At 67.2% G+C, this 113,894-nt stretch carries 108 protein-coding genes, 2 pseudogenes and 1 other annotated feature (2 of these 111 running past the window's edge); of the genes and pseudogenes, 46 read left to right on the forward strand and 64 right to left on the reverse strand.

Annotation, left to right across the window (positions count from 1 at the left end):
• The 4 genes in view from fliG to ACH0BU_RS02005 are tightly spaced (at most 1 nt apart) and all read right to left on the reverse strand, a layout consistent with a single transcriptional unit that may run on beyond the window.
• Positions 1–52: the start of a flagellar motor switch protein FliG gene (gene fliG, locus ACH0BU_RS01990; RefSeq protein ID WP_125944170.1), read on the reverse strand. 959 nt of this gene lie to the left of the window's left edge; 52 of the gene's 1,011 nt are visible here — the first part of the coding sequence; its start codon is at positions 50–52; the stop codon falls past the left edge of the window.
• Positions 49–1,767 (reverse strand): flagellar basal-body MS-ring/collar protein FliF, encoded by a 1,719-nt coding sequence (gene fliF / locus ACH0BU_RS01995; protein ID WP_500263646.1) that lies wholly within the window; start codon positions 1,765–1,767, stop codon positions 49–51. The genes fliG and fliF overlap by 4 nt, the downstream gene beginning before the upstream one ends.
• Before the next feature lies 1 nt (position 1,768).
• On the reverse strand, positions 1,769–2,128 hold the full coding sequence (gene fliE, locus ACH0BU_RS02000) for a flagellar hook-basal body complex protein FliE (protein ID WP_500263647.1): 360 nt from the start codon (positions 2,126–2,128) through the stop codon (positions 1,769–1,771).
• Positions 2,125–3,405: a sigma-54 interaction domain-containing protein gene (locus ACH0BU_RS02005; protein WP_500263648.1), complete on the reverse strand. Its 1,281-nt coding sequence runs from the start codon at positions 3,403–3,405 to the stop codon at positions 2,125–2,127. Before ACH0BU_RS02005 ends, fliE begins: the two co-directional genes overlap by 4 nt.
• 400 nt (positions 3,406–3,805) lie before the next feature.
• Between ACH0BU_RS02005 and ACH0BU_RS02010 the strand changes: the two are divergent.
• Both ACH0BU_RS02010 and ACH0BU_RS02015 read left to right on the forward strand, forming a co-directional pair.
• Positions 3,806–4,687 (forward strand): annotated as a pseudogene (locus tag ACH0BU_RS02010) (flagellin N-terminal helical domain-containing protein); the annotation flags it as partial.
• 591 nt (positions 4,688–5,278) lie between these two features.
• Positions 5,279–5,533, forward strand: a pseudogene (locus ACH0BU_RS02015) (flagellin); the annotation flags it as partial.
• 131 nt (positions 5,534–5,664) lie between these two features.
• Here ACH0BU_RS02015 and ACH0BU_RS02020 read toward each other — a convergent pair.
• From ACH0BU_RS02020 to ACH0BU_RS02065, 10 genes are all read right to left on the reverse strand, one after another.
• Positions 5,665–6,255 (reverse strand): DUF1989 domain-containing protein, encoded by a 591-nt coding sequence (locus tag ACH0BU_RS02020; RefSeq protein ID WP_500263649.1) that lies wholly within the window; start codon positions 6,253–6,255, stop codon positions 5,665–5,667.
• Positions 6,248–6,955, reverse strand: coding sequence for a guanitoxin biosynthesis heme-dependent pre-guanitoxin N-hydroxylase GntA (gene gntA / locus ACH0BU_RS02025; protein ID WP_500263650.1), 708 nt, complete (start codon positions 6,953–6,955; stop codon positions 6,248–6,250). The genes ACH0BU_RS02020 and gntA overlap by 8 nt, the downstream gene beginning before the upstream one ends.
• Before the next feature lie 87 nt (positions 6,956–7,042).
• A complete protein-coding gene (locus ACH0BU_RS02030) occupies positions 7,043–7,789 on the reverse strand; it encodes a sigma-70 family RNA polymerase sigma factor (RefSeq protein ID WP_500263651.1) in 747 nt (248 codons plus the stop codon).
• Positions 7,786–9,885, reverse strand: coding sequence for a flagellar biosynthesis protein FlhA (flhA, locus tag ACH0BU_RS02035; protein WP_500263652.1), 2,100 nt, complete (start codon positions 9,883–9,885; stop codon positions 7,786–7,788). Before flhA ends, ACH0BU_RS02030 begins: the two co-directional genes overlap by 4 nt.
• 5 nt (positions 9,886–9,890) lie before the next feature.
• On the reverse strand, positions 9,891–10,760 hold the full coding sequence (locus ACH0BU_RS02040; RefSeq protein ID WP_125944163.1) for a lytic transglycosylase domain-containing protein: 870 nt from the start codon (positions 10,758–10,760) through the stop codon (positions 9,891–9,893).
• A 152-nt stretch (positions 10,761–10,912) separates the two neighbouring features.
• Complete coding sequence (locus ACH0BU_RS02045) at positions 10,913–11,221, reverse strand: hypothetical protein (protein ID WP_046407784.1); 309 nt, start codon at positions 11,219–11,221, stop codon at positions 10,913–10,915.
• On the reverse strand, positions 11,208–11,483 hold the full coding sequence (gene flgM, locus ACH0BU_RS02050; RefSeq protein ID WP_136450744.1) for a flagellar biosynthesis anti-sigma factor FlgM: 276 nt from the start codon (positions 11,481–11,483) through the stop codon (positions 11,208–11,210). The genes ACH0BU_RS02045 and flgM overlap by 14 nt, the downstream gene beginning before the upstream one ends.
• Positions 11,484–11,552: 69 nt before the next feature.
• Positions 11,553–12,071 carry a flagella basal body P-ring formation protein FlgA gene (locus ACH0BU_RS02055; RefSeq protein ID WP_500263653.1) on the reverse strand — a complete coding sequence of 173 codons (519 nt, stop codon included), beginning with the start codon at positions 12,069–12,071 and terminating at the stop codon, positions 11,553–11,555.
• Entirely contained in the window at positions 12,068–12,586 is a 519-nt protein-coding gene (locus ACH0BU_RS02060; RefSeq protein ID WP_500263654.1) for a flagellar motor protein MotB, read from the reverse strand. The genes ACH0BU_RS02055 and ACH0BU_RS02060 overlap by 4 nt, the downstream gene beginning before the upstream one ends.
• Complete coding sequence (locus ACH0BU_RS02065; RefSeq protein WP_500263655.1) at positions 12,583–13,248, reverse strand: motility protein A; 666 nt, start codon at positions 13,246–13,248, stop codon at positions 12,583–12,585. Before ACH0BU_RS02065 ends, ACH0BU_RS02060 begins: the two co-directional genes overlap by 4 nt.
• Positions 13,249–13,476: 228 nt before the next feature.
• On the opposite strand from ACH0BU_RS02065, the gene ACH0BU_RS02070 reads away from it, so the two are divergent.
• The 13 genes from ACH0BU_RS02070 to ACH0BU_RS02130 all read left to right on the forward strand — a co-directional run bounded on the left by ACH0BU_RS02070 (position 13,477) and on the right by ACH0BU_RS02130 (position 24,137).
• Positions 13,477–13,815, forward strand: a complete 339-nt coding sequence (locus ACH0BU_RS02070; protein ID WP_500263656.1) for a flagellar basal body rod protein FlgB — start codon at positions 13,477–13,479, stop codon at positions 13,813–13,815.
• Positions 13,816–13,818: 3 nt separating this feature from the next.
• Positions 13,819–14,229: a flagellar basal body rod protein FlgC gene (gene flgC, locus ACH0BU_RS02075; protein ID WP_046407775.1), complete on the forward strand. Its 411-nt coding sequence runs from the start codon at positions 13,819–13,821 to the stop codon at positions 14,227–14,229.
• Between the two features lie 3 nt (positions 14,230–14,232).
• Positions 14,233–14,910, forward strand: coding sequence for a flagellar hook assembly protein FlgD (locus ACH0BU_RS02080; protein ID WP_500263657.1), 678 nt, complete (start codon positions 14,233–14,235; stop codon positions 14,908–14,910).
• A 39-nt stretch (positions 14,911–14,949) separates the two neighbouring features.
• Positions 14,950–16,194: a flagellar hook protein FlgE gene (locus ACH0BU_RS02085; RefSeq protein ID WP_500263658.1), complete on the forward strand. Its 1,245-nt coding sequence runs from the start codon at positions 14,950–14,952 to the stop codon at positions 16,192–16,194.
• Positions 16,195–16,265: 71 nt separating this feature from the next.
• Positions 16,266–17,018: a flagellar basal body rod protein FlgF gene (locus ACH0BU_RS02090; RefSeq protein WP_046407769.1), complete on the forward strand. Its 753-nt coding sequence runs from the start codon at positions 16,266–16,268 to the stop codon at positions 17,016–17,018.
• Positions 17,019–17,048: 30 nt separating this feature from the next.
• Complete coding sequence (flgG, locus tag ACH0BU_RS02095) at positions 17,049–17,837, forward strand: flagellar basal-body rod protein FlgG (protein WP_296220256.1); 789 nt, start codon at positions 17,049–17,051, stop codon at positions 17,835–17,837.
• A gap of 13 nt (positions 17,838–17,850) precedes the next feature.
• Complete coding sequence (locus ACH0BU_RS02100) at positions 17,851–18,537, forward strand: flagellar basal body L-ring protein FlgH (RefSeq protein WP_500263659.1); 687 nt, start codon at positions 17,851–17,853, stop codon at positions 18,535–18,537.
• 5 nt (positions 18,538–18,542) lie between these two features.
• Positions 18,543–19,649 carry a flagellar basal body P-ring protein FlgI gene (locus ACH0BU_RS02105; protein ID WP_046407878.1) on the forward strand — a complete coding sequence of 369 codons (1,107 nt, stop codon included), beginning with the start codon at positions 18,543–18,545 and terminating at the stop codon, positions 19,647–19,649.
• On the forward strand, positions 19,646–20,026 hold the full coding sequence (locus ACH0BU_RS02110) for a rod-binding protein (protein WP_082102714.1): 381 nt from the start codon (positions 19,646–19,648) through the stop codon (positions 20,024–20,026). The genes ACH0BU_RS02105 and ACH0BU_RS02110 overlap by 4 nt, the downstream gene beginning before the upstream one ends.
• Positions 20,027–20,040: 14 nt before the next feature.
• Entirely contained in the window at positions 20,041–21,378 is a 1,338-nt protein-coding gene (gene flgK / locus ACH0BU_RS02115) for a flagellar hook-associated protein FlgK (protein ID WP_296220248.1), read from the forward strand.
• Positions 21,378–22,271: a flagellin N-terminal helical domain-containing protein gene (locus ACH0BU_RS02120; RefSeq protein WP_296220243.1), complete on the forward strand. Its 894-nt coding sequence runs from the start codon at positions 21,378–21,380 to the stop codon at positions 22,269–22,271. Before flgK ends, ACH0BU_RS02120 begins: the two co-directional genes overlap by 1 nt.
• A 93-nt stretch (positions 22,272–22,364) precedes the next feature.
• On the forward strand, positions 22,365–23,228 hold the full coding sequence (gene motA, locus ACH0BU_RS02125) for a flagellar motor stator protein MotA (protein WP_046407760.1): 864 nt from the start codon (positions 22,365–22,367) through the stop codon (positions 23,226–23,228).
• Between the two features lie 3 nt (positions 23,229–23,231).
• Complete coding sequence (locus ACH0BU_RS02130) at positions 23,232–24,137, forward strand: flagellar motor protein MotB (protein WP_296220239.1); 906 nt, start codon at positions 23,232–23,234, stop codon at positions 24,135–24,137.
• 69 nt (positions 24,138–24,206) lie between these two features.
• On the opposite strand, the gene ACH0BU_RS02135 is transcribed toward ACH0BU_RS02130, so the two are convergent.
• From ACH0BU_RS02135 to ACH0BU_RS02150, 4 genes are all read right to left on the reverse strand, one after another.
• Positions 24,207–25,142: an isoaspartyl peptidase/L-asparaginase family protein gene (locus ACH0BU_RS02135; protein WP_500263685.1), complete on the reverse strand. Its 936-nt coding sequence runs from the start codon at positions 25,140–25,142 to the stop codon at positions 24,207–24,209.
• Between the two features lie 79 nt (positions 25,143–25,221).
• Positions 25,222–26,391: an acyltransferase family protein gene (locus ACH0BU_RS02140; RefSeq protein WP_314471598.1), complete on the reverse strand. Its 1,170-nt coding sequence runs from the start codon at positions 26,389–26,391 to the stop codon at positions 25,222–25,224.
• A gap of 28 nt (positions 26,392–26,419) precedes the next feature.
• Positions 26,420–27,583, reverse strand: coding sequence for an acyltransferase family protein (locus ACH0BU_RS02145; RefSeq protein ID WP_314471596.1), 1,164 nt, complete (start codon positions 27,581–27,583; stop codon positions 26,420–26,422).
• A 74-nt stretch (positions 27,584–27,657) separates the two neighbouring features.
• Positions 27,658–28,179, reverse strand: a complete 522-nt coding sequence (locus ACH0BU_RS02150; RefSeq protein ID WP_046407755.1) for a DUF1993 domain-containing protein — start codon at positions 28,177–28,179, stop codon at positions 27,658–27,660.
• A gap of 71 nt (positions 28,180–28,250) precedes the next feature.
• On the opposite strand from ACH0BU_RS02150, the gene ispG reads away from it, so the two are divergent.
• The gene (ispG, locus tag ACH0BU_RS02155) at positions 28,251–29,375 is read left to right on the forward strand and encodes a flavodoxin-dependent (E)-4-hydroxy-3-methylbut-2-enyl-diphosphate synthase (RefSeq protein WP_125944150.1); all 1,125 of its coding nucleotides are present in this window, start codon (positions 28,251–28,253) and stop codon (positions 29,373–29,375) included.
• 60 nt (positions 29,376–29,435) lie between these two features.
• On the opposite strand, the gene ACH0BU_RS02160 is transcribed toward ispG, so the two are convergent.
• Positions 29,436–30,914 (reverse strand): SulP family inorganic anion transporter, encoded by a 1,479-nt coding sequence (locus ACH0BU_RS02160; RefSeq protein WP_500263660.1) that lies wholly within the window; start codon positions 30,912–30,914, stop codon positions 29,436–29,438.
• Between the two features lie 85 nt (positions 30,915–30,999).
• Positions 31,000–31,055 (reverse strand) — a sequence feature (sul1 is cis-regulatory element that is thought to sense ions involved in sulfur or methionine metabolism; They are found in Alphaproteobacteria).
• Between the two features lie 194 nt (positions 31,056–31,249).
• On the opposite strand from ACH0BU_RS02160, the gene ACH0BU_RS02165 reads away from it, so the two are divergent.
• The 3 genes from ACH0BU_RS02165 to smc are packed head-to-tail and all read left to right on the forward strand — an operon-like array spanning position 31,250 to position 37,513.
• Complete coding sequence (locus ACH0BU_RS02165; RefSeq protein WP_296220193.1) at positions 31,250–32,473, forward strand: acetyl-CoA C-acetyltransferase; 1,224 nt, start codon at positions 31,250–31,252, stop codon at positions 32,471–32,473.
• Positions 32,473–34,068 carry an acyl-CoA dehydrogenase family protein gene (locus ACH0BU_RS02170; protein WP_296220195.1) on the forward strand — a complete coding sequence of 532 codons (1,596 nt, stop codon included), beginning with the start codon at positions 32,473–32,475 and terminating at the stop codon, positions 34,066–34,068. Before ACH0BU_RS02165 ends, ACH0BU_RS02170 begins: the two co-directional genes overlap by 1 nt.
• A 46-nt stretch (positions 34,069–34,114) precedes the next feature.
• Positions 34,115–37,513, forward strand: coding sequence for a chromosome segregation protein SMC (gene smc / locus ACH0BU_RS02175; protein WP_296220197.1), 3,399 nt, complete (start codon positions 34,115–34,117; stop codon positions 37,511–37,513).
• Here smc and ACH0BU_RS02180 read toward each other — a convergent pair.
• Positions 37,455–38,696, reverse strand: a complete 1,242-nt coding sequence (locus tag ACH0BU_RS02180) for a glycosyltransferase family protein (protein ID WP_296220200.1) — start codon at positions 38,694–38,696, stop codon at positions 37,455–37,457. The two genes, smc and ACH0BU_RS02180, sit on opposite strands and share 59 nt — an antisense overlap.
• A gap of 77 nt (positions 38,697–38,773) precedes the next feature.
• Between ACH0BU_RS02180 and ACH0BU_RS02185 the strand changes: the two genes are divergently transcribed.
• Positions 38,774–40,021, forward strand: coding sequence for a putative DNA modification/repair radical SAM protein (locus ACH0BU_RS02185; protein WP_145120091.1), 1,248 nt, complete (start codon positions 38,774–38,776; stop codon positions 40,019–40,021).
• A 39-nt stretch (positions 40,022–40,060) separates the two neighbouring features.
• Here ACH0BU_RS02185 and ACH0BU_RS02190 read toward each other — a convergent pair whose 3' ends face one another.
• The 3 genes from ACH0BU_RS02190 to gpmA all read right to left on the reverse strand — a co-directional run bounded on the left by ACH0BU_RS02190 (position 40,061) and on the right by gpmA (position 42,450).
• Positions 40,061–40,735 carry an NAD(P)H-dependent oxidoreductase gene (locus tag ACH0BU_RS02190; protein ID WP_296220203.1) on the reverse strand — a complete coding sequence of 225 codons (675 nt, stop codon included), beginning with the start codon at positions 40,733–40,735 and terminating at the stop codon, positions 40,061–40,063.
• Positions 40,736–40,890: 155 nt separating this feature from the next.
• On the reverse strand, positions 40,891–41,739 hold the full coding sequence (gene rarD, locus ACH0BU_RS02195) for an EamA family transporter RarD (protein ID WP_500263661.1): 849 nt from the start codon (positions 41,737–41,739) through the stop codon (positions 40,891–40,893).
• A 24-nt stretch (positions 41,740–41,763) separates the two neighbouring features.
• Entirely contained in the window at positions 41,764–42,450 is a 687-nt protein-coding gene (gene gpmA, locus ACH0BU_RS02200; RefSeq protein ID WP_125944140.1) for a 2,3-diphosphoglycerate-dependent phosphoglycerate mutase, read from the reverse strand.
• A 113-nt stretch (positions 42,451–42,563) separates the two neighbouring features.
• Here gpmA and ACH0BU_RS02205 point away from each other — a divergent pair, with 113 nt between their 5' ends.
• Complete coding sequence (locus ACH0BU_RS02205; protein WP_296220207.1) at positions 42,564–43,289, forward strand: dienelactone hydrolase family protein; 726 nt, start codon at positions 42,564–42,566, stop codon at positions 43,287–43,289.
• 45 nt (positions 43,290–43,334) lie between these two features.
• Here ACH0BU_RS02205 and ACH0BU_RS02210 read toward each other — a convergent pair whose 3' ends face one another.
• Positions 43,335–43,808: a winged helix-turn-helix transcriptional regulator gene (locus ACH0BU_RS02210; protein WP_046409968.1), complete on the reverse strand. Its 474-nt coding sequence runs from the start codon at positions 43,806–43,808 to the stop codon at positions 43,335–43,337.
• Between the two features lie 155 nt (positions 43,809–43,963).
• Here ACH0BU_RS02210 and ACH0BU_RS02215 point away from each other — a divergent pair, with 155 nt between their 5' ends.
• The 6 genes from ACH0BU_RS02215 (at position 43,964) to ACH0BU_RS02240 (ending at position 52,406) form a co-directional block, all read left to right on the forward strand.
• Positions 43,964–44,323: a CC_3452 family protein gene (locus tag ACH0BU_RS02215; protein WP_046409966.1), complete on the forward strand. Its 360-nt coding sequence runs from the start codon at positions 43,964–43,966 to the stop codon at positions 44,321–44,323.
• Positions 44,324–44,435: 112 nt separating this feature from the next.
• Positions 44,436–46,541: a RelA/SpoT family protein gene (locus ACH0BU_RS02220; protein ID WP_136450766.1), complete on the forward strand. Its 2,106-nt coding sequence runs from the start codon at positions 44,436–44,438 to the stop codon at positions 46,539–46,541.
• A 105-nt stretch (positions 46,542–46,646) separates the two neighbouring features.
• Entirely contained in the window at positions 46,647–48,479 is a 1,833-nt protein-coding gene (locus tag ACH0BU_RS02225) for a DUF885 domain-containing protein (RefSeq protein WP_500263662.1), read from the forward strand.
• Positions 48,480–48,565: 86 nt separating this feature from the next.
• The gene (locus tag ACH0BU_RS02230; protein ID WP_314471407.1) at positions 48,566–50,011 is read left to right on the forward strand and encodes a M48 family metalloprotease; all 1,446 of its coding nucleotides are present in this window, start codon (positions 48,566–48,568) and stop codon (positions 50,009–50,011) included.
• A 21-nt stretch (positions 50,012–50,032) separates the two neighbouring features.
• Complete coding sequence (locus ACH0BU_RS02235) at positions 50,033–51,049, forward strand: glycosyltransferase family 2 protein (protein WP_296219677.1); 1,017 nt, start codon at positions 50,033–50,035, stop codon at positions 51,047–51,049.
• 100 nt (positions 51,050–51,149) lie between these two features.
• Complete coding sequence (locus tag ACH0BU_RS02240) at positions 51,150–52,406, forward strand: MFS transporter (protein ID WP_296219679.1); 1,257 nt, start codon at positions 51,150–51,152, stop codon at positions 52,404–52,406.
• 28 nt (positions 52,407–52,434) lie between these two features.
• On the opposite strand, the gene ACH0BU_RS02245 is transcribed toward ACH0BU_RS02240, so the two are convergent.
• Complete coding sequence (locus tag ACH0BU_RS02245) at positions 52,435–53,601, reverse strand: iron-containing alcohol dehydrogenase (protein WP_500263663.1); 1,167 nt, start codon at positions 53,599–53,601, stop codon at positions 52,435–52,437.
• Positions 53,602–53,797: 196 nt separating this feature from the next.
• Here ACH0BU_RS02245 and ACH0BU_RS02250 point away from each other — a divergent pair, with 196 nt between their 5' ends.
• Positions 53,798–54,184 carry a hypothetical protein gene (locus ACH0BU_RS02250; RefSeq protein ID WP_136450770.1) on the forward strand — a complete coding sequence of 129 codons (387 nt, stop codon included), beginning with the start codon at positions 53,798–53,800 and terminating at the stop codon, positions 54,182–54,184.
• A gap of 50 nt (positions 54,185–54,234) precedes the next feature.
• Here the strand turns inward: ACH0BU_RS02250 and ACH0BU_RS02255 are convergent, their stop codons facing one another.
• Both ACH0BU_RS02255 and ACH0BU_RS02260 read right to left on the reverse strand, forming a co-directional pair.
• Positions 54,235–54,963 carry a class I SAM-dependent methyltransferase gene (locus ACH0BU_RS02255; protein ID WP_046409958.1) on the reverse strand — a complete coding sequence of 243 codons (729 nt, stop codon included), beginning with the start codon at positions 54,961–54,963 and terminating at the stop codon, positions 54,235–54,237.
• Between the two features lies 1 nt (position 54,964).
• Positions 54,965–55,387: a GtrA family protein gene (locus ACH0BU_RS02260; protein WP_231621968.1), complete on the reverse strand. Its 423-nt coding sequence runs from the start codon at positions 55,385–55,387 to the stop codon at positions 54,965–54,967.
• A 114-nt stretch (positions 55,388–55,501) separates the two neighbouring features.
• Between ACH0BU_RS02260 and ACH0BU_RS02265 the strand changes: the two genes are divergently transcribed.
• Positions 55,502–57,280: an AcrB/AcrD/AcrF family protein gene (locus ACH0BU_RS02265; protein ID WP_296219687.1), complete on the forward strand. Its 1,779-nt coding sequence runs from the start codon at positions 55,502–55,504 to the stop codon at positions 57,278–57,280.
• Positions 57,281–57,295: 15 nt separating this feature from the next.
• On the opposite strand, the gene ACH0BU_RS02270 is transcribed toward ACH0BU_RS02265, so the two are convergent.
• The 4 genes from ACH0BU_RS02270 to ACH0BU_RS02285 all read right to left on the reverse strand — a co-directional run bounded on the left by ACH0BU_RS02270 (position 57,296) and on the right by ACH0BU_RS02285 (position 61,281).
• The gene (locus ACH0BU_RS02270; protein ID WP_145120085.1) at positions 57,296–58,627 is read right to left on the reverse strand and encodes a sensor histidine kinase; all 1,332 of its coding nucleotides are present in this window, start codon (positions 58,625–58,627) and stop codon (positions 57,296–57,298) included.
• 8 nt (positions 58,628–58,635) lie between these two features.
• The gene (locus ACH0BU_RS02275; RefSeq protein ID WP_296219691.1) at positions 58,636–59,709 is read right to left on the reverse strand and encodes a hypothetical protein; all 1,074 of its coding nucleotides are present in this window, start codon (positions 59,707–59,709) and stop codon (positions 58,636–58,638) included.
• A 24-nt stretch (positions 59,710–59,733) separates the two neighbouring features.
• A complete protein-coding gene (locus tag ACH0BU_RS02280) occupies positions 59,734–60,921 on the reverse strand; it encodes a hypothetical protein (RefSeq protein ID WP_296219693.1) in 1,188 nt (395 codons plus the stop codon).
• 66 nt (positions 60,922–60,987) lie between these two features.
• Positions 60,988–61,281, reverse strand: coding sequence for an Hpt domain-containing protein (locus ACH0BU_RS02285; RefSeq protein ID WP_046409952.1), 294 nt, complete (start codon positions 61,279–61,281; stop codon positions 60,988–60,990).
• Positions 61,282–61,364: 83 nt separating this feature from the next.
• On the opposite strand from ACH0BU_RS02285, the gene ACH0BU_RS02290 reads away from it, so the two are divergent.
• Entirely contained in the window at positions 61,365–63,671 is a 2,307-nt protein-coding gene (locus ACH0BU_RS02290) for a coiled-coil domain-containing protein (protein WP_296219696.1), read from the forward strand.
• Between the two features lie 72 nt (positions 63,672–63,743).
• On the opposite strand, the gene ACH0BU_RS02295 is transcribed toward ACH0BU_RS02290, so the two are convergent.
• The 19 genes from ACH0BU_RS02295 to ndhC form a co-directional block, all read right to left on the reverse strand.
• Positions 63,744–64,031 (reverse strand): DUF1467 family protein, encoded by a 288-nt coding sequence (locus ACH0BU_RS02295; protein ID WP_046409950.1) that lies wholly within the window; start codon positions 64,029–64,031, stop codon positions 63,744–63,746.
• Between the two features lie 6 nt (positions 64,032–64,037).
• On the reverse strand, positions 64,038–65,618 hold the full coding sequence (locus ACH0BU_RS02300) for a ribonuclease J (protein WP_046409949.1): 1,581 nt from the start codon (positions 65,616–65,618) through the stop codon (positions 64,038–64,040).
• Between the two features lie 274 nt (positions 65,619–65,892).
• On the reverse strand, positions 65,893–66,693 hold the full coding sequence (locus ACH0BU_RS02305; protein WP_046410048.1) for a type III pantothenate kinase: 801 nt from the start codon (positions 66,691–66,693) through the stop codon (positions 65,893–65,895).
• A gap of 11 nt (positions 66,694–66,704) precedes the next feature.
• Positions 66,705–67,424, reverse strand: coding sequence for a biotin--[acetyl-CoA-carboxylase] ligase (locus tag ACH0BU_RS02310; protein ID WP_296219699.1), 720 nt, complete (start codon positions 67,422–67,424; stop codon positions 66,705–66,707).
• A gap of 26 nt (positions 67,425–67,450) precedes the next feature.
• A complete protein-coding gene (gene nuoN / locus ACH0BU_RS02315) occupies positions 67,451–68,911 on the reverse strand; it encodes an NADH-quinone oxidoreductase subunit NuoN (protein ID WP_046409947.1) in 1,461 nt (486 codons plus the stop codon).
• Positions 68,911–70,485 carry an NADH-quinone oxidoreductase subunit M gene (locus ACH0BU_RS02320; RefSeq protein WP_500263664.1) on the reverse strand — a complete coding sequence of 525 codons (1,575 nt, stop codon included), beginning with the start codon at positions 70,483–70,485 and terminating at the stop codon, positions 68,911–68,913. Before ACH0BU_RS02320 ends, nuoN begins: the two co-directional genes overlap by 1 nt.
• Complete coding sequence (locus ACH0BU_RS02325; protein ID WP_296221171.1) at positions 70,482–70,607, reverse strand: hypothetical protein; 126 nt, start codon at positions 70,605–70,607, stop codon at positions 70,482–70,484. The genes ACH0BU_RS02320 and ACH0BU_RS02325 overlap by 4 nt, the downstream gene beginning before the upstream one ends.
• Positions 70,604–72,703: an NADH-quinone oxidoreductase subunit L gene (gene nuoL / locus ACH0BU_RS02330; RefSeq protein WP_500263665.1), complete on the reverse strand. Its 2,100-nt coding sequence runs from the start codon at positions 72,701–72,703 to the stop codon at positions 70,604–70,606. Before nuoL ends, ACH0BU_RS02325 begins: the two co-directional genes overlap by 4 nt.
• A 7-nt stretch (positions 72,704–72,710) precedes the next feature.
• Positions 72,711–73,013: an NADH-quinone oxidoreductase subunit NuoK gene (gene nuoK, locus ACH0BU_RS02335; RefSeq protein WP_046410045.1), complete on the reverse strand. Its 303-nt coding sequence runs from the start codon at positions 73,011–73,013 to the stop codon at positions 72,711–72,713.
• An 8-nt stretch (positions 73,014–73,021) separates the two neighbouring features.
• Positions 73,022–73,633, reverse strand: coding sequence for an NADH-quinone oxidoreductase subunit J (locus ACH0BU_RS02340; RefSeq protein ID WP_046409944.1), 612 nt, complete (start codon positions 73,631–73,633; stop codon positions 73,022–73,024).
• Between the two features lie 39 nt (positions 73,634–73,672).
• A complete protein-coding gene (nuoI, locus tag ACH0BU_RS02345; RefSeq protein ID WP_046409943.1) occupies positions 73,673–74,158 on the reverse strand; it encodes an NADH-quinone oxidoreductase subunit NuoI in 486 nt (161 codons plus the stop codon).
• Between the two features lie 2 nt (positions 74,159–74,160).
• Entirely contained in the window at positions 74,161–75,210 is a 1,050-nt protein-coding gene (nuoH, locus tag ACH0BU_RS02350) for an NADH-quinone oxidoreductase subunit NuoH (RefSeq protein WP_046409942.1), read from the reverse strand.
• Positions 75,207–77,207 carry an NADH-quinone oxidoreductase subunit NuoG gene (nuoG, locus tag ACH0BU_RS02355; protein WP_500263666.1) on the reverse strand — a complete coding sequence of 667 codons (2,001 nt, stop codon included), beginning with the start codon at positions 77,205–77,207 and terminating at the stop codon, positions 75,207–75,209. Before nuoG ends, nuoH begins: the two co-directional genes overlap by 4 nt.
• Entirely contained in the window at positions 77,207–78,526 is a 1,320-nt protein-coding gene (gene nuoF / locus ACH0BU_RS02360; RefSeq protein ID WP_046409940.1) for an NADH-quinone oxidoreductase subunit NuoF, read from the reverse strand. The genes nuoG and nuoF overlap by 1 nt, the downstream gene beginning before the upstream one ends.
• A complete protein-coding gene (locus tag ACH0BU_RS02365; protein WP_125944124.1) occupies positions 78,523–79,218 on the reverse strand; it encodes a complex I 24 kDa subunit family protein in 696 nt (231 codons plus the stop codon). Before ACH0BU_RS02365 ends, nuoF begins: the two co-directional genes overlap by 4 nt.
• Entirely contained in the window at positions 79,218–80,477 is a 1,260-nt protein-coding gene (locus tag ACH0BU_RS02370; protein ID WP_046409937.1) for an NADH-quinone oxidoreductase subunit D, read from the reverse strand. The genes ACH0BU_RS02365 and ACH0BU_RS02370 overlap by 1 nt, the downstream gene beginning before the upstream one ends.
• Complete coding sequence (locus ACH0BU_RS02375; RefSeq protein ID WP_125944123.1) at positions 80,474–81,325, reverse strand: NADH-quinone oxidoreductase subunit C; 852 nt, start codon at positions 81,323–81,325, stop codon at positions 80,474–80,476. The genes ACH0BU_RS02370 and ACH0BU_RS02375 overlap by 4 nt, the downstream gene beginning before the upstream one ends.
• Positions 81,322–81,888 (reverse strand): NuoB/complex I 20 kDa subunit family protein, encoded by a 567-nt coding sequence (locus ACH0BU_RS02380; RefSeq protein WP_046410043.1) that lies wholly within the window; start codon positions 81,886–81,888, stop codon positions 81,322–81,324. The genes ACH0BU_RS02375 and ACH0BU_RS02380 overlap by 4 nt, the downstream gene beginning before the upstream one ends.
• A 2-nt stretch (positions 81,889–81,890) precedes the next feature.
• Entirely contained in the window at positions 81,891–82,265 is a 375-nt protein-coding gene (ndhC, locus tag ACH0BU_RS02385; RefSeq protein ID WP_046409935.1) for an NADH-quinone oxidoreductase subunit A, read from the reverse strand.
• A 155-nt stretch (positions 82,266–82,420) separates the two neighbouring features.
• Here ndhC and ACH0BU_RS02390 point away from each other — a divergent pair, with 155 nt between their 5' ends.
• The 4 genes from ACH0BU_RS02390 to ACH0BU_RS02405 all read left to right on the forward strand — a co-directional run bounded on the left by ACH0BU_RS02390 (position 82,421) and on the right by ACH0BU_RS02405 (position 86,195).
• Positions 82,421–83,620, forward strand: coding sequence for a hydrolase (locus tag ACH0BU_RS02390; RefSeq protein ID WP_296222061.1), 1,200 nt, complete (start codon positions 82,421–82,423; stop codon positions 83,618–83,620).
• On the forward strand, positions 83,617–84,633 hold the full coding sequence (locus ACH0BU_RS02395; RefSeq protein WP_500263667.1) for an arginine N-succinyltransferase: 1,017 nt from the start codon (positions 83,617–83,619) through the stop codon (positions 84,631–84,633). Before ACH0BU_RS02390 ends, ACH0BU_RS02395 begins: the two co-directional genes overlap by 4 nt.
• A 27-nt stretch (positions 84,634–84,660) precedes the next feature.
• A complete protein-coding gene (locus ACH0BU_RS02400) occupies positions 84,661–85,914 on the forward strand; it encodes an N-succinylarginine dihydrolase (protein ID WP_136450786.1) in 1,254 nt (417 codons plus the stop codon).
• Positions 85,915–85,979: 65 nt separating this feature from the next.
• On the forward strand, positions 85,980–86,195 hold the full coding sequence (locus ACH0BU_RS02405; protein WP_046409928.1) for a hypothetical protein: 216 nt from the start codon (positions 85,980–85,982) through the stop codon (positions 86,193–86,195).
• A gap of 18 nt (positions 86,196–86,213) precedes the next feature.
• On the opposite strand, the gene ACH0BU_RS02410 is transcribed toward ACH0BU_RS02405, so the two are convergent.
• The 3 genes from ACH0BU_RS02410 to hemB are packed head-to-tail and all read right to left on the reverse strand — an operon-like array spanning position 86,214 to position 89,932.
• Positions 86,214–88,400, reverse strand: coding sequence for a fused MFS/spermidine synthase (locus ACH0BU_RS02410; protein WP_500263668.1), 2,187 nt, complete (start codon positions 88,398–88,400; stop codon positions 86,214–86,216).
• 21 nt (positions 88,401–88,421) lie between these two features.
• Complete coding sequence (locus ACH0BU_RS02415; protein WP_500263669.1) at positions 88,422–88,943, reverse strand: GNAT family N-acetyltransferase; 522 nt, start codon at positions 88,941–88,943, stop codon at positions 88,422–88,424.
• A complete protein-coding gene (hemB, locus tag ACH0BU_RS02420) occupies positions 88,940–89,932 on the reverse strand; it encodes a porphobilinogen synthase (protein WP_296221617.1) in 993 nt (330 codons plus the stop codon). The genes ACH0BU_RS02415 and hemB overlap by 4 nt, the downstream gene beginning before the upstream one ends.
• A gap of 78 nt (positions 89,933–90,010) precedes the next feature.
• Between hemB and ACH0BU_RS02425 the strand changes: the two genes are divergently transcribed.
• Positions 90,011–90,910 (forward strand): diacylglycerol/lipid kinase family protein, encoded by a 900-nt coding sequence (locus tag ACH0BU_RS02425; protein ID WP_125944116.1) that lies wholly within the window; start codon positions 90,011–90,013, stop codon positions 90,908–90,910.
• Between the two features lie 6 nt (positions 90,911–90,916).
• Here ACH0BU_RS02425 and ACH0BU_RS02430 read toward each other — a convergent pair whose 3' ends face one another.
• The 3 genes from ACH0BU_RS02430 to ACH0BU_RS02440 form a co-directional block, all read right to left on the reverse strand.
• Positions 90,917–92,380 carry an MATE family efflux transporter gene (locus ACH0BU_RS02430; protein ID WP_125944326.1) on the reverse strand — a complete coding sequence of 488 codons (1,464 nt, stop codon included), beginning with the start codon at positions 92,378–92,380 and terminating at the stop codon, positions 90,917–90,919.
• Positions 92,381–92,520: 140 nt separating this feature from the next.
• Positions 92,521–92,955 (reverse strand): CoA-binding protein, encoded by a 435-nt coding sequence (locus ACH0BU_RS02435; protein WP_046409919.1) that lies wholly within the window; start codon positions 92,953–92,955, stop codon positions 92,521–92,523.
• A 68-nt stretch (positions 92,956–93,023) separates the two neighbouring features.
• Entirely contained in the window at positions 93,024–93,974 is a 951-nt protein-coding gene (locus ACH0BU_RS02440; RefSeq protein WP_296221613.1) for an Mrp/NBP35 family ATP-binding protein, read from the reverse strand.
• A gap of 71 nt (positions 93,975–94,045) precedes the next feature.
• Between ACH0BU_RS02440 and hflK the strand changes: the two genes are divergently transcribed.
• The 4 genes from hflK (at position 94,046) to ACH0BU_RS02460 (ending at position 99,424) form a co-directional block, all read left to right on the forward strand.
• Entirely contained in the window at positions 94,046–95,161 is a 1,116-nt protein-coding gene (gene hflK / locus ACH0BU_RS02445; protein WP_046409916.1) for a protease modulator HflK, read from the forward strand.
• Positions 95,158–96,027, forward strand: a complete 870-nt coding sequence (gene hflC, locus ACH0BU_RS02450) for a protease modulator HflC (protein ID WP_046409915.1) — start codon at positions 95,158–95,160, stop codon at positions 96,025–96,027. The genes hflK and hflC overlap by 4 nt, the downstream gene beginning before the upstream one ends.
• Positions 96,028–96,152: 125 nt before the next feature.
• The gene (locus ACH0BU_RS02455) at positions 96,153–97,685 is read left to right on the forward strand and encodes a Do family serine endopeptidase (RefSeq protein WP_500263686.1); all 1,533 of its coding nucleotides are present in this window, start codon (positions 96,153–96,155) and stop codon (positions 97,683–97,685) included.
• Positions 97,686–97,813: 128 nt separating this feature from the next.
• A complete protein-coding gene (locus tag ACH0BU_RS02460) occupies positions 97,814–99,424 on the forward strand; it encodes a helicase HerA-like domain-containing protein (protein WP_296219410.1) in 1,611 nt (536 codons plus the stop codon).
• A gap of 76 nt (positions 99,425–99,500) precedes the next feature.
• On the opposite strand, the gene glnA is transcribed toward ACH0BU_RS02460, so the two are convergent.
• The 4 genes from glnA to map form a co-directional block, all read right to left on the reverse strand.
• Complete coding sequence (glnA, locus tag ACH0BU_RS02465) at positions 99,501–100,913, reverse strand: type I glutamate--ammonia ligase (protein WP_046409911.1); 1,413 nt, start codon at positions 100,911–100,913, stop codon at positions 99,501–99,503.
• A gap of 92 nt (positions 100,914–101,005) precedes the next feature.
• Entirely contained in the window at positions 101,006–101,344 is a 339-nt protein-coding gene (locus ACH0BU_RS02470) for a P-II family nitrogen regulator (protein WP_046409910.1), read from the reverse strand.
• A gap of 202 nt (positions 101,345–101,546) precedes the next feature.
• Positions 101,547–103,760 carry a PQQ-dependent dehydrogenase, methanol/ethanol family gene (locus ACH0BU_RS02475; protein WP_296219406.1) on the reverse strand — a complete coding sequence of 738 codons (2,214 nt, stop codon included), beginning with the start codon at positions 103,758–103,760 and terminating at the stop codon, positions 101,547–101,549.
• Between the two features lie 143 nt (positions 103,761–103,903).
• Positions 103,904–104,731: a type I methionyl aminopeptidase gene (map, locus tag ACH0BU_RS02480; protein WP_296219404.1), complete on the reverse strand. Its 828-nt coding sequence runs from the start codon at positions 104,729–104,731 to the stop codon at positions 103,904–103,906.
• Between the two features lie 53 nt (positions 104,732–104,784).
• Here map and ACH0BU_RS02485 point away from each other — a divergent pair, with 53 nt between their 5' ends.
• On the forward strand, positions 104,785–105,543 hold the full coding sequence (locus ACH0BU_RS02485; protein WP_296219402.1) for a competence/damage-inducible protein A: 759 nt from the start codon (positions 104,785–104,787) through the stop codon (positions 105,541–105,543).
• Positions 105,544–105,558: 15 nt separating this feature from the next.
• Here the strand turns inward: ACH0BU_RS02485 and ACH0BU_RS02490 are convergent, their stop codons facing one another.
• The 4 genes from ACH0BU_RS02490 to ACH0BU_RS02505 all read right to left on the reverse strand — a co-directional run bounded on the left by ACH0BU_RS02490 (position 105,559) and on the right by ACH0BU_RS02505 (position 108,968).
• Positions 105,559–106,368, reverse strand: a complete 810-nt coding sequence (locus tag ACH0BU_RS02490; protein WP_500263670.1) for a GGDEF domain-containing protein — start codon at positions 106,366–106,368, stop codon at positions 105,559–105,561.
• Positions 106,369–106,534: 166 nt separating this feature from the next.
• On the reverse strand, positions 106,535–107,668 hold the full coding sequence (locus ACH0BU_RS02495; RefSeq protein ID WP_296219397.1) for an NAD(P)H-dependent flavin oxidoreductase: 1,134 nt from the start codon (positions 107,666–107,668) through the stop codon (positions 106,535–106,537).
• Between the two features lie 127 nt (positions 107,669–107,795).
• Entirely contained in the window at positions 107,796–108,536 is a 741-nt protein-coding gene (locus ACH0BU_RS02500) for a TorF family putative porin (protein WP_301091017.1), read from the reverse strand.
• Entirely contained in the window at positions 108,537–108,968 is a 432-nt protein-coding gene (locus ACH0BU_RS02505; protein ID WP_296219393.1) for a hypothetical protein, read from the reverse strand. It lies immediately after the preceding gene.
• Between the two features lie 174 nt (positions 108,969–109,142).
• Between ACH0BU_RS02505 and ACH0BU_RS02510 the strand changes: the two genes are divergently transcribed.
• From ACH0BU_RS02510 to leuC, 6 genes are all read left to right on the forward strand, one after another.
• A complete protein-coding gene (locus ACH0BU_RS02510) occupies positions 109,143–110,438 on the forward strand; it encodes a M20/M25/M40 family metallo-hydrolase (protein ID WP_296219391.1) in 1,296 nt (431 codons plus the stop codon).
• A 68-nt stretch (positions 110,439–110,506) separates the two neighbouring features.
• Positions 110,507–111,157 (forward strand): HAD-IA family hydrolase, encoded by a 651-nt coding sequence (locus ACH0BU_RS02515; protein ID WP_296219389.1) that lies wholly within the window; start codon positions 110,507–110,509, stop codon positions 111,155–111,157.
• Positions 111,158–111,314: 157 nt separating this feature from the next.
• Positions 111,315–112,031: a CoA transferase subunit A gene (locus ACH0BU_RS02520; RefSeq protein WP_125944107.1), complete on the forward strand. Its 717-nt coding sequence runs from the start codon at positions 111,315–111,317 to the stop codon at positions 112,029–112,031.
• 50 nt (positions 112,032–112,081) lie between these two features.
• On the forward strand, positions 112,082–112,879 hold the full coding sequence (locus tag ACH0BU_RS02525; RefSeq protein ID WP_186313998.1) for an HAD family acid phosphatase: 798 nt from the start codon (positions 112,082–112,084) through the stop codon (positions 112,877–112,879).
• On the forward strand, positions 112,879–113,520 hold the full coding sequence (locus ACH0BU_RS02530; protein ID WP_046409896.1) for a CoA transferase subunit B: 642 nt from the start codon (positions 112,879–112,881) through the stop codon (positions 113,518–113,520). The genes ACH0BU_RS02525 and ACH0BU_RS02530 overlap by 1 nt, the downstream gene beginning before the upstream one ends.
• A 106-nt stretch (positions 113,521–113,626) precedes the next feature.
• Positions 113,627–113,894, forward strand: the start of a protein-coding gene (gene leuC, locus ACH0BU_RS02535) for a 3-isopropylmalate dehydratase large subunit (protein ID WP_296219385.1). 1,163 nt of this gene lie beyond the right edge of the window; only the first 268 of its 1,431 coding nucleotides appear in the window; its start codon is at positions 113,627–113,629; its stop codon lies beyond the right edge, outside the window.

Below are 113,894 nucleotides of genomic sequence, written 5' to 3' on the forward strand. Positions count from 1 at the left end.
GCACCGCGGCACGTTCGGTGCCGGTAAAGGTGCGCAGCGCGATCTCGCTCACTGCGCGGTCGCCTTCATCATGTCGCGCACCGCCAGCGCAGCGCGCGCCGGGTTGTCGCGGGTGAAGCCGCGCACCTTGCCGATCCGCTCGTCGTAATTGCGGCTCGCCTCGATCTCGTCCAGCGTCACCGGCGGTGCCACGGCGATCTCGGCGGCGCCAATCGTGCCATCCATGCCGTCACCGCTGCCCTCGCCGCCCGCCGCGAGCATCGCGCGCGACGGTGCCTCCGCCTCTTCCTTCTTCTTCATCAGCGCCTTGGCCAGCGGGCGCACGCCCAGCAGCAGGACCAGCAGCGCGATCAGAATTGCGGTCACGTTGCGCGCGATCACCGGCATCCAGCTATTGTCATACCAGGCGGGACCATCGCTCGCGCCCTCGCCTTCACCAGCAAACTTGCGGCTGATCACCGTCACCTGATCATTGCGCCCCTGATCATAGCCAACCGCGGAGCGGACCAGCTGAGTGATCTGGTTGATCTCCATCGCGGTGCGCTTGCCCTGTTCAGGCTCGCGCAGCAGCACCGCCACCGACAGGCGCTTCACGCCCCCCGGTGCCGCCCGCGTCACCGACACTTCGCGGCCCAGATCGTAGGAGCGGGCGAACTGATCGGACTGCTTGTTCGGATTGGGCGCCGGGCCGCCAGCGACCGGCTGGCCCGGGGCGACGGGCTGACCGTTCGCGCCCGTCGCGGCCTGCGGCTGCTGCAATGCTGCGGCGGGCGGCGGCGTGTTGCTCAGCGCGCCGGGGATGCCGCCGGGCGCTTGGCTGTCGGGCGCCTGGTTGCCCGTCCAATTGCCGGTTTCGGCGCGCAGCGCGCCTTCCTTCTCGTAGCTTTCGCGGGTCGCGGACGTCTCGTCCATGTTGACGTCGGCCTGCACCTCGGCGGTGAAGTTGCCCGCGCCTACCAGCGGCGTCAGCAGCTGGATCAACTGCGTGCGGTACTTTTCCTCCACCTGCCGCTGCAGCGCGATCCGCTGCTCGGTGCCGCTCTGCCCCATGCCGCCCGGCTTGGAGAGCAGGCCGCCCATCTGGTCGACGATCGTCACCGCCTCGGGCTTCATGCCCGGCACCGACGAGGCGACGAGGTTGATGATCGACTGCACCTGCGCCTCGCTCAACGCACGGCCACCCTGCAGCTTCACCACCACGGAGGCCGAAGGCTGGGCATTGTCGCGCACGAACACGCTGGATTCAGGCATCGCCAGATGTACGCGCGCCTCGGTCACGACATCGATCTCCTGGATCGATCGCGCCAGCTCCGTTTCGCGCGCCTGGCGCAGCCGCTCCCCTTCAACGGCGCGGCTGACGCCCATCGGCAACTGATCGAGGATCGCGTAGCCGCCCGGCGCTGCCTTGGGCAGGCCCTGGCCCGCCAGCAGCAGGCGCGCGCGGGAATAATCCTCCTCGTTCACCGTCACCGCATCGGTCGCTTCGTCGATGTGGCTGGTAATGCTCGCCGCGGACAGCGCCTGGGTGACGGCCGCCTTGTCGGCGTCCGGCAGCCCCGAATAGAGCATCTTCTGCGGCGGCGTGGACAGCGCCGACCATGCCAGCGCCGAGGCGCCGATCAGGCTGACCATCAGCGCCATCGGGCCCGCACGGCGCACCGCGGGCTGTGCGAACACGCCCTGGATCTGCTTCAGCGGGTTCGCGAAGCGCTCCGGGATCACCGAGTTCGGCTGGGCGGGGTTCGTAGGGGCAAGTGCGTTAGCCATATCAGACCGGCATGCTCATGATGTCCTTGTACGCGGACAGGATCTTGTTGCGGACTTGCAGCGTCGCCTCGAAGCCGACCGAGGCCTCCTGCCGGGCAAGCATCACCTTGGCGATGTCGACCGTCTCGCCACGCTCATAGGCTTCGGTCAGCGCGGAGGATTTCTGCGACTGCGCGTTCACCGATTGAAGCGCGCTTTCCATCGTCGCGGCAAAACTTCCCGCCTGTTGCGCGCCGGAAGCGGGCCCGCTCTCCGCCGCGATCGTTGCGTTCGCGCGGCTCAGCGCAGCGTTGCGCTCCAGGATCTGGGCGCGCAGCGCCATCACCCGGTCGACCCCGCCTACACCACCAACACCGCTCATGCCGTCAGTCTCCGATCATGCGGCGCGGCGATCTCTTCACCCTGCTCGCGCGCCTTCGCGAGGCGGTAACGCAAGGTTCGTTCCGAAATGCCGAGGCGGCGGGCAGTTTCGATACGATTTCCGCCGCACGCCTTCAAAGTCTCGCGGATCGCGGCAAATTCGGACAGCTGAACGACCGACCCGAGCGTCGTGGCGCCCGGTGCCGCAGGCTCATCGGCAAAGACGAACGGGCGCGGCGCGCTGGCGCGATCGAACACGATGTGATCGGCCTCGATCGTCTCGCCACCGCAGAACAGCAGGGCGCGCTGGATGACATTCTCGAGCTCGCGGACGTTGCCCGGCCAGTCATGCGCGACCAGCTTGGCGATCGCCTCGTGCGAGGGCCAGGGAACCACCGCGCGAACGCCGGCATGACGCAGGATCATCGTCGCGGCGAGCGCGGGCACGTCCTGCGCACGATCCGCCAGCGCCCGCGTGGTCAGCGGAAACACCGACAGGCGATAGTACAGGTCGGCGCGGAAGCGGCCGGCGGCCACCTCTTCCTGAAGGTCGCGGTTGGCGCAGGCGACGACGCGCACGTCGATCGGCACCGGATGCGTCGCGCCGATCGGAACGACTTCGCGCTCCTGCAGGACACGCAGCAGCTTGGCCTGCAGCGGCAGCGGCATTTCGGCGATTTCGTCGAGCACGATGGTGCCGCCGTTGGCCGCGCGGAAGAAGCCCTCGCCCCCCGACGACGCGCCCGTGTAGCTGCCTTTTACATGGCCGAACAGCATCGCTTCCAGCATGGTTTCGGGCAGCGCGGCGCAATTGATCGCAATGAACGGGCCGTCCGCGCGCCCCGAATTGCGATGGATCGCACGCGCCAGCACTTCCTTGCCGGTACCGGTCGGCCCGTTGATCAGGACGGTGATGTCGGCAGCGGCAACGCGCTCGGCCAGCGCGAACAGCGCCAGCGTCTCGGGATCGGCGGCGGTGGGAAGCTCGGGGCCGCCCGCCAGTGCGCGGGCAAAGGCATTGCCGACCACCGAATCGGCATGATCGAACTGCAGCCGCGCCGGCGCGCCATCGCGAAACGGCGTCACCTGCGGCGCGCCGCGCGAGAGGATGACGGTGCGCGCCGGCACGGGAGAGGCCTCGCCCTCGGCCACCAGCCACGCAGTATCCGGCTGCGGGCGCCCGGACGGCGCGGCAACGACAAAGCCCTGCGCGCGAAGCGAGGAAACCAGCGTGACATGCGTATCGGCAACAGCAGCGGACGGAACGATCGAGCGCAAAACTTTTCCCCCACGGAATGATCCTGTCTCTAGGCGTTAGTTGGTTAACGACCTCTTGAGCCGGCAGCCGGCCGGCAGAATTTTTCCGGGTGCGTATCGCGCGCGCAAATGCGCCCGAACGCGCCGCGCGTACCCGAACGGGCGCGCTCCTGCCCGGACCCGCGCGCGAGGAAGCCGGCTCTGGCAGCCGCTTGCCGCCTTGCCGGAATGCCGGCCAACTCTTGCCGGCTGCCGGCAATCGCTCCCGATCGTCAGAGCGCGCGGGCCGCATTTCCGGCAGTCCGGACGGCCTGCAAAAAAAGTTCTAAAAGCTTCCGTGCCTTGGCCGTTTCGTATGGCGACGGCTCGGCCCTCCGCTCTGGGGGCGGCGGGGCGGTCGTAGACACCGAAGGAACCCACCATGACCGTTATCGGAAGCAACATCTCGGCGCTTCGCGCCGCCAACGCGTCGACGAAAGCGCAGTCGGATCTCTCGACCGCGATGGAGCGCCTCTCAACTGGCAAGCGCATCAACTCGGCGAAGGACGACGCCGCCGGCCTCGCCATCGCCAGCCGCATGACCAGCCAGGTCCGATCCATGGGTGTCGCCATCCGCAACGCCAACGACGGCATCTCGATGGCGCAGACCGCGGAAGGCGCGCTGGGCGAAGTCACCAACATGCTACAGCGCATGAAGGAACTGGCGACCCAGTCGGCCAACGGCACGCTGGGCACGTCCGAGCGCAAGGCGCTGCAGGCCGAAGTCAACCAGCTGAATAGCCAGATCAACGACATTGCCAAGACGACCAACTTCAACGGCCTGAACCTGCTCGACGGGTCGGTGAAGGATCTGAAGCTCCAGACCGGCACCAACAGTGGGGACACCGTCTCGATCTCGATGGGCAGCATTTCCACCGCGTCGCTTGGCCTCAGCGCCGGCGGTGAGGCTGGCCAGTTGACCTCCGGTCGCGTCAATCTGTCGGGCGGCATCATCGCGGGCCAGGTGCAGTTCAACGGCGTCAGCGCGGTCAGCGAGAACATCGCATCCACGACCGATGATGCAGCCAAGGTACTGGCAGACGCGATCAACGCCAACAGCGACAAGACGGGCGTCACCGCCAAGGCGTCGAACAACGTGACCACCGGCAAGATCACCGCCGAGACCTTCACCGCCGGCTCGGTTACGGTGAACGGCAAGAGCATCTCCGGCGCGAGCTCGGCAGAGGATTTGGTCGCCAACATCAATCGCAACAGTGACACGCTGGGCGTCACTGCAACGCTGAACGACGACAAGACGATTACCTTCGCCAACAGCACGGGTGCTGACATCGAGGTGACCGGATTGACCGGCGCGCCGACCGGCAAGCAACAGGGCTTCGTCTCGCTGACCCGCGCCGATGGCAAGAACATCGAGGTTGGCGTCACGGACTTTACTCCTGACGATGGCGACGCAACCACGGCCAATGCGACCGACGTCGACGATATCGATCGTGCGGCCGTCAAGAGCTTCGGGCTGAACATCAGCAATGGCTCCACTTTCTCGGGTACGGCGGTAACGGCCGCTGCTGCGATCACGACCGGCAACCTGAAGATCAACGGCGTGACCATTGGCGCCACCACCGGCAAGGAGGCTGACGGCACTACTAACCTTGCAAGCACCGCGCTTACTGCTGCCCAGATGGCGGATGAAATCAACAAGCTGACGGACGAGACCAAGGTCTATGCATCGGCCGTGGATGGCCGCATCACGCTTGCATCCACCGACGGTTCGGCCGTTCGTCTCGAAGGCTCGGACGTGGCCAAGCTCGGCCTCGCAACCCAGGGCGGAACCGCCAACATGGAGCAAGGCCTCGACATCACCACTCAGTCGTCGGCTTCCTCCGCGCTGTCGAAAATCGACGCGGCGCTGGACCAGATCTCGGCCACCCGTGGTGATCTGGGTGCGATCCAGAACCGGTTGGAGGTGACGGTCAACAACCTGACCACCACGTCGACCAACCTGTCGGACGCACGCAGCCGGATCGAGGACGCCGACTTCTCGGCAGAATCGACCGCGCTCGCCAAGGCGCAGATCCTCAGCCAGGCGTCGACCGCGATGCTGGCGCAGGCCAATCAGTCGCAGCAGGGCGTGATGAAGCTTCTCGGCTGATCCGTGAGCGGCACCGGCACCGCCCCCACATGGGTGCGGGTGCCGCTCCGCTCGGCGCAGCAGAGAAGACGAGGAACCCGGTGGCCGAACGGCTGCCGGGTTTTTCCTTATGCGGCGAAGCGGCGTTCGCCCTAGCCGACGATCCGGTAATCGATCGGCTTGAAGCTGCCGCCGTTGGACGAATAGGCGGAACAGGCAGTCAGGCCGATGACGAGGTCCATCGCCGCGCGGAACACGATCTTGTCACCCGCCTTGCTGATCGGCGGCAACACCTCCAGCTTTCCCGTCTCACCATTCACCGGCACGTTCATGAAACAGTTGAACGCACACGGGATCATGTCCTCGGTGACGCCATAAGGCGCCAGCGCCTCCGCGAGGTTGCCGAAGCAGCCGCGGTGCAGCGGCTTGTCCGGGTAGAAATGCCGGAACGTGTCATAGCTGCACGGCGTCAGCAGGAAGTCGTGCCGCCCGACATCGTCGGCGATGATCTCCAGCATCGGGCGCGAGCGGTTGGAATACAGCACATGGCCCGTCGTCAGGTAGATCGTCTCGGCATAGTCGAACGTCCGCCCCGAGGAGATCGCCTCCCCCACGTCATCGGCGTTGAAGGCGAGCAGGTCGGACACCTGCACTCCCATCGGGTCGATCACTTCGAGGATGGCGCCCTTGTCGAGGCGAAAGGCCGTGCCGCTTCGTTCGGGAATCCGTGTCGCTTCAGTCATCAGCACCGCGATAATGGAAGGGGCAGGCCCAGGCGTCATCGACCACGCGGCCGCTATATTGCCGCGCCTCGCTGGCGGTGCCGTGGCGCGCCAGCATCGGGTTGCGCGATCCAGCCAGCGCCTCGTCGCGGATCAGGATCTTCTCGCGCATCCCCTCGTACCGGCCCTCCGCGCGCAGGATCTCGAACTGGTCGTGCAGGTTGAACACCAGCGCCGGCTTGGCAAAGCGGCGCGCGGGGCGGCTGGCATGGGGGTGAAGCCCGACGACGAAGAACGCCTCGCCGCCGAAGCTCAGCGAGAAATGCGGGTCCTCCGGATCATGGCTGACGCGGTGGTCATATTCCTGGCCGCGCCACACGTCCTTGTCGGACAAGGATTGCACGCGATCCCACAGCGCCTGCTCGAACGCCGGCTCGTCGAGATCCTCAGGGCCGTTGAACACCACGGCAAAGCTGCGGAACAGTGCCGGCTCCTCGCGATAGGCGGAGGCAAAGCGCAACAGACCATCATGGATGCGCAGGTCGTCCCACCCGCTGTCGATGCGGTTGCAGGCAAGGACGCTCAGCGTGCCCTTGGCCAGCGCCGCCTTGGCGCCGACGCACGGGAACAAGCGGTCCTCAACATGGTGCTGAAGCAGGCGCTCGAATCGATCCTGATCCTCGTGGCGCCAGGGAAACAACGGTGTAGCGGGCTGAGGCATGGGCCCGAGATACGCTCAGCCCGGCGGGAGTGTTCCCGGCGAACCGCTTGATATCGATCAAGAGCCGCCTCGTCGCGGCTCCTTGCCTCAGCCGCGCAGCAGCGTCTTCTTCAGCCGCGCGTGCGCCGCGCTCTTGATCTGGCACACGCGCGCCGCACCGACGCCCAGCACTTCGCCGATCTCATCGAGGTTCAGTTCCTCGACAAGATAAAGCTGGATCACCAGCTGTTCGCGTTCCGGCAACGCCGCGATCGCCGCAATCAGCCGGTCGCGCTGCTGCCCCTCGGCGAGCTGGTCGAACGCGTTGGGCTCATCGCTGGCAAACCAGGGCTGGTCGTCGACATAAACGTCGTCGATCGATTCAAACTTCACCGCCTCCGCGGCCGCGTAATCCAGCCGAAGCTTCTCCACCGTCACCCCCAGCCGCTTTGCCGTCTCGTCATCCTTGGGCGCGCGGCCAAGCTCGCCGGTCAGCGTCTGCACCGTGCGGGCATAGTCGCGCCGCCGCTTGATCGCCCCGCGCGTCATCGCCGCGTGGCGGCGAAGCTCGTCGATCATCGCCCCGCGCAGCCGGGTGGTGAGATATTGCTTGAAGGTCACCTGCCCGCGATCCTCGAACGATCCGGCGGCCTCGACCAGCGCGACCAGCCCGGTCTGCACCAGATCCTCCACCTCGATCGCGGTCGAAACGCTGCCATGGACATGCCACGCCAGCCGGCGGACGAGCGGGAGGTGCTCGCGCACCAATGCCCCTTCATCGCGCGCGCGCTGCCGCGGCGAATAGGTCAGCGGCATCGCCTCGGCGAAGGCTGCTGCCATCGGCATCGCGCTCATGCCGCCACCGCCATCTGCGGCTGGCCCGCACCAATTGCTGGGTGGGTATCATTCGCGCCGATTACGGCGACGACCTCGACGGCCTTGTCCTCGGGGACTTCGAAGAAGCTCATGACGGGGGTATCCGGCAGACAGGTTTTGACCAACTTGCGGATCGCGACGCGGATCGCGGGCTGAACGACGAGCGCGAAGGGCTTGGCCTCGGCGACCATCGGCTGGGCGGCGCGCTGCAGCGCATCGACAATGCGGCGGCCGAGCTCCGGCTCGACGACATGGCGGCGCGACGGGTCGGACCGCATCGCCTGGCCAAGCAGCCCTTCGAGGCCACCTTCCAGCGTCATCACGCGCAGCGGCTCGCGCACGCCGCACAATTTCTGGATGATCAGCGGGCCCAGTTCCGGGCGGATCAGCTCGACGATCTCCTCGGCATCCTGCGTGCGCTGCGCGACGACGGTGATGGCCGACGCGATACGACGGAATTCCTTCAGCGTGATACCTTCGTTGAGCAGCGCCTTCAGCACGCTGGTCAGCGTGGTCAGCGACAGCGGCTGCGGCACCATCGAGGCGACGAGCTGCGGGTTGCGCTCCTTCAGCCCGTCGAGCAGCGCCTGTACCTCATCCGCGCCCAGCAGGTCGGCGGCATTCGCGCCAAGCGCATGGTTGAGGTGCGTCGCGATCACGGTGCCGCTATCGACCACCAGGTAGCCCGCGCCGGTCGCGGCATCGGCATCACCCGGCGCGATCCACGTCGCCTCGAGCCCGAACGTCGGATCCTTCGCCTTCTTGCCCTGCAACTCGCCAAAGCCCGTGCCGGTGTCGAGCGCCAGCATCTCGTCCGGCGACACCTGATCCTCGCCGACGACGACACCGCCGACGAGGAGGCGATAGGTGTAGGGCGCGAGGTTAATGTCGTCGCGCACCTTCACCTGCGGCACGACGAAGCCGAGTTCCTTCGACAGCTGCCGGCGAACCCCGGTAATCCGGCCCATCAGCGGCGCGCCCTTGCGCTCGTCGACCAGCGGCACAAGGCCGTATCCGATGTCGAGATTGACCATCATGCCGTCGGTCACTTCCTCCCAGCCGATGCGCGACTGGTCGATCGGCTCAGGCGCGGCGACGTCCTCGACCGGCGCGGGGCCCTGCGCGATCTTGTGCAGCTTCCACGCGGTGAAGCCGGCGATCGCGGCGGCAGGCAGCAGAATGAGGTGCGGCATGCCCGGCATGACACCCAACAGGCCAAGGATGCCGGCCACCGGCGTCCAGGTGCGCGGGCTACCGAACTGGCTGCCGATCTGGCCGGCAAGATCCTTTTCGCTCGACACGCGGGTCACGATCGCGGCGGCAGCGATGGACAGCATCAGCGCCGGCAGCTGCGCGACCAGCGCGTCGCCGATCGCGAGCAGCGTATAGGTCTTGGCCGCTTCGGCGATCGACAGCCCGTGGCTGACGGGGCCCAGGATCAACCCGCCGATGATGTTCGCGGCGAGGATCAGGATCGCGGCAATCGCGTCGCCCTTCACGAACTTCGATGAACCATCCATCGAGCCGTAGAAATCCGCCTCGGTCGCCACTTCGACGCGGCGCTTCTTGGCTTCGTCGGGCGTCATCAGGCCGGCGTTGAGGTCGGCGTCGATCGCCATCTGCTTGCCGGGCAAGGCATCGAGCGTGAAGCGCGCCGACACTTCGGACACGCGGCCAGCACCCTTGGTCACCACGATCAGGTTGATGATCATCAGGATCGCGAAGACGAAGATGCCGACGATATAGTCGCCGCCGATCAGGAAGCTGCCGAACGCCTCGATGACATGGCCGGCCGCCGCCTCGCCCTCATGCCCATGCACCAGCACGACGCGCGTCGACGCCACGTTGAGGCCGAGGCGAAACAGCGTCGCGAACAGCAGCACCGTCGGGAAGGACGAGAAGTCGAGCGGCTTCTGCGCGTTCAGCGCGACCATCAGCACGGCCAAGCTGATCGCGATATTGGCGACGAAGAAGATGTCGAGGAGGAAGGCCGGGATCGGCACGACCATCACGAGCACCAGCAGCAGGATCGCGGCGGGCAGCGCCACCTGGCGCGAATTGGCGAGCAGCTTCACTTAGGTCAGCCCCCCATGCTCGCGAGCATCATGTACGCCAGCCGCGCATTGTCCGGCGACGGGCGCAGCAGGTTGGCTGCCTGCGCGGATGCCTGATTGGCGGTCCGGCCCATGGCGGCATTGGCCCAGGTCATGGCGTCGGATGCGGACTGGTTCGCGCCGGTGATCACCGTCGCGCCCTCCATGTCGAGCATCTGGGCGGCAAATTGCAGACGCGGCAACGAATTGCCGGCATTGCCGGTGCTGCCGGCAGGCCCCGCCCCGTCGCCGAGCTTCGCGCCGAACCGCTCGTACACGTCGGACAGCGAGCGGGCGGAGCCGTCGCGGTTGAAGAATACGTTGCGGTTCGCGCCGGCCGCGGCGGGGAACATGCTCGCCGCGGTGCGATCGGGCGATACCTGCATTGCCTTCAGGAACTGCTTGGCCCCGCCCAGCCCCAGGAAATGCGCCATGTAGAGATCAGTGCCGGTCGCCTCGCGGCCAAGGCTCGCCTCCAGCGCATCCTTGTTGTCGGACGCATGTTCGGCCGCCATCAGCGACGCGGCTTCGGGGTTGTTGCGCAGGTCGAGGATCGCGCGGCGCAGGCCGGGATCGCTCACCGTCAGGCGTCCGGCGCCATTACGCTGGATGCCGTCCGCGGCCCAGCCCATGCCGTGCTCCGCGCCATGGTTCTTCACCACCGCCAGCCAGCTCTGCTCGATAAACTGGTACAGGCCGCTTGCCGACGAGGTGCGGGCACGCGCCGATGCGTTGAAGCCGCTTTCCACCTTGGCCTGGCCAAGCAGGTAATCGAAATCGATCCCGGTCTTGGCAGCGGCGCGCTGGATCGCGGTCTGCACCCGCCCAGCGGCGGCATTGAGAGCGTTGACGGTCATCGGTGCTGAAACATTCCCTGTTCGCAGGAACGATCAGCAAGGAGTGTGCCAGAAGGCGTGTGCGTCAGCGGGGGATCAGGGGCACGCCAGGTCGAACGGCAAACAGGTGCTGCGCGGCCCGAACGCCGCCCGCACCCCAGAAGGATGACAGGTCAGGCGTAGGCCGGCGCCCGACGATAGGAATTGCTGTCCTCACCGGTGAGGAGCTGCAGGCGACGGCGCACGTTGGCCGCCATCAGGTTCACGTAAATCCGGCAGGTGTCGTTGAGCCGGTTGGCCTCGTCGGCCAGATCGCGAAGCTCCGGCCCCGCGGGCCCCTCGCCCAGACCGCGCAGCGTCTCGATCGCGGTCAGCTTTGCCGAGGTCGCCTTTTCCAGCTCGGCGACATTGTTCGCCTTCAGCGCGGCGATCTCGCCGTGCAGCGTGTCGATCACGCGGATAAGGGCATCACGCCTTGTCATTCGACATCCATTCGTAGCGGGCGGCGATCAGCGCGTCGGCGATGGTGGAGGGGGAAAGCGGAAACGTGCCCTTGGCGATCGCTTCCTTGATCTTGGCGACGCGCTCCACATCGACCGGCGCGCTGGCCGACAGCTGCGCCGCGACGGTCGGCGTTGGCGCGGCCTGCGGCTGTTTCGTGACGCTGGCGGCGGCCGCCGGCGTCGCAACGCGCGACACGCCGGCGATGCGGTCGCGCGGTCTTGTCCCGATCGGTTCGACCATAAAAATCCCCGTTGCACCTCGATCCCACCGGCATAAACGGCCGGCGGCGAGGCAGCTTTAGGATTTTTTTCACTCCACCCACCCGGGCAGGGTCGCGCGACCAGCGGCAACGGCCACTGCCTGCACCGGCATCTTGCCGCCATCGATTCGCACCATCAGGCGCTGCCCCTCTGCCGCATCGGCCATGGCGATGCCCTCGCGCGTGACCGAAAAGCCGTCGGATCCCGCCTCGATCACCAAAGGATCGCCGCGCTTGATGACCTTTTCCGCCATCGCGGCCGGCGCCGCGGCGGCGGCCCCCGGCCGGGTCACTACCGTCGCACCGGCGGGCATGCGGATCGGCACGAACAGCCGCCATTCCGGCGCGGCGCACGACACCACCACGGCATCATGCGCATCGGTGCGCCAGGACAGCGCCACGGTGGAACATTGCTTCAGCCGCAGCCGCGGGTCGATCGCGGCACGCGGGCCGCCATCCTCGCCGATCGACTTGCCGGCAAAGGCGGCCACCGCCTTGTCGAGCGCAACCGTATCCTGATGGGCAGTGGCGGTGGCAGGCGCGGCGAGCGCCAGGACGAGCGCGATCACATGGATTCTCCGGTAAGGGATAAGGTAACGACGACCTGCCGGCGCGATGGCCGGTCGGCGGTCAGGATGATGATGCGGCCATTCGCCACCGGGGCAAGCGCGGCCGCGACGGCGCGCGCGCGATCGGCGGCAAGCACCGCAGCACTGCCGGTCGCGCGATCGACATCGGCGGGTGACCCGTCGACCGCGCCCGTGATGCGCAGCGTCACACGCGGGTCGCGCGACGCTTCTTCAGCCCAGGCAACAAGGCTGCCCGGCGAGCCCGGCAGGCGCGCAGAACCGGGCGCGAAGTTGAACACGCCGGCGGCAGCCAGCGGCAATGGATCCGGCCCTGGCGCCGCGGCCGGCTCGCCAAAGGCGGCCCGCACCCCCTGCATCAGCGCGGCGCGGTCAAGATTCTGATTGGCGTGGAGCAGCACGAAGAAGCCGACCAGCAGCAGCGCGAGGTCTGCCAGCGTGATCAGCCACAATGGCCGATGCGCCGCCGCAACGGGAAAGTCGTCGGCTGTCGTCATGCCGCCTCGCTCCGCCGCGCGGGCGAGAAGCTGACCGGCTGCGGCTCCTCGCGCAGGGCCAGCGCGACGAGCGGCGCCTCCAGCCGCTGGCGCTCGAACGCCTCGATCCGCGCCGCCGTCCGCAGCCGCGCGGCAATCGGCAGCGCAACTAGATTGCCCAGCAACGCGCCATAGAGCGTCGCCAGCAGCGCCACCGCCATCGCCCCACCGATTGCTTGCGGATCGGTCATCTGCACGAACATCGCGACCAGCCCGACCAACGTCCCGACCATCCCCATCGACGGCGCGGCTTCCGCCATACCGGCCCAGATGTCGGCAACCGACACGTGACGCTCGATCCGCGCGCGACGCAGATAGTGCAGCCGTGCGGCGACCTGCGCCGGGCCGTGCCCGTCAACGATATCGGCGATCGCCGCCGCAACATCGGGGTCGGCAATGACCGATCGGTCCAGCGCGAGGACCCCGTGCCGCTTCGCGATCCGGCTGAACGCTCCGATCTGCTCGATCAGCGGATCGGCGCTGAACGGGCGACGCGGCAAAGCGCGCAGCGCGACGATCGCGCGGCCCACATCGCGCAGCGGGCTGCGCAGGATGGCCGACGCCACCGTGCCGCCGCCCACGATGGCAAGCGCCGTTGGATCGAGGAAGGTGCCAAAGTTCATCCCCGCGCCTACGCAAGCGCCGGGCCAGTTCCGTCGCCCACCGGCCAAGTCCTTGTTGATGCGGCAATCGCGCCGGCTCACCGCCGCTATCCGGCAACCTTGCCGGCCGCCCGGCAACATCTTGCCGCCCGCGCCTTGCTGGCCGGTGGCGCTCTGCCGGCAAGGCGAAGTGGCACACACCTTGCTGGGACACTGCGCGCACAGGCACGTGCAGGAGATTTCAGGCCAATGGCCAACGGCAGTCTTTTTGGGGTTCATGGTGCGGCGCTCCAGGTGCGGGCGCAGCGCATGAACGTGCTCGCCTCCAACATCGCCAACGCCTCCACGCCGAACTTCAAGGCGAAGGACATCGATTTCACCAAGGCGCTCGCCTCGGTGGAGCGGCAGGGCGGCGTCGAGCAGGCGACACTGTACCGCATTCCGGACTCACCCTCGATGGACGGCAACACGGTCGAGCTCAGCAAGGAGCAGACCGCCTTCGCCGAAAACGCCGTCCAGTATCAGACCACGCTGTCGTTCCTGAACGGCCGCATCAACCAGCTCACCCGCGCGCTGAAGGGAGAATAACCCATGGCGAACCAGCCTTTATCGATCTTCCAGGTCGCTGGCCGCGCAATGTCCGCGCAGCTCGTGCGGATGAACACGACCGCCTCGAACCTCGCCAATGCCGGCGCGGTGACCGGCTCGTCGGAAACCGCCTATCGCAGCATGAAGCCGGTGTTCCGGACGCAGTTCGACCAGGCGAGTGGCATGGCCACCGTCAACGTGGAACGCGTCGTCACCGCTGGTGAGGACCCGATCAAGATCCGCGATCCCAACAACCCGATGGCTGATGCCGACGGCTTTGTTTACCAGTCGGCGGTCGATGAAACGCGCGAGCTGGTCGACATGATGGAGACCGCGCGCAGCTATCAGAACAACGTCGAGGTGATGAACACCGCCAAGTCGTTGATCGTCGACACGCTGAAGCTGGGGCGCTGATAGATGGCGACCTCCTTCGACGCCACGATCGGCAACCTCGGCCTCAGCACCGCGAACACGGCGGCGAAGAACGCGGCGACCAAGTCGCCGACGATGGGCCAGGCCGATTTCCTGAAGCTGATGACCGCGCAGATGAAGAACCAGGATCCGTTCGATCCGGTCGACAATACGCAGATGGTTGCCCAGATGGCGCAATTCTCCTCGCTCGCCGGCATCACCGAAATGGGCTCCACGCTGAAGGCGATCGCCGACAAGCTGGGCGCCACCAGCATGCAGGATGCGGTCAGCTATGTCGGCCGCACCGTGCTGACGCCGGGCAACGTCGCCTACGGCCGTGCCTCGGGCGGTATCGCCGGGGGAATCGAGCTTGGCGCCGATGCCAGCAACGTCACCGTCGCGATCTCGGATACCAACGGCCAGCTGCTGCACAGCGCCGATCTCGGCGCGCAAAAGGCAGGCACCGTCAGCTACGATTGGGACGGCAAGACCGCCGCCGGCGCGGATGCCGGCGCCGGTCCCTTCACCGTCAGCATCAGCGCCTATGACGGCAGCCGCTCGGTCGCCGCCAACAGCCTCGTCTGGGCGCCCGTCACCTCGGTTTCGACCACCAGCGGCGCTGCCGTCCTCACCTTGCCGGGGATCGGTGAGGTTCCCGCCACCGCCGTTCGCCAGATCGGCTGACCTCTCCCCTCACCTATCCCACGTTCCAGGAGCTTCCCCATGTCCTTCTACACTTCGCTTTCCGGCCTCCAGGCTGCGCAGACCGACATGTCGACCATCTCGCACAACCTCGCCAATGTCTCGACCAACGGCTTCAAGAAGAGCCGCAGCGAATTCACCGACATCATGGCATCGAACTTCACCAGCGATCCGCGCCGCCAGACCGGCTCGGGCGCCGCGCTGGCGCAGAACAAGCAGATGTTCGGCGCGGGCAGCCTGGTGACGACCGGATCGTCGCTCGACCTCGCGATCGCCGGTGACGGCTTCTTCCCGGTCAAGACGACCGCGCCCGGCGGCACCACCATCGCCTACACCCGCAACGGCAGCTTCGGCGTCGATCCCAACCGCTTCATCACCGATGCGCAGGGCAGCCGGCTGCAGGCCTATGCGGTCGAGACGGACGGTACCGTGCCGGGCGCAGGCACCCTCATTGACGTGCGCGTGCCCGACAGCAGCGGCGCGGCGATCGCCACCAGCAAGCTGTCGCTGAAGGCCAATCTGAACGGCGGCGCCGCCGCATCGGACGTCGAGTTCGACCGTACCAATCCCGCCAGCTACGGCAGCGCGACGACCACCACCATCTATGACGCCGCCGGCAATCCGCAGACGCTGACCAACTATTTCGTGCGCAAGGCACCGGCCGATGCGACCAGCACCGCCAGCGAATGGACCGTCCACAGCTTCGTCGGTGACGTCGAACTGAACGAGGGCGGCACCGACATCGCCTTTGATTCGAGCGGCAATTTGCAGGGCAGCGGCACGTTCTCGCTCGCCTTCCCCGACGCTGGCGACGCGACCCGCGCGCCGATTAGCTTCGACCTGACCGGCACCACCGCGGGGAAGCAGCCGTTCAGCGTCGCTTCGCGCGCGCAGAACGGCGCCGCGCCCGGCGAATTCGCCGGCATCACCGTCGACAACAGCGGCATCATCACCGCCAGCTATTCCAACGGCGACGCGGTGAAGCTGGGCAAGGTCGCGCTGGCGAACTTCGTCAACCCGACCGGCCTGCGTCAGACCGGCGGGCAATATTGGAGCGCCAGCGGCCTTTCCGGCACGGCGACGATGGGCGCCGCGAACGAGAACGGCTTCGGCAAGCTGATGTCGGGCACGATCGAGGGATCGAACGTCGACATCACCGAGGAGCTGGTCGAGCTGATCGCCGCGCAGCGCAACTTCCAGGCGAACGCCAAGGCGCTCGATACCTCCAGCCAGATCTCGCAGACGATCTTCAACATCCGCGCGTAATTCTGGCCTGACTCTTGCTGTGTTCCGTCTGCGCTTCGGCGTGAACGGAACACCTTTGGATCGATCGAACCATGGACAAGCTGGTCTATACGGCGGCGACGGGCCTCAAGGCGCACATGGCGGCGCAGGCCGCCATCGCCAACAACATGGCAAACGCATCCACGACCGGCTTTCGTGCCGATCGCGTGGTGTTCGACCGGATCGAGCTGAAGGGCGGCGGCGCACGCTTCGATGCGCGCGCCCCGGCCGCGCAGGAAGTCACCGATGCCGACCGCAGCGTCGGCGCGATGATCCAGACGGGTCGCAATCTCGACGTGGCGCTGACCGATGCCGACACCTGGCTGACGGTACAGGCGCCCGACGGTACCGAAGCCTATACGCGCCGCGGGGACTTGACCGTCACTGCATCGGGCACGTTGCAGACGGGCGACGGTTACCTGGTGATGGGGTCGGGGGGCCCCATCACCATCCCGCCGTACAATTCGCTCTCGATCGGCTCGGACGGCTCGATCTCGATCGTGCCGCAGGGGGGCGCCGCCACCGACGTCACGGTCATCGACAAGCTGAAACTGGTGTCGGACCGCGGCTCGTCGACGGTGAAGGGCCTCGACAATCTGATGCACGTGCGCGGCGGCGGCGTGCTGCCGGAGAATATGGACGCCAAGATCGCGTCCGGCACGCTCGAACAAAGCAACGTCAACATGACCCAGGTCCTCGTCGACATGATCGAGAACCAGCGCAGCTACGAGGTCCAGGCGAACCTGCTGAAGGAAGCCAAGACCATGGACGAAGGCGCCGCCTCCGTCATGCGGATGCCCGGCTAAGCCCCGCGCGCGATTAGAAGGAATTAGACCATGACCACCGCCGCCATGCACATCGCGCGCACCGGGCTCGACGCTCAGGATACGCGCATGCGGGTGATCTCGAACAACCTCGCGAACGTGAATACCACCGGGTACAAGCGTGATCGCGCGGCGTTCGAGACGCTGAGCTATCAGGTGATCACCGCGCCGGGTGCGCAGTCGACCCAGGAAACGCGCTACGCCACGGGCCTCAATCTCGGCACCGGCGTGCGCGTGCAGAGCACCGCCCGCATCGATACGCAGGGCTCGCTCGCCACCACCGGCAACAGCCTCGACATGGCGCTGGACGGCGACGGCTATTTCCAGGTGCAGCTGCCCGGCGGACAGCTTGGCTACACTCGCGCCGGCAATTTCTCGCGCTCGCCCGAAGGCCTGCTGGTCACCAGCGAAGGCTATCAGGTGATGCCGGGCATCAACGTGCCCGAAAACGCCACCGCGATCACCATCGGCATGGACGGCACGGTGTCGGCGACGATCCCGGGCCAGGCGGAGGCATCGAACCTCGGGCAGATCCAGGTCGCCAGCTTCCCCAACACCGTCGGGCTCCAGTCGATCGGCGACAATTACCTCGTCGAAACCGCCGCATCGGGCACCGCCAACATGGGCGTTCCGGGCGAGGACGGCCGCGGGAAGATCCGCCAGGGCATGCTGGAGGCGAGCAACGTCAACGTCGTCGAGGAGCTGGTCGACATGATCGAGACTCAGCGCGCCTATGAGGTCAATTCCAAGATGATCTCGGCCACCGACGAAATGCTCAAATACGTCAATCAGAACATCTGAGGACTGACCGGCCATGACGTCGCGCACGCTCCCGCTCGCCACCGCATTCGGCACTTTGGCGCTTCTCGCCGCGCCTGCCCACGCCGGCCTGTTCGGCAAGAAGGCACCGGCAGAGGATTTCACCGCCGTCCACCCCCTGCCCGTCGCTTCGGCGCCGGCCCCGGCGACCGGCGCGATCTTCCAGGCGGCGGATGGCTATGCCGCGCTGCATGAGGGCTGGCGCGCACGCCGCGTCGGCGATCCGCTGACGATCGTCCTGGTGGAGCGGACCGCGGCGTCCAAGTCCTCGACCTCGAAGCTCGATTCGGGCGGCGGCTTCGGCATCACCCCGCCGACTACCGGCCCGCTGAACCTGTTCAACACGACCGACGCCAGCGTCAGCGGCAACCGCAATTTCGCCGGCACCGGCACCGCCGGCCAGGCCAATTCGCTCTCCGGCGAAATCTCGGTCACCGTGGCGCAGGTCTATCCCAACGGCACGATGCTGGTTCAGGGGCAGAAGCGCGTGACGCTCAATCGCGGCGACGAATTCATCCAGATCAAGGGGCTGGTGCGCACCGCCGACGTGGACCGCGACAATCGCGTGGCGTCGACCCGCGTCGCCGACGCCCAGATCGCCTACACCGGCAAGGGCGATGTCGCGCGCGCCGGGCGGCAGGGCTGGCTCAGCCGCTTCTTCCAGGTCGTGAGTCCCTTCTGATGACCATGTTCCGCACCCTCCTCGCCCTTCCTGCGCTGCTGATCGCGGCGCTGTGCGTCGCGGCGCCCGCTACCGCCGACCGGATCAAGGATCTCGGCGGCTTCCAGGGCATCCGCTCGAACCAGCTCACCGGCTATGGCGTCGTCGTCGGCCTGCCCGGCACGGGCGACGACAATCTCGAATATACCGTGCAGTCAATGAAGGCGGTCGCATCGCGCTTCGGCCTGCAACTGCCGCCCAATGCGAACCAGGGGCTGAAGAATGCCGCAGTGGTGATGATCACTGCCGAGCTGCCCGCCTTTGCCAAGCCCGGCCAGCGGATCGACATCACCGTCTCCTCAATGGGCAAGGCGAAGAGCTTGCGCGGCGGCAGCCTGATCATGGCACCATTGCTCGGCGCGGACGGACAGATCTACGCCATGGCGCAGGGCAATCTCGCGGTCGGCGGGCTTGGCGCGGAGGGCAAGGACGGCTCGCAGATCGTCGTCAACACGCCCTCCACCGGCCGTATCCCGGAGGGCGCCACCGTCGAGCGCGCGGTCGCCACCGGCTTTGCCGATTCACCCAATCTCACCTTCAATCTCCAGCGCGCCGATTTCACCACCGCGCAGAATGTCGCCGCGGCGATCAACCAGCGGCTCGGCTTCGGCGTGGCGCAGGCGGTCGATGCGGTGTCGGTCGCGGTGCGCGCGCCGGTCGGCGCCGACGTGCGCGCGACGCTCATGTCGACGATCGAGAATCTCGACGTCGTGTCGGCGGAGCCACCGGCCAAGGTCATCGTCAACGCCCGCTCGGGCACCGTCGTCATCAACTCCGCGGTCCGCGTCGGCCCCGCCGCCGTCACCCACGGCAAGCTCACCGTGCGGATCGACGAGAATCAGCGCATCAGCCAGCCCGCGCCCTTCAGCCAGGGCCAGACCGCGCGCGAACAGAAATCGGGTGTCGCGGTGGATGAGGAGCATCGCCCGATGTTCCTGCTCGCCCCCGGCCCGAAGCTCGCGGACATCGTCAAGGCAGTGAACGCGATCGGCGCCTCGCCGGCCGACCTCGTCGCCATCCTCGAGGCGCTGAAGGAAGCCGGCGCGCTCAAGGCGGAGTTGATCGTCCTGTGACCGGGCCCGTTCAGATCGGCCGCGTCTCCGGCACCACAGGCATCGACTCGGGCCTGAAGCGCGAGGCGTCCAGCGAAAACCTGAAGGCCGCGGGGCAGCAGTTCGAGGCGGTGTTCACCGGCATGATGCTGAAATCGATGCGCGCGGCGAAGCTTGCCGAGCCATTGTTCGACAGCCAGGCGATCGACACCTTCCGCGACATGCAGGACCAGAAAATGGTGCAGCAGATGGCGCAGCACACGCCGCTCGGCATCGGCAAGGCAATGACCGAATTCCTGTCGCGTGGCCTTTCGGCAACAAGCGCCGAAAATCAGAACGTCGGCCAAAAAGACGCGGAACCGGCGCCTGCGCTTCAACCGCCCCTTAACCACGACTGATCCACAAGGCCCGCGTGAGCGACCTTCTTTCCATCGGCGCATCGGGCGTCCGCGCGAATCAGACCGCCCTTGGCGTGGTGTCGGAGAACATCGCCAACGCCGGGGTCACGGGCTATTCGCGCCGGACGATCACGACGACGGAGATCAGCAGCGCGTCGGGCACGACGGGCCGCGCGACCGGCCACGGCGTCTTCGTCACTGGCGTCACCCGCGCCGCCGACCAGTTCAAGGCCGCCGCCGTGCGCACCGCCGGCGCCGATCTTGCCCGGACCGAGGCTGGCGGCGTGTGGATGGACCGGATCCAGTCGTCGCTGACCGGCGCCGGCCTGGAGGGCCGCCTCACCGCCTTCTTCAATGCCGCCAAAGGCGTCGCCGCCGATCCGACCGCCACCGCGCCGCGCGCGGTGATGCTGGAACAGGCCAGCGCTCTCGCCGCCTCCTTCACCGCCACTGGCGTCGCGCTCGCCAACGCCACGGCGGAACTGGACGCGACCGCCGATGGCGCCGTCGCCAATCTCAACAGCCTGGCGGCCGCGCTCGCCAAGGTGAATGACGGGCTGAGCCGGGTCACGCCCAACACCAACGCCGCCGTCAATCTCGCCGACCAGCGCGACGCCATCCTCGAACAGATGAGCGGCCTCGTCGACGTCACCGCCACCTATGACGCGGCCGGCCGCGCCACCGTGCGCGCCGGGGGCGGCGCGGGCACGACGCTGGTGAGCGGCAATCAGGTCGCGACCGTCAGCTACGCGCGCAACGCGCAAGGCACCGTCGCCTTTGCCGTCACCAATGGCGACACCGTGTCGGTGCTGGCCCCGCAGGGCGGCGCGCTCGGCGGAATAGCCGACGGGGCGCAGCGGATCGCAGGCGCGCGGATCGAGCTTTCCGAGCTCGCCACCCAGTTTGTCGCCGGCGTCAACGCGGTGCAGGCGGGCGGCCGCACGCTCGACAATGCCGCCGGTGCGCCGCTGTTCACCGTCGGCGACTCGCCCACCGACATCGCCATGACGATGACCGACCCGCGCGGGATCGCCGCGGCGGCACCGGATGAGGGGACGCGCGGCAACGCCAATCTCGCCGCGCTGGAGAATTTGCGCACCAGCGCGCGCTTCGAAGGCACGATCGGCAACATGGTCTCGACCAATGCCGCGGCGATCCAGGCGCGCGGTGTCGTCGCGGAGGCGCAGGGCGCGATCCACGACGGCGCGATTGCCGCGCGCGACGCGATCTCGGGTGTCGATCTCGATCGCGAGGCAGTCGACCTCCTCCGCTTCCAACAAGCGTATCAGGCGTCCAGCCGAGTCATCTCGATCGCCCGCGACACGTTCCAGACCTTGCTGGATATCCGCTGATGAGCGTCAATCTTTCCACCAACCTGTTCTACAACCGCTCGACCGCGTCGATGCAGAAATTGCAGGCGGACTTCGACCGGCTCAACGAACAGGTGGCGACCGGCAAGAAACTGCTCGCGCCCTCGGACGACAGCGTCGGCTACCAGCGGTTGCAGGTGATCAACCGCGCCAACGCCGATGGCACGCAGGACGCCGCCAATGTGAAGCTCGCCCAGGCGACGCTGCAACAGGCCGGCACCAACCTGTCCTCGATGACCGAGCGGCTGCAACGCGCCTCCGAACTGGTGATCCAGGGCCGCAATGGCACCAATTCGCCCGCCGCCAAGCAAGTGATCGCGACCGAGCTCGACAGCATCATGGAATCGATCGTCGCGCTGGCGAACGGCAAGGATGCCCGCGGCCTCCCGCTGTTCGGCGGCAAGGATGACGGCACCGCCGTCACGCCGGGCGCCGCCGGCGCGCTGACCTTTGCCGATGGCAAGGCGGCAGCGATCCCGATCGGCGACGGCCAGAGCGTCGAGGTGACGGTCAACGCACGCGAATTCCTTAGCGTCAAGGACGGCGACGACCTCGGCACCGCGATGGCGGCGATCATCGCCGCGCTGCGCGCCGACGAACCGATCCCCGACGGCGCGGTCGATACGCTCGCCGCGATCGGCGATCAGGTGACGGCGATGCAGACGTCGCTCGGCGCGCGCGAGGTGCGCATCGACCTGCAACTCGCGCAGCTGAAAACCAGCGCGGATGACCGCGAACTGGTGCGCGCCGATATCGAGGATGCCGATCCGACCGAAACGATCGTCCAGCTGCAAAAGACGATGACGATCCTGCAGGCGACTCAGGCGAGCTTCTCCAAGCTCTCCAGCCTGTCGCTCTTCGACTATCTGCGCTGACCCGCCCGCCCCTCACGAGCAATTTTTGCGGTAAAGAAATCGCCCGGCCGGTCGTTTGACAGATAGCACCTTATGTAGCGTCCGGGGATAAAGATGTTCGCCGCCATCGGCCTTGTTGTTCTTATCGCCATGGTCTTCGGCGGCTTTGCCTTCACGGGCGGTTCGCTGGGTCCGGTGCTCCACGCCCTGCCGCACGAAATGCTGATCATCGGCGGCGCCGCTGCCGGCGCGCTGATCATCGGCAATTCGGGCAAGGAGCTGAAGGCGATGGGCGGCGGCCTCGCCAAGGTGTTCAAGGGGCCCAAGTACAAGAAGCAGGATTATCTCGACGTCATCTTCCTCGTGTCGAAGCTGATGAAGATGCTGCGCATGGAAGGCCCGATCGCGCTGGAGCCGCATGTCGAGGATCCGAAGTCCTCCGCCATCTTCGCCGAATATCCGCGCCTGCTGGCCGATCACACGCTGGTCAATCTGGTCGCTGACACGCTGCGGCTGGTGGTCGTCTCCTCCGGCACGCTCGATGTCCATGCCGTCGAGGAGGTGATGGATAACGCCATCAAGACCCATCATCACGAGGTGGAAGGGCCGCACACCACGCTGACCTCGCTCGCCGACGCGCTTCCCGCGCTCGGCATCGTCGCCGCCGTGCTGGGCGTGGTGAAGACGATGGGCTCGATCGATCAGCCGCCGACCGTGCTCGGCGGCATGATCGGCTCCGCGCTGGTCGGCACGTTCCTCGGCGTGCTGCTCGCTTATGGCATCGTCAGCCCGCTCGCCTCGCGGCTGAAGCAGGTGATCGATGCCGATGCCGCGATCTATCACGTGGTGAAGCAGATCATCATCGCCTCGCTCCACGGCCACCCGCAGCCGCTGGTGATCGAGGCCGCCCGCTCGGGCATCGCGCACAGCAACCAGCCCGGCTTTGCCGAGGTGTTCGACGGCCTCCGGGGCAAGTAAGCCATGGCCGCGCGCGCACCCCATGGCAGCAACCAGCCGCCCAAGATCATCGTCAAGAAGATCTACGTCGAGGGTCACGGCGGCCATCACGGCGGCGCGTGGAAGGTCGCCTATGCCGATTTCGTGACCGCGATGATGGCGTTCTTCCTCCTGATGTGGCTGCTCGGCGCCACGACGGAGAAACAGCGCAAGGGTATCGCCGATTATTTCGCGCCGACCATCCTCAACACCAAGTCGCTCGGCATTGGCGGCAGCGGGCTCCTAGGGGGCGATTCCGTCACCACGACGGAAAAGACCGGGCCGCACGACGGCAATTCGCGCATGCCGATGATCGTTGCGCGTGCTGACGGCGCTGGCGGGCCGCAGATCGGCACCGGGGCCAAGGGCTCGCTGCGCAGCCGCCAGGCGATCGCGGAGGAGGACCGCCGGAATTTCTCCAAGCTGAAGCAGCAGGTGGAGAAGCAGCTGCGCGAGCGGCAGAATCTGGCGAAGCTCGCCAAGCACATCCGCTTCACCATGACGCCCAACGGCATGCGCATCGATCTGGTCGACGACGCCAATTATTCGATGTTCGCGCTCGGCACGACCGCGCTCGAAAGCGATGCGTCAGCGCTGATCGGCATGGTGGCGGAGGGGATCCGGGAAACGCAGAACCCGATCATGATCCGCGGCCATACCGACAGCCTGCCCTATGGCGATCCGCGCGCGATGAACAACTGGATGCTCGCCACCGGCCGCGCCGAGGCGACCCGCCGGCGGCTGGCACTCGGCGGGCTGCCGGAAAGCCGCTTCCACCGGATCGAGGGCGTCGCCGATCGCGAACCGATGATCACCGACAATCCGATGGACCCGCGCAATCGCAGGGTGGCGATCACCTTGCTCTACCGCGCCGGCTCGTTCGGCCAATAAGGTCGGCGGCCGCCCGCAGGCAGCCGCCGCTCCTCCTCGTGTCAGGGTTCGTCGCGGTAGATCGCGGCGTCAGGGCTCGTCGCGGTAGATCGCGACGGCTGGCGCGCTGCCCGCGCTCACCCGGCCGCGATACATGCCCGGCGTGTTGTAGCTCCAGGCGATCTCGCCCGACGGCGTGTTGACGATGACGCCGCCGTCGCCGCCCAGCGCCTGCACCTCGGCCATCACCGCATCGGCCGCCGCCTTGGGGCTGTCGCCCTTGAAGCGGATGCGCGCGCAGATCTCATGCGCCACGCCCTCACGGATGAAATATTCGCCGGCACCCGTCGCGGAAACGGCGCAGGCGCGATCGTCGGCATAGGTGCCCGCCCCGATCACCGGCGCGTCGCCGATCCGGCCCCACCGCTTGCCCGTCACGCCGCCGGTGGAGGTCGCCGCCGCGACATGGCCGTTGGCATCGCGCGCCACCGCGCCGACCGTGCCGTACTTGCGGTCGACGTCGATCGCCGACAGCTTCTTGGCCTTCAGCGTCTCCAGCTGCCGCCGCCGCTCGGGCGTCGCGAACCAGGCGGGATCGGCCTGTTCCAGCTTCTGCGCGCGCGAAAAGGCATCCGCCCCCGCGCCCGTTAGGAACACATGGTCGCTCTTTTCCATCACCGCGCGCGCCAGGCTCACCGGATGGCGCGTGGCGGTCACACCGGCCACCGCGCCGGCGGCACGGGTGCGCCCGTCCATCACCGCCGCGTCCAGCTCGTTGCGGCCCTCCCAGGTGAACACCGCGCCGCGCCCGGCGTTGAAATGCGGATCATCCTCCAGCACGTGGATCGCCGCCTCGACCGCGTCCAGCGCGCTGCCGCCCTTGTCGAGCACTGCCGATCCGGCGGCCAGCGCCTGCTTCAGCGCGGCGCGGATCGCCTTGTCCTGCTCGGGCGACAGCTTGTCACGCTCGATCACCCCGGCACCGCCATGGATCGCCAGCGACCAGCGCGGCGCCTCCTTCGCCATGGCAGGGGTGGCGAGCAGAGCGGCAAGAACGGGCAGCAACAGGCGCATGATGTTCCTTTTCGTCAGACAATTGGCGTGTTCAGACAATGGCAGGTCGGGGATCGGGAATGTCCGCGCGCGGGCGATGCAGGCGAAGGCCGATCAGCGGGCGAAGCCACGGTACGCGCCGCCCGCCGAGGTAAAAGGCCCAGCATCCCGCCACCGTCGCCGCCACCAGAATGACGAAGTCGAGCGTGAGCGGCAGGCCGGCGAGCAGCAGCCAATAAGCGACGACGACAATGATCGTCTGGTGGATGATGTAGAAGGGAAACACCGCCTCGGTCAGCATCGGCCGCCAGCGATGGTCGCGGTTCCAATAGGTCTCCGCCACGCCGATCAGCGCGGCGATCGTCATCCAGCCCTGCACCCCGCGCGCCAGGCTGAAGATCGTGCCGAACGGCCGCGGCGTCACCCGATAACCGGCAAAGACGATCTGGATCGTCGCCACGGTCAGGAACGCCAGCAGCGCCGCCAGCGCCGTCACCTTCCACCAGCGCGCAAAGGTGGCAAGCATCCGCTCGCTGCCGGCCATGGCGTATCCCAGCGCGAACATCGGGAAATAGGTCGCATGCGCCACCCAGTCGCCGATCATCTCATGCGTCTCGCGCGCACCGGGGAACAGCACGCCGCTCACCAGCATCAGCCAGGCCATCGGCAGGATCAGCGCGCCGACGCCGCCGAACAGCCGCTCGAACGCCCGCTGCGCCGCTTCCCGAACACCGCTCGGCGTGATCGCCAGCATCGCGGTAAAGGCCAGCGTATAGACCCACAGATAGGCAACGAACCAAAGGTGGTTCCACGTCGGCAGCGCGATGCCGTCGATCCGGCGAAACGCGAAATAATCGCCCGTCCAGAATGCCAGGAAGCCGCCCGACCAGCCATGCTGCGTCACCAGCTCGACCCACGGCTGCGGCGGCACGATCACCGCCATGCCGAAGGCGAGCGGGATCAGCAGCCGCGCGGTGCGGTTGCGCACGAACGGCCACGGCCCCGGATGCCGCACGAACAGCGCCCGGCTGGCATAGCCCGACACCAGGAACAGCAGCGACAGTCGCCACGGGTTGGACAGCATCATCGGCACCGTCACCCATTGTTCGGCGCCAAGCTTCGCGTGGAAGCCCCACGGCACGAACACCATGCCGATGTGATACAGGATCAGGATCGCGAACGCCCCGATCCGAAGCCAGTCGAGGCCGTAATGCCGCTGCATCGCCGGGGAACTAGCAGGGCGGATACCGCTAGGCCAGCCGCCGCGCTGGCCGGGGTGTCGCTGGCGCCAGGCCGATCAGCGGGCGCAGCCAGGGAATGTCGCGGCCGATCACGTAACAGGCGGCGCAGGCGGCGGCGGTCGCGCTCAGCAGGAAGACAAAGCCTGCGCCCGCGCTCATTCCCCACGCCGGGATCACCCACGCCAGGACGACCAGCACCGGGTGATGGATCAGATAGGCCGGGAACACCGCTTCCGCGAGCGGCCGGCGCAGCGGGTGATCGCGGTTGAGCATCCCGTCCCCCAGTCGCAGCAGCGCGATGATCACGCCCCACGCCATCGCCCGCCGCGCCGCGCGGTTCGCCGCCATCAGCGCGTGGCCCGGCACGTCCGTCCCCTGGTACTGCAGCTCGACCCCGACGACGACCAGCGAGCAAAGCCCGGCGATGACCAGCGCGCCCACCCAATGCTGCCTGATCGCGCGCCACAAGGCTAGCGATCCGCCCAGCGCGAAGCCGAACAGGAACAGCGGCAGATAGCCGACATGGCCCGACCAGTCGGTGGTCAGTCCGTGCGTCTCCGGCACGATGAACATCAACGCGACCTTCGCGCCGGCCAGCGCCAGCATCGGCGCCCAGATGATCCGCCGTCCCACCGCCAGCCACTCGAACCACGCCTGGATCCGCCCCGCGCCGACCCGCGCCAGCAGCAATGCGAGGACCATGGTATAGGCCCACAGATAGACGACGAACCACATATGCTCCCATTGCGGAAAGCCGCGGCCGTTCTGCGCCCAGGGGCGCCAGTAATCGTGCAGCCAGAACCTAGCGAGGCTATCGGCATCCCCCGCCAGTTGTGCCCGCACCCACAATTCGGGCGGCAACAAGACCAGCATGGCGAAGGCCAGCGGCACCAGCAGGCGAAGGCTGCGCTGATGCGCGAACACACCGATGCTGGGCATGCGCGCGATCAGCCGCCGCGTCGCAAACCCTGCGACCACGAACAGCAACGGGATCCGCCACGGCGTTAGCAGCGCCATCGGCACGATCAGCGACGGGAACGTCTCGGGCCATTTCACCACCCACGGCCAGGGCGCGAACACCATCGCCACATGATAGATGATCAGCAGCCCGAACGCGCCGATGCGCAACCAGTCGATTCCATAATGGCGCGCAACCGGCGCAACGTCGTCCATGGCGCGGCGCTATAGCGCCCGCGGATTGTTTCGAAACGTTGCTGGAGATCAGTCCCGCGCGATGGCCGCACGCTTCACCGCTTGATGCGCAGCGCCCCCAGGAAATCGCGCTTGCCGATCTTCATCCCCTGCGCGCGCAGGATCCCGTAGGCCGTCGTCGCGTGGAAATAGAAATTGGGCTGCGCGAAGGACAGCAGGAACTGCGCGCCGGTGAACGGCATGCGCAGCTCACCCATCGAAAACTGCGTGTCGCGGTCCGCCAGCGCGTCGAACTCGGCCCGGTTGACCGCCTCCAGCGCGGCGATCGCGCCCTGGATCCGCTCGTGCAGGCCGGCGAAGTCGGTCGGCCACGGCGCCATGCTGGGCGAGAAATTGCCCCCGCGCACGCCCTCGATCCCGCCGATCGAATGTTCCGCGACCGATTTCACCTGATAGCCGAACGGCAGCATGTCGGGCGCGAGGCGCGCGTCGATCAGCTCGGCGGCGGTCATCCCCTTCTCGGCCGCGAACGCTTCCGCCTTGTCCAGCAGGCGGTCGATCGCGCCCAGGATCTGGATGTTCGACGGGATCACCGCGTCGTACAGCGAAAGTGTCATCGTCCTGCCCCACGTTTCGTTTATGTGTTGGAGGCGCTATATCGATGCCAAAGCCGATAGGAAGCCCTTCGATGTCCCTACGCCCCTGGCGCGATATTCACCGCCGCGCGAGCCGCCAGATCATGGTCGGCAACGTGCCCGTCGGCGGCGACGCGCCCGTCACCGTGCAGACGATGACCAACACGCCGACTGACGATGCGCGCGCGACGATCGACCAGATCCGTCGCTGCGAGGATGCCGGCGTCGACATCATCCGCGTCAGCTGCCCGGACGTCGAATCCACCGCCGCGTTGAAGCAGATCGTGCGCGCCGCGCGCGTGCCGATCGTCGCCGACATCCATTTCCACTATAAGCGCGCGCTCGAGGCGGCCGACGCCGGCGCCGCGTGCCTGCGCATCAACCCGGGCAACATCGGCTCGGCCGATCGCGTCAACGAAGTCGTCAACGCGGCCAAGGCGAACGGCTGCGCGATCCGCATCGGCGTCAACGCCGGCAGCCTGGAAAAGGACCTGCTCGAAAAATACGGCGAGCCCTGCCCCGAGGCGCTGGTCGAGTCCGCGCTCGACCATATCAAGCTGCTGCAGGACCGCGATTTCCACGACTTCAAGGTCGCGGTAAAGGCGTCCGACGTGTTCCTCGCCGTCGCCGCGTACCAGCAGCTCGCCGAGGCGGTCGATTGCCCACTTCACCTTGGCATCACCGAAGCGGGCGGCTTCGTCGGCGGCACGGTGAAGAGCGCGATCGGCATCGGCTCGCTCCTCTGGTACGGCATCGGCGACACGATCCGCGTCTCGCTCTCGGCCGAACCCGAAGAGGAAGTGCGCGTCGGGTTCGAGATCCTGAAATCGCTCGGCATCCGCAACCGCGGCGTCCGCGTGGTCAGCTGCCCCAGCTGCGCGCGCCAGGGCTTTGACGTCATCCGCACCGTGCAGACGCTGGAGGAACGCCTCCAGCACATCCGCACCCCCATGTCGCTCTCCGTGCTTGGCTGCGTCGTCAACGGCCCGGGCGAGGCGCGCGAAACTGACATCGGCCTCACCGGCGGCGGCAATGGCAAGCACATGGTGTACCTCTCGGGCGTCACCGACCATGTCGTCCAGGACGAGGGCATGATCGACCACATCGTCCGCCTGGTCGAGGCGAAGGCCGCCGAGCTGGAGGCCGCCAGCGACGCCGCCAAGGTGGCGGCAGAGTAGAACTCTCGCAATCCAGCCGTCACGTCATGCCGGGCCTGTCCCGGCACGACGTGTCAGGCCTCAATGCGGCACGGCGCCTAGCTCGACGCCGGTCTTGTCGTGCAACGCGAAGCGGTCGATCAGATCGGCGCTCGCGCGATTATAGCCGACCACCTCGACCACCGACCCGTCGCGCCGCAGCCGCGCGACGATCTTGTCCAGCGCGCCCACCCCCGAAATGTCCCAGAAATGTGTCGCCGACACATCGATCGTCACCGCGCGTCCCGCCTCGGGCGCAAAGGCGCGGGTGAAGCGATCGACCGAGGCGAAGAATATCTCGCCGCTCACCCGGTACAGCACCCGCTCGCCCTCCGTCTCGCGCACAACGGCGAACATCCGCCGCACCTTGCCCGCGAAGAAGATGCCCGACAGCAGCACGCCGGCCAGCACGCCCTGCGCCAAGTCATGCGTGGCCACCACCACTGCCACCGTCACCAGCATCACCGCCGATGACGTAGGCGGATGGCGGCGCAGGTTCGGGATCGAATTCCAGCTGAACGTGCCGATCGACACCATGATCATCACCGCGACCAGCGCCGGCATCGGGATCTGCCCCACGATCGGGCCGAGCATTGTCAGCAGGAACAGCAGGAACGCGCCGGCGATAAAGGTCGACAGCCGCTTGCGCCCGCCCGACGTCACGTTGATCACCGACTGGCCGATCATCGCGCAGCCACCCATGCCACCGACCAGCGCCGCGACCATGTTGGCGCCGCCCTGCCCCATACACTCGCGCCGCTTGTCGCTGTCGCTATCGGTCATGTCGTCGACGATCTGTGCGGTCAGCAAGGATTCCAGCAGCCCCACCGCCGCCATGGTCAGCGAAAACGGCAGGATGATGCGCAACGTCTCGAGCGTCAGCGGCACGTCGGGCAGCGCAAGGCTAGGCAGCCCCTCGGGCAGCCGCCCCATCTCGCCCACCGTACGCACCGGCAGGCTCATCGCGATGCTGACGATCGCCAGTATGATGATCGCCACCAAGGGCGACGGCACCGCCTTCGTCACCCGCGGCAGCAGGTAGATGATCGCCAGCCCCGCGGCGATCATCGCATAGGTGTGCCAGCTGACGCCGATCAGCTGCGGCACCTGCGCCATGAAGATCAGGATCGCCAGCGCATTGACGAACCCGGTGATGACCGATCGCGAGACGAACTGCATCAGAAGGTCGAGCCGCAGCAGCCCCGCGGCGATCTGGATCACCCCCATCAGGATGGTCGCGGCAAAAAGGTAGTTCACGCCATGGTCGCGCACCAGCGGCGTCACCACCACGGCGACTGCGGCGGTGGCGGCGGAGATCATGCCGGGACGCCCGCCCAGCAGCGAGATGACGATGGCGATCACGACGGAGGCATACAGGCCCACGCTGGGATCGACCCCGGCGATGATCGAAAAGCCGATCGCCTCGGGGATCAGCGCCAGCGCCACGACGATGCCGGCCAGTGCCTCGCGCCGCACGTCGCCGGCACCAGCGAACCATTCAGTTCGGAAACGGGAAAGCATGAAAAGGGGAAACCTGTTCGTTGAACGCAACACAGAACGCCGCGCGCACGACAAGGCAGGCGGCAGGAAAAATGACATCTGTGCAGGTTGCCCGGCGGATCAGCGGCCGGGATAGCCACCCGGGCTTTCACCGGGTCCTTGCGAATGCGCCGGCCATAGCGTTGCCGATGCGCCCGGCGCAAGACGCCCCTTTCCGCTCCCCGCCGCGGCATTCAACGGGCTGAAAAGCGGTCCATGTGGTTGAAACCGGACCGGCCATCCGATAGGCGCAGACACAGTAAGGAGAGCGCCCGGACACCTGCCGTCGCATCTCCGTTTTTGACAGGAGTTGCCCCATGTCCGCCAGCACCGGCCTGCGCCGCGCCGCCATCGTCGCCCCGATCCGCACCGCCGTCGGAAAGTTCGGCGGCAGCCTCTCCTCGCTCACCGCGGGCCAGCTTGGCGCGACGATCCTGAAGGCGCTGATGGAGCGCACCAAGATCGATCCTGCCCGCGTCGACGACGTCGTGTTCGCGCAAGGGTACGGCAATGGCGAGGCGCCCGCGATCGGCCACTGGGCATGGCTGGCCGCCGGCCTGCCGATCGAGGTGCCGGGCTATCAGCTCGACCGTCGCTGCGGCTCGGGGCTTCAGGCCGTGATCGACGCCGCGATGATGGTGCAAACCGGCGTCAGCGACGTGGTCGTCGCCGGCGGCTGCGAAAGCATGTCCAACGTCGAACATTACACCACCGACATCCGCAAGGGCGTGCGCTCGGGCAACCTCACGATCCACGACCGCCTCACCCGCGGCCGCCTGATGTCGCAGCCGGTCGAACGCTTCGGCGTCATCAGCGGCATGATCGAGACCGCCGAGAATCTCGCCAAGGATTACGACATCAGCCGCGAGGAGGCTGACGCCTATGCCGTCCGCTCGCACCAGCGCGCCACCGCCGCCTGGGAAAAGGGCCTGTTCGCCGACGAGCTCGTCCCCGTCTCGGTGCCGCAGAAGAAGGGCGAGCCCGTGGTGTTCGACCACGACGAGGGCTATCGCCCCGACGCCACGCTGGAGACGCTTGGGCGTCTGCGCCCGATCGAGGGCGGCGTCGTCACCGCCGGCAACGCCAGCCAGCAGAATGACGCCGCAGCCGCCTGCCTCGTCGTGGCGGAGGACAAGTTGGAGGAACTGGGGCTTGAGCCGATCGCCTGGTTCCACAGCTGGGCCGCGGCCGGCTGCGACCCCTCGCGCATGGGCATCGGCCCGGTCCCGGCGGTCGAGCGGCTGTTCGCCCGCAACGGCCTCTCCTGGTCCGACATCGACCTCGTCGAGCTGAACGAGGCGTTCGCGCCGCAGGTGCTCGCCGTGCTCAAGGGCTGGGGTTGGAGCCAGGACGACAGCCGCAACGAAATCCTCAACGTCAACGGCTCGGGCATTTCGCTCGGCCACCCGATTGGCGCCACCGGCGGCCGAATCCTCGCCAATCTGACCCGCGAACTCGTCCGCCGTGACGGCCGCTATGGTCTGGAGACGATGTGCATCGGCGGCGGCCAGGGCATCGCCGCGGTCTTCGAGCGCGCATAATGCTGGGGGAGGCACTGGCGGCGGCGCAACGCTATCGCGACGACGCCCGTGCCGCCCTCGCGGCCCGGCTGGACGCCGCGCCGATCGACACCGAGCAGCGCGCGGCGCACGGCTTCGCCTGGGTCGCCACTACCGTCGCCGCGCTGGAGGCGGTGGCCGACTGGGCGGACCGCAACTCAGGGGACGTCAACGCCCTCGTCGCCCGCCTCGCCGTTCAGGAGAGCATCGCTCAGCTCGTCGGTGGCCTGCCGATGGGCCAGAACGAACTGTTCCGCCCCGCCGACCTCGGCCTCGCCGCCCCGGCGCGCACGCTCGCAACCGCCTGCGCCGACCTCCTCGATCATGACGCCGCCGCCGATCGCCGCGCCTTGGTCGATCGCCTCGCCGCCGGCGAATGGCCCAGCGAGACGCTCCACGATGCCGAGCTGGACGCGATCCGCGACCAGTTCCGCCGCTTCACCGATGCCGAGATCCTGCCCCACGCCCACGGCTGGCATCTCGCCAACGATCTGATCCCCGACGTCACCGTCGCCAAGATGGCGCAGCTCGGCACGTTCGGCGTCTGCATCCCCGAGAATTACGGCGGCCTTGGCCTGTCGAAGCTCGTCATGTGCATCGTCACCGAGGAGCTGTCGCGCGGGTGGATCGGCGCCGGCTCGCTCGGCACCCGCTCCGAAATCGCCGGCGAACTGATCGCGGGCTCGGGCACCGAGGCGCAAAAGGCCGAATGGTTGCCCCGCATCGCCAGCGGCGAGGTGCTGCCCACCGCCGTCTTCACCGAACCCGATGTCGGCAGCGACCTCGGCTCGCTTCAGACCCGCGCGCGCCGCGCCGCCACTGAGGGGGATGGCGACGGCTGGCGCATCGACGGCGCAAAGACCTGGATCACCCACGCCAGCCGCTCCGACCTCATGACCCTGCTCGCCCGCACGCTGCCGGACGCGAAGGGTTACGCCGGCCTCTCGATGCTGCTCGTCCCCAAGCCGCGCGGCACCGAGGGCGATCCCTTCCCTGCGCCGGGCATGTCGGGCAGCGAAATCGAGGTGCTCGGCTATCGCGGGATGCGCGAATATGCGCTCTCCTTCGACGGCATGTCCGCCCCCGCCGACGCCCTGCTGGGCGGCGAGGAAGGCCAGGGCTTCAAGCAGCTGATGCGCACCTTCGAGGGCGCCCGGATCCAGACCGCCGCGCGCGCCGTCGGCGTCGCCCGCCGCGCGCTCGAACTCGGCCTGTCCTACGCGGTCGATCGCCAGCAGTTCGGCCGCGCGATCATCCACTTCCCGCGCGTCGCCGACAAACTGGCGATGAGCCTCGTCGATCTCATCGCCGCGCGCGAGCTCACCTATGCCGCCGCCCGCGCGAAGGATTCGGGCAAGCGCTGCGATATCGAGGCCGGCATGGCGAAGCTGCTCGCCGCCCGCGCCGCGTGGAGCAATGCCGATGCCGCGCTCCAGATTCACGGCGGCAACGGCTATGCGCTCGAATTCGAGATCAGCCGCATCCTGTGCGACGCGCGCATCCTCAACATCTTCGAGGGCGCGGCGGAAATCCAGGCGCAGGTGATCGCGCGCGGGCTGATCGCACAGCGCAACTGACGCCCCCTTGCGCAACGCCCGCTGATCGCGCCAAGACTGCGCGACTGTGCAGATCAAGCGGCTGCGCCTTTCCGGCTTCAAAAGCTTCGTCGATCCGGCCGATCTCAGGATCGAGCCGGGGCTGACCGGCGTCGTCGGCCCCAACGGCTGCGGCAAGTCCAATTTGCTCGAAGCGCTGCGCTGGACGATGGGCGAGAATAGCGCAAAGTCGATGCGCGGCGCCGGCATGGAAGACGTGATCTTCGCCGGCACCGCCACCCGCCCCCCGCGCGACTTCGCCGAAGTCTCCCTCCTCGCCGAAGTGAACGGCGACGAGACCGAAATCGTCCGCCGCATCGAACGCGGCGCAGGCAGCGCCTATCGCATCGACGGCAAGGACGTACGTGCCAAGGACGTGTCGCTGCTGTTCGCCGACGCGGCGACCGGCGCCCACTCCCCCGCACTCGTCAGCCAGGGCCGGATCAGCGCGGTCATCGCCGCCAAGCCCACCGACCGCCGCGCCATGCTGGAGGAAGCCGCCGGCATCGCGGGCCTCCACGTCCGCCGCCGCGACGCCGAACAGAAATTGCGCGCGACCGAGGCCAATCTGTTGCGCCTCGACGAAGTCATCGCCGATCAGGAAGCCCGCGCGGCCGCGCTCCGTCGCCAGGCACGCCAGGCGGAAAAATACCGCCTCCTCTCCACCCAGATCCGCGTCGCCGAAGCCCGCATGATCTTCGCCCGCTGGCGCGGAGCTGCCGCCGCCGCCGATCTGGCCAGGGCAGAGGCGATCGCGGCCGAGGCGCGGGTGACGCAGGCCAATATTCTCCAGCAGCAGGCCGCCACCGCACAGGCGCAGGCCACCGAAACGCTCGCCGCCGCCCGCACCGCCGCGCTGGCCGCCCGCGACCACAGCGGAGAAATCGCGCATCAACTCGCCGGGCTGCGCGCCGAGGAACAGGCTGTAAGTCGCCGCCTCGCTGACCTTGCACAGGCCGCCGCGCGCATCGCCGACGACCGCCGCCGCGAAGGCGCGCTCGCCCATGACGCGGCCGAGGCGCTCGCCCGGCTCGATAGCGAGCGAAAGGCACTGGAAACCGCCATCGCCAATGCCGCCACCGACCTCCCCATCCGGGAGGCCGCACTGGCGGACGCCGAACGCCTCGCCCGTGATGCCGAGGTCGCGCTCGCCCAGGCACTCGCCCGCCAGGCCGCCGAAGCCGCCGACGCGCGCGTCGCCCATGCCGCCGCCGCCGCCGCACGCACCCGCCTCGACCGCGCCGAGCGGGAAGTGGCACAAATCGCGCAGCAGCTCGCCGCGCTCGGTGACGCCGCCCCGCTGGAGCGCGATCGCGATACCGCCGCCGCGACGCTCGCAGCCGCCCTTCACCAAGCCGAAGCAGCCCGCACCGCGCAGGCCGACGCCGAGGTCGCCGAACGCGCAGCCCTGAGCGCGCGCGACGCAGCACAGGCCACCCGCGCCGCCGCCCGCGCCGATCTCGCCGCGCTCGACAGCGAGGCCGCCGCGCTCCGCCGCGCGACCGAGCGCAAGGGCCGCGACCGCCTGCTCGATCACGTCCGCGCCGCCCCCGGCTACGAACGCGCCCTTGCCGCAGCATTGGGCGACGACCTCGAAATCGGCCTCGACCAGCAAGCCGATACTTATTGGTCAGATGCGGCGGCCGACCCCACGACGCCCCCGGCGGCCGCTGCCGACCGCCTGATCCACCACGTCACCGCCCCCGCGCGCCTCAGCCCCCGCCTCGCGCACATCATCGTCCTCGACACGGACGATCAGCGCCCGCTCGCCCCCGGCGAACGCCTCGTCACCCGCACCGGCCAGCTCCGCCGCTGGGACGGCTATGTCGCCCGGCAAAGCGGCGCCGCCGCGGCCGAGCGGCTCGAACGCCTGAACCGCCTTGCCGCGATCGACGCAGCGCTCCCCGCCGCCCGCGATCGCGTGCAGGCCGCCGAGGCCGATCTCGCCCGTGAGGAAGCGACGATCACCGCCGCCCGCACCGCGGCGCGCACCGCGCGCGAGCAGCTCGCCCGCGCCGATGCCACCGCCCGAGACGCTCGCACCCGGCAGGATCGCGCCACCGCCCAGCTCGAACGGCTTGCGGGCCTGCGCACCGATTTCGACGCCCGCGCGGCGCGAACCGCCGCCGAGCGCGACGACGCCGCGCGCGACCACGCGACCGCCGCCACGGCGCTCACGGCGCTGCCCGATACCAGCGCCACCGCCGCCACCGTCACGTCGCTTCAGCGCGAGGCCGAGCACCGCCGCACCGCCGTCGCCGAAGCACGCGCCGCCCGCGCCGCCACCGAGCGCGCTGGGGAGGACGCCCGCACCCGCCTCGCCGCCGCTCAGGCCGATGTGAAAAGCTGGCGCGCCCGTGCCGGCGACGCTGCGCGACGGATCGCCGACATGGGCAAGCGCGAGGCGGAGATCGCCGCTGAAACCGCCACCATCGCCGCGCGCCCGGACGAACTCGCCGCCGCCATCGCCGACACCGCCGCCGCGCATGACGCCGCGCGTCGAACAGCCGAGGAACTGGCCGCTGCCGAACGCAACGCCGAGAGCGAGCTTCGCCAGAGCGAGGAGACCGCCCGCCGCGCCGGCGAAACGCTATCGGAGGCACGCGAGGCCCGCGCCGGCGCCGCCGCGCGCGCCGAAAGCCAGGAGCTTCGCCGCGTCGAGCTCGGCCGCGTTGCTGGCGAACGCTTCGAATGTCCCGCCCCCGTCCTTCCCGAAAAGGTCGGCTTCGACAGCGCCGAGGTCCGCTCGCCACAGGACGAGGCCGCCGCACACGACAAGCTCGTCCGCGATCGCGAGCGGATCGGCCCGGTCAATCTCGTCGCCGAGCAGGAACTGGCAGAGCTTGAGGCGGGCGCCAGCGGCAATGCCGCGGAGCGCGAGGAGCTTGGTCAGGCCGTGAACCGCCTGCGCGGCTCGATCGGCACGCTCAATCGCGAAGGCCGCCAGCGCCTGCTCGCCGCGTTCGAGGCAGTGAACGGCCATTTCCGCCGCCTCTTCACGACGCTGTTCAACGGCGGCCAGGCACATCTCGAGCTGGTCGATTCGGACGATCCGCTCGAGGCCGGGCTGGAAATCATGGCCCAGCCGCCCGGTAAGCGGCTCCAGTCGCTGACGCTTCTGTCCGGCGGCGAACAGGCGCTGACCGCGGTCGCGCTCATCTTCGGCCTGTTCCTCACCAATCCCGCGCCGATCTGCGTCCTCGACGAAGTCGACGCCCCGCTCGACGACGCCAATATCGAACGCTTCTGCGACCTGCTCGATCGGATGAGCCGCGAGACGCAGACGCGCTACCTCATCGTCACCCACAATGCCGTCACGATGAGCCGAATGCACCGCCTGTTCGGCGTCACCATGATCGAGCGCGGCGTCAGCCGATTGGTGTCGGTCGACCTTCAGGCTGCGGAGACGTTGCTGGCGGCAGAATAAGCAGCCACGCCGGCGCCGGGCTGCGCACCGCATCCACGATGATCCACAGCATCGCCGCCGCACGAAACGCCGCCGCAACGGCAATATGCCCCTGCGTCACCCCCATGCCGGCCCCGCCGGGCGAGGCGAAGAACCAGAACTCCGCCCAATACGCCGCCAGATCGCCGAGCACGAACCAGGCGACCGGCCACAGCTTGCGCGAAGTGATAAGCAGGAAGGGATAGAGCCACAGGTCGAACTGCGGCGAATAGACCTTGTTGGTCAGCAGGAACCAGGCAAGCACCGAGGTGAACAGCGCCCAGAGCGCGTCACTATGCCGCCGCCATCCGAGCAGCACGATCGCCGCTGCGCCGCCGGCAAAGGCAACGAACGACCACAGGTTGCGCGTCTCGGTATCGCTCACCCACCAGCCCTGCGCGCCCATGATCTCCCACACCGCCGCCGCGGTCCCGCCACGCTCGCGGCTGAAGGTGTAGAATTCGCTCCAATGGTCGAACGCCCGCCAGGCGACCGGCGCGTTGAACATCGCCCAGAACATGATGGCCACGACCGTCAATATCGCGGCCGATCTGATCCGCTCCCGCCATGCTTTGCCTCCGGGCAACAGCGCCTGGAGGCCGATCAGTGGCAGCAGCAGAACGGGGAAAAGCTTCGCCGCCGTCCCGATCGCCGCCAGCGCCGCCGCGCTCAGCGCCTCCCCCCGCCGCGCAGCCAGGAACGCCGCCACCGCCAGCGCAACGGCCAGCATGTCCCAATTATGCCCCAGGTACAGCACCAGCAGCGGCGCCCCCGCCCACCACCAGCGCCGCACCGCTGGCACCCCCGCGCGCTCCATCATCCGCAGCACGGCAAAGGCCAGCACAGCGTTGACCAAGGCCACCACAAGCAGGAAATCGGCCGCATCTGCCCGCGCCCCACCGATCACGCGCGCAATCAAGCCTTCCAGCCAGATCAGCGCCCCCGTCAGCACCGGATACTCCATCCGCGCCTCGACATAGGGGATCTGCCCCGCCGCAACGCCGCGCAGCCCCCAGAAGGGCACCGCATCCGAATAACAGCCGGTGATGTACTGCTCATCGCCGATCCATGAGGCGCCGCAATGCGCCTTGAACCACCAGCCCGCGACGCAGGTGGCGAGCAGCAGCAGGTAGGGGCCGAAGCTGTTCAGGCGACGCGAATGCATGATCCCGCGGTAGCCGGCGATTGCGCCAGCGTCGATCGTTGGTCGACAAGCGCTCGAGCGGAACTTATATAGAACAAATGGCGCAGCTCGATGTCAGGCAGAAGCTGGAAATCCTTGCGGATGCAGCGAAATACGACGCTTCCTGCGCATCGTCGGGGACGACTAAACGCAACTCGCGCGACGGCAAGGGCATCGGCTCGACCGAGGGCATGGGCATTTGCCACGCTTATGCGCCGGACGGCCGCTGCATCAGCCTGCTGAAGATCCTGCTCACCAACAGCTGCATCTTCGACTGCCATTATTGCATCAACCGCAAGAGTTCGAATGTCCGCCGCGCGCGCTTCACCGCGAAGGAGGTCGTGAACCTCACCCTTTCCTTCTACCGGCGCAATTATATCGAGGGGCTGTTCCTCTCCTCCGGCATCATCGGTTCGTCCAACTACACGATGGAGCAACTGGTCGAGGTCGCCCGCTCGCTGCGCGAGGATCACCATTTCCGCGGCTATATCCACCTCAAGACGATCCCCGACGCCGATCCGGAATTGATCCACCTGGCCGGGCTCTACGCCGATCGCATGTCGATCAACGTCGAACTTCCCACCGTCAGCGGCTTGAAGCGACTGGCGCCAGAAAAGGACAATGGCCGGATCGAGGGCGCGATGAAGGGCCTGAAATCCTCGATCCTCGACACGCGCGACGCGAAGAAGCGCTACAAGTCAGCCCCCACCTTCGCACCGGCCGGGCAATCGACGCAGATGATCGTCGGCGCCGATGCGGCGACCGACGGGGACATCGTTACCAAGGCCGCGACGCTCTACGACCGCTACGATCTGCGCCGCGTCTATTATTCCGCGTTCAGCCCGATTCCGGACGCCTCCGCCGTCCTCCCACTGCAGCGCCCGCCGCTGATGCGTGAGCATCGCCTCTACCAGTCGGACTGGCTGATGCGCTTCTATGGCTTTCAACCGAAGGAAGTCGTCGCCGCGGCGGATGATGCCACCGGCATGCTCCCGCTCGATATCGATCCCAAGCTCGCCTGGGCATTGAAGTTCCGCGACAGCTTCCCGGTCGACGTGAACCGCGCGCCGCGCGAACTGCTGCTGCGCGTGCCGGGGCTCGGCACCAAGGCAGTAGCGAACATCCTCACCAGCCGCCGCTGGCGCCGCCTTCGGCTCGCCGACGTGGCACGACTGACCGTGTCGATCGCAAAGATCCGCCCCTTCATCGTCGCCGATGATTGGCGGCCCATTGCGCTCACGGACAAGGCCGAACTGAAGCCGATCGTCGCCCCCAGGAAGCAACAGCTGGAACTGTTCGCCGCCTGAGGGCGCGCGCGGCTGACGCGCTGGCGTTCAGTCGCCGGATCAGTCGTTCGTGCGTGACATCACCCCCGCGGTTCGTGCCGAATGGCGATCGCTCAACAGCATGGCGCAGGTGCGCTCGGCAGTGGAACGGACCCGCTCGAGCTGCTCGGCGGCGTAATCGGCATCCATATCCGGCACGACCGAATCGATCCGGATATGCTCCGCCCGGGTCATCCCCAGCCCCTGCCATAGATAAGCGTCGAAGATCTCGCGCAGCGACCCGACCTGCCCCTTTTCGTGCAGCCAGGCCAGCGACGTGCCCGACGTGCTGAACGACAGCAGCGGCTTGCCCTTCACCGCCGGATGCCCGGCCTGCGCCTGCACGTCGCGGAAGCTGTAGTTGGAGCCCAGCACGCGATCGACATAACCCTTCAGGATCGCGGGCGGCAACGCGAACCAGATCGGATAGACCAGCACCAGGATGTCGGACGCGCCGAGCAGCTCCAGCTCGGCCGCGACATCGTCGGAAAGCTGCCCGTCGCCTTCGATCGGACGCTCCTCGTTGCGCAGCACCGGGTCAAAGCCCATCGCATAAAGATCGCGCACCACGACCTGCTGCCCCAGCCGCTCCACCGTCTCGACATAGGTGTCGACGATCTGGCCATCGAAGCTGGTGCGGCTGGGGTTGGCGAGCACCAGATGGTGGCGGATCACCGTCGAATCCGGGCTGTTCATGTCCTTCCCTCCATTATGCGTGCTGGAGGCCTGTCGTTAGCACGGGTGCCGCCGGGCGCGAACCTGTGCGTGGCGCGCATTGATCAGGGTGCGGCGGTCGCCCCCAATGCCTCACGCGCCGCCCGCCGCGCCGTGCGGCTGGCGCGAACGCTGTCTCACGCAAAGATCGCGCAGCCGATCCAGATCAGCCCGAACACGACCAGGTGCAGCGGCCGCAGCGGCTCGCCGAAAATCGCCACGGCGACGAAAAACTGGAGCGTCGGCGCGACATATTGCAGCAGCGCCAGCACTGAATAGGGCAACCGGCGCGCGGCGGCCGCGAACATCAGCAGCGGCAGCGCCGTGACCACGCCGAGCACCACCAGCAGCACGTCGATCGACAGGTCACGCCCCATCGCGCCCGTTCCATCGCTCGCGGCAACCAGCAGGAAGATAAGCGACGGCGGCGCCAGCAGCAGCGTCTCGATCAGCAACCCGCCAAGGGAGTCGATCGCCACCACCTTGCGCACCAGGCCATAGATGCCGAACGAGGCGGCAAGCGTCAGCGAGATCCACAGCGTATCAATCGCAAACAGCGCCATGATGATGACGCCCACCGCCGCGATCGCGATCGCGACACCCTGCCACTTGCGCAGCCGCTCCCCGAGGATGGCGACACCCAGCGCGACGTTGACCAGCGGGTTGATGAAATAGCCAAGGCTGCCAGCCAGCGTCTGGCCGTTGTTCACCGCCCAGATGTAGATCAACCAGTTGATCGCGATCAGCACCGCGCTCGCCACCAGCATCGCGATCGTGCGCGCGTTCACCGCCGCCCGGATGGCGCTCCAGCGCCGCATTACGCTGACCACCAGGATCAGCAGGACCGCCGACCAGACCACCCGATGCGCCAGCACCTCCAGCGCGGGCACCGACGCGAGCAGGCGAAAGTAGAGCGGCAGCACGCCCCACATCGTGTACGCGCCCAGCCCCAGCAGCAGGCCGCCGCGCGTACCATTGTCAGTCATGCTAATTGGCCTTTGCGTCGGGCCTCAGCGTTCGCTGAGGTAATAGCGGTCAAGCGCGCGCAGATCGTCGTCCAGGTCATAGACGATCGGCTGGCCGGTCGGGATCTCCAGGCTGGTGATCTCGTCGTCCGGGATGTTCGACAGATGCTTCACCAGCGCGCGCAGCGAATTGCCGTGCGCGGAGATCAGCACACGCTGTCCATCCTTCAGCGCCGGCGCGATCCGCTCCTCCCAATACGGCAGGACGCGGGCGATCGTGTCCTTCAGGCTCTCCGTCGCGGGAATGTCGATCCCGGCATAGCGGCGATCCTTGCTGAGGTCGTACCGCCCGCCGGCGTCGGCCACGGGCGGCGGAATGTCGAAGCTGCGGCGCCAGATATGCACCTGCTCCTCGCCATGCTTTGCCGCAGTCTCCGCCTTGTTGAGGCCGGTCAAGCCGCCATAATGGCGCTCGTTCAGGCGCCAATGCTTCTCGGTCGGCAGCCACAGCCGACCCATCGCCTCCAGCGCCAGGTTCAGCGTTTTGATCGCGCGGGTCTGCAGCGAGGTGAAGGTCAGGTCGAAATCGAGGCCCTTCGCCGCCATCAGCTCGCCCGCCGCCTTGGCTTCGGCCGCGCCCTTTTCCGTCACGTCGACGTCCCACCAGCCGGTGAAGCGGTTCTCGAGGTTCCACGCCGACTGGCCGTGGCGGATCAGGACGAGCTTGGGCATCGATATCTCCCGTTGGCAATGACGCCTGTGATTGGCCGCGCTGTTAGAGAGTGGAGGCGCCCTTCGACAAGCGCGCAGGGAAAGGTTTAAGTTCGCGCCAAAGGAGAATTGCGATGGCGATCGTGCGGCAGACCCTGGTGTATGATGGCCCCGGCGGCCCGTTCGAGGGCGTGATCACCTGGGAGGATGAGGTCGAGACGCAGCGCCCGGGCGTGCTCGTCTGCCCCAACATCCTGGGGCAAAAGGAAGCTGACAACCAGAAGGCGGAGGATCTCGCCAAACTCGGCTATGTCGCGCTGGCCTGCGACGTGTTCGGCCAGGGCCGGCGCAAGACGCGCGAAAGCAGCAACGTGTCCGAATATATGGACGAACTCGATGCCGACCGAGGCCTGCTGCGCGATCGGCTTGCCGCCTCGCTCGCAGCGTTGCGCGGCTTCGCCTCGGTCGATCCCCCCCGCGTGGCGGCGATCGGCTTCTGCTTTGGTGGCAAATGCGTGCTCGACATGGCGCGCGCCGGGCTGCCGATCCTGGGCGGAGTCAGCTTCCATGGCGTCTACGATCGGCCGGATTACGCCAATGTCGATCCGATTACGGCGAAGCTGCTGATCTGCCACGGCTGGGAAGATCCGCTCTGCCCGCCGGACACGATGGTGGCGCTAGGTCAGGAGCTAACCGCGGGCAAGGCCGATTGGCAGATCCACGCTTATGGCCATGCAGGCCACGCCTTCACCGACACCTCAGTCCCGGCCGGCCGCACCCCCGGCTTCGGCTATGACGAGAATGCCGACCGTCGCAGCTGGAAGGCGATGAGCGACTTTCTGGCCGAACTGTTTCTCTAGGGACGCGGCACCGGGCACCGGGCACGACGCCCCCGCCCGGCCCGCTTACTCAGCGGCGTTGCGCTCCGGCGCGTCGAGGTCGCCGGGCAGCGCCCAGTGCATGTCACCCTTCCCCAGCGGACGGCCGTCGTGGCTCAGCACCGCCACCTGCTGGATCGGCCGGTTGTCGCGCGCATCGACCAGGATCGGGAAGGCCGGGCAACCGGTCTCCCACTTCTCCCCCCATTGCCGAAGCGCGACCATCGTCGGCAGCAGCGCATAACCCTTGTCGGTGAGGTGATAGGCGATCTTGCGCCGGTCCTCGACCAGTGACCGGCGCTCCATGATACCGTGATCGACGAAGCGGGACAGGCGGTTGGCCAGGATGTTGCGCGCGATGCCGAGCTCGGACTGGAATTCCTCGAAATGCTTCAGCCCGTTGAAGGCCGCGCGCAGGATCAGGAACGCCCAGCGCTCGCCCATCGATTCCAGCGCGGCGGGAAGACTGCATTCCCCTAGCGGCTCGCGCAACTCACCCATCGATACTCCTTCTCACGCAACAAGGTAGCGCATCCCGCTCCATGCGCCGAGTACCAAATAAAAGTTGCCGATTGCAACTCGCACATGCGAGTTGCCTATTGAAACTCGCATGTGCGGCATCTACGTCGCGCTTATTAGGTTTTGGGAGAGCCCACATGATTCGCATGCTTGCCAAGTCGGTACTCGCTTCCGCCGCGCTGCTGGCGTCCTTCGGAGCCCATGCGCAGACCAATGGCGCCTATGTCGCCACGCCGGCCGAAACGCCCACCAAGACCGTTCTGATGACCCGTGACACGCCGTGGATGCTGCGCAACGGTGCCTATGTCGCCACCAATGCGCCGATGCGTGACATGGCCGCCTGCCAGCTGGTCGCGCGCAGCACTGGCGCGCTCACCGCTTTCACTGCCAATGGCCAGGCGTTCGACGCCGTCGCACTCGATACCTGCAATGCCAAGGCGAAGGGCGGCAAGGCCGTCGCTGCCAAGGCGAGCGCGAACGCTGCGCCCGCCAACTGATCGGCGCTCCCGCCGATAAACGGAGAAGGGCCTGCCCCCGACGGGGCGGGCCCTTTTCGTTTATCCTGTGTTTTCTGTTGCAAAGCGCGGGGCGGCTGCTCAAGTCGATGCCGTGTTGCGGCAATATGAACTTGTGGATCGGGTCCTTGAGTATGACCCGGAGGCGGACGAGGCGCTGCTCAATCGCGCCTATGTGTTTTCGGTCAACGCGCATGGCACGCAAAAAAGGGCCAGCGGCGATCCCTATTTCAGCCACCCGATCGAAGTCGCCGGCATCCTGACCGAGCTTCACCTCGACGATGAGACGATCGCCACCGCGATCCTTCACGATACCGTCGAGGACACGGTCGCCACCAGCGACCAGATCCGCCAGATCTTCGGCGACAATGTCGCGCGGCTGGTCGACGGCGTGACCAAGCTGTCCAAGATCGAGGCGCAGACCGAAAGCGAGCGCGCGGCGGAAAACCTGCGCAAGTTCCTGCTCGCCATGTCGGGCGACATCCGCGTGCTGCTGGTGAAGCTGGCCGACCGGCTGCACAACATGCGCACGCTCCACCACATCAAGAATCCGGACAAGCGCAAGCGCATCGCGCGCGAAACGATGGATATCTACGCCCCGCTCGCCGAGCGGATCGGCATGTACGAGTTCATGAAGGAGATGCAGACGCTCGCCTTCCAGCAGCTCGAGCCGGAAGCGTATGAGTCGATCACCCGGCGACTGCAGCAACTTCAGGCCGGCGGCGGCGACCGGATCGAGAAGATCAAGCAGGGCCTGAAGGACCTGCTCGCCCGCCACGGGATCGAGGCGGAGGTCTCCGGTCGTGAGAAGCACCCGTACAGCATCTGGCGCAAGATGCAGGAACGGCACATCAACTTCGAGCAATTGTCCGACATCATGGCCTTTCGCGCCATCGTGAAGGATGAGGACCAATGTTACGCCGCGCTCGGGCATATCCACCGCCGCTGGCCGATGGTGCCGGGCCGGTTCAAGGACTATATTTCGACGCCAAAGCGCAACGGTTACCGTTCGCTGCACACCACCGTCATCCATGACGAAAATCAGCGCGTCGAAATCCAGATCCGCAGCGAGGAAATGCACGCGGAGGCGGAATTCGGCCTCGCCGCCCACTGGGCCTACAAGCAGGGCGAGAAGATCAGCCCGCAGACGCAGCAGGGCTGGATCGCCGACCTGGTGGAGATCCTCGACACCGCGGGCAGCCCCGAGGAGCTGCTCGAACATACCCGAATGGCGATGTATCAGGATCGCATCTTCGCCTTCACGCCGAAGGGCGAGTTGATCCAGCTGCCCAAGGGCGCGACGCCGATCGACTTCGCGTACGCGGTCCACACCGACCTTGGCGATCAGGCGGTCGGCGCGAAGATCAATGGTCGCGTGGTGCCGCTGCGCACCGCGATCGAAAACGGCGACCAGGTCCAGGTATTGCGGTCGAAGGCGCAGACGCCCCAGCCCAACTGGCTGAACTTCGCGATCACCGGCAAGGCGTTGGCCGCGATCCGACGGCATCTGCGGCAGGTGGAGCGCGAACAGACGATCGCGCTCGGCCGCAAGCTCTACGAGGATATCGTCACTCGCCTGCCCGCCCCGCTCGGCGCCGACGCCATGGCCCATGCGCTGACCCGGCTGAAGCTGCCCGACGAGGCAGCGCTGATGCAGGCGATCGCCCGCCGCACGCTGACCGATGCGCAGGTGATGGAAGCACTGATGCCCGGCTCGGCCGGGGCGGATGTCGCTCATTCGCCACCGCAATCCTCCGCGATCTCGATCGAGGGGCTCGCGCCCGGCGTCGCCTATGAGCTGGGCGAATGCTGCCACCCCGTCCCCGGCGACCGGATCGTCGGCCTGCGCCGCCCCGACGCCTCGATCGAGGTACATCGGATAGACTGCCCGACGCTGGCCGAACTCGCCGAACGATCGGACGAGGAAACCGACTGGATCGACGTCAAATGGGGCAACAAGACCGAGGGCGCCACGGCGCGCGTGTCGGTCGAGGTGAAGAACGAGCCCGGCGCCCTGGGCGTGCTCGCCACGATCATCGGCCAGCACAAGGCGAACATCATCAACCTGCGCCTCGACACCCGCGACACGCAATTCCACACCAATGTCATCGACGTGGAAGTGCATGATGCGCACCAATTGATGCGGCTGATCGCGGCGCTGCGCGCGGCGGACGCGGTGAACGCGGCCGAGCGCGTCTGATCCTGTCTGCGGTGGCCCGGCGCCTGACGGTGCGCGTGGCCGCTTGCGGCAACATCACTGCCTTGCCTAGGATCGGTCAGCCCTCCTACCGAAAGGCCTAAGCACTTGGATCGTCGTTCCTTCCTTGCCTCGGCAAGCGCTGCCTCCGTCTTTGCCCTGATCCCCGACGCGCTCCGCGCGCAGACCGGCGGGGCCGGCGCTGGCGCGAACACCGCCACCAACCCGGCTGACGCCCAGCTCAACAGCCTGTTCGACAAGGTTTTCGCGCAGACGCTGCAGCGGTCGCCCGAACTGGCGACCTCGCTCGGCATGGACAAGGGCGCCAACGCCGCGCTCAAGCATCGCCTGACCGACCAGTCGGCCGCCGGCAAGGCCAGCGCCCGCGCCGAGCTGAAGCAGGCAATCGCCGCGATCCGCGCCGTCGATCCCGCGCCTCTCTCGACCCGCTCGAAGCTCGATCGCGAAGTGATCCTCTATTCGCTGGAAAGCCGCGCGATCCCCTATGATCGCTTCAAGCTGGACGGCGTGCAGCGCCCCTTCACCATCTTCCAGCAGGGCGGCAGCTATTTCTCGACGCCCGACTTCCTGAATTCCTCGCACACGATCAACAATGCGGCCGATTGCGAGGCCTATCTCGATCGCCTCGGCGCCTTCGCCAAGCGGCTCGACCAGGATACCGCGAACCAGAAGGAAGAGGCCTCGCGCGGCTATCTCGCGCCCGACTTCTCGCTTGACCTGACGCTTGGCCAGATGGCGAAGCTTCGCGGTCAACCCGCGGCCGACAGCGGCCTTGCGCAATCGGTGGCGAAGCGCGCCGCGGCGAAGAACATCGGCGGCGACTGGCAGGCTCGCGCGGCAAAGATCGTGGAGGGTGAGATCTACCCCGCACTCGATCGTCAGATCGCACTGATCAAGGCGCTGCGTCCGAAGGCGCGTAGCTCCGCCGGCATCTGGGACGTGCCGCAGGGCGACGCCATCTATGCCGCCGCGCTGGAGCAGGCGACCACTACCAAATACTCGCCGGCGGAGGTCCATCAGATGGGCCTCGACCAGGTGGCGGAAATCACCGCGCAGCTCGACACCATCCTGCGCAAGCAGGGCCTGACGCGCGGCAATGTCGGCGCGCGGCTGAACGAGCTCAATGTGCGGCCGGAACAAGTCTATCCCGACACCGCAGAAGGCCGCGCGGCGCTGATCAAGGGCCTGAACGAGGGCAATGCGGCCATGACCGCGAAGCTGGGTCAGGCGATCCTCAACCCGCCCAGCGAGCCGCTCGACATTCGCGCGGTGCCGGTGGACATTCAGGACGGCGCCTCCAACGGCTATTACAGCCGCGCCGCGCTCGATGGCTCGGGCCCGGCGATCTACTGGATCAACCTGAAGAACGTCGGCGACTGGCCGAAATATTCGCTGCCCAGCCTCACCTATCACGAAGGCGTGCCGGGCCACCACCTGCAGATCTCGATCGCGCAAAAGGCGCCGCAGCCGCTGTTGCGCAACCTCAGCTTCTTCAGCGGCTATAGCGAGGGCTGGGCGCTCTACGCCGAAAGCCTGGCCGACGAACTGGGCGGCTATGCCGACGATCTGGAGCGGGCGGGCTTCCTGCAGAGCTATCTCTTCCGCGCCGCGCGCCTCGTCATCGACACCGGCATCCATACCAAGCGTTGGACTCGCGATCAGGCGACCGATTACATGGTCGAAACGGTCGGCTTCGCCCGCCCGCGCTCGCAGCGCGAGATCGAGCGTTACTGCACCCAGCCGGGTCAGGCGTGCAGCTACAAGGTGGGTCACGCCGCCTGGGTCCGCGCGCGCGAGACGGCGCAAAAGCTGCGCGGTGACAAGTTCGACCTGCGCCAGTTCCACGAGGTGCTGCAATATGGCGCGGTGCCGCTGACGATCCTGCAGCGGCTCGTCGAGGAGCAGGCGCGCGCCGCCTGAGCCAAGGCCGCTCTCGGCGGGGCGGGGTGCGATGGAACCGTTCAGGGATCATGGCGTAGGACAGGACCGAAAGGATCCTGCCCCGCATGACTCGCCTGCTTTCCGTCGCCCTCGCCCTCCCCGCCGCCACCATGGCGGTCACCATCCCCGCCACCGTCAGCGCACAGGCGCGGTCGATCTCCGCCAGTGAGAAGGCGCAGGGCGCGGAAGCCAACCCGCAATTGCTGGCCGAGTTCGGCGGCAAATATGACGGGCCGCAGACGGCCTATGTCGAACAGGTCGGCAAAAGGGTGGCAGTGCAATCGGGCCTGTCCAACGCGCAGGGCGATTTCACCGTCGTCCTGCTCAATTCGCCGGTCGAGAACGCCTTCGCCATCCCCGGCGGCTATGTGTACGTCACGCGCCAGCTGCTCGCGCTGATGAACAGCGAGGCTGAGCTCGCCAGCGTGATGGGGCATGAGGTGGGTCACGTCGCCGCGCGTCACTCCGCCGGGCGTCAACGTACCGCCGGCATCGGATCGCTCCTCGCCGGGGTGGTCGGTGCGGTCGCCGGCAACAGCGCGATCGGTCAGCTGGCGGGTGCCGGCGCGCGCAGCGCGGCGCAACTCTACACGCTGAAATATGGCCGCGATCAGGAATATGCCGCCGACGCGCTAGGAGTGCGGTACATCGCCGGCGCCGGCTACAATCCCTATGCCGCCGCCGACATGCTGGAACAGCTTGGCGCGTCGACCAGCCTTAATGCACGGCTGGCGGGCCAACAGACCGGGACACCCACCTGGGCATCGACACACCCCAACAGCCGCGAGCGTGTGCAGCGCGCACGGCAATTGGCGCAGCAGACCGGTCGCGCCGCGGCACCGGTTGGGCAGCAGGACGTCGCGTTCCTCCGCCGGCTCGACGGCATGGTCTATGACGATGATCCCCGGCAGGGCGTGGTCAACGGCCAGACCTTCGTCCATCCCGTGATGCGCCTGCGCTTTACCGCGCCGACCGGCTATCGCATCGCCAACGGCAGCGATGCGGTGACGGTCGCCGGCAGCGGTGGCCAGGCCCAGTTCAAGGCCGCGGCGGCGACCAGCGACCTTCCCACCTTCGTCGCACAGCAGTTCCGCGCGCTGGGTGCCAGTGCCGCGCCGGCGGCGCAGGCCGGCCGCGCCAACGACCTGGACTACGCCTATTCCACCGTGCGCGCGAACGCGAACGGCCAGTCGGTCGACGCCACGGTCCTTGCCTATCGCTTCCCCGCGGCCACCTATTATTGGACCATCGTGACGCCGGCCGGCCGCGGTATCGGGCCGTTCACCTCCCTTGTCGACAGCGTCGCGCCGATCACGGCGCAGGATGCCGCCAAGGTGCGCGGCAAGAAGCTGCGCATCGTCACGGTCAAGGCGGGAGACACGATCGACAGCCTGTCGCGCCAGATGGCCTATACCGATGCGCAGCGCGACCGGTTCATGACGCTGAACGGCCTGTCTGATCGCGACACGCTTCGTCCCGGTATGCTCGTCAAGGTCGTGACGGAGGCCTGAGCATCCTGTAACGCCGCGCGGATGCACCGCCCTGCCCTTTCGATCGTCATTCCTTGCTATAACGAAGCCGACACGCTGCCGCTGTTGCACCAACGCGTGTCGGCGGCGGCGCGCGCCGCCGTGGGCGACGATCACGAGATCGTGCTGATCAACGATGGTTCGCGCGACGACAGCTGGGCGATCATGCAATATCTCGCCACCACCGATCCCCGGCTGGTGGCGATCAACCTGTCGCGCAATCACGGCCACCAGCTGGCGCTGACCGCCGGCCTTGACCTGTGCTCGGGCGAACAGATCCTGATCATCGACGCCGATCTTCAGGATCCGCCCGAATTGCTCGGCGAATTGCGCGCGACGATGGCACGCGAGAATGCCGATGTCGTCTACGCCGTCCGTCGCAAGCGCGCCGGCGAAACCTTGTTCAAGAAGGCGACCGCCGCCGCTTTTTACCGCCTGCTCGACCGGCTGACCGACACGCCGATCCCGCTCGACACCGGGGACTTCCGCCTGATGAGCCGCCGCGCGCTCGATGCGCTTTTGTCGCTCCCCGAACAGGCGCGCTTCATCCGCGGCATGGTGGCGTGGATCGGCTTCCGCCAGGTGCCCTTCCCCTATGATCGTGCGGAGCGGCACGCGGGCGAAACCAATTATCCGCTGTCGAAGATGCTTCGGCTCGCCTTTGACGCGGTCACCGGATTCTCCACTGCGCCGCTGCGCTTCGCCAGCCATGCGTCGGTCGCGCTCGCGGGCCTTGCGCTGTTGCTGCTGTTCTACATCGCCTGGGGGTATTTCGAGGGCAATCCGGTCCAGGGCTGGACCTCGACGATGCTGGTGGTGACGGTGCTCAGCGCGGTGCAGATGTTCGTGCTCGGCATGATCGGCGAATATCTCGGCCGGCTGTACATCGAATCGAAACGCCGCCCGCTGTACCTCGTCGCAGATATCGCCGGCACGGTGCATCGCCGCGCCACGCTCGGCTTCCAGGCAGAAGGCACCCGCATTCCCGCGCATGAGATCGCCTGCGAGGAAAGCGCCTGACGGCAAGGCTCGCGGTCGATCATGGCGGATCGACGCTTCCGCGATTGAAGATATGACAACGGTATCCTATCGGTCAGGCTGGTAAGAGGGGAACAGGCCTGTGACGACGACAATCGCCGATCGGCGCCGCTGGATCGTGCTCGGGCTGGTGTTCGTCGCCATCGTGCTCAACTATGTCGATCGCCAGATACTGGCGCTGCTGAAGCCGACGCTGCAGGCGGAATTCGACTGGTCTGATCGCGACTACAGCCACATGGCCTCCGCCTTCCAGTTCGCGGCGGCGGTCGCTTTCCTCGGCACCGGCTGGTTCATCGACAAGATCGGCCTGCGCTGGGGCTTCGCGATCGGTGTCGGCGTGTGGAGCCTCGCCGGCATGGCGCATGCCTTCGCCACCACCGTCTCCGGCTTCGTTGCCTCGCGCGCGGTACTCGGCGCCGCCGAATCGATCGGCACGCCCGCCGCGGTGAAGACCGCCGCGACCTATTTCGGCGGCAAGGATCGCTCGGTGGCGCTCGGGCTGGTCGGGATCGCGCCCAACATCGGCGCGATCCTGACGCCGCTGCTGATCCCGGTGATGGCGCTCATGTTCGGCTGGAAGGCGACCTTCCTCATCGCCGGCGGGCTCGGGCTGGTGTGGGTCGTCGCCTGGCTGATGATGCGCATCCCGCCGCAGCCCAATGCCGCGCGCGATGCCGCCGCGCCCAAGATCGCTTGGAGCAGCCTGCTGAAGGATCGCCGGCAATGGGCAGTGATCCTGGGCAAGGCGCTGACCGATCAGGTCTGGTGGTTCCTGTTGTTCTTCATGCCCGACATGTTCCACCGCACCTTCGGCCTGTCGCAGGGCACGCTGGGGCTGCCGGTCGCCTTCGTCTATTTCATGGCGGCGCTGGGCGGCCTCAGCGGCGGCTTCCTGCCGGCGCGGCTGCTGCGCCGCGGCTGGAGCGTCAATGCCGCGCGCAAGACGTCGATGCTGATCTATGCACTGCTGATCGTCCCTATCCCCGTGCTGGTCGGTGTCGACAGCGCCTGGGTGGCCGCCGCGATCCTCGGGCTCGGCCTGTTCGCTCATCAGGGTTTCTCGACCAACCTGTTCGGCCTGACGACGGATATCTTCCCCGCGCGCATCGTCGGCTCGGCGATCGGTATTGGTGCCTTTGCCGGGAATCTCTCGGGCATGGCGATGATCGAATTTGCCGGTTGGTCACTCGACAACGGTCACGGATATCTGCCGATGTTCCTGATCTGCTCGCTGACCTATCTCGCGGCGCTCGCCGCGATCCAGCTGATCCTGCCGCGCGTGGTGGCGATCGACGAGGACGCGGACGACGGCACGGCGGCACCGGTCGTCGCGCACTAAGGCGCAAACGGCCGGCCGATCCGCCCGATCAGCCGGCCCACACCTCGGCATAAAGCTGCGCCATCTCCTCCGCATCGGGCACGCGCGGGTTGTTGGCCGGCGATCCCGACGCCGCCGCTTGCGCGCACATCACCGGCACCAGCGCATGCCAGCGCGCGGCGTCGATCCCCCATGCCGCCGGCCCGGGAACCGCGAGATCGCGGTTCAGCGCGGCAAGCTCCTCCAGCAGCCGCGCGACCGCCAGCTGATCGCCATCACCATCGTCCGCGACCCCCATCGTGCGGGCGCAGGTGGCGTAGCGCGCGAGCGCGGCGGGCGCTGACCAGCGCGTCACGGCCGGCAGCAGCATCGCGTTGGACAGGCCGTGCGGCACATGAAAATGCGCGCCGATCGGCCGGCTCATGCCATGCACCAGCGCAACCGAGCTGTTGGAAAAGGCGATACCCGCCTGCGTCGCGCCCAACATCATCGCCTCGCGCGCGGCGGCATCGTCGGGATCGGCATAAACCCGCCGCAGGTTGGGCGCGATCGCGCGCATTGCCAGCAACGCCATGCCGTCGCTGAACGGATTGGCGCGGCGCGAGACATAGGCCTCGATCGCATGGGTCAGCGAATCGATTCCCGTGTCGGCAGTCAGCCGCGCCGGCATGCTGAACGTCAGTTCGTAATCGACCAGCGCCGCGACCGGCAGATAGGCGAGGCCGGCGCACAGGATCTTCTCGTCGGTGGTCTCGTCGGTGATGATGGTGAAGCGGGTCGCTTCCGACCCCGTCCCCGCCGTCGTCGGAATGGCAATGATCGGCAGCCCCGCCGCATCCTGCACGTGCGGCGCCTTATAGTCGGCCATCGTGCCGCCATGTGCGACGAGCAGCGCGATCGCCTTTGCCGTGTCGATCGGACTGCCACCGCCAAACCCGACGACGCAATCATGATCGCCCGCACTGAGGCAGGCGAGCCCCGCCTTGACTGATGCGACCGTGGGATCGGGCACAGTGTCGGCAAACAGGCGATAATTGATCCCGGCCGCGTCCAGCCCCGCACACAGGCCCGCGACCTGCCCCGCTTCCAGCAGCCATGGGTCAGTGACGATCAATGGCCGGGCAAGGCCCAGCGTCGCCAGCACCTCCGCCAGTCGGCGCGACGCGCCGCCGCCGATGTGCAGCAGGCGGGGCAAAGCAATGGCCGCGATTGTCACGCTATGTCTCTCCTGTCCCGCCCCGGTGATCGCACAAGGGATCACATCATCTCGCCGCCCTGGTGACCGTCGTTCGCGGCCTTGGTGCCATGATCCAACGTCATAAACACATATGGATCAAGACCATTTACCTTGGCCGGGCGGGAACGACGCCCGCCACGCTGCCGTTGAAGGGCGATCTACAAGGAGAGGCAAGATGCGTTACTTCGCACTATTCGGCGCAGCCGCACTGTTGCTGCCCGCCGTGGCGACCGCACAGACCGCCAGCCCGCAGGGCGGATCGGCGGGCGGCACCGCCGGCCAGACCGGCGCACCCGGCGGTACGATGACCAGCCAGCCGGGACAGGCCGACAGCAGCACTGGCGGCACCACGGGCGGCCAAATGGATCAGCACGGCCAGCATGGCGGTGTGATGGGCCCGCAAGGCAGCGCACCGGGCCGCGTACCCAACAGCCCGACGGCGAACACACCCGACAGGGTGACCGGCACGCCGCCGGTGCGCACCGGCACCAGCACGTCGACCACTGATCCGCGCGGCACCACACCGACGTCCGATCCGCAGGATGCAACGCCGCCGCGTTGACGACCGACCAACACGCTCACCCCGGCGCTCGCGTCGGGGTGCGTTGTGGCTCAGGCCGGTTCGGCCAGCGTGATGATCGAAACGCCCGGCGGCATCGGCAGCCGGCCGACCATATGCCGTTCCAAGCGGAAGATCTTCTCGAACAGCGTGTTCAGCGGCGCGGCGGGTGGCGTATCGTCGCTGTCCTCGCGACCGGTGATCCGGCCCATGATCCGCGCCCCCGCGGCGAGCGGGAACAGCAGCGAGTTGAAATAGCCCAGCTTGCGCGGGCGCAGGCCCGCGGCATCGATCGCCTTAACCAGCGTCGTCTTGGAATAGCGCCGGTGGTGGTGGTTCACCACGTCATGCGCGCTCCACATCCATTGATGCGCCGGCACGGTGATCAGGATCTTGCCACCGGGTGCCAGCCGCGCACGCATCGCCTGCAGCGCGGCGACATCGTCCTCGATATGCTCGACCACATCCAGCACCGCGATCAGGTCGTAATGCGCGTCCGGCACGCCGGGTAGCGCCGGCAGCGGCGCATCGCCCACCGCCTTGCCCAGCCGCTGGCTCGCTACGTCACGCGCCGCCGGATCAATCTCGATCGCATCGACGCGGCCGAATTGCGCCAGCATCGGCAGGTTATGCCCCGTCCCGCACCCGATCTCCAGGATACGCGCCTCTTTCGGCAGCCGCCCCTCGCGCGTCAGATAATCGGCCAGGATGTCGCGGCGCGCGCGATACCACCAATGGGTGGAATCATGTTCGGCCATACGGTCGTAAACGCGGCGATCCATATCAGGAAAATACCCACAGACGGTTGAGCGAGAAGGTGACCAGCGGCGTCACCACCACGATCGGGATCAGCGGCCACCACCAGGGTCCCGCCAGCATCGCATCATCGGTCAGCAGCCACACCCAGAAAGTGTTGACCGCATAGCTGACCAGCGACACCGCGAAAAACTTGGATGCCGACGTCTTCGCCGAGACACCATGCCCGCGAAAGCTCCACTTGCTGTGCAGCACATAGCCGGACAGCATCGCCACCAGATAGCCGGCGATATTGGCGACCTGCTCAGACGTGATCTTGAACGCGGCGAGCGGCGAATAGACCAGCGCATACAGCCCGGTCGCCAGCCCCCCGGCCACGCCAAACCGGACCAACTGCCAGAATGTTTCGCGCATTTCTGCCGAGCCGAACTTGTTGCGAACAGCGTCCACGCCTTGCCCTTTGTGCCGCCTCGGGTAGAGGCGGGCGCCACCGATAGCCCGCCCGGGCCGAACCGGAAGAATGTCGTGGGCGTCTAATGGCCTGCGGTCGGCGAGGAAAGCCCCGTGAACAAGTTGCCCTCATCCTTGTCCGCCGAACTGGACCGGCACTGGATCAAGCTGACCACGATCGCCTGGGTGGTGATCGTGATCTTCTACGTGTGGAAACGGTGGGCGGCGATCCACTGGCTGTCGCTGGCGGACACCGACGACAACATGCGGCTGATGCAGGTGCGGGCGCTGCTTGACGGGCAGGGCTGGTACGACCTGCGCAACTATCGGCTCAACCCGCCGGTCGGCTTCGACATTCACTGGTCGCGCATCGTCGACCTCCCCATCGCCGGGCTGATCCTGCTGCTGCGCCCGTTCGTCGGCGTGGTGGAGGCGGAAAAGCTGGCCTGTGGCATCGCCCCCTTGCTGCCGCTCGGCGTCACGCTGATCGGCCTGGGCGCAACGGTCCGTCGCCTGGTCTCCCCGGTCGCCTGGCCGCTCGCGATCGTGTTCCTGATGGGCTCGACCGTCGCGCTGATGATGTTCATGCCCGACCGCATCGACCATCATGGCTGGCAGCTGGCGATGCTCAGCCTGACCGTCGCCGGGCTGTGCGATCCCGATGGCGCGCGCGGCGGCATCACCGTCGGGCTGGCCAGCGCGCTGTCGCTTACCATCGGGCTGGAGATGCTGCCCTATTGCGCGATGGCGGGCGCGATCATCACGCTGCGCTGGGTGTGGGACGCGGGCGAGCGCCGCCGCCTGCTGGGCTATGCCATCTCGCTGGGCGGCGGATGCGCCGCGGGCTATGTGATCTTTGCGTCTGAAGCCAACCGCGTGATGCGCTGCGATGCCCTCACCCCGATCTGGCTCAGCGTCTTTGTCGCCGCCGGCGCATTGCTGACGCTGCTCGCACTCCTGTCGCCCGAAAAGCGCGCGGTGCGCTTTGCGCTCGCCGCGGTCGCCGGCGCAGTGATCGCGGGCGGCTTTGCCACCCTCTTCCCGCAATGCCTGCAGCGCCCGGAGCAGGTATCGGACGAGCTCTACGCCAATTGGCTCAGCAACGTGCGCGAGGCAAAGCCGATCTATCGCCACGCCTTCCGCACCGGCTTCCCGCTCGCCGCCTTGCCGGTGATGGGTCTGATCGGCGCCGGGATCGCGATCTGGCGCGCGCGGCGCAGCCCGACCCTGATCGGATGGGCCTGCGTCGGCCTGTTCGCCCTGTTCTCCGCCCTGATGCTGCTGTGGCAGGTGCGCAGCGGTCCCGCGGCTCAGGTGATGGCGATCCCCGGCGTCACCGCGCTGGCCTGGATGGTGCTGCCCTGGCTCCTCGGTCAGCGATCGATCTTCGTGAAGGTACTGGCGACCGGCGCCGTCTTCGTCCTCATCTCGGGCATGTTCGCCGGCATGCTGCTGCGCGCGTTGCCGATCGACGTGCCCAAGCCCTATGTGAAGCGCGTCAATCGTGCGACGGGCCTGTGCCTGACCATGCCCGCGATGACTCCGTTGAACCGGATCCCCGCGACGACGATCTTCACCTTCACCGATCTCGGCCCGCGGCTGATCGCGCTGACGCATCACAATGCGATCGCCGGTCCCTATCACCGCAATGGCGACGCGATCCTCGACGTCCAGCACGCCTTCAAGGGCACTCCGGAAGAGGCGCGCGCAATCATGAAGCGGCACGGCGCGACGATGATGCTGGTCTGCCCGAACATGGCGGAATCGACGGTGTATCGCGATCGCGCGCCCGGCGGCTTCTACGACCGGCTGGCGCATGGCGAGACCTTCGAGTGGCTGACTCCGGTGCCGCTGCCCAAGGGGTCACCGCTGCGGCTGTTCCGAATCAACTGAGCCGTCGCCACGCCTTCAGGCGGCGGGCAGGCTCAGCACGAACCGCGCGCCCTCGCCCGGCGCGCTGTCGACCGTCAGATCGCCGCCCATCACTCGCGCCAATCGGCGGGCGATGTAGAGGCCAAGGCCGCTGCCGCCCGGCTCGCTGGTGTCGACGCGCTCGAACTTGGCGAAGACCCGCTCGTGATCCTCGGGCGCAATGCCCTTGCCTTGGTCGGCAACGATCGCGAACACGCGGTCGCCATCGCGCTGCAGCCGGAGCCACACGGTCGAACCGCGCGGTGAATAGCGCACCGCATTGCCGATCAGATTGACCATGATCTGCAGGATGCGGCGGAACTCCCCGCGTACCGGCTGCGGCTCGTCCGTGCCGCCACGATCGATCGTCACGCCCGCATCGGCGGCGCGCACGGCAAGCAGCCCCGCGCCCCGGCGGACAACATCGGCCATGTCGACGATCCCCGCCTCCGCGGCGAAATCCTCGCGCTCGATCGCCTCGATATCGGCAAGGTCGTCGATCAACCCCATCAAATGCCGTCCGGCGCTGGCGATATCGGCGGCGTAATCGGCATATTGCGGATCGATCGGCCCGTCGGCGCCGGCATTGATGCTGTCGGCATTGGCGACGATGCGGCCCAGCGGCGCGCGCAGGATACGATCCAGCCGGTGATTGAACGCGCCGTCCAGCCCGGTGCGCGGCCGGTGATCGGGCCGGATCCCCGCCGGATGCACGAACGCCGCACCGGCAAACCCGGCGAAGGCCCCGCCCCGGTCGCGTCGCACATGTCCCGCCAGCATGAAACGGTCGACGCTACCCGCCAGCACGGCCGGCTGCTCCGCAAAATCGTCGACTGACGCGACCGCCTCCAGCAGCGGCAAGGCGCCATGCGGGTCGCTTTGCAGCGTGAACAACCGCGTCAGCGGCTGGCCCAGCACGCTCGCCGCATCGATTCCGTGCCGCCGTGCCGCCTCGATCGACAGGCGCTGCAGCCGCAATGCCGCGTCCACGTCCCAGGTCCAGTCCGCGCCGGCTGGATACGGCACCGCCAGCGCGGGCTGCACCGGCCGCCACGCAGCACGCTCGCGCAATGGGGAAATCGTCAGCATCGTTGCGCGCGAGCCGGGCTCGACCCGTACCCAGCAATCGATATCCACATCCATGTCGGCGATGGTGACCGCGCGTGAAAGCGGGATCTGCAAGCGTCGCGACAACCGCACCATCGCGGCGATCTGCGGATTGGCGAGCGGCTGCCCCATCGCACCGCCGGCCCGCTCGTTCAGCGTCAGGAACTCGGGGCTGGCCGCGACCAGCCGGTCCGCCGGGTCGACCTCAGCGTGAAGGGTCATGCCTTCGATCACGGCCGTGGGCTACCCTCGACGGCGGCAATCGCGGCGCGGTACGCCGGCGGCAGCGCCAGATCGGCCAGCGCGTCACGCGCGGCCGCGGCGGGAACCGCAGCGATCGTGTCGAGCAGCGCGCCAAACGCTTCCAGGTCGCGCCGCGGATCAACCTCGGCAAGCAGATAGCCAATGCGCGCGATCGCGGCCCGTCCGATGTCGAGCGATCGCAGTGCCAGCCACAAGCGGTGCCCCCCGGGCTCCAGCGTCAGCGCCCGCACGATGCGCGGTGCCACCGCCATCCGCCGCGCCAGCATGGCAACGAACAACGCGACCGACCCATCGTCCAGCGCATCCACCAGCATGATCGCTGGGTCTGACGGCTCGCGGTCGATCAGCCGCGCCAGTTCTGCCGCGCATCGCTCCAGACTGGCGGTCTCGTCGCGGGCAATCAGATGCTGCTCGACCGCCGCGACGATCAGCCGGTCGGCGTCCTTGCCCTCCCCCTGAAACGTCGGCCGCAGCGCCGCGGCGACCAGCCACGCCGCGCGCAGGCCCATTGCGGGGGTCAGCAACTCTCCCGGTCCGGCGTCGCCCGCGGCCGATCGACTTTCCGCCAGGCGATAGCTGCGCGCCGCCGCAGCGACCGCCTGGTCCCGGCCCTCCACCAACCGCGACAGCAGCGGCATCTGCGCCCCGGGCGGCCGATTGGCCCTCAGCGCCTCGCCGAGCAGGTCCTGCCGTGTACGATCCAGCAACTCCCCGATCAGCTCGGGATCGCGCAGCGCGTCACTCGCCGCCAGCCGAGCGATGAGCGGCGCGGCTTCGAAGGAATTGCCGGGCGCTGCCCCGCGCTGCGCCCAGCAACGCGCATGAAGGTCCGCGCCAATCGCGACGATCGTCGACCGCAGCAACAGCCCCAGCCGCGCGCGGGTGCGATCATCAAGCCGATACTCATCCGGCAGGAACAGGTCGTCGATCGTCGCCGCGAGATACCGCCGCGCACCCCGCCCAGCCGCGTCCGCACGCGCCAGCAGCGCGGCAACGTCCGACGGCAGGCCCGGCAGGCCTGGGGGAGAATCGACCGACATGCGCCTGCCCTAGCGCGGTCGGCGTTAAGGCGCTGCTAAGCGCGCGCGTAAAGTTTCGATGGCGAGCGCAAGCGTCACCGTGGCGTAGATTGCCGCTCCGGTCAGCCCCACCATGGGCCAGCCGATCAGCGCGCCGAGCGCCAGCACCAGCAGATAGGCCGAGGGATCACCCCAGAACATCGGGCGATCCGCCGCCACAGCGCGGAGCCCCAGCGCCCCGGCCACGACCAGCGCCAGCGCCACGATCAGCGCAGTGAGCTCGCCCGTTTCGGCGTCGATCGCCCGGCCCAGCACCATCGCTGCGATCGCCGGTACGCCATATGTCAGCGCATCGGTCATCCGCCCCAGCAGCTCCTCGTCGCGCAGCCAAGCAAAGCTGGAGGCGATGGTCGCTGCGATCACGCCCAGCAGCGCAAGAAGAAGCCCCACGGCCGCCTGTCCGGCCCATAACGTGGCGAGCCCGCCCAGCGATACGATCGCCGCACCGGCGGCCATAGCGGCGGTCGGCACGTGGCGCCGCATCAGCGCGGGCAGGCACAGCTTGGCAACCGGCCGCACGATCCACCGCTGGAACCAGCCCGACCGGCTCGCCACCGCTGCGCTCACCACCGCGCGGCTGCGTGTTTCCAGCGTGTCGCGCCGCCGTTCGATCCCGTGCCCCGCGCCGCGTTCGTCGTCGGGCATCTGCAATCGCAGCGCGCCCGATTGCGCCGCCACATGGAGCAGCGCCGATTGCACGTCATAGTCGCGCGGCATGGCGGCGACATCGCCCAGATGGCGGCCATCGAGGCGCGCGATCCCGGCCCACGCATCGCCCCCACCGATCAGCTCATAGGCGGCGTCCGCTTCATCCTCCGCGGCGACCAGCAGGACATCGCCCCCTTCCCGCGCAATCGGATGCAGGATCGCGTCGGTCGTCACCAGCCCGTCAGCCAGCACCAGCAGGTGCGACAGAGGGTGCAGCCGCGCGGCGGCCTCCGCGGCGCTGCGCACGGTATCGACGGTCACGCCGCGCCGGCCGATGCGGGCTACGGCGCCCAGCAATTCGGGGGTGACGCGCGCGACGACGACGACGATCTGCGCCGCGCCCCCGGCGATCAGCAGGCGCGCCTGATATTCCACCACCGTCATCCCCGCGAAGGGCAAGGTGGCGGCCAGCGTCCCGGGCCGGTCGTCGGCTTCCTGTACGGCAAAGATCAGCCCTGCGAGCATCGGGCGCTGTTACGGTCAGTCCCGGACCGGAGCAATCGCGAACCGCGGCCGGACGGGCTTGCTAGCTTACAATCGTGCGATCATCTGCCGCAACTGCTTCACCATCAACGCATCGCCCGCAGGCTTGCGCGCCGCTTCCGTCGCGAGCGCCGCGAGGCGGACGGCACCGAAGCTCGCCGCCAGCCCCTTCAGCCGCCACGCCGCCGCCTGCCACGCCGCGTCATCCTGCGCGCTTTCGATCGCCGCCAGCCCGCGTCGGGCACTGTCGCGAAAGGCAGCGCGCAGCTCCGCGATCAACGCCGGGTCGTCGCCCACCGCCGCGCTCAGCGCCGCATCAATCGCACCGGGATCAACCGCCATGCACATGCCGCTAGCATGCAACGCTTAATCGCAGGTTGCCGCTATTTGCTTTGAGCGACATGATTTCGTGTTACACCTGCGACATGACCGGGGGCCCGACGATCATCGACATGCGCACGCGCAAACCCAGCGACGCAGCAATGCACAACATGGAGGAATCTCCAGCCGTGATCGCCGAGCAGGTAACCGTGGAAAACCAGGAAGCTATATACCTGCCTGAGGGCGTGGAGCCGGTATCGCCGTGGCGGACCATCGGGCCGGTCGCGCTGGTCGGGGTATCGCTTATCTGGGTCGCGGCGCTCGTCTGGCTGGCGCGCGGTGACCTGGCCGCCATGTCCGCATTGGATCTGGCGCAGTTCGGCGCCGCGCTGGTGGCCGTTCCCGCGCTGGCAGGGATCATCTGGCTGGTCGCGCTGCGCACCAGCCGTGCGGAGGCCGAGCGGTTCGGCGCCACGGCCGCCGCCATGCGCGAGGAGGCCGCCGCGCTCGAACGCACCGTCGCCTCGCTGGCCGCCGCGCTCGATGCGAACCGGGACAAGCTGGCCGAGCAGGCCAGGCAGCTGAGCGCGCTGGGCGACAGCGCGACGGCGCGGCTGTCCTCGATCGGCCGCGGCCTGTCGGAGGAGATCGACCAGGCCGATGTCCACGCCCGTTCGCTGGCGGAGGCCGCGACCACGGCGCAGAACAGCCTGTCGGTGCTGCTCGCCACCATGCCCAAGGCGCAGAGCGAGGCTGAGGGGCTGACCACCCGCATCGAGAATGCCGGGCTGGCCGCCGGGCAGCAGGCGGCGGCGCTCGACGCGCAGATCGTCGCGCTGGCGGAGCGTGGCCGCGAGGCGGAAGCGGTCGCTGGCGGCGCGGCGCAGAAGCTCGCCGCGCACATCGGCCGGATGGAAGCGACCAGCGAGACTGCCGGGGCGAGGCTCGAGGCGGTCACCGGCGAAATGTCCGCCGCGGTCGACGCACTGCTTGATCGCACCGCACAGGCGATCGATGAATCGCGCAAGGGGATCGCGGCGCAGGCCGACGCGATGCTGGCGATGGTCGGCACCAACCAGGCCGCGCTTGACACCGCGGCGCGCGAAAGCGCGGAGTCGCTCGCTGAGCGGATCGCGGTGATCGAGGTAGTGATCGATCGCATCACCGAACGGCTGGATCAGCAGCGCCATGCCAGCGACGGGCTGATCGGCGATCTCCAGGGCGCGCTCGGCGGGATCGAGGATCGCCTCGCCCGCCTGCACCAGCAGGGTGTCGAACGCTCGCAGATGCTCGCCGCGTCGATTTCGGCGCTCGGTGGCTCGGCCGACGCGATGACCCAGGCGCTGGCCGCTGGCGACGCCATGGCGGGTCGCGCGATTGAAACCACCGAAGCGCTGCTGCTCGCGCTCGATTCTGCCACGCGCGAGATCGACGAGACGCTGCCGGCCGCGGTCGATCGGCTCGACGACCGCGTTGTCGCCGCCAAGGCGGTCGTGGTCGCCGCCAAGCCGGAACTCCTCGCGCTCGTCACCGCTGCGGAAAGCACCCATGAAGCGATCGAGGCGATTGCCCAGGTCATCGCCGAACAGCGCGGCAACGTCGACTCGCTGACCGGCACATTGCTTGAAACGCTGGCGACCGGCCGCGCGAAGGCGGACGCCATGGGCCAGATGGTCGACGAGGCCGCGGACCGCGCCAACCGCTTCGCCGAAGAGGCCGCCCCCCGCCTCATCGAAATGCTGCTTCGGGTGCGGGACACCGCCACCCAGGCGGCGGAGCACGCCCGCGAGGTGCTGGCGCGCGTCGTGCCGGAGGCCGCCGACGCGCTCGAAAAGTCCGGTGCTGCCGCGCTCCGCCGCGCCGTCGATGCCGGCCTCGACCAGCAGATTGCGCAGATCGCCAGCACCGCCGATGCGGCGGTGGGTGCCGCCACCCAGGCCGCGGCGCGTCTCGATCAGCAGCTACAGGCGATCCACGCGCTGACCGTGGCGGTTGACGAGCGCATCGACACCGCGCGCACCGAGCGTGAGCAGCAGGAGCAGGAAAGCTTCGCCCGACGCGCCGCGCTGCTGATCGACTCGCTAAACTCGTCCGCGATCGACATCACGCGCAACTTCGCCACCGATGTCGCCGACAGTGCCTGGGCGGCCTATCTGAAGGGCGATCGCGGCGTCTTCACCCGTCGTGCCGTCCGCCTGCTGGGCGATGTCGAGCATCGCGAGATCGCGGCGCTGTATGACGAGGATGAGGCGTTCCGCGATCAGGTGAACCGCTACATTCATGATTTTGAGGCGATGCTGCGCACAATCCTGGCGCAGCGCGACGGCTCGCCGCTTGGCGTGACGTTGCTGTCGTCGGATATGGGCAAGCTCTACGTCGCGCTCGCCCAAGCGATCGAGCGGCTGCGCTGACCCGCGGCACCCCGCCGCATCGGCACACAAGAAAGAGCGCAGGGGCGGTCGCCGCTCCTGCGCTTTTTCGTATCAATCGACGGTCGAGGTCCCGATCCCGTATTTGGTCATGTCGACCATGTCAGGCGTGATCCAGCCGTAGAGGTAATTGGCGAAGAACAGCGCGAACAGCACCGTTGCGACGATCGTGACGCGCAGGGCAGTGCGCCCGGCGGCAAATTGATGCGGCGCGCTGTCTGCCTGGCCGGGCACATGTTCCTCGCCCGCTTCCGCGCTGGTGCGCACCCCGAACGGCAGCACCAGAAACACGGAGAACGCCCAGAACAGGATGTAGATCGCCAGCGCCGACGTCCAGTTCATCGCTCGTCAGACCTCCAGCAGCAGAACATCGACCACGGGCTTCTTGCCCGTCCAGCGGGTGGCACAGCGCCGAACCGCGAGGCGAATGTCCTCCCGCAGGCGATCCATGTCACGCGCGCCGCCCGAAACCGCCTCGGCTGCGGCGTCCTCGGCATCGGCGATGAAGGCGTCGCGCTCTTCCTCGACCGGAATGCCCTGCAAGCGGACCTGCGGCGATCCGGCGACGCGCCGGTTCTTGCCCACCGCCACCGCGACGGAGATCTGGCCATGCAGGCTGATCCGGCGACGTTCGTTGATCGTGCCGCCATCCGCCGGCAGGATCACGTCACCGTCCAGCACCAGTCGCCCGACCGGCGCATGGCCGATCTTGGCAGGGGCGCCCGGGGCCAGCCGCACCAGGTCGCCATCGTTCTGCACCAACGTCTCGGGAATCCCCTTCGACAGGCCGAACCGCGCATGCTCCATCAGGTGGCGCATCTCGCCATGCACCGGCACCAGGATGCGCGGCCGCAGCCAGCCGTACAGCGCCTCCAGCTCGGGCTGTCCGGGGTGGCCGGACACGTGAACATGCGCCTGCTTCTCCGTCACCATCTTCACGCCGCGTCCCGCCAGCGTGTTCTGGATCCGGCCGATCGCGACCTCATTGCCGGGGATCTGCTTGGACGAGAAGATGACCGTGTCACCCGACTCCAGCTTGATCGGGTGGTTGCCCGTCGCAATCCGCGCCAGCGCAGCGCGATCCTCGCCCTGGCCGCCCGTCGCCACCACCAGCACCTTGTTGCGCGGCATCCGCATCGCCTCCTCGGGCGACACGGTATCGGGGAAGTCCTTCAGATAGCCGCAGGCGCGCGCGACCTTGATGATCCGGTCAAGCGAGCGCCCCGCAACGCACAGCGCCCGCCCAGTCTCGACGGCAACCTGCCCCAGCGTGTGGAGGCGCGCCGCGTTGGAAGCAAAGGTCGTCACCACCACGCGGCCCCGTGCGGCGGAAATCGCCTCCAGCAGGCCGGTCTGGACCGTGCCCTCCGATCCCGACGCCTCGGCATTGAAGACATTGGTCGAATCGCACACGAGGACGTCGATGCCGCGGTCGCCGATCGCCGTCAGCTGCTCGGGCGAGGCGGGCGTCCCGATCACCGGCGCCGCATCCAGCTTCCAGTCGCCGGTGTGGAACACCCGGCCCGCGGGCGTCTCGATCACCAGCGCATTGGCCTCTGGGATGGAGTGCGACATCGGCACGAACTCGAACCCGAACGGTCCGACGCGGAACGCCTCGCCCGGCTGGATCACGCGGATCTTCACCCGGTCGGCGATCCGCTCCTCCTCCAGCTTGTGCCGGATCAGGCCCGCGGTGAACGGCGTCGCATAGATCGGCACGCCCAGGTCATCAGCCAGATACGGCAGCGCGCCGATATGGTCCTCATGGCCGTGCGTGATGACGATGCCGTCCAGCGTGTCGAGCTGATCCTCGATGAAGCTCAGGTCCGGCAGGACCAGGTCGATCCCCGGATATTGATGGTCGGCAAAGGTAACGCCGCAATCCACCATCACCCACCGGCCATCATGGCCGTACAGGTTCACGTTCATCCCGATTTCACCTGAGCCGCCGAGGGCGCAGAAGAGCAGTTCGTTCTTCTTCTTGGAAATGATCTCAATCCTTCACTGCCCGCGAAGCAACGCCCGGCGGGTAGGCGCACGCTCCGGCGCGCCGTTTCACGCGACCTCCAATATGGGGGAGGCCTTCCCCAATCCCGTCCCCCGCTTTGTCCAGCGGGCGCCTAATGCTGCTGCCGATAGGGCCGTCGTCTCGACGCCGGTATCGTAGCCGGCGGGCAACCTTGCCCTTCAGCGGCAGAGAAACTCACGCAGCAATATGGGCGCGCTCCCACATGATCGCCAGCCCCTGGATCGTCAGGTCGGGCTCGATCGCGTCGAACACGTCGGTATGCTGCTCGAACAATGTCGCGAGGCCACCGGTGGCGATCACCTTGGCGGGCCGGCCGATCTCCGCCTTCATGCGGCTGACCAGCCCCTCGATCATGGCGATATAGCCCCAGTAGATGCCGATGTTCATCTGATCTACCGTGTTGCGGCCGATCACGCCGACATTGCCCTTGGGCGCCTCGATGGCGATCCGCGGCAGCTTCGCCGCGGCATTGACCAATGCGTCGAGCGACAGGTTAATTCCCGGCGCGATGATCCCGCCCTTATAGGCGCCGTTGAAGTCGGACACGTCCAGCGTCGTCGCGGTGCCGAAATCGATCACGATCAGGTCACCCGCGTGCAGCGCATGCGCCGCAATCGTATTCACCGCGCGGTCCGCACCCAGGCTTTGCGGCTCGTCAACGTCCAGCGCGACGCCCCATTCCACCGGCGGCCGTCCGGCGATCAGCGCATCGGTGCCGAAATATTTGCTCGAAAGCACTTCCAGGTTGTGCAGCGCGCGCGGCACCACCGTGGAGATGATCACCCCGTCGACATCGCTGCGCTGATAGCCTTCCAGCGCCAGCAGCTGGCTCAGCCAGACGGCATATTCGTCGGCGGTACGGCGCGGGTCGGTGGCAATCCGCCACCGGGCGCGGATCTCACGGCCGCCCTCTGGCCGCAAGGCGATCAGCGCGAACACCACATTGGTATTTCCCGCATCAACCGCGAGCAGCATCATCCCCTCCCCTACACCAGGAACACGTCGGCCGCGTGAATGACACGCGTGGTTCCATCCGCCAAGCGCAGCCGTAGCGCGCCGTCGCTGGCCAGACCATCATATTTGCCGGCAACCGACGTCCCGTCGGACAGGTTGGCAATCAGCGGCGTACCCGGCGCATGCGCCTGCCGCTCCCACCGCGCGATGACCGGCGGCAGCCCGTCACGGCGCCACGTCTCCAGCCATGTCGCGAAATCTGCCACCAGATGCTCGAACAGCTCGGCAGCGGAGTGGACCCACAGCCGGCCGGCAAGGCTGGCGGTCTGCCGCCCCTCGATCGACGGATGGCTCGACAGATTGACGCCAAAACCAGCGACGATCGCATCGCCGTGCCGCTCCAGCAGGATGCCGGCAAGCTTGGCGTTCTCGAGCAGCAGGTCGTTGGGCCATTTGATCGTGACGGTCGGGCAGCCGAGCGTCCCGATCGTGTCCGCCAGCGCGACCGCGCACACCAGCGCCAGCGACGCGGCGGGCGGGTCATCGGCCCGCACCCGCACCAGCGTGCTGGCATAGACATTCCCGATCGGGGAGCTCCAGGCCTTCCCCTGCCGCCCGCGCCCGGCGGTCTGCCGCTCGGCACGCAGCCAGCTCCCTTCCGGGGCGCCGGCCGCGGCGAGGGCCAGCATGTCGGCGTTGGTGGAGCCGGTTTCCGCGACCGTGCGGATGCGGTCGCCCGCCGTGCCCTTCACCGCGACACCGTCACGCCGCTGAACCGTCAGAACAGCGCCTGCGCAGCGTTGATCGACCAGGCACTGAGCAGCGGGATGGCCAAATAGCCGAGCGGCGACACGGCCACTGCCGCGACAGCGATCATCCCGCCCTCCAGCTTGTCACCCTCGCCAAACGGCACCGTCGGCTCGTCGAAGTACATCGTCTTGACGACGCGCAGGTAATAATAGGCACCGATCGTGCTCGCCGCGATGCCGATGACGGCCAGCGGGAACAGCCCGGCGCGCACCGCCGCATCGAACACCGCGAACTTCGCCCAGAAGCCGAACAGCGGCGGAATGCCAGCCAGGCTGAACATGAAGATCGCGAGCCCGGCCGCCAGCCACGGCCGCGTGCGCGACAGGCCCGACAGCGACGCCAGCGTCTCCACCGGCTGTCCTTCGGGCGTGCGCATCTGCAGCACGACCAGGAACGAGCCCAGCGTCATGATGACGTAGATCGTCATATAGGTCAGCACGGAGGCGACGCCCTCGGGCGTGCCCGCGGCAAGACCGATCAGCGCGAAGCCAACGTTGTTGATCGACGAATAGGCAAGCAGTCGCTTGATGTTGCTCTGGCCGATCGCGGCAACCGCACCGAAGATGATCGAGGCGAGCGCCGCGAAGATCACGATCTGGCGCCACTGGTCCTCGGCCGGGCCCATCGCCTCGATCGCGACACGAACGGCGAGTCCGACGGCGGCAACCTTCGGCGCCGAGGCGAAGAAGGCAGTGACCGGCGTCGGTGCGCCTTCGTACACGTCCGGGGTCCACATGTGGAACGGCACGGCGCTGATCTTGAAGGCGATGCCGGCGAACACGAAAACCAGGCCGAACATCAGGCCGATCGACCGTCCGTCACCGCTCAGCGGCGATGCGGCATAGGCGCCGGCGATTTCGTCGAACATGGTCGAACCGGTGAAGCCGTACACCAGGCTGATGCCATAGAGCAGGATGCCGCTCGCCAGCGCGCCGAGCACGAAATACTTCAGGCCCGCCTCAGCCGACCGTTGGTCCTGCCGCATGAAGCTGGCGAGGACATAGGCGGCAAGGCTCTGCAACTCGAGGCCGATGTACAGCGTCAGCAGATCGCCCGCCGACACCATCACGCCCATGCCGATTGCCGACAGAAGGATCAGCACCGGATATTCCGGGCGCAGATTCTCGCCTGCCGTCCGCTCGAAGAAGCGCGGCGCGAGCAGGATCGCGACCGCCGCGGCGAAATAGATCAGCACCTTGGCGAAACCGGCAAAGGCATCCGCGCGGTACATGCCGTCGAACGCAGCGCCGCCGTTGGTTGCCGGGCCGATCAGCGCCAGGCACGCGCCGCCAAGGATCGCCACCGCGGTCCAGGACACGGCGCGCGTCGACGCGGAGCCGCCCCACGCAGCCACCAGCATCAGTGCCAGCGCACCCAGCGCCAGCACGATCTCGGGAAGGGTCATCGCGACCTGCGATGCGTAGTCCATCAATGCGTCTCCCCATGGGCGTCAGATACAGCAGCAGAAGAACCGGCGGCCGAATGGCCCGCACCATGCGCGGCAGGCGCCACGCCAGTACCCGGCGTGGGCAGTGAATCGCCCGCCGGACGATCACGATCGATCCGGGCAAGCAGGCGCTCGGTGTCGGCACGCATCGGGGCAATGAAGCTTTCCGGATACACGCCCATCCACAGGACGACCGCGGCGATCGGTGCCAGCAGCCACATCTCGCGCGCCGACAGGTCGGGCATCGCGCGCACTTCCTCCGACTTGATCTCACCCCACACGACGCGACGGTACAGATACAGCATATACGCCGCGCCCAGGATGATGCCGGTCGTGCACAGCAGCGCGATCGTGGTCGACACTTGATAAGTGCCCATCAGTGCCAGCAGTTCGCCCGGGAAGTTGCTGGTGCCCGGCAGGCCGATCGAGGCCATGGTGAACAACAGGAACAGGATCGCGTAGCGCGGCATGTTGTTGGCGAGGCCACCGTAACGCGAAATCTCGCGGGTGTGCAGCCGGTCGTAGATGACGCCGACGCACAGGAACAGCGCGCCCGACACCAGGCCGTGGCCCAGCATCACCAGCATCGCACCCTCGATGCCCTGCGCGTTGAACGCGAACAGGCCGATCGTCACGATCGCCATGTGCGCGACCGACGAATAAGCGATGAGCTTCTTCATGTCGGACTGCACCAGCGCGACAAGGCTGGTGTAAATCACCGCGACTGCGCTCAGGCCGAACACCAGCCACACCAGCGATGCGGACGCCTCCGGGAACATCGGCAGGCTGAAGCGCAGGAAGCCATAACCGCCCAGCTTCAGCAGCACGCCCGCCAGGATCACCGACCCCGCGGTCGGCGCCTGCACGTGCGCGTCGGGCAGCCAGGTGTGCACCGGCCACATCGGCATCTTCACGGCGAAGGAGGCGAAGAAGGCGAGCCACAGCCACGTCTGGACGTCCGGCGGGAAGTCATAGTTCATCAGCACCGGGATCGACGTCGTGTCGGCGGTGATGCTCATGTAAAGCATGGCGATGAACATCAGCAGCGAGCCGAGCAGCGTGTACAGGAAGAACTTGTACGACGCGTAGATGCGGTTCGCCCCGCCCCAGATGCCGATAATCAGGAACATCGGGATCAGGCCGGCTTCAAAGAAGATGTAGAACAGGAAGATGTCCTGCGCCGCGAAGGTGCCGATCATCAGCACCTCGGTCAGCAGGAACATCGCCATATATTCCGGCACGCGCTTTTCGATCGCCTGCCACGATGCCCCAATGCAGATCGGCATCAGGAACACGCTCAGCATGATCAGCAGCAGCGCATAGCCATCGATGCCCAGCGCCCAGGCGAACCGCCCGAACACCGGCGCATATTCGACGAACTGCCACTGCGCCCCGCCGATGTCGAAGCTGAGCCACAGGATGACGCCCAGCGCGAGATTGGCCAGCGTCGCCGCCAGGGCGAGCCAGCGCGCGCTCTGGGCGGACAGGAAGAAGCAGGCGATCGCGGCAATGGCCGGGATCGCGAGCATCACGGAAAGGATCGGGAAACCGGTCACTTCGCCCCCAACAGACCGTTCGGGCCGAACGTCACGACGTCCAGCCCTGCCCCTTCGAACGGGGTGAAGAAGTACAGCGCCTTGCCAGGCTCGGCGCGAACGAAAGAAGCGGCGTGGGTCATCCTGCGATCACCCAAGTTACCGCGGCGGTGAGGCCGATCAGCATCACGAACGCATAGGTATAGACGTAGCCCGTCTGGATCCGCCCGGCGACGCGGCTCGACTGAGCCACGATCCAGGCCGATCCGTTCGGCCCGAAGCGGTCGATCGTACCTTCATCACCCTTGTGCCACAGGAAGCGGCCGATGGCGAAGGACGGGCGCACGAACAACAGGTCGTACAGCTCATCGAAATACCATTTGTGGGCGATGAAATTGTACAGGACGTCGAACGTCGTGGTGAACCGCTTCGGTATGTCGGTCCGCCAGATGTAGGCGATCCATGCCAGCGCCAGGCCGATGATCATCACGATCGTCGCGGCCAGTTTCACCAGCAGCGGCACCTCGTGCATCTCGTGCGCCAGATGCTCGTTGAACGCGAGCGACCCGCGCCAGAACGCCTCGCCCGCCTCCGGCTCGATGAACCAGTAATGGAACACATAGCCGGCGAGCACCGCGCCGATCGACAGGACGATCAGCGGGATCAGCATGACCAGCGGGCTCTCATGCGGATGATAGCCAGCGGTGCCGGTCGGCACGTCATCGGTGTCCGCGCCATGCGCGTGCGGCGAATGGCCGGCATCCTCATGCGCGACACCGCCACCATGCGCCTCCGCGGCATGATCGTCCGCGTCATGGACGGGATGATCATGGTGATGGTCGTGCACCGCGTGCTGGATATGCTCCGACCCGGCCCAGCGCGGCTTGCCCCAGAAGGTCAGGAACATCAGGCGCCACGAGTAGAAGCTCGTCAGCAGCGCAGCGAAGGTACCGACCCAGAAGGCGCCCTGCCCGCGGCCCGATGCCCAGGCCACTTCAAGGATCGCGTCCTTCGAGTGGAAGCCGGCAAAGCCACCGATGCCGTAGATGCCCACGCCCGTGATCGCCAGCGTACCCAGCATCATCGCCCAGAAGGTGATCGGGATATGCTTACGCAGGCCACCGTAGAAGCGCATGTCCTGCTCATGGTGCATCGCATGGATGACTGAGCCGGCACCCAGGAACAGCAGCGCCTTGAAGAAGGCGTGCGTGAACAGGTGGAACATCGCCGCGCCATACGCACCAACGCCCGCGGCGAAGAACATATAGCCGAGCTGCGAACAGGTCGAATAAGCGATCACGCGCTTGATGTCGGTCTGCGTCGTGCCGACGGTCGCGGCGAACAGGCAGGTCGCGGCGCCAACGCCGGTGACTACCATCAGCGCGGTCGGCGACGCTTCGAACATCGGCGACAGGCGGCAGACCATGAAGACGCCCGCGGTGACCATCGTCGCCGCGTGGATCAGCGCCGACACCGGGGTCGGGCCTTCCATCGCGTCCGGCAACCAGGTGTGGAGGCCCAGCTGCGCCGACTTGCCCATCGCGCCGACGAACAGCAGCAGACAGATCACCGCCATCGTGTCGAAGCGATAGCCAAGGAAGCCGATCGTCGAGCCGGCCATGCCCGGCGCCATCTCGAGGATGGCGGGGATCGAGACGGTGTCGAACACCAGATAGGTGGCAAAGATGCCCAGCATGAAGCCAAGGTCGCCGACACGGTTGACGACGAATGCCTTGATCGCCGCCGCCTGCGCGCTCGGCTTCTTGAACCAGAAACCGATCAGCAGATAGCTGGCGAGGCCGACGCCTTCCCAGCCGAAGAACATTTGGATCAGGTTGTCGGCCGTCACCAGCATCAGCATCGCGAAGGTGAACAGCGACAGATAGGCGAAGAACCGCGGCTGATCCGGGTCCTCGCTCATATAGCCCCAGCTATAGAGGTGAACGAGCGCCGAGACGCTGGTGATCACCACCAGCATCACGCTGGTCAGCGCGTCGACCCGCAGCGTCCAGGACGCGTCAAACGTGCCGGAGGTGAGGAAGTGCAGCACCGGCGTCACGCTGGCGCTCATCCCGCCCGACATGAAGCCGAGGAAGATCGGCCACGACAGCGCGCAGGAGATGAACAGCGCGCCCGTCGTCACGCCCTTGGCGACGACGCCGGGGATCGACTTGTTGCCGAAGCCAGCGATGATCGCCGCGAGCAGCGGCAGGAATACGATGAAGAGGATCGAGGTCACGGGTCGTTCAGCCCTTCATCCGGCTGGGATCATCAACCGAGATCGAGCCCCGGCCACGGAAGAAGATGACGAGGATCGCCAGACCGATCGCCGCCTCGCCGGCAGCCACGGTCAGCACGAACATCGCAAAGACCTGCCCCACCAGATCGCCCAGCGCCGAGGAGAAGGCGACGAGGTTGATGTTCACCGCCAGCAGGATCAGCTCGATCGCCATCAGGATGACGATGATGTTCTTCCGGTTGAGGAAGATGCCCAGCACCCCGGTCGTGAACAGCAATGCCGCCACGACGAGGTAATGGACCAGACCGATTCCGCCACTCACAGCTTCACCCCCTGCCCGATTTCCGGCCGCACGTTACGCGTCGCATCCTGCGGACGCCGCGCGATCTGCTGCGCGATGTTCTGCCTGATGACCCCGCCACGCTGGCGATGCGTCAGCACGATCGCGCCGATCATCGCGACCAGCAGCACCAGGCCCGCCGCTTCGAACACGAAGAGGTAGCGGGTGTACAGCAGGTTGCCGATCGCCTGGACGTTCGGGATGGTCGGATCGATCGGCGCACCGCGGCGTGCCAGGTCAACCCCGCCCTCGCTCCATGCGCCGACCCCGATGATGATCTCGCACACCAGCGCCACCGCCAGGACCAGGCCGATCCCGAAATAGCGCACGAAACCAGCGCGCAGCTCGGCGAAGTCGATGTCGAGCATCATGACCACGAACAGGAACAGCACGGCGACCGCGCCGACGTAGACGATGACGAGCAGCATCGCGATGAACTCGGCGCCGACCAGCACCATCAGGCCCGCGGCGTTGAAGAACGCCAGGATCAGCCACAGCACGCTGTGCACCGGATTGCGCGAGGCAATCGTCATGACGCCCGAAACGAGCACCACGATCGCGAAAAGGTAGAAGGCGAGGGCCTGGATCATGCCGACACCTGGAAAAGCCGTTGAATCATCGCGCGCCGCCTATCGATATGCCGCGTCCGCGGCAATGTTTGCCGCAATCGCGCTTTCCCAGCGATCCCCGTTATCGAGCAGCTTGGCCTTGTCGTAGATCAGCTCCTCGCGGGTCTCGGTCGAGAATTCGTAGTTCGGCCCTTCGACGATCGCGTCCACCGGGCAGGCCTCCTGGCACAGCCCGCAATAGATGCACTTGGTCATGTCGATGTCGTAGCGCGTCGTCCGGCGGCTGCCGTCGTCGCGCGGCTCGGCCTCGATCGTGATCGCCTGCGCCGGGCACACCGCCTCGCACAGCTTGCATGCGATGCAGCGTTCCTCGCCATTGGGATAGCGGCGCAGCGCATGCTCCCCGCGGAATCGCGGCGAGAGCGGGTTGCGCTCGAACGGATAGTTGATCGTCGCCTTGGGCTTGAAGAAATACCTCAAGGTCAAAGCGTGCGCCTTCACGAACTCCCAGAGGGTGAAGGCCTTGATCGTCGAAGCGATACCCATCGTCAGATCCCAACCCGGTAGAGCATCAGCACGCCCGACACGAGAAATACCCAGAACAGTGACAGCGGAAGGAACACCTTCCAGCCCAGCCGCATCAGCTGGTCATAACGATACCTCGGCACCGTCGCCTTCACCCAGCTGAAGCAGAAGAAGAAGAACAGCGTCTTGGCAAACAGCCAGATGATGCCCGGCACGTAATAGAGCGGCGCCCAGTCGAACGGCGGCAGATAGCCACCCCAGAACAGCGTCGCGTTCAGCACGCACATCAGGATCACATTGGCATATTCGCCGAGCCAGTAGAGCGCGAAGCTCATCGACGAATATTCGGTCTGGTAACCCGCGACGAGCTCCGATTCCGCCTCGGTCAGGTCGAACGGCGCGCGCGCCGTTTCGGCCAGGGCCGAGATGAAGAACACGATCGCCATCGGGAACAGCAGCGGGTTGAGGAAGAAGCCGTTGATCGGCGTCCCCAGTACGCCGCGCTGCGCCTCGACGATCCCGGTCAGGTTGAACGTCCCCGCCCACAGGATGACCGAGATCAGCACGAAACCGATCGCGACTTCATAGCTCACCATCTGCGCCGCGGCGCGGATCGCGGAAAAGAACGGGTATTTGGAGTTGGACGACCAGCCCGCCAGGATGATCCCGTACACGCCCAGCGACGATGCCGCGAGAACGTACAGCAGCCCGACGTTGATGTCCGCCAGCACGACGCCAAGGTCGAACGGCACCACCGCCCAGACGATCAGCGCCACCGTGAAGGTGATGATCGGCGCGAGCAGGAACAGCCCGCGGTTGGCGGCCGTGGGGACGATCGTCTCCTGCAGGAACACCTTCAGGCCGTCGGCGAAGGACTGCAGCAGGCCGAGCGGGCCGACCACGTTCGGGCCGCGGCGCAGCGCCATCGCCGCCCAGATCTTGCGATCGGCATAGATGATCATCGCCACTGCCAGCATCAGCGGCAGCGCGATGACCAGGATGCCGACCAGCGTCGCCAGGAACCAGGCCCAGTTATAGGGCAGGCCGAGGGTCGTGTTGAAGAAGGCGGTCATTCCGCGGCCTCCGCGAAGGTTTCGCCATGGACCAGTTCAGCCGAGCAGCGCTGCATCGTCGGCGACGCGCGGCAGATCGCGTTGGTGAGATAGAAATCCTTGATGGGATATCCCTCCAGCGCGCCCTGCGCCGCGTTGTCGAGCGACGGGGGCGCCCAGGGGAAGGTCACCAGCCCCTCGTTGGCAAGCTCCGGACAATCCAGCGCCATCGCGGCGCGCAGCTCGTCCAGCGTGTCGAACGGCAGGACCGCGCCCAGCTTTTCCGACAGTGCGCGGAAGATCGTCCAGTCCTCGCGCGCATCGCCCGGCGCGAACACCGCGCGGTTGCCGCGCTGAACACGCCCTTCGAGGTTCACATAGGTACCCGACTTCTCGGCATAGCTCGCACCGGGCAGCACCACGTCCGCCGCGGCCGCGCCCTTGTCGCCATGATGGCCGACATAGACCTTGAAGCCGGTGAAGCGCGTGAAATCGCACTCGTCGGCCCCCAGGAAGAAGGTGAGCTTCGCGTCGTAAAGCGCGGAAATGCCGGCCTTTTGCGCGTAGCCGAGCATCAGCCCGCCCATGCGTGCGGCCGAGAAATGCACGACATTATAGCCGTTCCAACCATCGCGAACGAGGTTCAGCGACTTGGCGAGCTCCAGCGTCGCGCCATGCGCATGCTTCAGCGCGCCGCCACCGACAACCACTGCCGGCCGCTCGGCCTTGCCGAACGCCTCGGTCACCGCCTCTGGCAGGTTGGAAAGGATCGAGAGATCCTGGCCCAGCCACTCGGCCTTGTACGACAGGTCCGTCTCCGGGCCGATCGCAAACACCTTGGCGCCGCGCTTGATCGCCTTGCGCACGCGCGTGTTGACCAGGCTCGCTTCCCAGCGAAGGTTGGTGCCGACCAACAGGATCGCGTCGGCGCGCTCCATGCCGGCAATGGTGGTGTTGAAATTCACCGCCGCCAGGCTCGACACGTCATAGTCCATGCCGGTCTGACGACCCTCGAGCAGCGACGAGCCCATCGACGCCAGCAGCGCCTTGGCCGCGAACATCGTCTCGCAATCGACGATATCGCCGGCCACCGCCGCGACGCTGTTGCCCGCAGCCTTGGCCGCATCGGCGATCGCAGCGAACGCCTCGTCCCAGCTGGCCGCAACCAGCTTGCCGTCACGCCGCACATAAGGGCGGTCGAGCCGGCGACGCACCAGGCCGTCGACGGCGTGGCGGGTCTTGTCGGTCGCCCACTCCTCGTTGACGTCGTCATTCACCCGCGGCAGCGCGCGGAGCACCTGACGGCCACGGCTGTCGAGGCGGATGTTGGTGCCGACCGCGTCCATGACGTCGATCGTCAGCGTCTTCTTCAGCTCCCACGGGCGCGCTTCGAACGCATAGGGCTTGGACGTCAGCGCACCGACCGGGCACAGGTCGACGACATTGCCGCTGAGCTCGCTCGTCACCGCCTTCTCGAGGTAGGAGGTGATCTGCATGTTCTCGCCGCGATACAGCGCGCCGATTTCCTCCACGCCCGACACTTCCTCGGCGAAGCGGACGCAGCGCGTGCACTGGATGCACCGGGTCATCACCGTCTTCACGATGGGGCCCATGTACTTCTCGGTGACGGCGCGCTTGTTCTCCTGGAAGCGGCTGTGGCCACGACCATAAGCAACCGCCTGGTCCTGCAGATCGCACTCGCCGCCCTGATCGCAGATCGGGCAATCCAGCGGGTGGTTGATCAGCAGGAATTCCATCACGCCCTCGCGGGCATGCTTCACCATCGGCGTGTTGGTGAACACTTCCTGGTTTTCCGCCGCCGGCAGCGCGCACGACGCCTGCGGCTTGGGCGGCCCGGGCTTCACCTCGACCAGGCACATGCGGCAATTGCCCGCGATGCTCAGCCGCTCGTGATAACAGAAACGGGGGATTTCCTTGCCAGCCGCTTCGCACGCCTGGAGCACGGTGGCTCCCTGCGGCACTTCGACCTCGATCCCGTCTACCTTCAGCTTTGGCATTATTCTGCAGCTTCCTGCATGGGGGCGAGCCCGCCGCCCTGACGTTCGGTGATGCGGCGCTCCAGCTCGGGGCGGAAGTGGCGGATGAGGCCCTGGATCGGCCAGGCAGCCGCGTCGCCCAGCGCGCAGATGGTGTGGCCCTCGACCTGCTTGGTGACCTGCTGCAACATGTCGATCTCGCCGATCTCGGCGTCACCGGTGCGCAGCCGCTCCATCACGCGCCACATCCAGCCGGTGCCCTCGCGGCACGGGGTGCACTGGCCGCAGCTCTCGTGCTTGTAGAAGTAGGAGATACGGCTGATCGCGCGGACGATGTCGGTCGACTTGTCCATGACGATGATCGCTGCAGTGCCGAGGCCGGAGCCCACCGCTTTCAGGCCATCAAAGTCCATCGGCGCATCCATGATGTCCTTCGCTGGCACCAACGGCACCGACGAACCACCCGGAATAACCGCGAGCAGATTGTCCCACCCGCCGCGAATGCCGCCGCAATGCTTCTCGATCAGCTCGCGGAACGGAATGCTCATCGATTCCTCGACGACGCACGGCTTTTCCACGTGACCGCTGATCTGGAACAGCTTGGTGCCGCGGTTGTTCTCCGCGCCGAAGCTGGCGAACCATTCCGCGCCACGCCGCAGAATCGTCGGCGCGACCGCGATGCTCTCGACGTTGTTGACCGTCGTCGGACAGCCATACAGGCCGGCACCCGCCGGGAACGGCGGCTTCAGGCGCGGCTGGCCCTTCTTGCCTTCCAGGCTCTCGATCATCGCGGTCTCTTCGCCGCAGATGTACGCGCCGGCGCCACGGTGGACGAAGACGTCGAAGTCATAGCCGGAGCCGCAAGCGTTCTTGCCGACCAGGCCGGCGTCATATGCCTCCTGCACGGCGGCAAACAGCGTCTCGGCCTCGCGAATATACTCGCCGCGGATGTAGATGTAGGCCGCCCGCGCGCGCATCGCGAAGCCCGCGACTAGCGCGCCCTCGATCAGCTTGTGCGGATCGTGGCGGATGATCTCGCGATCCTTGCACGAACCCGGTTCGGATTCGTCGGCGTTGATGACCAGGAAGCTCGGCCGCTCGGGGCTCGGCGTCTTGGGCATGAACGACCATTTGGTGCCGGTCGGGAAGCCCGCACCGCCGCGACCGCGCAGGCCCGAGGCCTTGATCACGTCGATGATCTTGTCCTGGCCAAGCTCCAGCAGCGCCTTGGTATTGTCCCAGTCGCCGCGCTGGCGGGCCGCCTGCAACGTCCACGGCTGATATCCGTAGAGGTTGGTGAAGATGCGGTCCTTGTCCGTCAGGGACGTGATGACGCTCATGCGCTCGCTCCCACGGCAGGGGTGTTCCATTCGTTGCGATAATCGTGGTTCTCGTCGACCATCGCTTTCAGCGTCGTCGGCCCGCCCAACGGCTCCACCGTATGCCGGCCCGGCTCCTGCGTGCCCGCCTTGGGCTGCTCGCCCCGCGCCAGCGCGTCGAGGATCGCGACCGTACGGTCGTAATCCAGGTCCTCGTAATTGTCGTCGTTGATCTGGACCATCGGTGCGGACGCGCAATTGCCCATGCACTCGACCTCGGTCAGCGTGAACAGGCCGTCGGGCGTCGTCTTGCCCTTGATCAGCCCCTTGTTCTTGCACGCCGCCAGCACGTCGTCCGACCCGCGCAGCATGCACGGCGTCGTCCCGCAGACCTGCACGTGGAACCGGCCGACCGGCGCCAGGTTGAACATGGTGTAGAAGGTCGCGACCTCCAGCACGCGGATGTACGGCACGCCGATCTCGCGCGCGACGAACTCGATCACCGGGATCGGCAGCCACCCTTGCGTGTTCGTCTCCGCCCCAACCTGGCGCTGTGCCAGGTCGAGCAGCGGGATCGACGCCGATTGCTCACGACCCGCCGGATAGCGGGCGAGGATCGCGTTGCGCTTCTCACGGCTTTCGTCAGTCCACTGGAAATTGCCCCAGCGGGCGCGGACCTCTGCCTCGTCGGGAATCTGGGGTGCGTCAGCCATCAGCGGTCACATTCACCAAAAACGATATCCATCGCGCCGAGAATGGCGGTGGTGTCCGCGAGCATGTGGCCGCGGCTCATGAAATCCATTGCCTGCAGGTGGCTGAAGGCGGTCGGACGGATCTTGCAACGGTACGGCTTGTTGGTGCCGTCGGACACCAGATAGACGCCGAACTCACCCTTCGGGCTTTCCGTCGCGACATACACTTCGCCCGCGGGCACGTGATAGCCTTCGGAATACAGCTTGAAGTGGTGGATCAGCGCTTCCATCGACTGCTTCATCTCGCCCCGCTTAGGCGGCACGACCTTGCGATCGAGGCTGGCGATCGGCCCTTCGGGCATTTCCGCCAGACACTGCTTCATGATCCGCGCCGACTGGCGGACCTCCTCCACGCGCACCATGAAGCGGTCGTAGCAATCGCCCTTGGTGCCGACGGGGATTTCGAAATCCATCCGGTCGTACACGTCATACGGCTGCTGCTTGCGCAGGTCCCACGGAATGCCCGCGGCGCGGATCATCGGGCCGGAGAAGCCCCAGCGGATCGCATCGTCACGGCTCACCACTGCGATGTCGACGTTGCGCTGCTTGAAGATGCGGTTGTCGGCAACGAGGCTGATCGCATCCTCGAACAGGCGCGGCAGCCGCGTGTCGAGCCATTCGGCGATGTCGGTCAGCAGCTTCAGCGGCACGTCCTGGTGGACGCCGCCGGGCCGGAAGTAATTGTGGTGCATGCGCGCACCGGTCGCGCGCTCGAGGAAGCCGTAGCAATCCTCGCGAATCTCGAACAGCCACAGGTTCGGCGTCATCGCGCCGACGTCCATGACGTGCGAGCCGAGGTTGAGCATATGGTTCGAGATGCGCGTCAGCTCGGCGAAGAACACGCGCAGGTACTGCGCGCGCAGCGGCACCTCGAGGTCAAGCAGCTTCTCGATCGCCAGCACGAACGTGTGCTCCATGCACGCCGGCGAGCAATAATCGAGGCGATCGAAATACGGGATCGCCTGCGCGTAGGTCTTGTATTCGATCAGCTTCTCGGTGCCGCGGTGAAGCAGGCCGACGTGCGGATCGATCCGCTCGACGATCTCGCCGTCCAGCTCCATGACGAGCCGGAGCACGCCGTGCGCCGCCGGGTGCTGCGGGCCGAAGTTGATCGTGTAATTCTGGATCGCCACCTCATCCTGGACATGTCCGTCCTGGAAGGCGTCGGCCAACCGCTCAACCGCGGGGTCGATGGAATCGTTGCGCAGCGTATCGGTCATTGGTTCTGCCCTCCCTTGCCGGGAACGACATCAGGGTCGGATGGCTTTGGCGTCGCGTTCGGATGCGGGTTGCCCGCGCCGGTCTGGGCGGTGCTGGTCGCCGGCTCCTTGGCATAGGGCTGGCTCGGCGCATCGGCCGGCTTGGTCGCGCTCTGGCTGTCGCCCGCCTTGCGGATCACATCGGCGTTGAGCGGCGTCGGCGCACCCTTCGCCTCGGGCAGCGCCGCGCCCTTCTCGTCGCCCGGCAGCACGTATTCCGCGCCTTCCCAGGGACTCGTGAAGTCAAACGTGCGGAAATCCTGCGCCAGCTTCACCGGCTCATAGACGACGCGCTTCACCTCTTCCGAATAGCGCATCTCGACGAACCCGGTCAGCGGGAAGTCCTTGCGCTGGGGGTGCCCTCGAAAGCCATAGTCGGTCAGGATGCGGCGCAGGTCGCGGTTGCCAGCGAACAGCACGCCGTACATGTCGTACACTTCGCGCTCATACCAGCCGGCGACCGGCCACAGCTCGGTTACGGTCGGCACCGGCGTATCCTCGCTGGCGGTGACATGGACGTGCAGGCGATGATTGCGGGTCAGCGACAGGAGGCAATAGACCACCTCGAACCGCTCCTCGCCGCGGTCGGGATAATCGACCCCGGCAATGTCCATCAGCTGCTGGTATTCGAGGCCCGGCGTATCGCGCAGGGCGGTCAGCGCCGCGATCAGGTGATCGCGGTGGACGTGCAGCTGGATCTCGCCGACATGCGCGAACGCATCGACCAGCCCGTTCGGAATGGCGGCGCGCGCCGCCTCCAGCGTCGCGTCGTTGAGCTCGGCGGCCCAGCGGGGTGCAGGCGCCCTCACCGTTCGATGCTCCCCGAACGGCGGATCTTCCGCTGCAGCTGCATGATCCCGTACAGCAGCGCCTCGGCGGTCGGCGGGCAACCCGGGACATAGATGTCGACCGGCACCACACGGTCGCAACCGCGCACGACGCTGTAGCTATAATGGTAATAGCCGCCGCCGTTCGCGCACGACCCCATCGAGATCACGTATTTCGGCTCCGACATCTGGTCGTACACGCGGCGCAGCGCGGGGGCCATCTTGTTGCAGAGCGTGCCCGCGACGATCATCACGTCCGACTGGCGCGGGGACGCGCGCGGCGCGGCACCGAAGCGCTCCAGGTCGTAGCGCGGCATGTTGACGTGGATCATCTCCACCGCGCAGCAGGCGAGGCCGAACGTCATCCACCACAGCGAGCCCGTGCGGGCCCACTGGAACAATTCCTCGGTCGACGTGACGAGGAAACCCTTGTCGGTCAGCTCGCCGTTCAGATCGTTGAAGAAACCGGGATCGGGCTGAACGAGGCCCGTTCCACTGGAGATCGCGCGGGCATCGCGCGGCAATTCAACGGGGCCGGAGTGCATGGTCATTCCCAATCCAGTGCGCCTGTCTTCCAGGCGTAGACGAGCCCGAGCGCGAGCTCGCCGATGAAGATCATCATGCTGACCCAGGCGGTCCAGCCCAGGTCGAACACGCTTACCGCCCAGGGAAATAGGAACGCGGCTTCGAGATCAAAGATAATAAAAAGGATCGCAACCAGATAGAAACGCACGTCAAATTGCGCGCGGCTATCCTCGAACGCGGGGAAACCGCATTCATATTCGCTCAGCTTCTCGGGCGTGGGCTTGTACGAACCGGTGACTCGCGAAATCGCCATCGGCAGGAAAACGAACGCCGTCGACAGCACCAGCGCAACCGCGAGGAACATCAGAATCGGCAGATATTGCGACAGGTCGACCATGGCGCTTTCTCGGGCTGCTCTCGCATGTGCGATTGAAAAATTCGCGGTCGCTTTAGGCCTCGCGGCCCCTCGGGGCAAGGCATGGGGCCCTTGAGAATCACTCGCAGAACCGCGGGGTGGTCGATGCTCGCCGCATCGGCTAGCAGCCGCCATTGATGGCAAGGCTGAACCCGACCGAGGAACGAGCGGTGGCGCACGCGGCGCAATCCCCCATGCTCGCCCGCACCCGCGCCTGGTCGGCGGTGAACAGCGGCACCGCAAACCTCGCCGGCCTCGCGACCGTCGCGGACATGCTGGCCGAGGCCCTGTCTGCGCTCCCGGGCAAGGTGACGTTGGTTGCGCCTGCCGCGGCGGAGCGGGTGACCCCCGACGGCGCCGTCCGCGCGATCGACCATGGCCGGCACCTTCATCTCGCGGTGCGTCCCGATGCGCCGCGCCGGCTGCTGCTGACCGGGCATATGGACACCGTCTATCCGGCCGACCACCCCTTCCAGACGCTCGTCGATCGTCCTGACGGCACGATCAACGGCCCCGGCGTTGCCGACATGAAGGGCGGGCTGGCGGTGATGATCGCCGCACTGGAGGGGATCGAGGCGGTCGGCTGCCCGATCGGCTATGACGTGGTCATCAATTCGGACGAGGAAACCGGCTCCTTCTCCTCCGCTGCGCTGATCGAAGCGGCCGCACGGGGCAAGCTCGCCGCGCTCACCTATGAACCCGCCCTCCCCGACGGCACACTTGCCGGCGCGCGCGGCGGCACGGGCAATTTCTCGATCGTCGTGCGCGGCCGCGCGGCCCATGCGGGGCGCAATCCGGAGGAGGGCCGCAACGCGGTCGTCGCCGCCGCCGCCATCGCGCTTCGCCTCGACGCGGCAAAAAGCCCGCGCCTCTCGGTCAATCCCGCGCGCATCGATGGCGGCGGCCCCAACAATGTCGTGCCCGACCTTGCCGTCCTGCGCGTCAATTTCCGACCCAAGGATGCCGACGAGATCGCCCGTGCGCGACAGGCGATCGACGAGGCGGTCGCTGCCGTCACCACCGCGCACGACGTGGCCGTAGAGGTGCACGGCAGCTTCAATCGCCCGCCCAAGCCGATCGACGCGCAGGCGGCGCGCCTGTTCGATCTGGTGCGCCGCACCGGCGCCGATCTCGACCTGTCGATCGCCTGGCGCGACACCGGCGGGGTGTGCGACGGCAACAATATCGCCGCGGTCGGCACGCCGGTCATCGACACGATGGGGGTGCGCGGCGGCGCGATCCATTCACCTGAGGAATTCCTGATCGTCGATAGCCTGGCCGAACGCGCCGCGCTGTCGGCGGTCACCATCTTGCGACTGGCTGAGGAGGGTTTGTGACATTTGTTGTCCGGGCGGCACGTGATGAAGATCTTGCGCATCTCTATGAGATGGCAAAGCTGACCGGCGGCGGATTCACCAATCTCCCCCCCGACCGCCGCGCGCTGAAGGCGAAGCTCGATCGCAGCCACGCCGCCTTTGCCCGTGATGAGCCGACGGTGGAGGATGAACTGTTCGTCCTCATCCTCGAAAACACCGCCACCGGCGACGTGCGCGGTACCTGCCAGATCTTCACCCAGGTTGGCCAGAAACACCCCTTCTACAGCTACCGCATCAGCACGCTGACCCAGCACAGCCGCGAACTCGACCGCACCTTCCGCGCGGAGATGCTGTCGCTGACCACCGATCTGGAGGGGTCGAGCGAGGTCGGCGGCCTGTTCCTCCACCCGGGGGAGCGCGCCGGCGGGCTCGGCCTGCTGCTCGCGCGCAGCCGCTACCTCTTTATCCGGGCGCATTGCGCGCGCTTCGGCGATCGCGTGCTGGCGGAGCTTCGCGGCGTGATCGACGAAGCGGGCGGCTCGCCCTTCTGGGACGGCCTCGCCGGGCGCTTCTTCGGCATGAACTTCCAGGAGGCGGACGCCTTCAATGCCATCAACGGCCACCAGTTCATCGCCGATCTGATGCCCAAGCATCCGATCTATACCGCGATGCTGTCCGAAAGCGCGCGCGCCGCGATCGGCATGCCCCACCCCTCAGGCCGCGCCGCGATGCGGATGCTGGAAAACGAAGGGTTCGCCTTCGAAAAATATATCGACATCTTTGATGGCGGCCCGACCATGACCGCGCGGATCGATGCCGTGCGCTCGGTCCGTGAGGCAAAGGAAGCGGCCGTCATTGCCGCCAACGCCGATGCCGGCATCGAATCGCTGGTGGCGCATGGCCGCCTGTCCGATTTCCGCTGCGCCTTCGGCACGGTGGCGCCGCAGGACGCGGGCGTTGCCCTCGATCCGGCCTGCGCCGCCGCGATCCACGCGCAGGACGGCGACAAGGTCCTGCACGTCGAACGGATCTGAACCCATCTGGCGAGAGGAACGCGGCGCATGATTCAGGAGATCAACTTCGACGGCATCGTCGGTCCCAGCCACAATTATGCCGGGCTCAGCCCCGGCAACCTCGCCGCCGCGCGCAATGCCGGCGCGACCTCGCATCCCCGTGCCGCCGCGCTGCAGGGGATCGAGAAGATGCGCCGCAACCTGGCGCTCGGGCTGACGCAGGGCGTCCTTCTCCCCCATCCCCGCCCCGACCACCGCTGGCTCGCCGCGCTGAACAGCGATTATGCCACCGCGCGCCCGCATCTTCAGGCGCGGGCCTTTTCCGCCTCGCCGATGTGGGCGGCCAACGCCGCCACCGTCTCCCCCGCCGCCGATTGCGCCGATCGCCGCTGCCACCTCACCGTCGCCAACCTCGTCACCATGCCGCATCGCAGCCACGAATGGCCGGTGACGCTGGCGCAGCTTCGCCTCGCCTTCGCCGACAGCGCCTTTGTCGTTCATCCGCCGATCCCCGCCCCATTTGGTGACGAGGGCGCGGCCAATCACATGCGGCTATGCGCCGCGCATGACGCGCCGGGCGTGGAGGTCTTCGTCTATGGCGAAAGCAGCGGCCCCTTCCCGGCCCGCCAGAATCGTGAGGCGAGCGAGGCGATCGCGCGCGGCCACCGCCTCGATCCCGCGCGCACGCTGTTCGTGCAGCAGTCTGAGGCGGCCATCGCTGCCGGCGCCTTCCACAATGACGTCGTCGCCGTCGCCAACGAACGCACGCTCTTCACCCACGAACATGCCTTCGCTGACCCCGCGGCCTTCTACGCGGACCTGCGCCGCCTCCTGCCGGAGGTGGAGATCGTCGAGGTGCCGGCGGCACAGGTCAGCCTCGCCGAGGCGATCAGATCCTACCTCTTCAACGCCCAGCTCGTCACCGTGCCCGGCGGCGGGCAGACGCTGATCGTCCCCGGAGAGGCGCGCGACAGCGCCCCTGTCTGGTCGTGGCTGCAGGATCACCTCGGCAGCAACGGCCCGATCCGCGCGGTGGAGGTGGTCGACGTGCGCGAGTCCATGGCCAATGGCGGCGGCCCGGCCTGCCTGCGGCTACGCGTGGTGTGCGATCCCGCGACGGTCGATCCGCGCTTCCTGGTCGATGCGGCGAAGCTCGATTCCATCGCCGATGTGATCGCCGCGCACTGGCCGGAGGAAATCGCCTTCGACCGGATCGGCGATCCGGCGTTGCTTGCTCAGGTCGAATCGGCGCACCGCGCGTTGCACGAGGCCCTCGATCTTGTAAGGTTAATTGACAGTTAACTCTTGGCCGACGTCCATAAGTGGCGGATTTGCGCCGCTGGTCCGAAACTTGCTGATGTTTCAGCATGTTCGCTCGTCTCGCTCGCCTCTTCACGATCAAGACCAAGTTCGAAGCGTTCGTCGTCATCTACGGCCTCGGCCTTGGCGCAACCGAACGCGGCGTTCACTATCTTCAGGATTATCCCGGCCCCGCCGGCTGGCTGCTCTTCTCGGTCTGCCCGATCGCCGTCTTCATGGCCGGCGCGCGCATCCTCGATTCTGTCGAACGCAGCGCCGAATAGGCCGTTTTGAGGCCGTAATCAGGGATGAAGCAGCGGCAGGATCGACGCATAATCGTCGGTCCAGCCTGCACCCGCCCCCGCCTGGTCGATCGCCACCCACCCAGTGCCATAGCCCTTCAGTGCGTCGATCACCCCCGGATCACGCGACAGCGCGATCCAGTGCGACAGCGATGCGCCATCCTCGTTCAGCGGCGGCCGGTCCATCAGCTCGATCGCCTGCCATCCGCCCGCCCGCGCCGCCGCCGCGACGATCGGCGTCAGGTCCATGTAGCGGTTGGAGATATGCACCAGCAGCAACCCCTTGGGCTGCAGCGCGCGGCCGTAATCGGCAAAGGCTTCGCGCGTCAGCAGGTGGATCGGCACCGCATCCGACGAAAAGGCGTCGAGCGCGAGGAGGTCGAACGATTGCGGCCTCGCCGCCGCGATCGACACGCGTGCATCCCCGATCACCGTCTGCGCGTCGGGCGTACAGGTGCGCAGGAACGAGAAACGCGTCCGGGCCAGCTCCGCCACCACCGGATCGATTTCGAAGAACGTCCAATATTGCGTCGGCAGCGCATAGCAGGCGAGCGTCCCCGTCCCCAGCCCGACCACGCCGATCCGCCCCTCCGGTCCGTACAGCGCCGGCGCAATGGTCAGCGCGCGGCCGACGCCCGACGACGGCGTATAATAGGTCGTCGGCTGCTGCTCGCGCTCGGGCGATCCCAGCAACTGGACGCCATGCAGCGTCGTGCCATGCGCCAGCGTGCGCTCGTTCGCATCCTCGGACAGCGTATAAACACCGAAATAGCTGCGCGTGCGGATGTCGCCCGCCGCCGTGATGCGCAGCGCGTTGATCCCGCCGAACAGCAGCAGCGATACTACCAGCACCGTGACATAGGCCGCGCGAACGCCGATCGAGGCCAGCCCCACCACCGCGATCACCGCAAAGATCAGCCCAGGGCTGTCCTCGCCAAACCACGCCGGCGGCCCCCATTCGCGCAGCATCAGCAGCAGCGCGCAGATCGCGCCCACCACGGCCAGCGCGGGAATGCCCCGGCCCCGCCGCCACAGCGCCTGCAGCGGCGGCAGCAGGATCGATTGCGGCACCAGCGCGCCCGCCGCCAGGATCAGCAGCGGATATTCCCACGTCCAGTCGAACAGTCCCGGCGCGATCAGCCCGGCGAACAGCCCGCCCAGCGCCCCGCCAACCGACATGGCAAGGTAGAAACCGGTCAGCCGCTGCGGCGCGGGGCGCAACCGGTACATCGCGGTATGCAGCGCCACCGCGACCATGAACAGCAGCGCCAGCGCCAGCAACAGGCCCAGCGCGGGCTCCAGCGTGAACCCGCCGATCATCACCCCGCCGAACAGGATGATGGTGATCGGCGCCACGCTCGTGATGAAATCGGCCGGCGCGCGCCGGTCGGCAAAGGCGATGCTGAAGCTGAGGAGGTACAGCCCCAGTGGCAGCACCCACAGCAGCGGCATGGCGACGATATCTGTGGTGATATAGGTCGACGTCGCCAGCATCAGCCCCGATGGCACCAGCGCCAGCGCGACCCACATCGCGATCCGCCGCCAGCCCGGCGGGCTATCCTCGGCGACGGGCTCTGCACGCTGCACCGCCGCGTTGGGCAGCCGCCACGCGATCGAGGCGACCAGCGCGACCAGCAACAAGTACCCGCCCGTCCACAGCCAGCGCTGCCCGGCGACCGACACCAGCGGCTCGACCAGCAAGGGATAAGCGAGTAGCCCGGCAAAGCTGCCAAGGTTCGACGCGGCATACAGCCGATAGGGGTCCTGCCCCGGCCGCGCCGCGGCGAACCAGCGCTGGATCAGCGGCGCCTGCGCCGACACCGCGACAAACAATGGCCCGATGGACGCGGCGAGCAGCCAAGGCACCCACAATTCGGGCGCCGTCCCGCTCGGCAGCGTCCAGCCGAGCACCCCGATCGGCAGCCACAGGCTGGCGATCGCCAGCAGCCCCAGGTGCACCGCCGCCTGCCGCCGCACCGGCAACCGGTCCAGCGCATGGGCATAGCCATAGCCGGCGAGCAGCAGCGCCTGGTACACCAGCATCGCCGAGTTCCACACCGCCGGCGCGCCGCCCAGCCGCGGCAGCGCGATCCGCGCCACCATCGGCTGGACCAGGAACAACAGGAACGATCCCGCCAGGATCGTCAGGACGTAAAGCGCACGGCCTGCGCGCTGCGGCTCAGCCATGCGCCGGGCGCCCGGTCGCGATCACGGGCGCACGATCTGGTAGGTCACCGTGTCGCGCCGCGGGTCTTCAGCGTCGAACAGCGGGTGATCGAAATCGAGCGCTGGCTCGTGCGCCATGTCCAGCCGCTCCATCAGCGCCCGGCTCCGCCCGTTCTGCCGCGCGGTGATCGCGACGATCGCATCCTCGTGCCGCGCTTGCCAGCCCCAGGCGATGATCGCGCCCGCCGCCTCGCGCGCATAGCCCGCGCCCCACCAGGGGGTCGCCAGCATCCAGCCGATCTCCAGCATCCCCGCGATCGGCGTATCGGGCGCGCCGGGCTTCAGCCCGCAAAATCCGATCGTCTCACCACTCCCGCGCTCCACAACCGCGCGAAAGCCGAGCGGCGCGTAGCTCGCGTGCCGCTGCAACGCCATATCGCTCGCCGCCGCGTCCTTCACCGGGCCGAGATCCGCCATCACCGCCGGGTCCGCCCACATCGCATGCAGCGGCGCGCGGTCGCGCGCCTCCGGCACGCGCAGGATCAGGCGGTCGGTCTCGATCACGCGGTCAGCAGCCTCGCGGCATGGACGGCGTGATAGGTCAGCACGCCCGAACAGCCGGCGCGCTTGAACGCGGTCAGCGTCTCGATCACCATCGCGTCGCGATCCGCCGCGCCGGCCGCGACCGCCGCCTCGATCATCGCATATTCGCCCGACACCTGATATGCGAACACCGGCACCTCGAACCGCTCCTTCACGCGGCGTGCAATGTCGAGATACGGCAGCCCCGGCTTCACCATCACGCTGTCCGCGCCCTCCGCGAGGTCCAACGCCACCTCGCGCAGCGCTTCCTCCGCGTTGCCATAATCCATCTGATACGTCTTCTTGTCGCCCTTCAGCAGCCCGCGGCTGCCCACCGCATCGCGGAACGGGCCGTAGAAGGCGCTGGCATATTTAGCGGCATAGGCCATGATCTGGACGTTGGCATACCCGGTCGCCTCCAGCGCGGTGCGGATCGTGCCGATGCGGCCGTCCATCATGTCCGACGGTGCGATGATATCCGCCCCCGCCGCCGCCTGGTTCAGCGACTGGCCGACGAGCAGTTCGACCGTCGCATCGTTCAGCACATAGCCCGCCTCATCAACCAGCCCGTCATGCCCGTGCGCGGTATAGGGATCGAGCGCGACGTCGGTCAGGATGCCGATATCGGGCACCGCATCCTTCACCGCACGGATCGCGCGGCACATGAGGTTGTCGGGATTGAGCGCCTCGCGCCCGTCCTCGCTGCGCAGATGGCCCGGCGTGTTGGGGAACAGGGCAAGGCAGGGAATGCCCAGCGCCTGTGCCTCGCGCGCGCGCTCGACGATCCGGTCGACCGACCAGCGCGACACGCCCGGCAGGCTCGCGATCGGCTCCTCCACGCCTTCCCCGTCAGCGATGAACAGCGGCCAGATCAGGTCGGCCGGGGTCAGCATCGTCTCGCGATGCAGCCGGCGGCTCCAGTCCGCGGCGCGGGTACGGCGAAGGCGAATGGCGGGAAAGGATGCACTCATGGCCATGGCATGTGCGCCGCGTCGCGCGGCCACGCAAGCGTTACGGGGGCGAAACCGCGCCTCGTGCGTTGCGGCGTCATGAGCGAAATCCGGTCCGCGGCCCTGATCGTCAACGCCAAGTCGCGCAAGGGGCAGAAGCTGTTCCGCCGCGCCTGCAAACGACTGGAGGTGCTGCCCTTCCCGGTCGATGCCCATGCCGTGGAGGATCCCGACAAACTCGAACAGACGATCGATGCCGCGCTCGCCAAGAAGCCCGATCTCGTCATCCTGGGCGGCGGCGACGGCACCGTCAGCGGGCTAGTCGACCGGCTGGTGGGGGAGGACGTGATCCTCGGTGTGCTGCCGCTCGGCACCGCGAACAGTTTCGCGCGCACGCTTGGCCTGCCGCTCGACATCGACGGGGCAATCGACGTGCTGGCGAACGGCGTGCCGCGGCGCATCGACCTCGGCATGATCGACAATGATTATTTCGCCAATTGCGCCGCCATGGGCCTGTCGCCGCAAATCGCGGAGACGGTGCCGCACAATCTGAAGAAGTTCATGGGCCGCATCGGCTATCTCGGCTGGGCGGGGCTGCAATATCTGAAATTCCGCCCCTTCATCCTCACCGTCGACGATGGCGTTGAGGAAAAACGGATGCGCGTGGTCGAGGTGCGCATATCCAACGGCCCCTATCATGGCGGCACCTGGCTGGTGGACGAGGCGCATGTCGATTCGGGCCAGATCGTCGTTCAGGCGGTCACTGGCCGTTATCGCCGGACGCTGGTGAAGAACTGGTTCGCCAGCTTCTTCGGCCTCGATGCGCGGCATCAGGACACGATCACCTTCACCGGCAAGGACCTGAAGATCTCGACCCGGCCCAGCCTGCCGATCTCGATCGATGGAGAGGTGCTGGCGCATACGCCGGTCCGCGCGCGGATCGCCGCCGGGGCGATCCGTGTCATGGCCCCGCGCGATCCCGATACACCGCACGGCTAGGGCCCGTCAGGGCACCGGCTTCAGGCTTCCCGCCGGCTCGATATCGGCATGGCTGCGCTCATCGGAATGGCTTTCCGGCACCAGCAGCCCGCCCTCGCGCCACCCGCCATAACGGTAATAGAGCGCCGCCAGCAGCAGGTTGGCACCCGAGCCCACGGGAAAACTCCACCACAAGGCGTCCGGGCCGATGATCGGCAGCAAGGCAAAGGCAACGCCCAGCCGCACCGGGAACATCGCGATCGTCATGATCGCCAGCGGGCCCCAGACGGCGCCATTGGCGCGGATCACCCCGAACAGCACCATCGTCCCGCCGAACATGATGAAGCCCCAGGTGGCCAGCAGGTTGATATGCTGCGCGATCGGCAGCACCGGGCTGGCCCCGGGAATGAACAGGCCGATGATGACGGTGTCGAGCACCAGCACCAGCACGACGGTCGCCGCGGTGATCGCGACATTGTAGATGATGCCCGCCCGCGTGATCTGCGCGACCCGGTCCCACCGCCCGGCACCGATATTCTGCGCCGCCATCGCCGATACCGCCGCGCCGATCGCCATCGCCGGCATCTGCACATAGCCCCACAGTTGCTGGACGATGCCGTACGCCGCCACCGTGTCGATCCCGTTGCGGTTGACCAGCCCGACCATCGCGAGCGCCGACACCGATAGCACCAGCATCTGCGCCCCGATCGGCACGCCCTTGCCAACGATCGTGCGCACCAGTGTCGGTTCGGGCAGGATGTAGCGTATCTCCTCGCCCTTCAGCCGCAGCGGCAGGTCGCGCCACGCGATCCACGCCACCAGGGCGCCCAGCGCGACGATATTGGCGATCAGCGTCGCGGTGGCCGACCCGGCGATGCCCATGCGCGGAAACGGCCCGATTCCGGCGATCAGCAGCGGGTTCATCACCGCATCGATCAGCACCGCCAGCCCCATGAACCACAAGGGCGTTACTGAATCCCCGGTGCCGCGCAGCCCCATGAACATCAGCACCAGCAGCATCGACGGCGGCAGCGCGAGGAAGATGACGCGCAAGTAATCCAGCGCCGGCTCGAAGGCATCGGGCGGGGTGGCAAGCGCGGTCAGGATCTGCGGCGCATAGACCCAGCCCAGCGCGCCGACGGTAATCGACCCCATCAGCACCAAGCCGATCGCCGATCCGAACGCGCGCCGCGCCGCGTCGACGTCACGCCGGCCCCAGCTTTGCCCGACGATGATCGTCGCCGCCATGCCGAAGCCGAAGACCGCGCCGAACATCAGGAACATGATGATATTGGCGTTGGACGTCGCCGCCAGTGCCCCTTCGCCCAGGAAACGCCCGACCCAGATCGCGTTGATCGATCCGTTCAGCGACTGGAGCACGTTGGAGGCCAGCGTCGGCAGTGCGAACATCAGCAGCGCCGATCCGATCGGCCCCGTCGTCAGATCGCGCTGACCGGGGCGGCCGTGCACATGGGCGACCGGTTCATCCATCTCGCCCCGCTCCCTCAACGCTGGCGCCGGCTTGTCGCCGGTCATGTCCTGTTTCTTGCGGCATCCCGCGCGCCGCGACAAGCCAGCGGCGACGCGCCAATGGTGAAATCATGAGCGGGCGGGGTTGCCCGCTGCCCGGGTCAGTCCGCGCTTACCGGCGCCACGCCCAGCCGCGGGATGTCGATCGCCGGGCAACGGTCCATCACCACCTTGAGCCCGGCCTGTTCGGCGCGCGCCGCGGCCTCGTTGTTGACCACGCCCAATTGCATCCACACCGCCTTGGCGCCCGCGGCAATCGCCTCGTCCACCGCTTCGCCTGCGGCCTCGGGACGGCGGAAGATATCGACCATGTCGATCGGCTCGCCGATCTGCGACAGCTCGCGAAAGACATATTCGCCGTGGACATGTTCGCCGGTGATCTGCGGGTTCACCGGGATCACGCGATAGCCATGATCCTGCAGCTTCTTCATCACGCCATAGCTTGGCCGGTCGGGACGGTCGGAGGCGCCGATCAGCGCGATGGTGCGGGTTTCCTCGAGCAGCGCCTTGATATCAGCATCGGCGGTCAGCGGCATGAAACGGCCTTTCGTCGGGTGGTCCGCCCGTGCCGCCGCCTGGTGCATGCGGCACGACCGGTGCTTTCCTAACGCCCGCCGCCGCCGCTGGTTTCCAGCCACCGCGCCACCGCTTCGCCCAGCGGGCGGAACACGGTGTCGTCGGGCCGCGCCGCCGGCGGCTCGCCGGCGTCCGACGCGGTGCGGATATCGATCGTCAGCGGCACCCGGCCCAGGAACGGCACGCCCAGCTCCGCCGCCGCCGCCTCAGCGCCGCCACAGCCGAACGGGTCCGACACTTCGCCGCAATGCGGGCAGGCATAGCCGGCCATGTTCTCAATGAGGCCGATGATCGGGATCCCCGCCTTGCCGAACAGGTCGATCGCGCGGCGCGCATCGATCAGCGCCAGGTCCTGCGGCGTCGACACGATCACCGCGCCCGCCGGGCGATATTTCTGGATCATCGTCAGCTGCACATCGCCCGTGCCCGGCGGCAGGTCGAGCACCAGCGTGTCGGTCGCGCCCCAGTCCGCCTCGACCAGCTGCCCCAGCGCGCCCGCCGCCATCGGCCCGCGCCACGCGATCGCCTTGCCCGGCTCGATCAGCTGCCCCATCGACAGCATCGGCACGCCATAGGGCGTCGGCACCGGCAGCAGCACCTTGTCCTTCGCCTGCGGCCGTTCGCCCTCCGCCGCCATCAGTCGCGGCTGCGACGGGCCGTAGATATCGGCATCGACCAGCCCGACGCGCCGCCCGGCATGGCGAAGCGCAATGGCAAGGTTCGCCGACACGGTCGACTTGCCCACCCCGCCCTTGCCGCTCGCCACCGCGATCAGCCGGCGGGTCGCACGCTCCGCCGTCACCACGACCCGGCCGTTCGGCCCGATCGCCATCCGCACCGCCGCTTCCATCGCATCGCGCGCCTTGGCGTCGAGCCCGGTCGCGTCCAGCACCACGCCGATCCGTTCGCCTTCCACCCGCACGCTCGCACGCTCGCCGGCGACCGCGGCCACCGCCTGTTTTGCCTCTTTCTCGTCCATGCCGCGGCCCGATACGCCCTTCGGACGCGCGGGGCACTGTTTTTCGCGCGTCGTGTACCTATAAAGACCCTATGACCATGATGCCGCAGTGGCTGCGCCGACCGCCTATCCTGATGAACGATTCCTCCAATGGCCCATGGGGCAACGGCGGCAGCGACGATACCAACGCCGGCCCGCGCAATCCGTGGGCGGTGCCGCCCGGCGGTCGCAAGGGTGCGCCAAAGGCGACCGCGCTCGACGAATTCCTGAAACGCGCCCGTGGCGGCGGTTCGGGCGGCGGCGGCGGTGGTGGGCCGCAGATGCCGCTCGGCGCCAATTCGCGTAACCTGTGGCTGATCGGCGCCGCGCTGATCGTCGCGGCCTGGATCCTGTTCACCTCGGTCCATCAGATCGGCCCGCAGCAGCGCGGCGTGGTGACGTTCCTCGGCCGCTATTCGGGCATGCTCGATCCGGGCATCCGCCTCACCCTGCCCGCCCCGCTGGTGTCGGTGCAGAAGGTCGACGTGGAGGCGGTGCGCGTCGACGAATTCCCCCGCGACGGCAGCGAAAACGTGCTGACCGGCGACCAGAACATCCTCGACCTCGCCTACACCGTGCGCTGGCGCGTCGATAACCCGCGCGACTTCGTGTTCGAGATCAAGGACCCGGTCGAAACCGTCCGCGCCACCGCCGAAAGCGCGATGCGCGCGGTGCTCGCGACGACGACGCTCAACGAGGCGATCGGCGCCGGCCGTACCAACATCGAGGCGCGCGTCGCCCAGATGATGCAGCAGATCCTGAACGAATATCACGCCGGCGTGCGCGTCCAGGGCGTCTCGATCCGCCAGGCCGCCGCCCCCGCCAGCCTGATCGACGATTTCAACGCCGTCACCGCCGCCCAGCAGGAAGCGGTCGGCAATCTTAACAATGCGCGCAGCTATTCGGAGCAGGTGATCGCCCGCGCCCAGGGTGAGGCCGCGGCCTTCGACAAGGTCTACGAACAGTATCGCCTTGCGCCGGAGGTGACCCGCCGCCGCATGTATTATGAAACCATGGAGGCCGTGCTGGCCAAGACTGACAAGACGATTGTTGAAACCCCCGGCGTCTCTCCGCTGCTGCCGCTCGACCGTGCACGCAAGCTGACCGAGCCGCAGACCGGTGCGGCGGCGGCGGCAACGCCCGCCCCGGCGGCGGAGGCCGGCCGATGAGCGCGCTGTTCCGCAATCCCGTCGCGGTCGGGTTCGCCGCGCTCGGCGCGGTGATCGTCGGCGCGGCCAGCTTCGCGATCGTGCCGGAGACGAAGCAGGCGGTGATCCTGCGCCTCAACAATCCGATCCGCCTGGTGAACCAGTGGCAGAACGATCAGGTAATCGGGCGCACCGGCGCCGGCCTGATTGCGCGCGTGCCGTTCATCGACAAGATCGTGTGGATCGACAAGCGCGTGCTCGACGCCGATCTCGACAATACGCTGGTGCTGTCGACCGATCAGCTGCGACTGAACGTGGACGCCTTCGCGCGTTTCCGCATCGTCGATCCGCTGCGCGCGGTCACCTCGACCGGCAGCACGTCGAACACCGAGGAACGCGTGGCGGATCAGCTTCGCCCGCTGCTCGGCACGGCGCTTCGCAACGAACTGGGCAAGGTGCCCTTCGCCGTCCTGCTCAGCCCCGAACGCGGCAAGGTGATGGACGCGATCCAGGCCTCGTTGCAACGCGACGCGCGCCAATATGGCGCGGCGATCGTCGACGTCCGGATCAAGCATGCCGACCTCCCCGATGGCAGCCCGCTCGACAGCGCGCTGCAGCGGATGCGCACCGCGCGCCAGCAGGAGGCGAATACGATCCGGGCGCAGGGTCAGAAGCAGGCGCAGATCGTGCGCGCGGAGGCGGATGCCCGCGCCGCGAGCATCTATGCCGACGCCTTCAGCAAGGATCCCAAGTTCTACGATTTCTATCGGGCGATGCAGTCCTACCGCCACACCTTCGGTGCTGACGGAAATGCGCGGCCGGAAGGATCGACGAATATTATAATGAGCCGGGACAATGCCTATCTGAAGGAATTCAACGGGCGCTGACCTGATTTCGCGCAAGCGCAACGGGAAAGCGGCCGGTTCGTTCACATTCAAACGCCGTTCATCGACCCGGCGGCATTGGAAACTTGGTCCGGTCCTGCCGGACAAACGAGAGGAACATGACGATCGTGCGTTACGCCTATGCGCTTACTGGCGCTCTTCTCCTCGGCGGCACTGCCGCTTCGCTTGCCTTGCAGCACCCTGCCTCTGCGCAGAGCGCGCAGAACGAGCCGGGGACGATGCAGGCATCGGCGCCGCGCGCCGGCGCGCCGATGAGCTTTGCCGATCTGGTCGCAAAGCTTCAGCCGGCGGTTGTCAACATTTCCACCGATCAGAAGGTGACGGTGGCGCAGCCCGCCAATCCGTTCGCCGGCACGCCCTTCGCCGAATTGTTCGGCCAGTTCGGCGGTCGCGGCGGGCAGAATGGCGCGCCGATCACGCGTGAGGCGCAGTCGCTCGGCTCGGGCTTCATCATCTCGCCGGACGGCTATGTCGTCACCAACAACCACGTCGTCGCGCCGGGCCACCGCCAGGCGACGGTGGAGGCGATCCGCGTCACGCTGCCCGATCGCAAGGAATATGTGGCGAAGCTCGTCGGCCGCGACACCGCGTCCGACCTCGCACTGCTGAAGATCGATGCTCCGGGCCCGCTGCCCTATGTGCGCTTCGGCGATTCGGCGCGCGCGCGTGTCGGTGACTGGGTGGTCGCGATCGGCAACCCGTTCGGCCTTGGCGGCACCGTCACCGCCGGCATCGTCTCGGCGGTTCACCGCGTGACGGGCCAGGGCGGCGCCAACGATCGCTTCATTCAGACCGACGCCTCGATCAACCAGGGCAATTCGGGCGGCCCGATGTTCAACCTGAACGGCGAAGTGATCGGCATCAACAGCCAGATCTTCTCGCAGTCGGGCGGCAATATCGGCATCGGCTTCGCCATTCCGGCGGAGGACGCAAAGCCGATCATCGACACGCTGATGAAGGGCAAGCCGGTTCAGCGCGGCTATATCGGCGTGCAGATCCAGCCGCTGAACGACGACATCGCCGCGGCGCTCGGCCTGCCGAAGAATTCGGGTGAGATCATCGCCCGCGCCGAGCCGGGTGGCCCGGCGGCGAAGGGCGGCCTGCGCGCCGGTGACGTCGTCACCCGCGTCAACGGCGAGCAGGTCACGCCGGAAACGACCTTGTCCTACCTCGTCGCCAATGTCGCGCCGGGCCAGCAAGCAAAGCTCGACGTGATCCGTGACGGCAAGCCGACCACGGTCACCGTGACCACCACGGTGCGTCCGGCCGAGGAGCAGCTCGCCCAGCAGCTCGGCGGCGGCGACGACAGCTTCGGCGAGGATAGTGAGGGACCCGCCGTTCCGGCCTCGAACAGCATCGGCGTGACGGTGCAGCCGCTCACTCCGACGATCGCCCGTCAGGTCGGTGTCGATTCCACCGTGCAGGGCGCAGTGATTTCGGCCGTCGATCCCTCCAGCGACGCCGGCCGCAAGCTGCGCCGCGGCGACGTGATCGTCTCAATCAACTCGACGCCGGTGCGCACCGCGGCCGATATCGCCCGCGGCGTTCAGGCGGCCAAGTCGGCCAACCGTCCGCAGGTGCTGCTGTCGGTCGTGCGCGGGCGCAACCCCCCGGCGTTCATCGCGGTGAAGATCAAGTAATCACCACCGCGTGCTGAACTGAAAAAGGGGCCTCGCACCGATGGTGCGGGGCCTTTTTTTGGTTGAACGATGCTCGCCGCGCTCACGCCACATGCGCTAGGCGGGAACGATACGGACGGGAGGTCAGCATGGGCGACGGCATCTTCATCGGCGCGGCTTCGGGCGGCACGTCGCCGCAATATCTCAGCCTGCGCCTCGCCAACCGTCACGGGCTGATCGCCGGCGCCACTGGCACCGGCAAGACGGTGACCGTGCAGGGCATCATCGAAGGCTTCTCGGCCGCCGGCGTCCCCTGCTTTGTCGCCGACGTGAAGGGCGATCTCGCCGGCCTCGCCATGCCCGGCGCCCCGCAGGCGAAAACCCACGCCGCCTTTGCCGCGCGTGCCGCCTCGATCGGCGACAGCGGCTGGGCCTATGCCGATCGCCCGGTGCAATTCTGGGATCTCTACGGGGAACAGGGCCATCCTGTCCGCACCACCATCTCCGAAATGGGCCCGCTCATGCTCTCGCGGCTGCTCGGGCTGAACGAGGTGCAGGAAGGGGTGATGACGATCGCCTTCCACCTCGCGGACGAGGACGGCCTCCTGCTGCTCGACCTCGACGATCTACAGGCCATGCTGGTGCATTGCGCGGAGCGTGCGGCGGAACTCACCACCCGCTATGGCAATGTCTCCAAGCAGTCGATCGGCGCGATCCAGCGTTCGCTGATGCAATTGCGCAGCCAGGGCGGCGACCGTTTCTTCGGCGAACCCGCGCTCGATCTTACCGATTTCATGCAGACCGACGATCGCGGCCGCGGCGTGGTCAACATCCTCGCCGCCGACCGGCTGATGGCCGCGCCGAAGCTCTATGCGACCTTCCTCCTGTGGCTCTTGTCGGAGCTGTTCGAAACGCTGCCCGAGATCGGCGACCCTGACCGCCCAGCGCTGTGCTTCTTCTTCGACGAGGCGCATCTCCTGTTCGATGATGCGCCTGCCTCGCTGGTCGACAAGATCGAGCAGGTCGTCCGCCTGATCCGCTCCAAGGGCGTCGGCGTCTATTTCATCACCCAGAACCCGATCGACATTCCCGACAGCATCGCGGGACAGCTCAACAACCGCATCCAGCACAAGCTGAACGCCTTCACCCCGCGCGATCAGAAGGCGGTGCGCAGCGCCGCCGAGACGTTCCGCGCCAACCCCGGCGTCGACGTCGCCGCCGCGATCACGCAGTTGCAGATCGGCGAGGCGCTCGTCTCGCTGCTCCAGCCCGATGGCGCCCCCTCACCGGTCACCCGCACGCTGATCCGCGCACCACAAAGCCGCGTCGGGCCGTTGACCGCCGATGAGCGGCGGATGATCATCACCACCGATGCGATCGGCAATCGCTACGACACGCCGATCGACCGTGAATCGGCCGAGGAACTGCTCGCGGCGAAGAGCGCGGAGGCACTGGCCGCGGCTGCGCAGACCAAGGCCGAAAATGACATGAAACGGGCCGAAGCGAGCCAGGCACAGGCCGCCGCCCGCGCGGCGAAGGCCGCCGAACGGGCCCGTATCGCGGAAGAACGGGCGGCCGCCTCATCTCCCTGGGGCCGCGCGATGGACTCCGCCACCCGCGCCGCCGGCTCCTCGATCGGGCGCCAGGTCGCCAATGAAATCGGCCGCCAGGTCTTCGGTGGCGGCCGCCGGAAATCATCCTCCGGCAACCTTGCTGGCTCGATCCTGCGCGGCGTCCTCGGCGGTCTGTTCCGCGGCTGAATGCCCGGACAATGCGCATGAAAAATGGGGCGCCCGCACCGGCGGACACCCCCTTTCTTCGTCAGATCTTAGGCGCTTAGGCGCTGTAATACATGTCGTATTCGACCGGGCTCGGCGTCATTTCCCAGCGTGCGACTTCGCTCCACTTCAGCTCGACATAAGCCTCGATCTGATCCTTGGTGAACACGTCGCCCTTCAGCAGGAAGTCGTGATCGGCCAGCAGGCTGTCGAGCGCCTCGCGCAGCGACGCGGCGACGGTCGGAACCTCGGCCAGCTCTGCCGGCGGCAGGTCATAGAGGTTCTTGTCCATCGCATCGCCCGGATGGATCTTGTTCTGGATGCCATCCAGACCAGCCATCAGCAGCGCGGCATAGGCGAGATACGGGTTTGCCATCGCGTCGGGGAAGCGCACCTCGACACGCTTCGACTTGGCGCCCGTGCCGTACGGAATACGGCAGGAGGCCGAGCGGTTACGGCTCGAATAGGCCAGCAGCACCGGCGCCTCATAACCCGGCACCAGCCGCTTGTAGCTGTTAGTGGTCGGGTTGGTGAAGGCGTTGATCGCCTTGGCGTGCTTGATGATGCCGCCGATGAAATACAGGCAGGTGTCGCTCAGCCCGGCATAGCCGTTGCCGGCGAACAGCGGGTTGCCCTTCTCCCAGATCGAGAAGTGCGTGTGCATGCCCGAACCGTTATCTTCCTTGATCGGCTTGGGCATGAAGGTCGCCGACTTGCCATAGGCATGCGCCACCTGATGCACGACGTACTTGTAGATCTGCATCCGGTCGGCGGTCGTGGTCAGCGTGCCGAAGGTGAGGCCCAGCTCATGCTGCGCGGCCGCCACCTCATGGTGATGCTTGTCGCACGGCAGGCCCATTTCGAGCATGGTCGACACCATCTCGCCGCGGATATCGACGGCGCTGTCGACCGGCGCGACCGGGAAATAGCCGCCCTTGGCACGCGGGCGATGCGCAAGGTTGCCACCCTCGTACTCGCGGCCGGTGTTGGTCGGCAGCTCGATATCGTCGATCTTGAAGTAGGATTCGGCGTAGTTCGTGTCGAACTGCACGTTGTCGAACATGAAGAATTCGGCTTCGGGGCCGACATAGACGGTGTCGCCAACGCCGGTCGAGGCGACATAAGCCTCGGCGCGCTTCGCCGTGGTGCGCGGATCGCGGGTATAGCCCTCGCCGGTCGACGGCTCGAGGATGTCGCAGAACACGATCAGCATCGGCGTCGCGGAGAAGGGATCGTTATAGATCGCGTCCAGATCCGGCTTCAGGATCATGTCGCTCTCGTTGATCGCCTTCCAGCCTTCGATCGACGAGCCGTCGAACATCAGGCCGTCGGTCCACTCATCCTCGCCCATCACGCTGGCGACCATGGTCAGGTGCTGCCACTTGCCCTTGGGATCGGTGAAGCGGAGATCGATCCACTCGATCTCTTCGTCCTTGATACGCTTGATGACGTCTGCGGCGGTCGTTGCCATTGCTCTGATCTTCCTCTGCGGGTTCCTGGCGCGGCCAGGACTTTCTCGTTGCCGGGGCGGCCCGATTCTATGCCGGGCCGTTTGTTAAGGGTTCAGATCGCGTCGTCGTTTCGCTCACCCGTGCGGATGCGCATTGCCGTTTCGACCGGGATGACGAAGATCTTGCCGTCGCCGATCCGCCCGGTCTGCGCGGCCTGGGCAATCGCCTCGACCACGCGTTCGACCAGGCCGTCCTCGACGACCACCTCGAGCTTCACCTTGGGCAGGAAGTCGACGACATATTCGGCACCGCGATATAATTCGGTATGGCCCTTCTGCCGCCCGAACCCCTTCGCCTCGGTCACCGTGATTCCGGACACGCCCACCTCATGGAGCGCCTCCTTCACCTCATCGAGCTTGAACGGTTTGATGATCGCTTCGATCTTCTTCACGCGGAAACGCCCACCCCTGGTTAGAACCCTCGCCCCGGTGTCTGGTGCTTGCATCGAACGTGCCAGCCGGGGCCGCGAAGGGCAAGGTGGCGACTCGCCTTCTTCCCTTGAGAAAGCGCCGCCCAAAAATCAGGCAGCCGGCGGGCGATGCCACTTTCTAGGGCAGCGCCCACCCATGCATGCGCCGATCACCAGGTCGCCGTCACCGAACCCCCGTCGGTACGGGAGAGGCGGCGGCGCCCGGCCGGGGCGTTACCACCTTGGTGGCACCGGCGAGGTTCTTCTGCGCCCAATGCGCCTCGTCGATGACATAGAGGCGGATCAGCTGCGCCTGTTCGGGCGTCAGCACCTTGGCGAAGCTGACCATGCCGCGGTCCTTCAGCATCCCGTCGATTAGGATCGCCTTCCACGTGTCGGGGTCGCTCAGCGTTGCGGATCGCTGCAGGTTCGGCAGCACGCCGCCGCCGCCAGCGCTGGCGCCGTGGCAGACCTGGCAATAGCGGCCGAACAATGCCTGCCCTTGCGCCACCTGCTGCGGCGTCGCCTTGTTCTCGGGCAGGTTCACCGGGGTCGAATCCTGCGGCGTGGTACCGGGTAGCTTGGCCGTGCCGCCGAGCTTGAACACCAAGAGGCGCGGCACGTTGGGCACGTCGCGCGCCTTGCCGATGGCATAGCCGATCGACAGCGGCAGCGCGCCGCCGCGCCCGGCGAGCACCGCGACATATTGGTCGTTGCCGATCATGAAGGTCGCGGCGCCGGCCATGATCCCCGTGCCCACCGGATAGGTGAAGAGCTGCTTGCCGGTATCCGCGGCATAGGCCCGGAACTCGCCCAGCGCCGTCCCCTGGAACACGAGATTGCCCGCGGTGGTCATCGTGCCGCCGTTCCACGGCGTCGGATAATTCACCGTCCAGCGCGCCTTGTTGGCGACCGGATCCCAGGCGACGAGCCGCCCGGTGGCGCCCGCAATCGCCTGCTTCACCGCCGCGGGATCGCGCGGATACATGGCATTGCCGAGATCCTGGCCGACGTTGAAGCCAAGCGGCTTCGCCTGATCCAGATCCGACGACGGGTTGAGATAGGCCGAGCCGACGATCTGTGCCGGAATATAGGCAAGGCCTGCCTGCGGGTTGAAGCTCATCGGCTGCCAATTGTGCGCGGCGATGGCGCTCGGCACCGCAACGAACGGCTTGCCCGTCTTGTAATAGCGCGCTTCCGGGTTCTCGATCGGGCGCCCCGTCTTCAAGTCATAGCCGCTCGCCCAGTTGACGCCGGGGATGAACTGGCCGGCGTTGATCAGCTTCCCGTTGGTGCGATCGACCACGTAGAAAAAGCCGTTCTTGGGCGCCTGCATCAGCACACGGCGCTGCTGACCGCCGATGTTGAGCGTGGCGAGGTTGATTGGCTGAGTGGCGGTGAAATCCCACGTCTCGCCCGGCGTCTCCTGATAATGCCAGACATATTCGCCGGTATCGGGCTTCAGGGCGACAATCGAGGATAAGAAGAGGTTGTCGCCCTTGCCCTCGCTGCGCAGGCCATGGTTCCAGGGCGAACCGTTGCCGACGCCGAGGTACAGCTGGTCTAGCTCCGCGTCATAGACGATCGAATCCCACACCGTGCCGCCGCCGCCGGACTGCTTCCACTGGCCGTTTTCGGACCAGCTGGGCGCGACCTTCGCCATCGCCGCGTCGCTTGCCTCGCCGTCCGGCGCACCGGTCGGGTTGGGGACGGTGTAGAAGCGCCACTTCTTCGCGCCGGTGCCGGCATCATAAGCGGTGACATAGCCGCGCACGCCGAACTCCGCGCCGCCATTGCCGATGACGACCATCCCCTTCACCACGCGCGGCGCGCCGGTGATGGTGTAGGGCTTTGAATTGTCGGTGGTCTGGACCGACCAGTCCTGCTTGCCGGTCGCCGCGTCGAGCGCGATCAGGCGGCCGTCGATCGTGCCGACGTACAGCCGCCCTTTCCACGCCGCGACACCGCGGTTGACCACATCGCAGCAGGCCTCGACACCCTTCGCCTTGTCGACGCCGGGGTCGAACTCCCACAATTTCTGCCCGGTTCCCGCGTCGTAAGCGAACACCTTGGACCAGGGGCCGGTGACGAAGAGCTTGCCGTCGATGACGACCGGGGTCGCCTCCTGACCGCGCGCGTCGGGCATGTCCGCATACCAGGCGAGGCCCAGTTGACCGACATTGCCGGCGTTGATCTGGGTCAGCGGGGAGAAACGCTGTTCCTGATAGTTGAAGCCGGCCATTGCCCAATCGCGGCCGTCGCCGCCGGTGGTCAGAAGCGCGCCATCGACCTTGCCAACGCCGGTGGCGGCGCTGCGATCGGCTGCATTTTCGGTGGTTGTCGCCGCCTTGCACGCCGTCAGCGCGAGCGCCGCGACCAGCGCATATCCAAGCCGCATGTTCCTCTCCCCCGCCCCTTGCTGAGGCTTTGGCGCGGGAGACTGACGCAGGTTGGTTCGGAAGGGAAGTGGCGATCACCTGTCACAATGGACAGGTGATCCTGATCAGCGGCGCCGGCCTGAATGGCGCCGCAACCGTCCGGTCAAAGGTACGGCGGCTTGTGCAGACGGGCGGGCGAGAGCGTGAAAATCTCGCACCCGTCCTCGGTGATGCCGATCGAATGTTCGAACTGTGCCGACAGCGACCGGTCCCGCGTCACCGCCGTCCAGCCGTCGTCGAGCAGCTTCACGTCGGGCCGCCCGATGTTGATCATCGGCTCGATGGTGAAGATCATGCCCGGCTTCAACTCCGGCCCCGTTCCCGGCCGTCCGACATGCACCACTTCCGGCGCGTCGTGGAACAGGCGACCCAGGCCATGCCCGCAGAAATCGCGTACCACGCCATAGCGGTGCGACTCTGCATGGCGCTGAATGACATGCGCGACATCACCCATCGTGTTGCCGGGCTTCGCCTGTTCGATACCCAGCATCAGGCATTCATAAGTGACATCAACCAGGCGCCGCGCCTTCAGCGGCACATCACCGATCAGGTACATCCGCGACGAATCGCCGTGCCAGCCATCGACGATCGGGGTCACGTCGACGTTGACGATATCGCCCGACTTTAGCGTCTTCTCGCTGGGGATGCCATGGCAGACCACATGGTTGATCGAGATGCAGCAACTGTGCGTGTATCCGCGATAGCCCAGCGTCGCCGGCACCGCGCCACGGCTGGTGATGAAATCGTACACCAGCCGATCGATCTCGGCCGTGGTCACGCCAGGCACCATGTGCGGCACGATCATGTCGAGCGTTTCGGCCGCCAATCGCCCTGCGGCGTGCATTCCGGCGAAGGCCTCTGGTCCATGAAGCTTGATCGCTCCATTGCGTCCCAGCGGCGCGTCGCTGGTCACGGTCACATATTCGGTCATGCCCGCGGATATAGCGTGACGGGCGCACTTTTGCGAGGCTATGCCAGTGCCGCATGAACAGCGAACGCATCTGGACCGCCGCTCTCGTGGTGATCGGGGACGAGATTCTCTCCGGACGCACGCAGGACAAGAACGTCGCGCAGATCGCGCAATGGCTGAACGTCCAGGGCATCCGCCTGGTTGAGGTGCGCGTGGTGCCCGACCGGCAGGAGGCGATCGTCGAGGCGGTCAACATCCTGCGCGCGCGCAACGATTACCTGTTCACCACCGGCGGCATCGGGCCGACGCATGACGACATCACGGTGGACGCGATCGCCACGGCGCTTGGCGTCGGCGTCGTTCATCACCCCAAGGCGGTGGCGGTGCTGGAACGTTATTATGGATCGCGCGGCGGGATCACCGATGCGCGGCTTCGCATGGCGCGCGTGCCCGAGGGTGCGAGCCTGATCGAAAACCGCATGTCGGGTGCACCGGGCATCCACATCGGCAACATCTTCATCATGGCGGGCGTGCCCAACATCACGGCCGGAATGCTCGATTCGCTCACCGGCACGCTGGAGGGCGGCCGCCCCGTCGTCAGCCGGCAGATCGGCTGCTGGGTGGCGGAAAGCGAGATCGCGGAGCTACTCAGCCACGCGGAACGCACCCATGCCGGCGTCGCGATCGGCAGCTACCCGTTCTTTCGCGAGGGGCGCACCGGCGCGAACTTCGTCGTGCGCTCGTCAGATCCTGCCGCCGTCGACGCCTGTATCACCGATCTGACCGCCGCGCTGGAAGCGGCCGGCCACACGGTCTTTCCCGACGGCATCTGACTGCCGCTGCGCTGGTCAGATGCGCAGCTCCGCACTGCTCAGAATGCGGGCGCGCCCGCGATGTTTTGCCTCGTACAGCGCTGCGTCCGCCCGTCGCGTCGCCTCGTCGAAGGTCCCGCGCGATGCAGCGGTGGTGCCGGCGGAGAAGCTGAGCGGCCGGTCTCCTACATGCGCCAGCGGATCGGCGCGCAGCCGCTCCGCGATCCGCATCAGCACAGCCTGCGCCACCGCCTCGGTCGCACCGGGGAAATAGATCAGGAATTCCTCGCCACCCCAGCGCGCCACCATGTCCGTGCGGCGCACGGCGGCAACCAGCCTGTGCGCGAAATCGTGCAGCACCCGGTCGCCCGTCTCATGGCCAAGCAGGTCATTGACCAGCTTGAAATGGTCGAGGTCGACCAAAGCCAGGGCGCCGGCGGTATGATGTTCGGGCATGGCGTCGAGCTGCGCCAGCAGGCCGCGGCGATTGAGCACGCTGGTCAGCGGATCCTGCACAGCGTCGCGCTGAAGCGACCGCATCCGTTCGGCGGTCGATTGCGCCGCGCGGTTGATCCCGGCGAGCAGGCGCGCGACCAGATCATTGCCCGATACCAACGGCACGCTCGGCACCTGGCCCTCCTCCGCCTCGTTCAGCGCCTTGGCCGCAAGATGGATCGGTGCGAGCAACGCGAAGATACCGGCCAGCGCCAGCACCAGTCCCAGCACCGTCGCGCCGACGACCACCAACACCCCCATCAGATCCAGCCGGTGCGTCGCCGCCGCCCAGATGATGAAGCCGAGCAGCGGAAGATGAGTCGCAACGAAGCAGACGGCAAAGATCCGCAACTGCAAGCTTCGCGGGAAAATGAATGAGCTTGCCCGGTACAAGCGCATACGAACCAAATCCTCCGTGCACACGCCAGTCTCAGCGTTGCCTGGCCGGCATGGCGACGCGAACCTTACTCAAAGATTGACGGTCAGCCGAGGATGCGGCCGAATGCGACCAATCGTTTCAGCTTTCGACCAGTCCCATCATTCGCTCCATCGCCTCGGCGAACTCCAGCTTGAAATCCTGCACCACTTGCCCCGCCGGCCGGACCTGATCGACAAGGCCGACGCCCTGCCCGACGAAGTACGTCACCATGTCGCGCGCGGCCGGGTCCCCTTTCTGCGCCGCGATATCGCACGCGCGGATCGCAGGTTCGCTGATCAGGCTCTGGTATGGCATCGGCAGCGGGCCGGGCGAGTTCGGCCCCTCCCAGGCGTCGGTCCATGCCGAGCGCAGCTGGCGGGAAGGCTTGCCGGTGCGGCTCTTCGACCGCACCGTGTCGCGTGACGTCGCCTCGACCATCTTCTCGCGGAACACGTCCGAACATTCGCTCTCCGGCGTCGCGAGCCAGACCGATCCGGTCCACACGCCGTCGGCCCCCATCGCCATCGCACCCGCCATCTGGCTGCCGGTCATGATCCCACCCGCGGCAAGGGTCGGCACGCGCTTCCCTTGCGCCTCCAGCGCGCGGATCACCTCGGGCACCAGCACCATGGTAGAAACCTCGCCGCAATGGCCGCCGGCCTCGCCGCCCTGCACCACCAGAATGTCGACGCCTGCGTCCACCTGCCGCAGGGCATGTTCCTTCGCCCCGACCAGCGCCGCGACCGGCACGCCGCGCTCGCGCCCCATGTCGATCATCGCCTGCGGCGGCACGCCCAGCGCATTGGCGATCAGCTTGATCGGGTGGCGGAACGCCACGTCGAGCATCGCCAGCGCCAGATTGGGATCGAACGGCGCCGGTGCGTCGCTGTCAGGGCGCTCGGGCGGCAGCGAGAAGTGATGCTTTTCCGCCAGTTCGCCGACGAAGGCGCGGTGCTGCGGCGGCACCTTGTCCATGATCGACGCGCGGGTCAGCCCCTTCGCACCGCCGGTCGCCAGATTTTCGGGGATCAGCACGTCGAGGCCATAAGGCTTGCCGTCGACATGCGCGTCGATCCACGCCAGCTCGGTCTCCAGGCTTTCCAGCGTGTGCCCGGTCGCCCCCAGCACGCCAAACCCGCCAGCGCGGCTCACCGCGGCGACCACGTCGCGGCAGTGGCTGAAGGCGAGCAGCGGGAAATCGATTCCCAGCATCGCGCAGATTGGCGACTTCATACATCTTCTCCCACGGTGTTTTGCAGCTTTGTTGCCGTTTCAGCGGGGGAAGAAAAGAGACCTCGTCAGGAAATTTTGCGCCGGGGTGCAGCCCCGCTTCAGCGGGCTGAATTCCCGGCGCCTGTTGTCAGAAGCTGATCGCCAGCCGTGCCGTCACCTTGTCACCGGTGTGCCGCGGATTGGCGAAGGGGGAGGCGAGCACGCGATCATCGATGTCGGTGCCGGTGTACAGCACGCCGATGCTGAACGGCCCGGTGATGTGATCGACGCCCAGCGACCAATCGGTGTAATTCCCGCCGGGGCGAAGCCGCGCCGCGCGCTGCCAGTCATCTACGCTGCCGGACGAATGCCCGACGGAGGCGTTCACGGTAAATGGCGTCGCGGGCACCCCCACACGCGCGCGTGCGCCGATCCACAGATTGTCGCCGCCGATCGCGGACTGGCTGGGTGCGTACCGCGCGTCCACGCCAAGCTCTGCCGGGCCCAGCGCATAGCTCGCGCCAAGGCCGCCCTCGACATAGTCCATGCCGCCCCTCGCCCCGGCAAACAGGTGCCCGGCGACGAAACCGTCCAGCCGCAGCCCGCCGCCAATGTCACGCGTGAAGCCGCCCGTCACGTCGAACACGGCGTCAGCGCCACCATGTCGTGGGTCGCCCCGCGTGCCGGTGGCCCGCACGCCCAGGTCCAGCCCGAACGGCACACTGGCCCGCACGCTCGCCGCGGGCGCCACCTTTCCGTCGCTCCAGCTGATGCCACGACGACGCTCATCCGTCGCGATCTCGACACTGCCGCCAACCGCAACCTGCGCGATCGCGGGCGAGGCCAGGGCACACAGGCCCGCGGCCGCCATCATCCCGACTGCGCGCACTTAGCTGCGCCCCGCGGCATGGGCGGTATCAAGCTCTAGCGCCAGAACCTCACGGTCCCGCTCAGCCACCGCGAGAAGATGCGCGCGCGTACCTGCGCTGCGGGCCGCAATGTCCTGCGCGATCGCGCCGCGCTGCGCCGAGCACCAGCCCGCGCGGCTGCCCTCCACCGGCGCATCGCCAGCGATCGTGCGGGCGAGAACATGGCCCGCCGTGCTGCGCGCCTCGCGTGCGACGCTGATGTTGGCACGCCAGACGCAACGCAGCGTGCTGCCGCGCCCGGCGGCGCTCACTGCGCCGACCTGCTTATGGGTGACGTCAGTCCCGCTCTGGTACGTCACGTCGACTCGCTGGCCCTGATGATCAATCTCGACACGGTGCGCCTCCGGCTGAGGCGCGCCGAGCAACAGCCCGGCAAGGATGGCAACATTCATGTTCGGTCTCCTGCGGTGCGTCCGGCTTGGTGCCCGATCGCCACTGCCGCACCGACCCGTGCAGCAATCCTCCCATGGCGCAGCGTCGCCGGGGGTTCAATCTGCGCCCCGTAACGCAACGATTTGATACACCCACCCTGTTCACGGACCGGCTGCTTTGTTAGCCCGCGGTGCATGATCCTGCGCACCGCCCTTGCCGCCCTCGCCCTGCTCACCACCGCCGCCACCAGCGCGCCGGAAAAGCGGATGGGGGAGGTGGTCGCGAGCGAAGCGCCGCGCCACGAGGCCTTGCTGGAAAAGCTGGTGCTGCAGAATTCGGGCAGCCTCAACCTTGCCGGGGTGAAGGCCGTCGGCGAGATGATGCGCGCCGAACTGGCGCCACTTGGCTTCACCGTTGACTGGGTCGACATGACGGCGACGGGCCGCGCAGGCCACATCGTCGCGACCCACAAGGGTAACGGCCGTGGCAAGCGCATCCTGCTGATCGGCCACCTCGACACCGTGTTCGAACCCGACAGTCCCTTCACCGGCTGGAAGCGGGAGGGCGACCGCGTGACCGGCCCCGGCGTTGGCGATGACAAGGGCGGGCTGGTCGTGATCGTCGCCGCCTTGCGTGCGATGCAGGCCGCCGGAACCCTGCGCAATGCCGATATCAAGATCGTCCTGACCGGCGACGAGGAAAAGACCGGCGCGCCGCTGGACGTCGCCCGCCGCGATCTCGTCGACGCCGGCAAATGGGCCGACATCGCACTGGAATATGAGAATGTCGCCCGCGATGGCGACCAGGAATATGCCACCACCGCGCGGCGAAGCTCGACCAACTGGGAACTCGTCACCACCGGCAAGACGGGCCATTCCAGCGGCATCTTCAATGCGTCGATGGGCTATGGCGCGGTGTACGAGATGGCGCGCATCCTCGACGAATTCCGCCGCACGCTTGCGGAACCGAACCTCACCTACAATGCCAGCGTCGTCGTCGGCGGCACGCCCGCCGCGCTCGACGATGCCGGCGTGAAGGGCACCGCGGAGGGCAAGACCAACGTGATCCCCGCCCGGGCGGTCGTGCGCGGCGATCTGCGCAGCCTGACGCCGGAACAGGATGCCAAGGCAAAGGCGGCGATGACGGCAATCGTTGCCCGCCACCTGCCCGGCACCCAAGCGTCGATCCGCTTCTTCGAAGGCTATCCGTCGATGCCGCCGACCGCGGCCAACCGCGCGCTGATGAACGAGCTGAACGCGGTCAATCGCGACCTCGGCCTGCCCGAGTTGCTGGAAATGGACCCCGCCAAGCGCGGCGCGGCGGATTCCAGCTTCGTCGCCGCGGACGCGGTAACGCTGGGCGGCATGGGCGTGGCCGGCGGCGGCGCACATGCGGTCGGCGAATGGGTCGACCTCACCAGCCTGCCGCGCCAGGCCCTGCGCAGCGCGGTCCTCATCTCGCGCCTCGCCGCGCAGCCGCGCGGGAAATAAGCGCCGCACGCGGCGTTTGCGATCGGCCAGCCCCCTCGGACATCTCGACCACCTTTAAGGACCACTTCATGCGCGACACCGTGATCTTTGACTTCGGCGGGGTAATCACCTCTTCGCCTTTCGAGGCCTTCAATCGGCTGGAGCGCGAACGTGGGCTGCCGGAGGATCTGATCCGGCAGATCAACGCCACCAACCCGGACGACAACGCCTGGGCCTTGTTCGAGCGGGCGGAAATCGATGCTGCCGGTTTCGACGCGCAGTTCGCCGAAGAAGCGCGCGCCCTGGGCCATGAACTGCGCGGCGAGGATGTCCTGCTCCTGCTCTCCGGCGACATCCGTCCCCGCATGGTGCACGCGCTCGATTGGCTGAAGCGCAGCGGCTATCGCCTTGGCTGCATCACCAACAATGTGCCCGCTGGCGAAGGCGCCGGCATGTCGCGCAGCGCCGAAAAGGCAGCCAAGGTCGCCGAGATCATGGCGCGGTTCGATCATGTGATCGAATCGAGCAAGGTGGGCATCCGCAAGCCCGATCCGCGCATTTACGAGATGATGTTGGAAACGCTGGGCAAGTCAGCCGACAAGTGCGTGTACCTCGATGACCTCGGCATCAACTGCAAGCCGGCTGCGCAGCTCGGCATTCACGCGATCAAGGTAAGCGACGAGACGCAGGCGCTGGCCGATCTTGCCGACGCCCTTGGGGTCGATCGCGCAGTTTTCTGATCGAGGGGCGGCACTACGCCAATGGCCCGGCGGGGCGCCTCGCCGGGAGGTTGGCTCTTGCCGCCGCTCGCCCCCGCATTCCCGCCGAGCCCGCCGCCTTGAACCCCTTTCGCCCAGCCGCTAACCGGCGCAAACCAGCGAAAAGAGGCGGCGTTTCATGAACAAGCTCTATCCCGATGCCGCGGCGGCGCTCGATGGTCTGCTGCATGACGGGATGTTGATCTGCGCCGGCGGCTTTGGCCTGTGCGGCATTCCCGAACGCCTGATCGACGCGGTGCAGGCGTCCGGCGTGAGGGACCTCACCGTCGCCAGCAACAACGCCGGCATCGATGGCGAGGGCCTCGGCAAGCTGCTGCGCACACGCCAGATCAAGAAGATGATCTCCAGCTATGTCGGCGAGAACAAGGAGTTCGAGCGCCAGTATCTGTCGGGCGAGCTGGAGGTGGAATTCTGCCCGCAGGGGACGCTGGCCGAGCGGTGCCGCGCTGGCGGTGCGGGCATCCCGGGCTTCTACACCAAGACCGGCGTCGGCACGCTGGTCGCCGAGGGCAAGGAAGTGAAGGTGTTCGACGGCGAGGAATATATCCTCGAACGGGGCATCCGCGCTGACCTCAGCATCATCAAGGGCTGGAAGGCGGACGAGAGCGGCAACCTCATCTTCCGCAAGACGGCGCGCAACTTCAACCAGCCGATGGCGACCGCCGGCCGCATCTGCGTCGCCGAGGTGGAGGAAATCGTTTCCGTCGGCAGCCTTGATCCCGACGCGATCCACCTCCCCGGCATCTACGTCAACCGGCTGGTCGTCGGCGCACCCTACGACAAGAAGATCGAATTCCGCATGACCCGTCCTCGCCCCACCGGCACTGCCGCGTGAGGAAGGTTCTGGCGCTTGCCGCTGCCGCATCGTTGGCGGGCTGCGCGACCATGCCGGCGCCGTCGCGCAGCGCCCGACCGGCGGTCGTGCCCGGCGCCATGCAATTTCTCTACGGTTCGGCTGAGGCGGCAGCGCTGAGCGAACAGGCCTATAATGCGCTGGTCGACAATGTCCGGCTGCGCATTGCCGGGCGGCGGCCCTCGGAATCGGCGATCGTGCTGCCAGCCGACGGTGCGCCGGTTGCGGTGCCGTGCGGCGACAAGCCCTTTGCCGCCGTGTTCGACATGGATGAGACCGCGATCCTCAATCTCGGCTACGAATATAACGATGCCGTGAGCGGCGCGGCATTCGACGCCGGTCGCTGGGCGCGGTGGGAAGCGGGTGGAGCCGACAAGGTGGCCGCAGTCCCGGGCGCCACGGCCGCCTTCGCCGCGCTGCGCACGATGGGCGTGACGCCGATCATCAACACCAACCGCAATGTCGCCGCCGCAACGGAGACCGCTGACGCTCTGGCGCGCGCCGGTCTCGGCAGCTTCGTGCATGGCGAGACATTGTTCCTGAAGGGTGACGCAGACGGCAAGTCCGCAAAGGACGGCCGCCGTCGCGCGATCGCCGCGCGCTGGTGCGTGCTGGCGCTGGGCGGTGACCAGATCGGGGATTTCAGCGATGCGCTGGAGGGAACACCGGCAGCACGGCGCGTGGCCGCCTCGTCGCCCCCTTATGCGGCGCGCTGGGGCAGAAGCTGGTTCATCCTCCCCAATCCCGTTTACGGCACCGGCCTCGGCAGCGGCTGGGACGATACCTTCCCGGCGGACAAGCGCTGGACCGACATGCAAGGAGCGAAGTGATGGCGTGGGATCGCAACCAGATGGCAGCGCGCGCCGCCCAGGAATTGCGCGACGGCTATTATGTGAACCTGGGCATCGGCATCCCGACGCTGGTCGCGAACAACATCCCGGACGGCATGACGGTGACGCTACAGAGCGAGAACGGCATGCTCGGCATCGGGCCGTTCCCCTATGAAGGCGAAGAGGATCCGGACCTCATCAACGCCGGCAAGCAGACGATCAGCGCACTGCCAAGCAGCGTCTATTTCGGCTCCGACCAGAGCTTCGCGATGATCCGCGGCGGGCATATCGACCTGACCGTACTCGGCGCGATGGAAGTCGCGGAAAACGGCGACATCGCCAACTGGATGATCCCCGGCAAGATGATCAAGGGCATGGGCGGCGCGATGGATCTCGTCGCTGGCGTGAAGAAGATCATCGTCGTGATGGAGCATGTCGCCAAGGACGGCAGTCCGAAGTTCATCCCGGCATGCACGCTGCCGCTGACGGGCAGGAATGTGGTCGACATGATCGTCACCGACCTCGCCGTTTTCCAGCGCCCCGATCACCAGAGCCGCTTCCGGCTGGTCGAACTGGCGCCCGGTGTGACCGTGGAGGAGATCGCCGGAAAGACGACGGCCGCCTACGACGTCGCGCTCTGATCACCGACAGAAGGGCGGAAGGCGAACAGCTCGGCGCAATCTTTGTGCAGCGCAACGCCTAACGCTCTTCCATTTGTTGCGCATCTGCGGCTAAAGCGCGCGCGTCATGGCCAGTCGTCCGCTTACCCTCTACGAAAAGGTCTGGGCCGCGCATGTCGTCGAACGACGTGACGACGGCACGTGCCTGATCTACATCGATCGCCACCTCGTTCATGAGGTTACCAGCCCGCAGGCGTTCGAGGGGCTGCGCGTCGCCGGCCGCCGGGTGCGTCGTCCTGACCTGACGCTCGCCGTTCCCGATCACAACCTGCCCACGACGGCGCGGGTCGACATTGAGGGGCGCGAACTGCCGATCGCCGACGCCGAAAGCGCGA

Source organism: Sphingomonas olei (genome assembly GCF_045369765.1).
In the GTDB taxonomy this organism is placed as follows: Bacteria; Pseudomonadota; Alphaproteobacteria; order Sphingomonadales; family Sphingomonadaceae; genus Sphingomonas; species Sphingomonas panaciterrae.

Coding starts and splice junctions, on each gene's coding strand:
- fliF (WP_500263646.1), bottom strand. CDS start 1,767: ATGGCTAACGCACTTGCCCCTACGAACCCCGCCCAGCCGAACTCGGTG.
- fliE (WP_500263647.1), bottom strand. CDS start 2,128: ATGAGCGGTGTTGGTGGTGTAGGCGGGGTCGACCGGGTGATGGCGCTG.
- ACH0BU_RS02020 (WP_500263649.1), bottom strand. CDS start 6,255: ATGACTGAAGCGACACGGATTCCCGAACGAAGCGGCACGGCCTTTCGC.
- gntA (WP_500263650.1), bottom strand. CDS start 6,955: ATGCCTCAGCCCGCTACACCGTTGTTTCCCTGGCGCCACGAGGATCAG.
- ACH0BU_RS02030 (WP_500263651.1), bottom strand. CDS start 7,789: ATGAGCGCGATGCCGATGGCAGCAGCCTTCGCCGAGGCGATGCCGCTG.
- ACH0BU_RS02040 (WP_125944163.1), bottom strand. CDS start 10,760: ATGACCGTCAACGCTCTCAATGCCGCCGCTGGGCGGGTGCAGACCGCG.
- ACH0BU_RS02045 (WP_046407784.1), bottom strand. CDS start 11,221: ATGACAAGGCGTGATGCCCTTATCCGCGTGATCGACACGCTGCACGGC.
- flgM (WP_136450744.1), bottom strand. CDS start 11,483: ATGGTCGAACCGATCGGGACAAGACCGCGCGACCGCATCGCCGGCGTG.
- ACH0BU_RS02060 (WP_500263654.1), bottom strand. CDS start 12,586: ATGACGACAGCCGACGACTTTCCCGTTGCGGCGGCGCATCGGCCATTG.
- ACH0BU_RS02065 (WP_500263655.1), bottom strand. CDS start 13,248: ATGAACTTTGGCACCTTCCTCGATCCAACGGCGCTTGCCATCGTGGGC.
- ACH0BU_RS02070 (WP_500263656.1), top strand. CDS start 13,477: ATGGCCAACGGCAGTCTTTTTGGGGTTCATGGTGCGGCGCTCCAGGTG.
- flgC (WP_046407775.1), top strand. CDS start 13,819: ATGGCGAACCAGCCTTTATCGATCTTCCAGGTCGCTGGCCGCGCAATG.
- ACH0BU_RS02080 (WP_500263657.1), top strand. CDS start 14,233: ATGGCGACCTCCTTCGACGCCACGATCGGCAACCTCGGCCTCAGCACC.
- ACH0BU_RS02085 (WP_500263658.1), top strand. CDS start 14,950: ATGTCCTTCTACACTTCGCTTTCCGGCCTCCAGGCTGCGCAGACCGAC.
- ACH0BU_RS02090 (WP_046407769.1), top strand. CDS start 16,266: ATGGACAAGCTGGTCTATACGGCGGCGACGGGCCTCAAGGCGCACATG.
- flgG (WP_296220256.1), top strand. CDS start 17,049: ATGACCACCGCCGCCATGCACATCGCGCGCACCGGGCTCGACGCTCAG.
- ACH0BU_RS02100 (WP_500263659.1), top strand. CDS start 17,851: ATGACGTCGCGCACGCTCCCGCTCGCCACCGCATTCGGCACTTTGGCG.
- ACH0BU_RS02105 (WP_046407878.1), top strand. CDS start 18,543: ATGTTCCGCACCCTCCTCGCCCTTCCTGCGCTGCTGATCGCGGCGCTG.
- ACH0BU_RS02120 (WP_296220243.1), top strand. CDS start 21,378: ATGAGCGTCAATCTTTCCACCAACCTGTTCTACAACCGCTCGACCGCG.
- motA (WP_046407760.1), top strand. CDS start 22,365: ATGTTCGCCGCCATCGGCCTTGTTGTTCTTATCGCCATGGTCTTCGGC.
- ACH0BU_RS02130 (WP_296220239.1), top strand. CDS start 23,232: ATGGCCGCGCGCGCACCCCATGGCAGCAACCAGCCGCCCAAGATCATC.
- ACH0BU_RS02135 (WP_500263685.1), bottom strand. CDS start 25,142: ATGGCGAAGGAGGCGCCGCGCTGGTCGCTGGCGATCCATGGCGGTGCC.
- ACH0BU_RS02140 (WP_314471598.1), bottom strand. CDS start 26,391: ATGCAGCGGCATTACGGCCTCGACTGGCTTCGGATCGGGGCGTTCGCG.
- ACH0BU_RS02145 (WP_314471596.1), bottom strand. CDS start 27,583: ATGGACGACGTTGCGCCGGTTGCGCGCCATTATGGAATCGACTGGTTG.
- ACH0BU_RS02150 (WP_046407755.1), bottom strand. CDS start 28,179: ATGACACTTTCGCTGTACGACGCGGTGATCCCGTCGAACATCCAGATC.
- ispG (WP_125944150.1), top strand. CDS start 28,251: ATGTCCCTACGCCCCTGGCGCGATATTCACCGCCGCGCGAGCCGCCAG.
- ACH0BU_RS02160 (WP_500263660.1), bottom strand. CDS start 30,914: ATGCTTTCCCGTTTCCGAACTGAATGGTTCGCTGGTGCCGGCGACGTG.
- ACH0BU_RS02165 (WP_296220193.1), top strand. CDS start 31,250: ATGTCCGCCAGCACCGGCCTGCGCCGCGCCGCCATCGTCGCCCCGATC.
- ACH0BU_RS02170 (WP_296220195.1), top strand. CDS start 32,473: ATGCTGGGGGAGGCACTGGCGGCGGCGCAACGCTATCGCGACGACGCC.
- ACH0BU_RS02180 (WP_296220200.1), bottom strand. CDS start 38,696: ATGCATTCGCGTCGCCTGAACAGCTTCGGCCCCTACCTGCTGCTGCTC.
- ACH0BU_RS02185 (WP_145120091.1), top strand. CDS start 38,774: ATGGCGCAGCTCGATGTCAGGCAGAAGCTGGAAATCCTTGCGGATGCA.
- ACH0BU_RS02190 (WP_296220203.1), bottom strand. CDS start 40,735: ATGAACAGCCCGGATTCGACGGTGATCCGCCACCATCTGGTGCTCGCC.
- rarD (WP_500263661.1), bottom strand. CDS start 41,739: ATGACTGACAATGGTACGCGCGGCGGCCTGCTGCTGGGGCTGGGCGCG.
- gpmA (WP_125944140.1), bottom strand. CDS start 42,450: ATGCCCAAGCTCGTCCTGATCCGCCACGGCCAGTCGGCGTGGAACCTC.
- ACH0BU_RS02205 (WP_296220207.1), top strand. CDS start 42,564: ATGGCGATCGTGCGGCAGACCCTGGTGTATGATGGCCCCGGCGGCCCG.
- ACH0BU_RS02210 (WP_046409968.1), bottom strand. CDS start 43,808: ATGGGTGAGTTGCGCGAGCCGCTAGGGGAATGCAGTCTTCCCGCCGCG.
- ACH0BU_RS02215 (WP_046409966.1), top strand. CDS start 43,964: ATGATTCGCATGCTTGCCAAGTCGGTACTCGCTTCCGCCGCGCTGCTG.
- ACH0BU_RS02230 (WP_314471407.1), top strand. CDS start 48,566: ATGACTCGCCTGCTTTCCGTCGCCCTCGCCCTCCCCGCCGCCACCATG.
- ACH0BU_RS02235 (WP_296219677.1), top strand. CDS start 50,033: ATGCACCGCCCTGCCCTTTCGATCGTCATTCCTTGCTATAACGAAGCC.
- ACH0BU_RS02250 (WP_136450770.1), top strand. CDS start 53,798: ATGCGTTACTTCGCACTATTCGGCGCAGCCGCACTGTTGCTGCCCGCC.
- ACH0BU_RS02255 (WP_046409958.1), bottom strand. CDS start 54,963: ATGGATCGCCGCGTTTACGACCGTATGGCCGAACATGATTCCACCCAT.
- ACH0BU_RS02270 (WP_145120085.1), bottom strand. CDS start 58,627: ATGACCCTTCACGCTGAGGTCGACCCGGCGGACCGGCTGGTCGCGGCC.
- ACH0BU_RS02275 (WP_296219691.1), bottom strand. CDS start 59,709: ATGTCGGTCGATTCTCCCCCAGGCCTGCCGGGCCTGCCGTCGGACGTT.
- ACH0BU_RS02280 (WP_296219693.1), bottom strand. CDS start 60,921: ATGCTCGCAGGGCTGATCTTTGCCGTACAGGAAGCCGACGACCGGCCC.
- ACH0BU_RS02285 (WP_046409952.1), bottom strand. CDS start 61,281: ATGGCGGTTGATCCCGGTGCGATTGATGCGGCGCTGAGCGCGGCGGTG.
- ACH0BU_RS02290 (WP_296219696.1), top strand. CDS start 61,365: ATGACCGGGGGCCCGACGATCATCGACATGCGCACGCGCAAACCCAGC.
- ACH0BU_RS02295 (WP_046409950.1), bottom strand. CDS start 64,031: ATGAACTGGACGTCGGCGCTGGCGATCTACATCCTGTTCTGGGCGTTC.
- ACH0BU_RS02300 (WP_046409949.1), bottom strand. CDS start 65,618: ATGAACGTGAACCTGTACGGCCATGATGGCCGGTGGGTGATGGTGGAT.
- ACH0BU_RS02305 (WP_046410048.1), bottom strand. CDS start 66,693: ATGCTGCTCGCGGTTGATGCGGGAAATACCAATGTGGTGTTCGCGCTG.
- nuoN (WP_046409947.1), bottom strand. CDS start 68,911: ATGGACTACGCATCGCAGGTCGCGATGACCCTTCCCGAGATCGTGCTG.
- ACH0BU_RS02325 (WP_296221171.1), bottom strand. CDS start 70,607: ATGACCCACGCCGCTTCTTTCGTTCGCGCCGAGCCTGGCAAGGCGCTG.
- ACH0BU_RS02340 (WP_046409944.1), bottom strand. CDS start 73,633: ATGATCCAGGCCCTCGCCTTCTACCTTTTCGCGATCGTGGTGCTCGTT.
- nuoI (WP_046409943.1), bottom strand. CDS start 74,158: ATGGGTATCGCTTCGACGATCAAGGCCTTCACCCTCTGGGAGTTCGTG.
- nuoH (WP_046409942.1), bottom strand. CDS start 75,210: ATGACCGCCTTCTTCAACACGACCCTCGGCCTGCCCTATAACTGGGCC.
- nuoG (WP_500263666.1), bottom strand. CDS start 77,207: ATGCCAAAGCTGAAGGTAGACGGGATCGAGGTCGAAGTGCCGCAGGGA.
- nuoF (WP_046409940.1), bottom strand. CDS start 78,526: ATGAGCGTCATCACGTCCCTGACGGACAAGGACCGCATCTTCACCAAC.
- ACH0BU_RS02365 (WP_125944124.1), bottom strand. CDS start 79,218: ATGGCTGACGCACCCCAGATTCCCGACGAGGCAGAGGTCCGCGCCCGC.
- ACH0BU_RS02370 (WP_046409937.1), bottom strand. CDS start 80,477: ATGACCGATACGCTGCGCAACGATTCCATCGACCCCGCGGTTGAGCGG.
- ACH0BU_RS02380 (WP_046410043.1), bottom strand. CDS start 81,888: ATGCACTCCGGCCCCGTTGAATTGCCGCGCGATGCCCGCGCGATCTCC.
- ndhC (WP_046409935.1), bottom strand. CDS start 82,265: ATGGTCGACCTGTCGCAATATCTGCCGATTCTGATGTTCCTCGCGGTT.
- ACH0BU_RS02390 (WP_296222061.1), top strand. CDS start 82,421: ATGGCAAGGCTGAACCCGACCGAGGAACGAGCGGTGGCGCACGCGGCG.
- ACH0BU_RS02400 (WP_136450786.1), top strand. CDS start 84,661: ATGATTCAGGAGATCAACTTCGACGGCATCGTCGGTCCCAGCCACAAT.
- ACH0BU_RS02405 (WP_046409928.1), top strand. CDS start 85,980: ATGTTCGCTCGTCTCGCTCGCCTCTTCACGATCAAGACCAAGTTCGAA.
- ACH0BU_RS02410 (WP_500263668.1), bottom strand. CDS start 88,400: ATGGCTGAGCCGCAGCGCGCAGGCCGTGCGCTTTACGTCCTGACGATC.
- hemB (WP_296221617.1), bottom strand. CDS start 89,932: ATGAGTGCATCCTTTCCCGCCATTCGCCTTCGCCGTACCCGCGCCGCG.
- ACH0BU_RS02425 (WP_125944116.1), top strand. CDS start 90,011: ATGAGCGAAATCCGGTCCGCGGCCCTGATCGTCAACGCCAAGTCGCGC.
- ACH0BU_RS02430 (WP_125944326.1), bottom strand. CDS start 92,380: ATGGATGAACCGGTCGCCCATGTGCACGGCCGCCCCGGTCAGCGCGAT.
- ACH0BU_RS02435 (WP_046409919.1), bottom strand. CDS start 92,955: ATGCCGCTGACCGCCGATGCTGATATCAAGGCGCTGCTCGAGGAAACC.
- ACH0BU_RS02440 (WP_296221613.1), bottom strand. CDS start 93,974: ATGGACGAGAAAGAGGCAAAACAGGCGGTGGCCGCGGTCGCCGGCGAG.
- hflK (WP_046409916.1), top strand. CDS start 94,046: ATGACCATGATGCCGCAGTGGCTGCGCCGACCGCCTATCCTGATGAAC.
- hflC (WP_046409915.1), top strand. CDS start 95,158: ATGAGCGCGCTGTTCCGCAATCCCGTCGCGGTCGGGTTCGCCGCGCTC.
- ACH0BU_RS02460 (WP_296219410.1), top strand. CDS start 97,814: ATGGGCGACGGCATCTTCATCGGCGCGGCTTCGGGCGGCACGTCGCCG.
- glnA (WP_046409911.1), bottom strand. CDS start 100,913: ATGGCAACGACCGCCGCAGACGTCATCAAGCGTATCAAGGACGAAGAG.
- ACH0BU_RS02475 (WP_296219406.1), bottom strand. CDS start 103,760: ATGCGGCTTGGATATGCGCTGGTCGCGGCGCTCGCGCTGACGGCGTGC.
- map (WP_296219404.1), bottom strand. CDS start 104,731: ATGACCGAATATGTGACCGTGACCAGCGACGCGCCGCTGGGACGCAAT.
- ACH0BU_RS02485 (WP_296219402.1), top strand. CDS start 104,785: ATGAACAGCGAACGCATCTGGACCGCCGCTCTCGTGGTGATCGGGGAC.
- ACH0BU_RS02495 (WP_296219397.1), bottom strand. CDS start 107,668: ATGAAGTCGCCAATCTGCGCGATGCTGGGAATCGATTTCCCGCTGCTC.
- ACH0BU_RS02505 (WP_296219393.1), bottom strand. CDS start 108,968: ATGAATGTTGCCATCCTTGCCGGGCTGTTGCTCGGCGCGCCTCAGCCG.
- ACH0BU_RS02510 (WP_296219391.1), top strand. CDS start 109,143: ATGATCCTGCGCACCGCCCTTGCCGCCCTCGCCCTGCTCACCACCGCC.
- ACH0BU_RS02515 (WP_296219389.1), top strand. CDS start 110,507: ATGCGCGACACCGTGATCTTTGACTTCGGCGGGGTAATCACCTCTTCG.
- ACH0BU_RS02520 (WP_125944107.1), top strand. CDS start 111,315: ATGAACAAGCTCTATCCCGATGCCGCGGCGGCGCTCGATGGTCTGCTG.
- ACH0BU_RS02525 (WP_186313998.1), top strand. CDS start 112,082: ATGCCGGCGCCGTCGCGCAGCGCCCGACCGGCGGTCGTGCCCGGCGCC.
- ACH0BU_RS02530 (WP_046409896.1), top strand. CDS start 112,879: ATGGCGTGGGATCGCAACCAGATGGCAGCGCGCGCCGCCCAGGAATTG.